Annotated in this window: 100 protein-coding genes, 1 tRNA gene, 1 pseudogene and 1 riboswitch; of the genes and pseudogenes, 60 read left to right on the forward strand and 42 right to left on the reverse strand. The window is 67.6% G+C overall.

Annotated elements, in window-relative coordinates; genetic code table 11:
- Positions 1–26: 26 nt before the first annotated feature.
- The 7 genes from UUA_RS00880 to UUA_RS00910 all read left to right on the forward strand — a co-directional run bounded on the left by UUA_RS00880 (position 27) and on the right by UUA_RS00910 (position 8340).
- Complete coding sequence (locus tag UUA_RS00880) at positions 27–1250, forward strand: sensor histidine kinase (protein WP_008433458.1); 1224 nt, start codon at positions 27–29, stop codon at positions 1248–1250.
- 106 nt (positions 1251–1356) lie between these two features.
- Positions 1357–1998: a response regulator gene (locus UUA_RS00885; RefSeq protein ID WP_007507744.1), complete on the forward strand. Its 642-nt coding sequence runs from the start codon at positions 1357–1359 to the stop codon at positions 1996–1998.
- 225 nt (positions 1999–2223) lie between these two features.
- A complete protein-coding gene (locus UUA_RS00890; RefSeq protein WP_008433461.1) occupies positions 2224–3591 on the forward strand; it encodes an SRPBCC family protein in 1368 nt (455 codons plus the stop codon).
- 162 nt (positions 3592–3753) lie between these two features.
- Complete coding sequence (locus UUA_RS00895; protein ID WP_008433462.1) at positions 3754–4695, forward strand: ABC transporter ATP-binding protein; 942 nt, start codon at positions 3754–3756, stop codon at positions 4693–4695.
- Positions 4692–5426, forward strand: coding sequence for an ABC transporter permease subunit (locus UUA_RS00900; protein ID WP_008433463.1), 735 nt, complete (start codon positions 4692–4694; stop codon positions 5424–5426). The genes UUA_RS00895 and UUA_RS00900 overlap by 4 nt, the downstream gene beginning before the upstream one ends.
- Positions 5427–5430: 4 nt before the next feature.
- Complete coding sequence (locus UUA_RS00905) at positions 5431–7347, forward strand: GldG family protein (protein ID WP_008433464.1); 1917 nt, start codon at positions 5431–5433, stop codon at positions 7345–7347.
- A 111-nt stretch (positions 7348–7458) separates the two neighbouring features.
- Positions 7459–8340 carry a cytochrome c oxidase assembly protein gene (locus UUA_RS00910; protein ID WP_008433465.1) on the forward strand — a complete coding sequence of 294 codons (882 nt, stop codon included), beginning with the start codon at positions 7459–7461 and terminating at the stop codon, positions 8338–8340.
- Between the two features lie 13 nt (positions 8341–8353).
- On the opposite strand, the gene UUA_RS00915 is transcribed toward UUA_RS00910, so the two are convergent.
- Complete coding sequence (locus tag UUA_RS00915; protein ID WP_008433466.1) at positions 8354–8854, reverse strand: copper chaperone PCu(A)C; 501 nt, start codon at positions 8852–8854, stop codon at positions 8354–8356.
- An 11-nt stretch (positions 8855–8865) separates the two neighbouring features.
- Positions 8866–9483, reverse strand: coding sequence for an SCO family protein (locus UUA_RS00920; RefSeq protein WP_008433467.1), 618 nt, complete (start codon positions 9481–9483; stop codon positions 8866–8868).
- 80 nt (positions 9484–9563) lie between these two features.
- On the opposite strand from UUA_RS00920, the gene UUA_RS00925 reads away from it, so the two are divergent.
- Together UUA_RS00925 and UUA_RS00930 are read left to right on the forward strand one after the other, a co-directional pair.
- Positions 9564–9941 (forward strand): DUF423 domain-containing protein, encoded by a 378-nt coding sequence (locus UUA_RS00925; RefSeq protein ID WP_039953341.1) that lies wholly within the window; start codon positions 9564–9566, stop codon positions 9939–9941.
- 50 nt (positions 9942–9991) lie between these two features.
- The gene (locus UUA_RS00930; RefSeq protein ID WP_008433469.1) at positions 9992–10402 is read left to right on the forward strand and encodes a hypothetical protein; all 411 of its coding nucleotides are present in this window, start codon (positions 9992–9994) and stop codon (positions 10400–10402) included.
- A gap of 8 nt (positions 10403–10410) precedes the next feature.
- Here the strand turns inward: UUA_RS00930 and UUA_RS00935 are convergent, their stop codons facing one another.
- The 3 genes and pseudogenes from UUA_RS00935 to UUA_RS00945 all read right to left on the reverse strand — a co-directional run bounded on the left by UUA_RS00935 (position 10411) and on the right by UUA_RS00945 (position 11904).
- On the reverse strand, positions 10411–10653 hold the full coding sequence (locus UUA_RS00935; protein WP_008433470.1) for a CPBP family intramembrane metalloprotease: 243 nt from the start codon (positions 10651–10653) through the stop codon (positions 10411–10413).
- Between the two features lie 170 nt (positions 10654–10823).
- Complete coding sequence (locus UUA_RS18680; RefSeq protein ID WP_039953343.1) at positions 10824–11009, reverse strand: type II toxin-antitoxin system antitoxin; 186 nt, start codon at positions 11007–11009, stop codon at positions 10824–10826.
- A 34-nt stretch (positions 11010–11043) separates the two neighbouring features.
- A pseudogene (locus UUA_RS00945) lies at positions 11044–11904 on the reverse strand (SPFH domain-containing protein).
- Between the two features lie 147 nt (positions 11905–12051).
- On the opposite strand from UUA_RS00945, the gene purT reads away from it, so the two are divergent.
- Both purT and UUA_RS00955 read left to right on the forward strand, forming a co-directional pair.
- Positions 12052–13233 carry a formate-dependent phosphoribosylglycinamide formyltransferase gene (gene purT, locus UUA_RS00950; protein ID WP_008433473.1) on the forward strand — a complete coding sequence of 394 codons (1182 nt, stop codon included), beginning with the start codon at positions 12052–12054 and terminating at the stop codon, positions 13231–13233.
- Positions 13234–13324: 91 nt separating this feature from the next.
- The gene (locus UUA_RS00955) at positions 13325–14848 is read left to right on the forward strand and encodes an FMN-binding glutamate synthase family protein (RefSeq protein ID WP_008433474.1); all 1524 of its coding nucleotides are present in this window, start codon (positions 13325–13327) and stop codon (positions 14846–14848) included.
- Between the two features lie 52 nt (positions 14849–14900).
- On the opposite strand, the gene UUA_RS00960 is transcribed toward UUA_RS00955, so the two are convergent.
- From UUA_RS00960 to UUA_RS00985, 7 genes are all read right to left on the reverse strand, one after another.
- A complete protein-coding gene (locus tag UUA_RS00960) occupies positions 14901–15608 on the reverse strand; it encodes an arginyltransferase (protein ID WP_008433475.1) in 708 nt (235 codons plus the stop codon).
- 46 nt (positions 15609–15654) lie between these two features.
- The gene (locus tag UUA_RS00965) at positions 15655–16044 is read right to left on the reverse strand and encodes a hypothetical protein (RefSeq protein WP_008433476.1); all 390 of its coding nucleotides are present in this window, start codon (positions 16042–16044) and stop codon (positions 15655–15657) included.
- Positions 16045–16057: 13 nt separating this feature from the next.
- Positions 16058–16924: an acyl-CoA thioesterase gene (locus UUA_RS00970; protein ID WP_008433477.1), complete on the reverse strand. Its 867-nt coding sequence runs from the start codon at positions 16922–16924 to the stop codon at positions 16058–16060.
- Positions 16925–17004: 80 nt separating this feature from the next.
- Positions 17005–17979, reverse strand: a complete 975-nt coding sequence (locus UUA_RS00975) for an alpha/beta fold hydrolase (protein ID WP_008433478.1) — start codon at positions 17977–17979, stop codon at positions 17005–17007.
- Between the two features lie 32 nt (positions 17980–18011).
- A complete protein-coding gene (locus UUA_RS19795; RefSeq protein WP_008433479.1) occupies positions 18012–18149 on the reverse strand; it encodes a hypothetical protein in 138 nt (45 codons plus the stop codon).
- 83 nt (positions 18150–18232) lie between these two features.
- Positions 18233–19069: a helix-turn-helix transcriptional regulator gene (locus UUA_RS00980; RefSeq protein ID WP_008433480.1), complete on the reverse strand. Its 837-nt coding sequence runs from the start codon at positions 19067–19069 to the stop codon at positions 18233–18235.
- Positions 19070–19099: 30 nt separating this feature from the next.
- Positions 19100–19654: an N-acetylmuramoyl-L-alanine amidase gene (locus tag UUA_RS00985; protein ID WP_008433482.1), complete on the reverse strand. Its 555-nt coding sequence runs from the start codon at positions 19652–19654 to the stop codon at positions 19100–19102.
- A gap of 88 nt (positions 19655–19742) precedes the next feature.
- Between UUA_RS00985 and UUA_RS00990 the strand changes: the two genes are divergently transcribed.
- The 3 genes from UUA_RS00990 to UUA_RS01000 all read left to right on the forward strand — a co-directional run bounded on the left by UUA_RS00990 (position 19743) and on the right by UUA_RS01000 (position 22938).
- A complete protein-coding gene (locus UUA_RS00990) occupies positions 19743–20270 on the forward strand; it encodes an alpha/beta hydrolase (RefSeq protein ID WP_008433484.1) in 528 nt (175 codons plus the stop codon).
- On the forward strand, positions 20267–22453 hold the full coding sequence (rlmKL, locus tag UUA_RS00995) for a bifunctional 23S rRNA (guanine(2069)-N(7))-methyltransferase RlmK/23S rRNA (guanine(2445)-N(2))-methyltransferase RlmL (protein WP_008433486.1): 2187 nt from the start codon (positions 20267–20269) through the stop codon (positions 22451–22453). The genes UUA_RS00990 and rlmKL overlap by 4 nt, the downstream gene beginning before the upstream one ends.
- A 62-nt stretch (positions 22454–22515) precedes the next feature.
- Positions 22516–22938 carry a hypothetical protein gene (locus tag UUA_RS01000; RefSeq protein ID WP_008433487.1) on the forward strand — a complete coding sequence of 141 codons (423 nt, stop codon included), beginning with the start codon at positions 22516–22518 and terminating at the stop codon, positions 22936–22938.
- Positions 22939–23024: 86 nt separating this feature from the next.
- Here UUA_RS01000 and UUA_RS01005 read toward each other — a convergent pair whose 3' ends face one another.
- Entirely contained in the window at positions 23025–23615 is a 591-nt protein-coding gene (locus UUA_RS01005) for a DUF6491 family protein (protein ID WP_235605933.1), read from the reverse strand.
- Between the two features lie 72 nt (positions 23616–23687).
- On the opposite strand from UUA_RS01005, the gene egtB reads away from it, so the two are divergent.
- Together egtB and egtD are read left to right on the forward strand one after the other, a co-directional pair.
- On the forward strand, positions 23688–24938 hold the full coding sequence (egtB, locus tag UUA_RS01010) for an ergothioneine biosynthesis protein EgtB (RefSeq protein ID WP_008433491.1): 1251 nt from the start codon (positions 23688–23690) through the stop codon (positions 24936–24938).
- Positions 24935–25924, forward strand: a complete 990-nt coding sequence (gene egtD, locus UUA_RS01015) for an L-histidine N(alpha)-methyltransferase (RefSeq protein ID WP_008433492.1) — start codon at positions 24935–24937, stop codon at positions 25922–25924. Before egtB ends, egtD begins: the two co-directional genes overlap by 4 nt.
- A gap of 120 nt (positions 25925–26044) precedes the next feature.
- Here egtD and UUA_RS01020 read toward each other — a convergent pair whose 3' ends face one another.
- The 3 genes from UUA_RS01020 to UUA_RS01030 form a co-directional block, all read right to left on the reverse strand.
- Positions 26045–27550, reverse strand: a complete 1506-nt coding sequence (locus UUA_RS01020; RefSeq protein WP_008433493.1) for a S10 family peptidase — start codon at positions 27548–27550, stop codon at positions 26045–26047.
- An 82-nt stretch (positions 27551–27632) separates the two neighbouring features.
- Positions 27633–28259 carry an NADPH-dependent FMN reductase gene (locus UUA_RS01025; protein WP_008433495.1) on the reverse strand — a complete coding sequence of 209 codons (627 nt, stop codon included), beginning with the start codon at positions 28257–28259 and terminating at the stop codon, positions 27633–27635.
- A 25-nt stretch (positions 28260–28284) separates the two neighbouring features.
- On the reverse strand, positions 28285–28881 hold the full coding sequence (locus UUA_RS01030; protein ID WP_008433497.1) for a LysE family translocator: 597 nt from the start codon (positions 28879–28881) through the stop codon (positions 28285–28287).
- 91 nt (positions 28882–28972) lie between these two features.
- On the opposite strand from UUA_RS01030, the gene UUA_RS01035 reads away from it, so the two are divergent.
- Positions 28973–29872 (forward strand): LysR substrate-binding domain-containing protein, encoded by a 900-nt coding sequence (locus tag UUA_RS01035; protein WP_008433499.1) that lies wholly within the window; start codon positions 28973–28975, stop codon positions 29870–29872.
- Here the strand turns inward: UUA_RS01035 and trxC are convergent, their stop codons facing one another.
- The gene (gene trxC / locus UUA_RS01040; protein WP_008433500.1) at positions 29873–30316 is read right to left on the reverse strand and encodes a thioredoxin TrxC; all 444 of its coding nucleotides are present in this window, start codon (positions 30314–30316) and stop codon (positions 29873–29875) included. It lies immediately after the preceding gene.
- An 84-nt stretch (positions 30317–30400) separates the two neighbouring features.
- Here trxC and UUA_RS01045 point away from each other — a divergent pair, with 84 nt between their 5' ends.
- Positions 30401–30877 (forward strand): hypothetical protein, encoded by a 477-nt coding sequence (locus UUA_RS01045; protein ID WP_008433501.1) that lies wholly within the window; start codon positions 30401–30403, stop codon positions 30875–30877.
- Between the two features lie 4 nt (positions 30878–30881).
- Here the strand turns inward: UUA_RS01045 and msrB are convergent, their stop codons facing one another.
- Both msrB and UUA_RS01055 read right to left on the reverse strand, forming a co-directional pair.
- Positions 30882–31481: a peptide-methionine (R)-S-oxide reductase MsrB gene (msrB, locus tag UUA_RS01050; protein ID WP_008433503.1), complete on the reverse strand. Its 600-nt coding sequence runs from the start codon at positions 31479–31481 to the stop codon at positions 30882–30884.
- 112 nt (positions 31482–31593) lie between these two features.
- Positions 31594–33315, reverse strand: a complete 1722-nt coding sequence (locus UUA_RS01055; protein ID WP_008433504.1) for a cytochrome c biogenesis protein DipZ — start codon at positions 33313–33315, stop codon at positions 31594–31596.
- Positions 33316–33534: 219 nt separating this feature from the next.
- On the opposite strand from UUA_RS01055, the gene UUA_RS01060 reads away from it, so the two are divergent.
- Together UUA_RS01060 and UUA_RS01065 are read left to right on the forward strand one after the other, a co-directional pair.
- Complete coding sequence (locus tag UUA_RS01060; protein WP_008433505.1) at positions 33535–34104, forward strand: RNA polymerase sigma factor; 570 nt, start codon at positions 33535–33537, stop codon at positions 34102–34104.
- Between the two features lie 4 nt (positions 34105–34108).
- Positions 34109–34765 carry an NrsF family protein gene (locus UUA_RS01065; protein ID WP_008433506.1) on the forward strand — a complete coding sequence of 219 codons (657 nt, stop codon included), beginning with the start codon at positions 34109–34111 and terminating at the stop codon, positions 34763–34765.
- 182 nt (positions 34766–34947) lie between these two features.
- On the opposite strand, the gene UUA_RS01070 is transcribed toward UUA_RS01065, so the two are convergent.
- A complete protein-coding gene (locus tag UUA_RS01070) occupies positions 34948–35430 on the reverse strand; it encodes a YajQ family cyclic di-GMP-binding protein (RefSeq protein ID WP_008433507.1) in 483 nt (160 codons plus the stop codon).
- Between the two features lie 120 nt (positions 35431–35550).
- On the opposite strand from UUA_RS01070, the gene UUA_RS01075 reads away from it, so the two are divergent.
- Positions 35551–36729, forward strand: a complete 1179-nt coding sequence (locus UUA_RS01075) for a BaiN/RdsA family NAD(P)/FAD-dependent oxidoreductase (RefSeq protein ID WP_008433508.1) — start codon at positions 35551–35553, stop codon at positions 36727–36729.
- Between the two features lie 18 nt (positions 36730–36747).
- Complete coding sequence (locus UUA_RS01080; RefSeq protein WP_268793803.1) at positions 36748–37686, forward strand: NAD(P)-dependent oxidoreductase; 939 nt, start codon at positions 36748–36750, stop codon at positions 37684–37686.
- A gap of 13 nt (positions 37687–37699) precedes the next feature.
- On the opposite strand, the gene UUA_RS01085 is transcribed toward UUA_RS01080, so the two are convergent.
- A complete protein-coding gene (locus UUA_RS01085; protein ID WP_008433510.1) occupies positions 37700–38578 on the reverse strand; it encodes a PhzF family phenazine biosynthesis protein in 879 nt (292 codons plus the stop codon).
- A gap of 177 nt (positions 38579–38755) precedes the next feature.
- Here UUA_RS01085 and UUA_RS01090 point away from each other — a divergent pair, with 177 nt between their 5' ends.
- From UUA_RS01090 to UUA_RS01105, 4 genes are all read left to right on the forward strand, one after another.
- A complete protein-coding gene (locus UUA_RS01090; protein ID WP_008433511.1) occupies positions 38756–39364 on the forward strand; it encodes a rhomboid family intramembrane serine protease in 609 nt (202 codons plus the stop codon).
- Between the two features lie 89 nt (positions 39365–39453).
- Positions 39454–40089, forward strand: coding sequence for a histone H1-like repetitive region-containing protein (locus UUA_RS01095; protein WP_008433513.1), 636 nt, complete (start codon positions 39454–39456; stop codon positions 40087–40089).
- 147 nt (positions 40090–40236) lie between these two features.
- Positions 40237–40656 carry a lipoprotein gene (locus UUA_RS01100; RefSeq protein WP_008433514.1) on the forward strand — a complete coding sequence of 140 codons (420 nt, stop codon included), beginning with the start codon at positions 40237–40239 and terminating at the stop codon, positions 40654–40656.
- 78 nt (positions 40657–40734) lie between these two features.
- The gene (locus UUA_RS01105; RefSeq protein WP_008433516.1) at positions 40735–41772 is read left to right on the forward strand and encodes an aminopeptidase; all 1038 of its coding nucleotides are present in this window, start codon (positions 40735–40737) and stop codon (positions 41770–41772) included.
- A gap of 14 nt (positions 41773–41786) precedes the next feature.
- On the opposite strand, the gene UUA_RS01110 is transcribed toward UUA_RS01105, so the two are convergent.
- Entirely contained in the window at positions 41787–42593 is an 807-nt protein-coding gene (locus UUA_RS01110) for a cytochrome c (RefSeq protein WP_008433519.1), read from the reverse strand.
- Between the two features lie 337 nt (positions 42594–42930).
- On the opposite strand from UUA_RS01110, the gene pncB reads away from it, so the two are divergent.
- A complete protein-coding gene (gene pncB / locus UUA_RS01115) occupies positions 42931–44115 on the forward strand; it encodes a nicotinate phosphoribosyltransferase (RefSeq protein ID WP_008433520.1) in 1185 nt (394 codons plus the stop codon).
- A 151-nt stretch (positions 44116–44266) separates the two neighbouring features.
- Here the strand turns inward: pncB and UUA_RS01120 are convergent, their stop codons facing one another.
- From UUA_RS01120 to UUA_RS01130, 3 genes are all read right to left on the reverse strand, one after another.
- The gene (locus UUA_RS01120; protein WP_008433523.1) at positions 44267–45058 is read right to left on the reverse strand and encodes a MetQ/NlpA family ABC transporter substrate-binding protein; all 792 of its coding nucleotides are present in this window, start codon (positions 45056–45058) and stop codon (positions 44267–44269) included.
- 226 nt (positions 45059–45284) lie between these two features.
- Positions 45285–45962, reverse strand: a complete 678-nt coding sequence (locus UUA_RS01125; RefSeq protein WP_008433525.1) for a methionine ABC transporter permease — start codon at positions 45960–45962, stop codon at positions 45285–45287.
- Positions 45959–46969, reverse strand: a complete 1011-nt coding sequence (locus UUA_RS01130; RefSeq protein WP_008433527.1) for a methionine ABC transporter ATP-binding protein — start codon at positions 46967–46969, stop codon at positions 45959–45961. The genes UUA_RS01125 and UUA_RS01130 overlap by 4 nt, the downstream gene beginning before the upstream one ends.
- Positions 46970–47070: 101 nt before the next feature.
- Between UUA_RS01130 and UUA_RS01135 the strand changes: the two genes are divergently transcribed.
- Both UUA_RS01135 and UUA_RS01140 read left to right on the forward strand, forming a co-directional pair.
- The gene (locus UUA_RS01135; protein WP_008433529.1) at positions 47071–47556 is read left to right on the forward strand and encodes a glutathione peroxidase; all 486 of its coding nucleotides are present in this window, start codon (positions 47071–47073) and stop codon (positions 47554–47556) included.
- Positions 47557–47648: 92 nt separating this feature from the next.
- Complete coding sequence (locus UUA_RS01140; protein WP_039953386.1) at positions 47649–48131, forward strand: FKBP-type peptidyl-prolyl cis-trans isomerase; 483 nt, start codon at positions 47649–47651, stop codon at positions 48129–48131.
- Positions 48132–48197: 66 nt separating this feature from the next.
- On the opposite strand, the gene UUA_RS01145 is transcribed toward UUA_RS01140, so the two are convergent.
- Together UUA_RS01145 and UUA_RS01150 are read right to left on the reverse strand one after the other, a co-directional pair.
- Complete coding sequence (locus UUA_RS01145) at positions 48198–49292, reverse strand: phospholipase A (protein WP_008433531.1); 1095 nt, start codon at positions 49290–49292, stop codon at positions 48198–48200.
- A gap of 115 nt (positions 49293–49407) precedes the next feature.
- Positions 49408–49833 (reverse strand): EF-hand domain-containing protein, encoded by a 426-nt coding sequence (locus UUA_RS01150; RefSeq protein ID WP_235605934.1) that lies wholly within the window; start codon positions 49831–49833, stop codon positions 49408–49410.
- 181 nt (positions 49834–50014) lie between these two features.
- Between UUA_RS01150 and UUA_RS01155 the strand changes: the two genes are divergently transcribed.
- On the forward strand, positions 50015–51247 hold the full coding sequence (locus UUA_RS01155) for a winged helix-turn-helix domain-containing protein (RefSeq protein WP_008433533.1): 1233 nt from the start codon (positions 50015–50017) through the stop codon (positions 51245–51247).
- 10 nt (positions 51248–51257) lie between these two features.
- On the opposite strand, the gene UUA_RS01160 is transcribed toward UUA_RS01155, so the two are convergent.
- A complete protein-coding gene (locus tag UUA_RS01160; RefSeq protein ID WP_008433534.1) occupies positions 51258–51725 on the reverse strand; it encodes a hypothetical protein in 468 nt (155 codons plus the stop codon).
- 324 nt (positions 51726–52049) lie between these two features.
- Between UUA_RS01160 and UUA_RS01165 the strand changes: the two genes are divergently transcribed.
- The 6 genes from UUA_RS01165 (at position 52050) to UUA_RS01190 (ending at position 56184) form a co-directional block, all read left to right on the forward strand.
- Entirely contained in the window at positions 52050–52259 is a 210-nt protein-coding gene (locus UUA_RS01165; RefSeq protein WP_008433536.1) for a cold-shock protein, read from the forward strand.
- Between the two features lie 256 nt (positions 52260–52515).
- Entirely contained in the window at positions 52516–52725 is a 210-nt protein-coding gene (locus UUA_RS01170; RefSeq protein WP_007507924.1) for a cold-shock protein, read from the forward strand.
- A gap of 85 nt (positions 52726–52810) precedes the next feature.
- Positions 52811–53728 (forward strand): alpha/beta hydrolase family protein, encoded by a 918-nt coding sequence (locus UUA_RS01175; RefSeq protein ID WP_008433544.1) that lies wholly within the window; start codon positions 52811–52813, stop codon positions 53726–53728.
- 52 nt (positions 53729–53780) lie between these two features.
- The gene (locus tag UUA_RS01180; protein ID WP_008433545.1) at positions 53781–54839 is read left to right on the forward strand and encodes an NADH:flavin oxidoreductase/NADH oxidase; all 1059 of its coding nucleotides are present in this window, start codon (positions 53781–53783) and stop codon (positions 54837–54839) included.
- A 17-nt stretch (positions 54840–54856) separates the two neighbouring features.
- Positions 54857–55732, forward strand: coding sequence for a pirin family protein (locus tag UUA_RS01185; RefSeq protein WP_008433546.1), 876 nt, complete (start codon positions 54857–54859; stop codon positions 55730–55732).
- Between the two features lie 149 nt (positions 55733–55881).
- Entirely contained in the window at positions 55882–56184 is a 303-nt protein-coding gene (locus UUA_RS01190; RefSeq protein ID WP_008433547.1) for an Mpo1-like protein, read from the forward strand.
- A gap of 172 nt (positions 56185–56356) precedes the next feature.
- On the opposite strand, the gene UUA_RS01195 is transcribed toward UUA_RS01190, so the two are convergent.
- Positions 56357–56746 (reverse strand): cytochrome c, encoded by a 390-nt coding sequence (locus UUA_RS01195; protein WP_008433549.1) that lies wholly within the window; start codon positions 56744–56746, stop codon positions 56357–56359.
- A gap of 74 nt (positions 56747–56820) precedes the next feature.
- On the opposite strand from UUA_RS01195, the gene UUA_RS01200 reads away from it, so the two are divergent.
- Positions 56821–57672 (forward strand): tRNA threonylcarbamoyladenosine dehydratase, encoded by an 852-nt coding sequence (locus UUA_RS01200; RefSeq protein WP_008433551.1) that lies wholly within the window; start codon positions 56821–56823, stop codon positions 57670–57672.
- 96 nt (positions 57673–57768) lie between these two features.
- On the opposite strand, the gene UUA_RS01205 is transcribed toward UUA_RS01200, so the two are convergent.
- The 3 genes from UUA_RS01205 to gluQRS all read right to left on the reverse strand — a co-directional run bounded on the left by UUA_RS01205 (position 57769) and on the right by gluQRS (position 60627).
- Complete coding sequence (locus tag UUA_RS01205) at positions 57769–58701, reverse strand: tetratricopeptide repeat protein (protein ID WP_008433553.1); 933 nt, start codon at positions 58699–58701, stop codon at positions 57769–57771.
- Between the two features lie 208 nt (positions 58702–58909).
- Positions 58910–59650, reverse strand: coding sequence for an acetoacetyl-CoA reductase (phbB, locus tag UUA_RS01210; protein WP_008433554.1), 741 nt, complete (start codon positions 59648–59650; stop codon positions 58910–58912).
- A 110-nt stretch (positions 59651–59760) separates the two neighbouring features.
- A complete protein-coding gene (gene gluQRS / locus UUA_RS01215; RefSeq protein WP_008433555.1) occupies positions 59761–60627 on the reverse strand; it encodes a tRNA glutamyl-Q(34) synthetase GluQRS in 867 nt (288 codons plus the stop codon).
- Between the two features lie 130 nt (positions 60628–60757).
- Between gluQRS and htpX the strand changes: the two genes are divergently transcribed.
- Both htpX and htpG read left to right on the forward strand, forming a co-directional pair.
- A complete protein-coding gene (htpX, locus tag UUA_RS01220; RefSeq protein ID WP_008433557.1) occupies positions 60758–61651 on the forward strand; it encodes a protease HtpX in 894 nt (297 codons plus the stop codon).
- A gap of 149 nt (positions 61652–61800) precedes the next feature.
- Positions 61801–63672, forward strand: a complete 1872-nt coding sequence (gene htpG, locus UUA_RS01225) for a molecular chaperone HtpG (protein ID WP_008433558.1) — start codon at positions 61801–61803, stop codon at positions 63670–63672.
- A gap of 111 nt (positions 63673–63783) precedes the next feature.
- On the opposite strand, the gene UUA_RS01230 is transcribed toward htpG, so the two are convergent.
- The 3 genes from UUA_RS01230 to UUA_RS01240 all read right to left on the reverse strand — a co-directional run bounded on the left by UUA_RS01230 (position 63784) and on the right by UUA_RS01240 (position 67254).
- The gene (locus UUA_RS01230) at positions 63784–65154 is read right to left on the reverse strand and encodes an ATP-dependent nuclease (RefSeq protein WP_050981759.1); all 1371 of its coding nucleotides are present in this window, start codon (positions 65152–65154) and stop codon (positions 63784–63786) included.
- 124 nt (positions 65155–65278) lie between these two features.
- Entirely contained in the window at positions 65279–66259 is a 981-nt protein-coding gene (locus tag UUA_RS01235; RefSeq protein ID WP_008433560.1) for a restriction endonuclease, read from the reverse strand.
- Between the two features lie 425 nt (positions 66260–66684).
- Positions 66685–67254, reverse strand: coding sequence for a hypothetical protein (locus UUA_RS01240; RefSeq protein WP_008433561.1), 570 nt, complete (start codon positions 67252–67254; stop codon positions 66685–66687).
- A 204-nt stretch (positions 67255–67458) separates the two neighbouring features.
- Here UUA_RS01240 and UUA_RS01245 point away from each other — a divergent pair, with 204 nt between their 5' ends.
- On the forward strand, positions 67459–68082 hold the full coding sequence (locus UUA_RS01245; RefSeq protein WP_008433562.1) for a phosphatase PAP2 family protein: 624 nt from the start codon (positions 67459–67461) through the stop codon (positions 68080–68082).
- Between the two features lie 18 nt (positions 68083–68100).
- On the opposite strand, the gene UUA_RS01250 is transcribed toward UUA_RS01245, so the two are convergent.
- A complete protein-coding gene (locus UUA_RS01250) occupies positions 68101–68733 on the reverse strand; it encodes a DUF4124 domain-containing protein (RefSeq protein ID WP_008433563.1) in 633 nt (210 codons plus the stop codon).
- 319 nt (positions 68734–69052) lie between these two features.
- Here UUA_RS01250 and UUA_RS01255 point away from each other — a divergent pair, with 319 nt between their 5' ends.
- The 4 genes from UUA_RS01255 (at position 69053) to UUA_RS01265 (ending at position 73959) form a co-directional block, all read left to right on the forward strand.
- Positions 69053–71266, forward strand: coding sequence for a toll/interleukin-1 receptor domain-containing protein (locus tag UUA_RS01255; RefSeq protein WP_008433564.1), 2214 nt, complete (start codon positions 69053–69055; stop codon positions 71264–71266).
- Positions 71267–71347: 81 nt separating this feature from the next.
- Positions 71348–71743: a hypothetical protein gene (locus UUA_RS01260; RefSeq protein ID WP_008433565.1), complete on the forward strand. Its 396-nt coding sequence runs from the start codon at positions 71348–71350 to the stop codon at positions 71741–71743.
- Between the two features lie 233 nt (positions 71744–71976).
- Complete coding sequence (locus UUA_RS19185; protein WP_155943229.1) at positions 71977–72132, forward strand: hypothetical protein; 156 nt, start codon at positions 71977–71979, stop codon at positions 72130–72132.
- A gap of 141 nt (positions 72133–72273) precedes the next feature.
- Entirely contained in the window at positions 72274–73959 is a 1686-nt protein-coding gene (locus tag UUA_RS01265; protein ID WP_008433566.1) for a hypothetical protein, read from the forward strand.
- A 39-nt stretch (positions 73960–73998) separates the two neighbouring features.
- Here UUA_RS01265 and pnuC read toward each other — a convergent pair whose 3' ends face one another.
- The 3 genes from pnuC to UUA_RS01280 form a co-directional block, all read right to left on the reverse strand.
- A complete protein-coding gene (gene pnuC / locus UUA_RS01270) occupies positions 73999–74586 on the reverse strand; it encodes a nicotinamide riboside transporter PnuC (protein ID WP_008433567.1) in 588 nt (195 codons plus the stop codon).
- 9 nt (positions 74587–74595) lie between these two features.
- Positions 74596–76779, reverse strand: a complete 2184-nt coding sequence (locus UUA_RS01275; RefSeq protein ID WP_008433569.1) for a TonB-dependent siderophore receptor — start codon at positions 76777–76779, stop codon at positions 74596–74598.
- A 55-nt stretch (positions 76780–76834) separates the two neighbouring features.
- Positions 76835–76931: riboswitch (TPP riboswitch) on the reverse strand.
- A 32-nt stretch (positions 76932–76963) separates the two neighbouring features.
- Entirely contained in the window at positions 76964–78094 is a 1131-nt protein-coding gene (locus tag UUA_RS01280) for a phosphotransferase enzyme family protein (RefSeq protein WP_008433570.1), read from the reverse strand.
- A 142-nt stretch (positions 78095–78236) separates the two neighbouring features.
- On the opposite strand from UUA_RS01280, the gene UUA_RS01285 reads away from it, so the two are divergent.
- The 4 genes from UUA_RS01285 (at position 78237) to UUA_RS01300 (ending at position 80950) form a co-directional block, all read left to right on the forward strand.
- Positions 78237–79130 carry an AEC family transporter gene (locus UUA_RS01285; protein ID WP_008433571.1) on the forward strand — a complete coding sequence of 298 codons (894 nt, stop codon included), beginning with the start codon at positions 78237–78239 and terminating at the stop codon, positions 79128–79130.
- A gap of 71 nt (positions 79131–79201) precedes the next feature.
- Positions 79202–79786, forward strand: coding sequence for a response regulator (locus tag UUA_RS01290; RefSeq protein ID WP_008433572.1), 585 nt, complete (start codon positions 79202–79204; stop codon positions 79784–79786).
- A 30-nt stretch (positions 79787–79816) separates the two neighbouring features.
- Positions 79817–80215, forward strand: coding sequence for an RNA-binding S4 domain-containing protein (locus UUA_RS01295; protein ID WP_039953357.1), 399 nt, complete (start codon positions 79817–79819; stop codon positions 80213–80215).
- A gap of 93 nt (positions 80216–80308) precedes the next feature.
- Positions 80309–80950 (forward strand): response regulator, encoded by a 642-nt coding sequence (locus UUA_RS01300; RefSeq protein ID WP_008433575.1) that lies wholly within the window; start codon positions 80309–80311, stop codon positions 80948–80950.
- Positions 80951–80960: 10 nt separating this feature from the next.
- Here UUA_RS01300 and UUA_RS01305 read toward each other — a convergent pair whose 3' ends face one another.
- From UUA_RS01305 to UUA_RS01315, 3 genes are all read right to left on the reverse strand, one after another.
- The gene (locus UUA_RS01305) at positions 80961–82403 is read right to left on the reverse strand and encodes a catalase (protein ID WP_008433577.1); all 1443 of its coding nucleotides are present in this window, start codon (positions 82401–82403) and stop codon (positions 80961–80963) included.
- Positions 82404–82596: 193 nt separating this feature from the next.
- On the reverse strand, positions 82597–85260 hold the full coding sequence (gene mutS / locus UUA_RS01310) for a DNA mismatch repair protein MutS (RefSeq protein WP_008433578.1): 2664 nt from the start codon (positions 85258–85260) through the stop codon (positions 82597–82599).
- Positions 85261–85686: 426 nt separating this feature from the next.
- Complete coding sequence (locus UUA_RS01315; protein WP_008433580.1) at positions 85687–86328, reverse strand: TetR/AcrR family transcriptional regulator; 642 nt, start codon at positions 86326–86328, stop codon at positions 85687–85689.
- A 265-nt stretch (positions 86329–86593) separates the two neighbouring features.
- Here UUA_RS01315 and UUA_RS01320 point away from each other — a divergent pair, with 265 nt between their 5' ends.
- From UUA_RS01320 to UUA_RS01380, 12 genes are all read left to right on the forward strand, one after another.
- A complete protein-coding gene (locus tag UUA_RS01320) occupies positions 86594–87748 on the forward strand; it encodes an acyl-CoA dehydrogenase family protein (RefSeq protein WP_008433582.1) in 1155 nt (384 codons plus the stop codon).
- A gap of 49 nt (positions 87749–87797) precedes the next feature.
- Positions 87798–89003, forward strand: a complete 1206-nt coding sequence (locus UUA_RS01325) for an acetyl-CoA C-acetyltransferase (protein WP_008433584.1) — start codon at positions 87798–87800, stop codon at positions 89001–89003.
- A gap of 13 nt (positions 89004–89016) precedes the next feature.
- Positions 89017–91167 carry a 3-hydroxyacyl-CoA dehydrogenase NAD-binding domain-containing protein gene (locus UUA_RS01330; RefSeq protein WP_008433586.1) on the forward strand — a complete coding sequence of 717 codons (2151 nt, stop codon included), beginning with the start codon at positions 89017–89019 and terminating at the stop codon, positions 91165–91167.
- 17 nt (positions 91168–91184) lie between these two features.
- Entirely contained in the window at positions 91185–92201 is a 1017-nt protein-coding gene (locus UUA_RS01335; protein ID WP_008433588.1) for a CaiB/BaiF CoA transferase family protein, read from the forward strand.
- Positions 92202–92382: 181 nt separating this feature from the next.
- The gene (locus UUA_RS01340; protein WP_008433589.1) at positions 92383–92700 is read left to right on the forward strand and encodes an SCP2 sterol-binding domain-containing protein; all 318 of its coding nucleotides are present in this window, start codon (positions 92383–92385) and stop codon (positions 92698–92700) included.
- Between the two features lie 184 nt (positions 92701–92884).
- A complete protein-coding gene (locus UUA_RS01345; protein WP_008433590.1) occupies positions 92885–94471 on the forward strand; it encodes an AMP-binding protein in 1587 nt (528 codons plus the stop codon).
- A gap of 634 nt (positions 94472–95105) precedes the next feature.
- A complete protein-coding gene (locus UUA_RS01355; protein ID WP_008433593.1) occupies positions 95106–95615 on the forward strand; it encodes a CinA family protein in 510 nt (169 codons plus the stop codon).
- 146 nt (positions 95616–95761) lie between these two features.
- Complete coding sequence (gene recA / locus UUA_RS01360) at positions 95762–96799, forward strand: recombinase RecA (protein ID WP_008433595.1); 1038 nt, start codon at positions 95762–95764, stop codon at positions 96797–96799.
- Between the two features lie 71 nt (positions 96800–96870).
- Positions 96871–97383 (forward strand): regulatory protein RecX, encoded by a 513-nt coding sequence (locus UUA_RS01365; RefSeq protein WP_235605935.1) that lies wholly within the window; start codon positions 96871–96873, stop codon positions 97381–97383.
- An 83-nt stretch (positions 97384–97466) separates the two neighbouring features.
- A complete protein-coding gene (gene alaS, locus UUA_RS01370) occupies positions 97467–100094 on the forward strand; it encodes an alanine--tRNA ligase (RefSeq protein ID WP_008433598.1) in 2628 nt (875 codons plus the stop codon).
- A 265-nt stretch (positions 100095–100359) separates the two neighbouring features.
- Entirely contained in the window at positions 100360–100563 is a 204-nt protein-coding gene (gene csrA / locus UUA_RS01375) for a carbon storage regulator CsrA (protein WP_008433600.1), read from the forward strand.
- Positions 100564–100642: 79 nt separating this feature from the next.
- Positions 100643–100735 (forward strand) — tRNA-Ser (locus UUA_RS01380).
- Positions 100736–100770: the final 35 nt, after the last annotated feature.

The raw sequence follows: 100770 nt of genomic DNA on the forward strand, positions 1-100770 counted from the left end.
GCGCCGCCACGGCCAATGATGCGCGGATGCGCTGGCCATTCATCAACCATATCCGCCTGCTCCGCTATGCGGGCTTCTTCACCTACCTGTCGGCGGGCACGCCGCTGGTCACCAGCTGGGCCACCGAAAGGCTCGACCAGCTGCATCGCCCGAACTTCTCGTTGCTGCTGTGGACGCTCTGCTACCTGATCTTCGGCCTGATGTACTGGCTGCTGACCAGCAACCTCGGTTCGCGCCGCTATCCGGGGCTGAAGTTGCTGGGGCTGACCCTGATGACGGCAGCGGCCGTCGCGGTGGGCTGGTACAGCCACAGCGGTCTGTCGGCGATGCTGATGGTGGTGGCCTCGCTGGTGCTGCCGTGGCTGCTGCCGTTCTGGCTCGCCGCGTCCTGGCTGGTGCTGCAGCACCTGAGCCTGGTGGCGGTGTTCGCCACCTTCCCTGAGTATGACCATAGCATCGCGGTGGGCTTCATCCAGGCCAGCATCTACCTGGGCATCTCGGTACTGGTGTTCATCACCTCGACCGTGGCCAGCCAGCAGGCCGAGCAGCGCGAGGTGCAGCGTCGGCTGAACTCCGAGTTGCGCGCCACCCGCGCGCTGCTGGCCGAGTCCAGCCGGATCGCCGAGCGCATGCGCATCGCGCGCGACCTGCACGACCTGATCGGCCACCACCTGACCGCGCTGAGCCTGAACCTGGAAGTGGCCAGCCACCTCAGCAACGAGGCGGCGTGCGCGCACGTGCGCAAGGCGCAGGGTACGGCCAAGCTGCTGCTGGCCGATGTGCGCGAGGTGGTCAGCGAGCTGCGCCAGGACGATGCGATCGACCTGACCCAGGCGCTGCGCAGCCTCACCGAAGGCGTGCCCGGCCTGAACGTGCACGTGGTCATGCCACCGCGCTTCAGCGTGGAGGACCCGCGCCGCGCGCAGGTGCTGCTGCGCTGCGCGCAGGAAATCATCACCAACACCGCCAAGCACGCCGGCGCGCGCAACCTGTGGCTGAATTTCGCCTACGCGGGGGAAAACCTGCTCGGCCTGCACGCGCGCGACGACGGCCGCGGCGCGGAGAACGTCGAGCCGGGCAACGGCCTGTCCGGCATGCGCGAGCGGCTGGCGGAATTCGGCGGCAGCGTGGTGCTGGACACCGGCCTCAGCCAGGGCTTTGCCCTGACCGTGCGGCTGCCGCTGGGCGAGCACATCGCACTGGCGCACGCGCCGACCCGGCTTGAGCCGCCGGCGCTGAATGTGTCGTAATCTTGGCAGCCTGCGCGGCGTGCAAAAATGCGCTGGTGTCGGCAGCGGCCCGGCCCGGTGGCTGTCAACATCACTTTCTTGAGTCATGTCTGCCCGAGGATCCGCGATGATTTCCGTTTGTCTCGTCGACGACCAGAATCTGGTGCGCCAGGGGGTCCGCTCGCTGCTCGACCTCGCCGAGGACATCCGCGTGGTGGCCGAGTGCGCCGACGGTGCCCAGGCCGTGCAGGACATTCCGCGGGTCAAGCCGGACGTGGTGCTGCTGGACCTGCGCATGCCGAACATGAGCGGGCTGGAGGTGCTGCAGGCGCTGTCCGCCCGCAACGAGCTGCCGCCGACGATCATCCTGACCACCTTCGACGACGACCAGCTGGTGCTGCAGGGGCTCAAGGCCGGCGCGCGCGGCTACCTGCTGAAGGACGTCTCGCTGGAGCAGCTGGTCGAGGCCGTGCGCACCGTGGCCGGCGGCGGCTCGCTGGTGGCGCCGATGGTTACCCAGCGGCTGATGGCCGGGGTGGCGCGGATGCAGAACAGCTTCACCAGCCTGGAGCAGCCCGACCCGCTGACCGAGCGCGAGACCGAGATCCTGCGTCTGCTGTCCGGCGGCTACAGCAACAAGGAGATCGCCAACTCGCTGAAGGTGGCCGAGGGCACGGTGAAGAACCATGTGTCCAACATCCTGTCCAAGCTCGGCGTGCGCGACCGCACCCGTGCCGTGCTGAAGGCGCTGGAAATGGGCATCGTATGAGGCGGGCGGGGCCGCTGCGGCGGCCACGCCGTGGCCCGCTTTTGGCCTTCCGGATGGCCTGCGACGGGCGATAGCGTTCCGGCCCGCGAGCAAGTAACATCCGTTGCTTCGGCGTTTGCCGACCCCCTGCCATGGCCTACGGGTGAACCCTCGGGCGGGCCCGCGTGGACGGCTGGGGCAACCCTAATCTAGGTATGGCGTAAAGACGCTTCGGAGAACTCTGGAATGATGCGTGTCTTTGAATTTCTTGCTGCCCTGGTCATTGTGGCGGTCATCGGCGTCCTGGCGGCTGTAGTCATGCCCGGCAGTGGCCACGTAGAACGCCAGCTGGTTGTCGGCAAGGACATGCGGCAGGTCTACGACGTGCTCAACAACTACCGGCGGCTGCCCGACTACTCGGTGCTGCGCTCGTACGACCCGCGCATCGAGTTCAGCTTCTCCGGCAAGACTTACGGCCCGGGCGCCGAAATCAGCTGGGCCAGCACCGACCCGAAGGTCGGCAAAGGCGGCCTAACCATTGCCAGCGCCACCCCGGATTTCGACAAGATCGACAGCAACACCAAGTCCGCCAGCATCGTCTGGAACCTGGACAACAGCTGGCGCGGCCTGGACAAGCATTTCACGCTGGACCTGGAGCGCCAGGGCAGTCGCGGCCAGCTGACCCAGGTCACCTGGTCGTATGACGTCGCCTACGGCTGGAACCTGGTCAACCGCTTCGCCAACCTGTACATCCACGGCGATCCGGACTCGTTCATCCAGTTCAGCCTGAACAACCTGCAGAACGTACTGGCCGGCGTGCCGAACATCGACTACAGCCAGCTGATCCCGTACATCGAACAGACCCAGCCCACTCCAGTGCTGCTGGTATCCACCTCGATCCAGCGCAAGGACGGCATGGAGGCGGTGGAAGACGCCATCGCCAAGGCCAACACCGAAGTCCAGGCGGCCGCCAAGAAGCTCGGCGTGAACGTCACCGGCTCGCGCATCCTGATCACCACCAATTACGGCGACCAGACCTACAGCTTCGACGTGGCGTTCCCGATCGACTCCAGCACGCTGACCATCAACGGCCAGAGCGAGCAGCTGACTGCGGCGACCCCGCCCGCGCTGGATGCCGCCGGCGCGCCGGCCGAGGCCAGCAGCGCCGCCGCCGCCGCGGACGCCAACGTCGCCGCCGGCAGCCGCGACCGCTACGGCCGCCTGGTGGTGGACGGCAACGTGCGCGCCACGCTGGCCTTCGGCGGCGCGGCGTTGAAGGGCGTGTGGAACGGCACCTTCGCCGGTGTGCCGCAGACCCGCGACATGCTCAAGGCCTACGCGCAAACCCACGGCTACAAGTACGACGAGGTGGTCAACCGCCCGTACGACGTGATCGCCACGCCGGAAGTGAAGGATGCCGGCGGCAACATCACCACCTACGCGAAGTACAACGTGTTCCTGCCGATCAGCAACGCGCCGGAGCACACGCCGGAGCAGGAAGCCGGCCTGCAGCCGCCGACGCTCGACGAGGGCGCCCCGGCCGCAGCGGGCTCCGCCCCGGCACCGGCCACCAGCGCCGCCAAGCCGGCCGCGGCGGCCAGCGCAGGCCAGTAAGCCGGCATCGCCGCGGCGCATGAAAGGCCCTTCCGTCCGGAAGGGCCTTTTTCTTTTCGGGCCGCGGGCCGGCGTCTTGCGGTACATTGCGGGGCGATCCGCGGCGACGGCAGGCGGGTTCGCCCGCGCCATGCGCGCACCCGCCCCAGCCCACCATCGGACATGATCGAAACTGACCAGCTCACCCGACGCTATGGCAACCTGACCGCAGTGGATGCGCTGAGCATCCGTGTCGAGCCGGGCCAGGTGCTGGGGCTGCTCGGTCCCAACGGTGCCGGCAAGTCCACCGCGATGCGCATGATCGCCGGCTTCCTGCTGCCCAGCTCGGGCACCGCGCGAGTATGCGGGCACGATATCGGCCGCGAGCCGCTGCAGGCGAAGCGTGCGCTGGGCTATCTGCCCGAAGGCGCGCCGAGCTACGGCGAGATGACCGTGCGCGAGTTCCTGCAGTTCATCGCGCGCATGCGCGGGCTGAGCGGCGAGGCTGCTTACCGCCGCTTCGACGCGGTGGTGCAGCAGTTGCAGCTGGAGGAAGTGCTGGGCTTGTGCATCGACACGCTGTCGAAGGGCCTGCGCCGGCGCGTCGGGCTGGCCCAGGCGATCCTGCACGACCCGCCGGTGCTGATGCTGGACGAACCCACCGACGGCCTCGACCCGAACCAGAAGCACGCGGTGCGCCAGCTGATCGACGTGATGGCGCGCGACCGCACCATCCTGATCTCCACCCACCTGCTGGAGGAGGTGCACGCGCTGTGCAACCGGGTGGCGATCATCGCCCGCGGCAAGCTGCTGGCGGATGCCACTCCGGCCGAGCTGGAGGCGCGCTCGCGCTATCACGGTGCGGTGTCGTTCAGCGCGCCGGGCAGCGGCATGTCGCAGGAGATGCTGGGCCGCCTGCCGCAGGTGGCGGCAATCGAGGTGGATCCGCTGGACGGCCGCATCACGGTGTTCCCGAAGCCGGGCGCGCGGGTGCTGGAGCCGGTGGAGACCCTGCTGCGTGAGCAGGGCCTGGAGGTGTCGGAGATCCAGCTCGAGCGCGGCCGGCTGGACGAGGTGTTCCGCCAGATCACCACCGGCGGCGATGTCGCGGAGGGGCGCGCATGAGTCCGGTCAACGCGGTGTTGCGGCGCGAGCTGCGCAGCTACTTCGTGACGCCGGTGGCGTACGTGTTCCTGGTGATCTTCCTGGTGCTGGCCGGCATCCTCACGTTCTATGCAGGCGACTTCTACGAGCGCGGCCAGGCCGACCTGCAGCCGTTCTTCACCATGCACCCGTGGCTGTACCTGATCCTGGTACCGGCGATCACCATGCGCATGTGGGCGGAGGAAGCCAAGGGCGGCACGCTGGAACTGCTGCTGACCCTGCCGCTGACGCTGTGGCAGGCGATGCTGGGCAAGTTCCTCGCCGCATGGCTGTTCATCGGGCTGGCCTTGCTACTGACCTTTCCGATCTGGATCACCGTCAACTACCTCGGCTCGCCGGACAACGGGGTGATCCTGGCCGGCTACCTGGGCAGCTGGCTGATGGCCGGCAGCTTCGTCGCGATCGGCGCCTGCCTGTCCGCGCTGACCCGCAGCCAGGTGGTGGCGTTCATCCTGACTGCGCTGGTGTGCGTGCTGCTGATTCTGGTTGGCCAGCCGCAGGTGCTGGATTTCTTCTCCGGCACGCTGCCGCGCAAACTGATCAACGCGGTGGCGCACCTGTCCATGCTGCGGCACTTCGAGGCGATCGCACGCGGCGTGCTGGACGTGCGCGACCTGGTCTATTTCCTGCTCAGCACGCTCGGCTGGCTGGCTGCCGGTGTGTTGCTGCTCGACCTGAAGCGGACGCGCTGACGCCATGCCCCGCTCGCGCCTGCATCGACTGCTTGCCACCCCGCTGCACCTGACCCGGCGCGGTGTGCTGTACGGTGCGCTGGCGCTGCTGCTGCTGCTGTTCGTGCCGCTGATCGTGGCCAGCAGCCGCTGGCTGCATGCCTCGCGGGTCGACCTCACCACCGACAAGCTGTACACGCTGACGCCGGGCACGCTGCACATCGTCGACACGCTGCAGCGGCCGTTGCGGCTGACCCTGTACTTCTCCGAACACGCCACCCGCGATCTGCCGCAGTTGCGCAGCTACGAGCAGCGCGTGCGCGAGATGCTGCAGGAGATGGTGGCGCGTTCGCACGGGCGCATCCGGTTGCAGATCATCGACCCGGTGCCGTATTCCGACGACGAGGCCAGCGCCGAGGGCAACGGCCTGACCGCGGCGAACGGCGGCAGCAACGGCGAGCGGGTGTTCTTCGGCCTGGCCGGCAGCGCCATGTCCGGCGGCCGGGAGAACGAGGCCATGGACGATCGCGTGCCGGAGAAGACGCTGGCGATCGCGTTCTTCGATCCGGCCCGCGAGGCCTTCCTGGAATACGACGTCGCCAAGCTGCTGTACGAGCTGAACCAGACCAGCAAGCCGCCGATCGGGGTGATCAGTTCGCTGCCGGTGCAGGGCAACCCGGTGCTCGGCACGCCGCCGTGGGCGGTGTTGCAGCAGTTGGGCCAGCTGTTCGACGTGCAATCGCTGGATGCGTCGACGTTGCGCAGCATCGACGAGCACATCAAGGTGCTGCTGCTGATCCACCCCAAGCGGCTGCCGCCCGATGCGCAATACGCGATCGACCAGTACGTGCTGCGCGGTGGCCACCTGGCGGTATTCGTCGACCCTGATGCGGAACTCGACGCCTCGCCGTATGCGCCGGACAGCACCACCTTTCCCGATCACGGCTCGGACCTGCCGCGGTTGTTCAAGGCCTGGGGCGTGAGCTACGACCCGCACAAAGTGGTGCTGGACCGCGCCCGCGCGCTGCAGATCGAACTGGCCGGCAGCAGCCTCAACCACCCGGCGATGCTCGACCTGGGCGCGCAGGAGCTGAACCGCAACGACGTGGTCACCGCCAGCCTGCAGCGGATCAACGTGTCCACCGCCGGCTATTTCGACCTCGCTGCGAATGCGCACACGCGGCTGGTGCCGCTGTTGCAGAGCAGCGCCGAGGCCGAGGTGGTGCCGACCCAGCGGGTGCTGGACGCGAGCAGCGACCCCACCTCGCTGCTGCAGGATTACAAGCCCGACAACGCGCACTACGTGCTGGCGGCGCGCCTGCGTGGCACGTTCGACAGCGCGTTCCCCGAGCGTGCCGGCGGGGCGGGCCACCGCGCCAGGTCGGCGCCGGACGCCGAGGTGATCCTGGTCGCCGACACCGACCTGCTCAGCGACCGGCTGTGGGTGGAGCCGCAGACCATCCTCGGCCAGACCATGATGCGGGTGTTCGCCAACAACGGGGATTTCGTCACCAACCTGGTGGACAACCTCAGCGGCTCCTCGGCGCTGCTGTCGATCCGCGGACGCTCCACCTCGCAACGGCCGTTCACGCGGGTACAGGCGCTGCGCAACGTGGCCGACCAGAAGTTCCTGCAGAAGGAACACGAACTGGAGCAGGAACTGGCCGATACCCGCCGCCGGCTGGATGAACTGCAGCCGGCCAAGGGCAGCCATGCCCGCACCGCCACCACCGAGCAGCGCCGCGAGATCGAGCAGTTCCGCCAGCGCCAGCTGGCAATCAACAAGGAATTGCGCGACGTGCAGCACCAGCTCAATGCCGAGATCGACGCGCTGGGCCTGCGCCTGAAGTTCATCAACATCGTGCTGGTGCCGGCGCTGGTGGTGCTGCTGGGCCTGTTGTATGGCTGGCGGCGCACGCGCCACAGCCGGCGGCGACGCTGAGCCGGCCATCGCGCGGCGACTTGCCGCAAGCCCGAGGCTGACTCCTCCGCCGCGCGGCATTATGCTGGGCGGTCGCCGGCCGTTGCCGGTGCAGACCGAAGTGCCGTTGCAGTGACCGCTACCTTGCTGAAATGGATCGTGCCGTGGGAGTTCTCGTGGGTGCTGCTCGCGTGCTTCGTGACGGCCGCCGTGCTGTACCTGCGCGGCAGCCGCCGCTTGCCGGTCAGCTTCGGTCGCAAGCTGGCGTTCTGGTGCGGCATGGCGATCATCTACCTGTCGCTGCACACCTACCTGGATTACTACGCCGAGCATGAGTTCTTCATGCACCGCATCCAGCAGCTGCTGCTGCACCACATCGCGCCGCTGCTGATCGTCACCGCCTACCCGGCCACGGTGCTGCGCGCCGGCCTGCCGCTGGCGTGGCGGCTGCGCCTGCTGCGGCCGCTGCAGCGTTCATGGCCATGGCGACTGGTCTTCCGCGTGCTGCTGAACCCCACCGTGGCGACGCTGCTGTTCATCGCCTTCATCCTGGTGTGGCTGATCCCGTCCCTGCAGACGCTGGCGATGCTGGACTGGCGCATCTACCGCTTCATGAATTGGAGCATGCTGGTCAGCGGCTTCGCCTACTGGTCACTGGTGCTCGACCACCGGCCGCATCCGCCGGGGCGGATGACCGCCGGGCTGCGCGTGCTGTCGCCGGGGATCACCATGACGCCGCAGATCGTGGCCGGCGCTATCGTCACGTTTTCCAAGACCGACCTGTACCCGATCTTCGAGATCTGCGGCCGCGCTTTCACCTTCAACGTGCTGACCGGGCAGCTGATCGGTGGCGTGATCATCTGGGTGCCGTCGGCGCTGGTGGAGACGATCGGCGGGCTGATGGCCTTGCGCATGTGGCTGCGGCTGTCGCGCAACGGCCGCCTGCCGCGCAAGCCGCCGCGCCGGCCGGCTGTCCACCGCTCTGCAGTGACCGAACCGGTCGTGCCGGACTGAGTCTCGCCGCGGCTCAGTGGCCGTGTGGCATCGCGTCGTGGTCCATCGCCGGCGTGGCATGGTCGTCGCCCGCGTCCATGGCATTCGCCGGCCGCGCGACGAAATCGGTGGCCAGCGTGCTGCCGTCGCCGAACTGCAGCGTCAGCGTCACCGTGTCGCCGGGTTTCACCGGTGCATGCGGCCGCATCAGCATCAGGTGGTAACCGGCCGGCGCCAGTTCCGCCTTGCCGTGCGCGGGCACGTTCAGCGCATCGACCATCGCCATGCGACTGACGCCGCCTTCGCGCGAGCTTCGGTGCAGCATCACCTCGGCGTACACGCTGCTGCTGGCGCCACGCAGCGCGACCGGCTGGTTGCCGTCGTTCTCCAGCGTGACGTAGGCGCCGGCCGGTAGCGCGCCCGGCAGCACGCGGATCCAGGCGTGGCTGGCGCGGATGTGCGCGGCGTCGTTGGCGTGGGCGCCGCCGGCCAGCAGCAGGCCGGCCAGCAGCAGCGGCAGGGCGGCTGACTTCATGCGGGATGACTTCATGACGTGGCTCCGGTGTCGAGCAGCAGGTGCAGGTCGTGTACCAGGTCGTCCTGCGAGGCGGACGGGGTGGCCAGCAGACGGGCGCGGCCGCCGCGGTCGAAGACGTAGATCGCCGAGCTGTGGCTGACTTCATAACTGCCGTCGGCCGCGCTGGGCTCGCGGGTGAAGGCCGAGCGGTAGCGCTTGCTCAGCGCCTCGACGCTGCGCGCATCGCCGACCAGGCCCACCGCCCGCTTGTCGAACGCATTGACATAGCCGTGCATGATCGCCGGCGTGTCGCGCGCCGGGTCGACGCTGACGAACAGGATGCGCGCACCGTCGGCCAGCGGTCCCAGCCGCTGCATCACCACGTGCAGTTGCGCCAGGGTCAGCGGGCAGACGTCGGGGCAGTGCGTATAGCCGAAGTACAGCAGCACCACCTTGCCGCGGTAGTCGGCGCCGGTAACGGCCTTGCCGCTGTCGTCGGTGAGCTTGAAATCGAGGTCAGGCATGTGTCCGCTGATGTTGGTCAGCCGCAGCGGCAACGGTTCGCCGCGATGGCAAGCGCCCAGCAGCACGCCGGTGGCGAGCAGCAGGAGCAGCAGGGCGGGGCGCAACCAGCGGCGGGGCTTCATGCGAGAATCCTTGGTGTTCATCCATTCAAGCATACGACACCGGCCGCATGGCCGGGTTCGTCCGGGCCGGGATACGCACGATGCGAGCACCTGTCACTTCCCGCGTTGCCCTGCTGGTCGGCCTGGCCGGAGCCAGTGCGGTGTTGCTGGGCGCGTTCGGCGCGCATGCGCTGCGCGGCGTGCTCGATGCCCGCGGCAGCGAGCTGTGGCGCACGGCAGTGGACTATCACGTGTGGCACGCGTTGGCGCTGGCCGTGGCGGTGGGACTCGGGCGCGGCCGCAGCGGGCGTCTTGCGGCCGCGGCCTTCACTGTCGGCATCGTGCTGTTCAGCGGCAGCCTGTACGCGCTGGCGCTGGGCGTGCCGCGCTGGGTCGGGATCATCACGCCGTTCGGCGGCGTGGCCTTCATCCTAGGCTGGCTCGCGCTCGGCTGGGCCCTGCGCACGCGCAACGAATAGTTCTTGCGGCTGTCATCCGGTGGTAATCGCCGCTTGCGATGGTGCGGGGCATGAACCCGCAGATCGCCCTCCGCCAATGGTCTGTCGTGGCCTGGTCGCCAGGCCGCTTCTCCCGCGGCATGGTCGGCGCCGCGCTGCTGCTGGCGTTGGCGTCGGCGCTGTTGTGGTGGTGCTGGCCGGTTGCCGGTCGCGCGGCGGGAACGCCATCGACGCCATCGCTCGTGCACTGGCAGGACGCAGCCCACGACTGGCTGCTGGTGGTCGACCCGGCGACCCGCGAACTGGTGGTCTACGACGCCGCCAACGGTCGTCCGTTGCAGCGGCTCGGCGCGGACGACGGCCTGCCGGAGGTGCAGTCGATAGCGCGGCAGGGACCATGGCTGTGGGTAACGGGCAAGCAGCATCCGACGGTGCGGCTGAAGCTGCCGCAGTTGCAGGCGATGGCCGCCAGCGACCGCTGAGCGGCGGGTCAGGCGGTGCCGGTCGGCGGCAGCGCCACGTGCAGCACCAGATCGGCGCAGAAGTGCGCCAGCATCGCGTGCTCCAGTCCGTACTTCCAGAACGGTCCGTCGCAGGCGACGCCGACCACGGCATTGAGCAGGACGATGCGCGCGATCAGCAGCGGCGTGCCGAGCAGGTCGGCGGCATGCGCAGCGGGCAGGTGGCCGCCGCCGAACAACAGCGCGGCCAGCACGATCGCCAGCATGAACATCACGGGCGCGCCACGCACTGGTTGCCGCGCGCCAGCAGCCAGCACAGCACACCCCGGTCTTCACCACCGCTTGCAGCGCGCCGGCGAGACCAAGCAGCGCGGCAAGCTTCAGGTGCGGGCCGCTGACCGGCGGGTGGGCAGGCATGTGCACGCCCTCTTTCGTGGGCTGCTCAATCGGCGTCGTGGTCGTCGGCCGCCGGCCTCGTCGGCCTCGTCAGCCTCGCCGGGCCAGCCTTCAGCCGGTCGGCCTTGCGCGGTGCCTTGCGCGGCACGTACTCGATCTGCGCGTTTGGGCTGCGCAACTCGTCGTCAGACCAGTGCTGCATGGCCTCCAGTACGACAGCGCTGACGCGCAGCGGATAGGCTTTTTCTCGCCGGTCATCGCGACGATCAGTACAAGGTGCCGGTGTTCAGCGCCGGCTGGGTGCCGCGCTCGCCCCACAGCACCACCAGCAGGTTGCTGACCGTGGCCGCCCTGCGCTCCTCGTCAGGTTCACCACGCCGCACTGGCTGAGCTGGTCCAGCGCCATCTCGACATGCTCACCGCATCCTCGACGATCTTCGTGCGGGCGGCGATGATCGCGCCGGCCTGTTGCTGCTGCAGCATCGCCTGGGCGATTTCCTGGGGGTAGGCGAGGTGGCTGATGCGCGCCTCGACCACCTGCACGCAGGCCTTGCCGGGGTGGGTCTGGATCTCGTCGCGCAGGTGCGAGTTGATCATCTCTCATGGCTGCGCAGCGAGGGTTTGCCGTCGTCGTGGGCGCCGTAGGGGTAGCTTTGCGCCATCTGCGCGCAGCGCCGACTCGCTCTGGATGTGCGCGAAGTTCTCGTAATCGTCGACGCAGATCACCGCCTCGGCGGTGTCGATTACCTGCCACACCACCATCGCGGTGATCTCGATCGGATTGCCGTCGTTGTCGTTGATCTTCAGCTTGCCGCTCTCGAAATTGCACATGCCCAGCGAGATGCGCCGGCGGCTGCAGAACGGCTTGGTCCAGCGCAGGCCTTTCCTGCGTACGGTGCTGGTGTACTTGCCGAACAGCTGCAGCGCCGGGCCCTCGTTCGGGACGAGCTGGGAAAAGCCTTTCAGCCGGAAGCCGTCGATGGCCGGCGCGATCGCGCCGGCCATCGACGGTGTTGGCGAGTGCCCTGCGCAGTGGACAGCACCGGCGCGGCGCCGATCGCGGCGAGCATGAGGCACAGACCGATGAAGGGAATGCCGGCGATGGAAAAACCATGGCGTTCGTTCATGTGTCGTCTCCCTGAGGTTTGCTGGTTGGATAGCAATTTGATATCACAACCAAGTAATGCGGCATGCTTCCACTGGCCTCGGTCAGGGCGCGCGCTGCCGGGCGGCGTAGCGCATACAATGCCGGCTCGTCCGCAGCGGAGAACCCGATGAAACCTTTCGGCACGCCCCATTCCGACCACGCGCTGCGCGTGCTGCTGCTCGGCGCCGGCGAGCTGGGCAAGGAGGTGGCGATCGAACTGCAGCGCTACGCGGTGGAAGTGATCGCGGTGGACCGCTACGCGAACGCGCCGGCGATGCAGGTGGCCCATCGCAGCCATGTGATCGACATGCTGGACGGCCAGGCGCTGCGCGCGGTGATCGAGCAGGAAAAGCCCGACGTGGTGGTGCCGGAGATCGAGGCGATCCACACGCCGACCCTGATCGAACTGGAGAAGGAAGGCCAGCGGGTCATCCCGACCGCCCGCGCGGCATGGCTGACCATGGACCGCGAAGGCATCCGCAGGCTGGCGGCTGAGGAGTTGCAACTGCCCACCTCGCCGTACCGGTTCTGCGACGACGAGGCGCAATATCGCGATGCGGTGGCCGCGATCGGCTACCCGTTCGTGATCAAGCCGGTGATGAGTTCGTCCGGCAAGGGCCAGAGCGTGGTGCGCGCCGCCGATGGGCTGCAACATGCGTGGGATTACGCGCAGTCCGGCGGGCGCGCGGGCAAAGGCCGGGTGATTGTCGAGGGTTTCGTGGACTTCGACTACGAGATCACCATGCTCACCGTGCGGCACGTCGACGGCGTCAGCTTCTGCGCGCCGATCGGCCACCGCCAGGAAGAGGGCGACTATCGCGAGTCGTGGCAGCCGCAGCCGATGAGCGACGCCGCGCTGGCCGAGGCGCAGCGGCAGGCCGCCGCGGTCACCGGCGCGCTGGGCGGCTGGGGCGTGTTCGGCGTGGAGTTCTTCGTCAAGGGCGATGCGGTGATCTTCTCCGAGGTCAGCCCGCGGCCGCACGACACCGGCCTGGTCACGCTGATCTCGCAGGAGTTCTCCGAGTTCGCGCTGCACGCGCGGGCGATCCTCGGCCTGCCGATCCCGGTAATCCACCAGTACGGACCGGCGGCCTCGTGCGCGGTGCTGGTCGAGGGCGACGGCGCCGGGCCGCGCTACCACGGCGTGGCCGCGGCGCTGGCCGAGCCTGACACGCAGCTGCGCATCTTCGGCAAGCCCGCGGTGAAGGGGCGCCGGCGCATGGCGGTGACGCTGGCGCGCGGGGCCACGCTGGAGGCGGCGGTGGGCAAGGCGGTGCGTGCGGCGGGCCATCTGCGCATCGAGCTGTGAACGCATCCGCCTGAACGAGTCGATGCGATAGGCTTGGCGATGGCGGCCGCGTCGTCGCCACCGGCATTCGACTGACGGAAGGAGAGGCGGGATGGAATCAAGCGGCTTTGCGCACTGGCTGATCGTGCTGGTCGAACTGGTCACTGCGTTCGCCCTGCTGCTGCTGGCGCTGGTGATCGTGGTGCTGGCGGTGACCTGGGTGGTTGACCGCAACCAGACCGGCAACGCGGTGCTGCGCAACTTCCCGGTGGTCGGCCACTTCCGCTACTGGTTCCTGCACCTGGGCGAGTTCTTCCGCCAGTACCTGTATTCCAGCGACCGCGAGGAGATGCCGTTCAACCGCGCGCAGCGCACCTGGGTCTATCGCGCTGCGAAGAACGTGGACAACACCAACGCGTTCGGCTCCAGCCGCGACCTGCGCGCCGAGGGCGTGCCGTTCTTCGTCAATGCGCCGTTCCCCGACCTGGGCGTGGACCACGTCGAGCCGGTGCCGGTGACGATCGGCCCGTACGCGCGCGAGCCGTACAGCCATGCGGCGTTCTTCAACATCTCGGCGATGAGTTTCGGCGCATTGTCTGCGCCGGCGGTGCGCGCGCTGTCGCGCGGCGCGGCCAGGGCGGGCATCTGGATGGACACCGGCGAGGGTGGTCTGGCGCCGTACCACCTGGAAGGCGGCTGCGACCTCATCTTCGAGATCGGTACCGCCAAATACGGCGTGCGCACGCCGGACGGCAAGCTCGACGACGACAAGCTGCTGGCGATCTGCGCGCACCCACAGGTGAAGATGGTCAGCATCAAGCTGGGCCAGGGCGCCAAGCCCGGCATGGGCGGCCTGCTGCCCGGCGCCAAGGTCACCGCCGAGATCGCCGCGATCCGCGGTATTCCGGTCGGCCAGGATTCGCAGAGCCCGAACCGCCATCTCGACATCGGCAACGTGTCCGAGCTGATGGACGCGATCGCGCACATCCGCGAGCTCACCGGCAAGCCGGTGGGCTTCAAGGCGGTACTGGGTGGCGTCGAGTGGATCGGTGAACTGTGCGACGAGGTGAGGCAGCGCGGTATCGCGAGCGCGCCGGACTTCATCATCGTCGACGGCTCCGAGGGCGGCACCGGCGCCGCGCCGCAGACCCTGATGGAAGGCGTCGGCCTGCCGCTGCACGAGGCGCTGCCGGCGCTGCTCGACATGCTGATCGTCAAGGGCCTGCGCCAGCGCATCAAGGTGGTCTGCTCGGGCAAGTGCATCACCGCCTACGACGTGGCGTGGGCGCTGTCGATCGGCGCGGACTTCGTCAACTCCGCGCGCGGCTTCATGCTGGCGCTGGGCTGCATCCAGTCGCTGCAGTGCAACCGCAACACCTGTCCCACCGGCATCACCACGCAGAACCCGAAGCTGCAGCGCGGCCTGGTGGTCAGCGACAAGAGCGAGCGGGTGTTCCACTACGCGAAGAACCTGATGCACGAGGTCGGCATCATCGCGCACAGCTGCGGCGTCAGCGAACCGCGCCAGCTCAGGCGCAGTCATTGCCGCGTGGTCGGCGACGACGGCCTGTCGATCCCGCTGGAGAAGCTGTTTCCGTATCCTCAGTCGCAGGAGTCAGGGCTGGAAACCCGGTAGGGCGGGCACTCCCCGCCGCTGGTTCCGCATGGGGCGGAAAGCAGTGCCCGCCCTACGGCATCGCCTGCCAGCCTTCGGTGGTGCGGATCTGCAGTGGCTTGAAGCGCCGCTTGTAGTCCATCTTCGGGTGGCCGTCGATCCAGAAGCCCAGGTACAGCCATGGCAGGCCGCGCCGGCGGCACAACGCCACCTGCTGCAGGATGGCGCAGGTGCCGAGGCTGCGCGCGGTCTCGTCGGGGTCGTAGAAGGTATAGACGGCTGAGGCGCCGTTGGGGCAGACGTCGGTAACCGCCACCGCGAGCAGGCGCGTGCCCAGGCGCAGCTCCATGAACAGGGTGGGGCTCCACGGGGCGGTGAGGAAGCGGCGGAAGTCGCTGGCTTCCGCATCGTCCATGCCGCCGCCGGCGTGGCGGCTCTGCAGGTAGCGCTCGTACAACGCGTGGCGCTCGCGGTTGTAGCCGGGGATCGACTCGCGGACCACGAGATCGGCGTTGCGCTTCAGGCAGCGACGCTGGGCGCGGTCCGGCTGGAAATTCGCCACGTCGATGCGGCACGGCGTGCAGGCGTGGCATTGCGCGCAGTGCGGGAAGTACAGGTGGCCGCCGGCGCGGCGGAAGCCGCGTTCGAGCGCGGGGCCATACAGCTTGTCGAGGTTCGGCGCGGCCGGGTCCAGCACCAGGTTCTGCGCCGTGCGGTCGGCGTAGTAGCCGCACGCATGGGGCAGCGTCTGGAACAGGCGGACTTGGTCTGAACGGCGCATTCCCCGATTCTATGCCGCCCGCCGCGGCAGCGCATCCGTGGGTGTGTTACATGCGCAGGAATCGCAGCATCGCCACGGCGAGCACCGCCAGCACCACCAGCAGCACGATGCGGCGCACCCGCGTCACCGTGCGGTTGCGCCGGTCCAGCGGGCTGGGGTTGCGCGCCGCGGCCAGTTCCTCGCCGTGGCGCACCACCGGCTCGATGCCGATCTGGCGCAGCAGCGCGCGCGCCTTGGGGTAGTCGTCGGCGTGGGTGATCCACACCTGCGCCCAGCGGCTGCGTTCCTCGTTGCGCGTCGAATAGCTGAAACGCTGGTAGCTCGGCCGGTTGTAGTTGGAGCGGTTTTCCACCGTCGCGGCGATGCCGTGCTCGGCCATCAGGGCGATCACGGCGTCGATGCTTTCCGGGCGGGGCGAGGTGTAGATCTGGCGCATGCTGTGATTCTACTCAGTCACCGCGCACGCGGATCAGCCCTTCCTGTGCGGAAGAAGCCACCAGGCGGCCATCGCGGCTGAAGATCTGCCCGCGCGCCAGGCCACGCGCGCCCTGCGCGGTGGGGCTGTCGAACGAGTACAGCAACCATTCGTCGACGCGGAACGGACGGTGGAACCACAACGCGTGGTCGAGGCTGGCCATCTGCACGTTGTGGGTCATGTAGGAGATGCCGTGCGGCAGGGTAGCGGTGCCGATCAGGTGGAAATCGGAGGCATAGGCCAGCAGCGCACGGTGCAGGATTGCCGCGTCGTCGATCGGCGAGGTGAGCCGGAACCAGATGTGCTGGATCGGCGGGCGCTTGACCGGGTGCATCTCGTCGCGCGGCCACACCTGGCGGAACTCGAATGGGCCGTCGATGCCAAGCCAGCGCTGCAGCTTCACCGGCAGCCGAGCCAGCTCGTCCGGCGGCAGCGGATGCAGCGGCTCGATGTCTTCCGGCGCGGGCACCTCGGGCATGCTGGTCTGGTGTTCCACGCCCGGCTCGGGCGCCTGGAACGAGACCGAGCCGTTCAGGATCGGCTGGCCGTGCTGGATCGCCACTACCCGGCGTGAGGAGAACGTACCGCCGTCGCGGGTGCGTTCCACGCTGTAGATGATCGGTGCCTCGATGTCGCCAGCGCGCAGGAAGTAGGCATGCAGCGAATGCGCCTCGCGCGAGGGGTCGACGGTCTGCTGCGCCGCCGACAGCGCCTGCCCCAGCACCTGGCCGCCGAACACGAAGCGCGTGCCGATGTCGCGGCTCTGGCCGCGGAACAGGTTGTCTTCCAGTCGCTCCAGGCGGAGCAGCTGGACCAGTTCGGCGACGTGGTCTTCGCTCATGGCGTGTCCTTGCAAAAGGGCGCCAGTATAGCGGTGGCGGCCCGCGCCCGGGCACGGCGAAGCGCGTGGCGGAGGCGTGGTCAGGCTCGGCGATCGGCCGCGGCCCACAGCCGCCGCGCCTCCTCGGCGATCACCTCGGGCCGCTCCTCGGGCCAGAACAGCTTGCTGCCCGCGAGCCGGCGCACGCCCAGCGAATGGCCGAAGGCACGGTCGAGGAAGTCGGCATTGGCGGCGGCAAAGATCGTGTCCGCCTCGCCCCAGACGATGCGCACCGGCACGCGCGAGCGCGCCAGCGCGGGGCCGATGCTGGCCAGCGCGTTGCGCTCCAGTGCGATGGCGTAAGCATGCGCCAGCTCGCGGCTGCGCCGCGACGCCAGCAGCGGCGCGAAGTAGGTTTCGATGGCCTCGTCGGTGGGATGCGCGGGGTCGGCGTAGCACATGCCGCCGATGCCGTCGGTCGAGCGTGCCAGGGTATGGTCGTGGCGCCACCGCCCCAGCCACTCGTCGACGAAACGGCCCTGCTTCGCCAGCACAATCACCGGCAGCAGCGCCGGCGGCGGGCTGTCCTGCTCGGTGTCGCAGTTGGTCAGCAGCAGGCTGCGCACGCGTTCGGGGTGGCGGGCGAGCAGCAGTTGCGCCACCGCGCCGCCGCTGTCGTTGGCGACCACATCGGTGCGATCGACACCCAGCGCGTCGAGCAGGGCGAGCAGCATCGCCACCTGCGCGTCGGGGGCGCAGGATTGCCCTTCGGCGACCTCGCTGCAGCCCATGCCGAGGAAGTCGGGCGCGATGCAACGCCGGTACGGCGCCAGCCGTTCCAGCGCGCCGCGCCACTGGAAGCCGTTGAGCGGAAAGCCGTGCAGGAACAGCGCCGCGGAGCCGCTGCCGCGCTCGACATGGGCGATGCGGCCGAACGTGGTGCCCGTGTAGCGACGTACGGCGTGGAAAGCCGCCGCGTCCATCACCGGTGGCGCGATGCCGCCATGGGGTGTGCGCATCACGCAGCCTGCGGCGAACGTGGCCGCGGACAGGGCGAGAAAGCGGCGCCGGGTCATGCCCGGCGCCGCGGATGGAAAGACATCGCCGCTCACGCTTGCGCTGTCGCCTCGCGCAGCTTCTGCGCGCACTCCTCGCAACACACCTCGACGGTGCGGCTGCCGATGGTGACTTTGATGGCGTTGTCGTCCAGCGGGTAGTCGCAGGCGGCGCAGGTTTTCTCGTTCATGTCGGGTCTCCGTGGGTTGCCCGGATCGGGCAGGCACAGGAAACCACCGGTCGCCGGTTGCGGCTGTCAGGATCTTTAGCGATTCACGACGCCCGGGCCAGCGCGGCCTGGCGGAACGCGCTGGGCGTGCGGCCGTAGGCCTGGCGGAAGGCCGCGCTGAAATGGCTGTGGCTGGAGAAGCCCAGGTCCAGCGCCAGCGCGGCGACGTCCTCGCAGTCGGCGATCCGGTCCAGCGCATGCGCGAGGCGCAGGCGCAGGTGATAGCGGTACAGCGGCATGCCTTCGACCTGCTGGAAGGCCTGGGTGAGATAGACCGCCGAACCGCCGACGCCGGTCGCGATTTCCGCCAGGGTCCAGCGTCGGGTCAGATCGCTGGCCAGCAGCAGCTTGGCGCGGTCCACCAGCCGCTGCCGCGCGTGGCCGGCGCCGGGCGCGCGGGCGGTGCGCGGGCCGAGGCTGCGGCAGGCCAGGGTCAGCGCCAGGCTCTCGCCTTCCAGCGGTTCGATGCTGCCGCTGCGCAGGCTGTGGCGCAGTAACGCGACCAGCACCTGGGCGCGCTCGTCGATGCGCAGCGACTGGCCGCGGAACACCGGCTCGTCGCGGCGTTGCAGCAGCCCGGCCGGCGCCAGTTCGCGCAGCAGCGGCGACGAGATCGACAGCGACAGGCAGGCGTCGCCGCCGCTGGCCGGATGGCTGACCTGGTAGCCCTCGCCGGCATTGAACAACAGCACATGGTTGGCATCGGCCACCGATTGCGTGCTGCCCACGTGGCGCAGGAACAAGCCGCGGTAGGGAAACACCAGGTGGGTGGCGGCCGCGCATTCCTCCGCGCTGCGATGGCGGCACTTGCCGCGGCAGTGCACGTCGTGCGCCGCGACGAGCGGCGTTTGCAGCAGCGGCTGGACGGTGAACTCCGACATGGCGCGGGCCGGGGCGGGCAGAGGCGCAGTCTAGCGCAGCCGCTCGAGGCCGCTGGCGGGCACGATGGCATCCCATGGAAAGCGCGGGCCGGGGTCGAACTTGCGGCGGATCTGCCGTGCGGGATCGTCGCTGGCTGGCATGAGGTCGGTGTCCAGCTCTTCGTGCCCGGCGATCCGGCGCAGGTGCGGGAACTCCGCGCGCAATTGCGCCAGCAGGGCAAGCAGCGCGGCGATCTGGACCTCGGCGTAGGGCTCGGTCATCTGCTGCTGGTGCGAGTCCCACCAGTGCGGGTAGCGACCCCGGTTGACCAGCTCGATGCCGATCGAGTCGGGGTTGTGGCCGCGCACGTGGTTCGCCACGCGGGTGCCGGGCACGTAGCGATACACCGCGCCGTCGCGGTCGACGTAGTAGTGGCCGCTGTTGCCGGTGCCGCTGGCGTGCAGCACGCGTTCGCCGTACTCGCGCGCCATCGCCAGGTCCGGCAGTTCGGTGCAGTGGATCACCACCAGCTCGACCGCCACGGCCGGGCGTTCGGGCAGCAGGTCGACGTAGGGCAGCGGCTGGTCGTGGATGGTCAATGGCATCGGCCAAGTCTCGCATGTGGCGGGCGGGGGCGGAAACGCCGCCTGCTACCATGCACGCCTTGCTTTCCGCCCTCTCGGGGAGACCGCCATGCGCGGCCAGATCATTCTTTCGCACGGCTCTGATTCGGCGCCGGAGGCGACCAAGGTCAGCGCTCTCGCCGCGCTGGCCGAATCGCTGGGCTGGCGCACGCAGCGGCCAGACTACCGCGCCGACGATGCACGCGGCTTTGCCGGTTCGGTGGCGCCGCGGATCGCCCGCCTGCGCGCCACCATCGAGGCGCAGGATGCTCCGCCGCTGCTGGTCGGCTCCAGCATGGGCGCGTTCGTCTCCGGGCTGGTCTCGCTGGACGTGCCGGTGGCCGGTTTGCTGCTGCTGGCCACGCCCGGCGAAATCCCCGGCTACGCACGCAAGTTCGACTTGCGCGAGGACGTGCCCGCGCTGCTGATCCACGGCTGGCGCGACGAGGTCTGTCCGCTGGCGGGCACGCACGCGTTCGCCGCGAAGCGCCGCCTGCCGCTGCTGGTGCTGGACGACGACCACCGGCTGGGTTCCAGCATGGGCATGATCGCGGCGCAGTTCCGCGGCATGCTCGACCAACTGGCGGCTGCCGCATGAGTCAGTACTTCGCCACCTGTCCAAAGGGCATGGAATACCTGCTGCGCGACGAGCTGGCCGCGCTGGGTGCGCTCGACGTGCGCGAGGCGCTGGCCGGCGTGCACTTCACCGGCACGCTGGAAACCGCGTATCGGGCCTGCCTGTGGTCGCGCCTGGCCAGCCGCATGCTGCTGCCGCTGGCCGAGTTCGACGCAGCCGACGACGACGCGCTGTACCGCGGCGTGCAGGCGATCGACTGGAGCCAGCACCTCGCCGCCCACGCCACGTTTGCGGTGGATGCCGGCACCGCGCTGAGCAAGCTCACCCACAGTCAGTTCATCGGCCTGCGCACCAAGGATGCGGTGGTCGACCAGTTCCGCCAGCGCGACGGCTCGCGCCCCGACATCAACACCGATGAGCCGGATATCCGCATCAACCTGCGCCTGCGCCGCGACCGCGCCACCGTGTCGCTGGACCTGGCCGGCACGCCGCTGCACCGGCGCGGCTGGCGCGAGGAGCAGGGCGAGGCGCCGCTGAAGGAAAACCTTGCCGCCGCGATGCTGCTGCGCGCGCAATGGCCTGCGGTCTACGCCGCTGGCGGCGCGCTGCTCGACCCGATGTGCGGCTCCGGCACGCTGCTCATCGAAGGCGCGTTGATGGCGGCCGACGTGGCGCCCGGCTTGCGCCGCGAATACTTCGGCTTCCTCGGCTGGCAGCAGCACGACATCGCACTGTGGCGCAGCCTGCTGGACGAGGCGAAGCAGCGCGCCGAAGCCGGCCTGCGCGCGCTGCGTCCGTGCTTCTTCGGCAGCGACGCCGACCCGCGCATGGTGCAGACGGCCAAGCGCAACGCGCAGCAGGCGGGCGTGGCCGGCTTCTTCACCCTGGACCGGCAGGACATGGCGCACGCCGCGCCGCCGCCGGGCGTTGCGCATGGCCTGGTCATCACCAACCCGCCGTACGGCGAGCGCCTCGGCGACCGCGCCGAGATGCCGAAGCTGTACCGTGCACTGGGCGACACCCTGCGCCAACGCTTCACCGGCTGGCGCGCCGCGGTGCTGGCCGGCGACTTGGAACTGGGCCGCGCGATGCAGCTGCACGCGGACAAGCGCTACGCGCTGTACAACGGCGCGCTGGAAACCGTGCTGCTGACCTTCGACCTGAAAGTGCGCGACGAACCGCCGCGCGAACCCAAGCCGCTGTCCGCTGGCGCACAGATGCTGAAGAACCGGCTGGAAAAGACCGCCCGGCACCTGCGCAAGCGGCTCGTCCGCGAAGCCATCCATTGCTGGCGCGCCTATGACCAGGACCTGCCCGAGTACGCCGCCGCGATCGACGTCTACGGCGACACGCGTGGCGACGAGCACCTGCATATCCAGGAATATCGCGCGCCCGCTGACGTGCCGGCCGACGTGGCGCGGCTGCGCCTGCGCGAGATTGCCCGCGTTGCCGGCGAGGTGTTCGGCGTGCCGCGCGAGCGCATCGTGCTGAAGACCCGTGAGCGCGGCAAGGGTGGCTCCAAGTACGGCCAGTTCGACCAGCGCGGCGAGTTCATCGAAGTGGAGGAGGGCGGCCTGAAGTTCCTGGTCAACCTCACCGACTATCTGGACACCGGCCTGTTCCTCGATCATCGCCTGGTGCGCGCCAAGCTGCGCGAGCTGGCGCGCGGCAAGTGCTTTCTCAACCTGTTCGCCTACACCGCCACCGCCAGCGTGTACGCTGCGGCCGGCGGCGCGCTGGAAACCACCAGCGTGGATCTTTCCGCCACGTATCTCGAATGGGCCTCGCGCAACCTCGCACTGAACGGGTTCACCGGCGCCGACCACCGGCTGACGCAGTTCGACGCCATGGAATTCCTGCAGCGCGACCGCGGCCATTACGGGCTGATCTACGTCGATCCACCGACCTTCTCGAACTCCAAGCGTGCCGAGGATTTCGACGTGCAACGCGACCACGTGGCGCTGCTGGAAGCCTGCAACGAGCGGCTGACCCGCGACGGCGTGATCGTGTTCTCCAACAATTTCCGCCGCTTCAAGCTTGATCGCGAAGCGCTGGAAGAGCACTTCGCGATCGAGGACTGGAGCGCGCCCAGCATTCCATTCGACTTCGCCCGCCGCGCCGACATCCACGGTTGCTGGCTGCTGCGCCGGCGCAAGGCCGTGACGGGGATCAACCCCTGGGAAAATGCGCGCCCGAAAACGTGAACCCTTCAGTGCAGATTAAGCGCGATCGGATGAGCATCCGCCCCGTACAACGGAGAACGATCATGACCAAGAGCATCGGCAGGACGGGCAGGCTGGCGGCCATCGGCCTGGCGGTTGCGGTGGCTGTGGCGGTGCCACTGGGCGCCTCGGCGCACGAACGTGGCGGTCGCGGCTGGGGTGGCGGTTATAACGGCTACCATGACGGGTACCACGGTGGTTACTACGGCCATGGCGGGCACTGGAGCGGCGGCCGCTGGATCGCCGGGGCCATCGTCACCGGCGCGGTGGCCGGCCTGGTCAGCGATGCGCTGCGCCCGGCGCCGGTGTACTACGAGGCACCGGTGGTGTACGGCCCACCGCGCACGGTGATCTACGAGGATGCCCCGGTGGTGCGTCGTCGTGTGATCGAGCGCACGGTGGTGTACGACGACCCGTACCGGGTGCGCTACATCCGCGACGATGGCTATGACGACGACGACGATTGACTCCGGCGACCGCGCCGGCAGCGTGTGACCGCGAAAGGCCCGGCATGCCGGGCCTTTCCTTGTTTACGGCCATGCTGGCTTCGCGCTCAATGCGCGGGCATGCGCGCCGGCAGTTCCGCGCCGCTGCCGTGGCGCAGCGCGTGCGCACTGAACTGGTCGAAGCGCGCCTTGTCGATCTTGCGGACCGACTGAATCGCGCACGGCGGCTGGTAGCGCGAATGCACCGTTTCGCCCACTTCGCCGCAGATGCGGCCACGATTGACGACGGTGTTGGACGGGTTGGCCCGGAAGATCAGCCCTGGCGGCGGCGTACCCAGGCGCGGGCAATCGTTCTGCAATGTCACCAGGTAGCGTTTCGGGCCGGTGCGCACGATGGCGGTGCGGGCGTCGACGATATGCCACTCGTTGATCTGCGTGGTGTCGATGCAGTCGGCGGCCGGCAGCGGTGAGCGCGCCGGCACCGCCTCCGTAGCATACGCGGCGCCGCTGCCGGCGACGAGCGCGAGCAGCAGGGAGGGGAGGATCGTTTTCATGGGTGTTACCTCGTCCGTTCGTATGCGTGCGTGCCGCGATGCGGTGGCGTGGTTGCATGCCGGCATCTGGCAGCGCGGCTGCAAAGTATCTGCCACCTGGGTATCACGATAAGTGAACGATTGAGGCGGCATGCTGATGGGCATGCATCGCAACACTCCAGCACCCGGCACCCCAGCTCATGCGGCCACCCCGATGGCCACTGGCGGCAGGTCACCATGACGGCCGGGCACACGTGCGCCGTTGCAGGCATCGCCGCCCGATTCCTGCAGCTGCGGCAGCGAACGCTTGAACTCTGCGCCGGCCTCAGCGCCGAGGACCTGCAACTGCAGTCGATGCCCGACGCCAGTCCCGGCAAGTGGCACCTGGCGCACACCAGCTGGTTCTTCGAGCAGTTCGTGCTGGGTCGCGACCCAGCCTACAGACCGCGCGATCCGGCTTGGCACTACCTGTTCAACTCCTACTACCAGTCGGTTGGCCCGATGCATGCGCGGCCGCAGCGCGGCCTGCTGTCGCGGCCGTCGCTGGACGAGGTGCGCGATTACCGTCGCCGCATCGACGACGCGGTGGGCGAACTGCTCGACCGCAGCGACGACGCGGAGCTGCCCGGGCTGGTCGAACTGGGTCTGCAGCACGAACAGCAGCACCAGGAGTTGCTGCTGACCGACATCAAGCACGCGCTCTGGTGCAACCCGCTGCAGCCGGCATATCGCGCGCCGGTCGCTGCACCGGCGGACGCGAAGGCGGTGCCACTGCAGTTCGTCGCGGGCCGCGAGGGCATCGCCGAAATCGGCCACCGCGGCGAGGGCTTTGCGTTCGACAACGAGACCCCGCGCCACCGCACCCTGCTGCAGCCCCACGCGCTGGCCAACCGGCTGGTGACCAATGCCGAATACCTGGCCTTCATGGGCGAAGGCGGCTACCGCGAACCCGGCCTGTGGCTGTCCGACGGCTGGGCCACGCTGCAGCGCGAGGGCTGGCAGCATCCGCTCTATTGGCAGGACGATCTGGCCAGCGAGTTCACCCTGGCCGGCGTGCGTGCGCTTGACCCGCACGAGCCGGTGTGCCATCTCAGCTATTACGAAGCCGAAGCGTTTGCGCACTGGGCCGGCGCGCGCCTGCCCACCGAGGCGGAGTGGGAGTCGGCGGCACAGGGCGTCGCGATCGAAGGCAACCTGCAGGACGCGCAGCGCTTCCAGCCGCGTGCGGCCGGCGCCGGCAGCGGCCTGCAGCAGCTTTACGGCGACGCGTGGGAGTGGACCGCGTCGCCCTACATCGGCTACCCGGGCTTCCGCCCGCTGCCCGGTTCGCTGGGCGAGTACAACGGCAAGTTCATGTGCGGCCAGTGGGTGTTGCGCGGTGGTTCCTGCGCCACCCCGCGCGACCACATCCGAGCCACCTACCGCAATTTCTTTCCACCCCAGGCCCGGTGGCAATTCGCCGGGCTGCGACTGGGACAGGACCGATGAGCAGTGTGCAACCCTTTGGCCTCAGCGACGACGACCGTCGCCCGCCGTCGAGCGATCTCCTGGAAGTCGTCCAGCGCGGCCTCGGCGCCCGCCCCAAGCGGCTGCCGTCGTGGCTGTTCTACGACGAGCGCGGCTCGGCGTTGTTCGAGCGCATTTGCGAGCAGCCGGAGTATTACCTCACACGCTGCGAGATCGCGCTGATGGACGAACACGCAGCCGACATCGCCGGTGCACTGGGCAGCGACGTGCGGCTGGTCGAGTACGGCAGCGGCAATGCGCACAAGACCCGCATGTTGCTCGAACATCTGCGCGCGCCGGTGACCTACGTGCCGGTGGAAATTTCGCCCGAGCCGCTGCGGCAGAGCGTCGAGCGGCTGGCCACGGCGTTCCCGCAGTTGCCGCTGCAGCCACTGTGCGCGGATTTCAGCAAGCCGCTGCGGCTGCCAATCCCGCCGCGCGCGCCGCGACGCACCGTGCTGTACTTCCCCGGTTCCACCATCGGCAATTTCGACAACCGCAGCGCGGCCGCGCTGCTTCGCAAGATGCGCAACGAGATGGGCGATGCCGGCGGCATCCTGATCGGCGCGGACCTGAAGAAGGATCCGGCGCTGATCGAGGCAGCCTACAACGACCGCGCCGGCGTCACCGCCGAGTTCACCCTGAACATGCTGGCGCGGCTCAACCGCGAGATCGGCAGCAACTTCGAGCTGTCCGCGTTCGCGCACCGGTCGCACTACAACCCGATGGCCGGGCGCATCGAGACGCACCTGGTCAGCCGCCGCGAGCAGCAGGTCAAAGTCGGCCGCGTGAACGTGCCGTTCCGCACCGACGAGGCGATCCAGGTCGAGTACAGCTGCAAATATTCGCTGGAGGACTTCGCCGCACTGACCGCCCGCGCCGGGCTGGCCGTGCAGCGAGTGTGGACCGACCCGCAGCGGATGTTCAGCGTGCAGTACCTGGTGCGCGCGAGCATGTCGGCGCGCTGACGCCGCGACGGTTTGCTCCCGCTTCCTTGTGTAGGGCGGGCACCGCCCGCCAGCTTTTGATTCCGTGACGCAGCAGCGGCGGACAGTGTCCGCCCTACGAGGCCGGAGAGATACACGTCATCACTTGACGCCGTACAACGCCTTCACGTCGGCGGTCAGCGCGGCCTGGCTGTCGGCGCGCGAGTAGAACATGTGGCCGCCGGGGTAGTTCTTCACCTGCACGCGGGTCGGGTCGCCCATTGCCGGCATCTGGTCGACGATCAGCACCGAGGCCATGAACGGACATGAGAGGTCGTCCCAGCCGTGCGTGATCAGCACGCGCAGGCCCGGGTCGTTGGCGACCGCCTCGCGCAGCTGCGACACCGAACCTTTGTCGGCATCCTCGTCCTGGTGCCACAGCTTGTTCACCTCGTAGCTGAGCGCGTTGTAGCGGCCGTCGACTTTCCAGCCCACGACCCGGGTGACGAGATCGACCATCGCGCTGGTAGTGGGCGCGATGATGCCGTTGAGGATCGGGTCGCCGGTCTGCTGATGCGGCGCGTAGGGAAACGGATCCCAGGCGGTGACGTTGGAGTCGTAACGGCTGCCCAGCTTGCCTTCGGCGCGGTATACCTCGCGCAGGTAGGCCTGGGTTTCGATGCGGCCGCCGGAGCGCTTCACGAACAGCGGGTCGAGCCCGGTCAGTTCGGTGACCTTCTTCACCACGCGGTCGGTGGCGTGCGGGTCGGAGCGGCCGCGCATCAGGTCGCTGGCGTATTCGCCGCGGGTGTATTCGACGATCGGTGCCATCGCCTCGGCGCTGAGCCGGTGCTCGCGCTCCAGGTGCGCCGCGGCGATCGAGGGCAGGGTGAGCATCCACGGCAGCGGCGATACGTTCTCGTCGTGGTAGGCCGCCGGGTCGAGGTAGGGCGACAGCAGCACCACGCCCTTCATCGCCACGCCGAGCCGGGTCTGCAGGTACTCGGTGATGCGCGGGCCGCGGAAGCCGCCGTAGCTCTCGCCGACCAGGTACTTGCGCGAACCCATGCGGCCGTTCTTGACCAGCCAGTCGTAGACGATGCGCGACAGGTACTTGATGTCGCTGTCGGTGCTGTAGAACTGCTTGGTCGCTTCCTTGTCGTCGACCAGCGCGCGGCTGTAGCCGGTGCCCACGGGATCGATGAACACCAGGTCGGTGAAGCCCAGCCAGGTGCCGGGGTTGTCGTGCAGCGTGGCCGGGTCGGACGGACTGTCCCCCTCGACGCCGAAGTTCACCTTCTTCGGCCCGATCGCGCCGAGGTTCAGGTACACCGACGAGGCGCCCGGGCCGCCGTTCAGCGCGAACGTCACCGGGCGGTCCTTGCCGGTCATGGTGTAGGCGGTGAACACCACTTCACCGGTGGTCTTGCCCTTCCCGTCGCGCACCGGCAGCGAGCCGACGGTGACCGTGTACTTGAGCGTTTTGCCGTCCACCGTGGTCGATTGCGTCACGTGCGCATCGGCCGGCAGCGGCGGCAGCTGGAAGCCGTCGCTGCTGCCGGCCTCCGCTGCTGCCGGCTTGTGGCTGTCGGCGGCGAGGGCTGGGGCAAGGCTTGAACCGGCCAGCACGAAGGCGGCCAGCAGCACGGAGGGCAGGGATGGGCGCACGACGTTTCCTCGCGGACGAAAGCGGCCAGCATAACCGGCGCCGCCGCGGCGGAGGGGTGCATAAAGGCATGGGTGAGCGCGTTCAGCACCGCGCCGTTGCGACCGGTTCCGGCCTGGCGAGCGGCGGCGCCACGCGTGCGATCCAGCGCTCAAACGCCAACAGAAAGTCCTGCAGCGACTGCACGGTAGCCAGGTCGGCCAGTGTGCTATCGGCGTCCAAGCGGCTGGCCGCGTTCGCCACGAACAGGGTTGGTGCCGGCATCACCAGCGCGCCGCAGGTGTGCAGCACCTGGCGCAGCGAGGCCTGCGCCAGGCGTGTGCCCCACGGGCCGCTGCTGGCGCCGAGCACGGCCACGGGTTTTTCCGCCAGCACGTCGCCGGCAGGGCTTTCGCGCGAGAGCCAGTCCAGCGCGTTCTTCAGCACGCCCGGCATGGCGTGGTTGTATTCGGGCGTGGCGATGACCAGGCCGTCCGCGGCGGCGACCGCCGCGTGCAGCGCCTGCACGCCGGCGGGTCCGGCCGCTTCGCGCTGCTCTAGGTCCTCGTCGAACAGCGGCACGGTGGACAGCGCGTCGTAGACATCCAGTTGCAGTGTCGCCGGTGCCTGAGCCACGGCCGCCTGCAGCAGGCGGCGGTTCCAGGAATCGCGGCGCAGGCTGCCGGCAAGGCACAGTACGCGGCGGGCGGGAGTCGGGTGGAAGGTGGTCATCTCGGTATCTCTGGTGAGCAAAGGGTCAAGGTTCGATCAGCAGCAGCAAGGCGCAGGCGACCAGCAGGACGCCCATCACGACGTCGACGCCGTGGCGCACGGCAGGACGCACCAGCCAGCGGGCCAGCCACGCGCCCAGCGCAGCCCACAGCAGCAGGCACAGGATGGGGATCAGCACGAACAGTCCGGCCAGCGGCAGGTAATCGCGCAGACCGGTGGCCGGCATCGCCGCCAGCACGGTCAGCACGATCACCCAGCTTTTCGGGTTGAGGAACTGGAAGCCGATCAAGCCCAGGGTGCCGGCCGGCAAGGCCGCCGACGTCGCGGCGGCGTGTCGTGGCGCGATGCCGGCGATACACAGCGATACCCCAAGCCAGGCCAGGTACAGCGCACCGACCGCGCCGGTCCAGCGCTGCAGCGGCGGGTGCGCCGCGAACACCGCGCCCGCGCCCAGCGCCGTCACCGCAAACAGCAGCAGGCCGCCGCACACGATGCCGGCGATTGCCGGCAGTGCACCGCGCACGCCGGCATGACCTGCCGCGCGCAGCACCACCAGGTTGTTCGGGCCGGGCGTGATCGCGGCCACACTGAGCAGGCCGCCCGCGGTGAGCAACGAATCCATGCAATTCCCTCATCGGCAATGGTCGAATGACGTCCATGTTCGACCAGTTCGATGGTCCATGGTGCGGGATCTATGGTCTAGAATTCCGACCATGAACGAGTTGCCGTTGAATGCCTTGCGCGCGTTCGCCATGGTCTACGCGCATGGCGGCGTGCGCGCCGCCGCGCGCGAGCTGGGCATGGCGCACTCCTCGGTGAGCCGGTACCTGGGCGAACTGGATCGCTGGCTGGGCGTGCCGCTGCTGCGCGCGGCGGCCGGGCGCGGGCCGCTGGTGTTCACCCCGCAGGGCGAGGCGCTGGGTCGCGCCACACTGTCCGGCCTGCGCGAGATTGAACAGGCGGTGGTGGCGTTGCGCGAGACCCGCCCGGCGCACGCGGTGACTCTGTCTACCTCGCCGTCGTTCGCGATTCGCTGGCTGCTGCCACGGTTGCCTGCGCTGGAGAAGACGCATCCGAAAATCGAGCTGTCGGTGCAGGTGGAACAGCGGCTGGATGCGCTGGACGACGGCCGCGTCGACCTGGCGATCCGCATGGGCAAGGGGCCGTGGCCGGAACTGCACGCCGAGCCGCTGATGGACGACGCGTTGTATCCGGTGATGAGTCCGGTGCTGTGGCAGGCGTCCGGGCGTCCGTCCAGACCGGCGCAACTGGCCGGCCTGCGCCTGCTGCACGACCGCGATCCGGAGGCGGCGTGGGAACTATGGCGGCAGGCGCACGGGCCGGCGAGGCTTTCGCTGCAGGGCGGCGCGCGCTACACCTCGTCCGACCTGGTGCTGCGCGCAGCGATGCAGGGCCAGGGCGTAGCGCTGGCACGTCATCGGCTGGCCGCGGACGACGTGGCTAACGGCAGCCTGCTGCGCCCGTTCGGCGATCTGGACGTATCGCTGGGTCCGTCGTACTGGATCGTGCGGCCGCCGGCGAAGCCGCGCGCCGCGGTGGCGGCGGTGATCGACTGGCTGCGCTGGCAGGCGGCCGGCGCCGGCGCGCGCTGATCAGTCGCGCGCCAACGCGCTCTCGACGAACTGCTGCAGCTGCGCCGCGTTCAGTGCGCCGGATTGCCGCGCGATCTCGCGGCCCTGCTTGAACATGATCAGCGTGGGAATGCTGCGGATGTTGAAGCGCCCGGCGATCTGCGGCTGCGCCTCGGTATCCAGCTTGGCCAGCCGCAGGCGTGGTTCGAACTTGCCGGCGGCCTGCACGAACACCGGCGCGAAGCCGACGCACGGCCCGCACCATGGCGCCCAGAAATCCACCAGCACCGGCAGGTCGCCGCGGCCGGCGATCGCGTCGAAGTTCGCCGCGGTCAGTTCCACCGGATGTCCCTCGAACAGCGCCTGCTTGCAGCGGCCGCAATTCGGATGTTCGCTGAGGCGTTCGGCCGGAACGCGGTTCAGGGCGCCGCAATGCGGGCAGGGGATGGCCAGTGGTGTACTCATGGCAGACTCCGGTAACAGGTCAGGCGCCAGGCGCCAACGCCGACAAGATGGCGGCGCCCTTTGCCGAAACCAAGCCGAGCCGACATGCCGCAACGTCCCGACACATCCGCTTCACGCTGGCCACGGCAGAGCCTGCTGGCGCTGGGCATGCTGTGGACGTTGCCGAACAGCCTGCCCGGCCTGCTGTTGGGCCTGGCTGGCCTTCCCTTCGGCGCCAAGCTGCGCTGGCAGCGGCGCGAGCTGGCGCTGGTGGTGCGCCGCTGGCCGTGGGGGCGCGGCGGGGCGCTGACCCTGGGCAACGTGATCGTGCACACCGGCGAGTGGCTGGACGTGCCGTGCCTCACCTATGCCCATCGCGCCGGCCACGGTATCGAGCCGCCGGTATCGCTGGCCGAGCACGAGCGCGCCCACGTCTGCCAGTACATGCTGCTCGGTCCGCTGTTCCTGCCGCTGTACCTGCTGTGCGGCGGCATCAGCGTGCGCAATCCGTTCGAGCGCGCGGCCGACCGCTATGCGCGCACAGGGCGCGGCTGGTGGCCGTGGTCGCGGGACGACGGCTGAGCGTTCAGGCGTGGCGCGGCACGAAGCGCAGCGCCACCGAGTTCATGCAGTAGCGCAGGCCGGTTGGCTGCGGGCCGTCGTCGAAGACGTGGCCGAGGTGGCTGTCGCAGCCGGCGCAGCTGATCGCGATGCGATCCATGCCGAACATGCTGTCGTGGCGCTCGATCACGTTGCGGGCGGCGATCGGCTGCCAGAAGCTGGGCCAGCCGGTGCCGGAGTCGAACTCGGTGGCGGCGTCGTACAGCGCGGTGGCGCAGGCGACGCAGCGGAACAGGCCGGGCACGGCGGGCCGTTCGTGCTCGCCGCTGAATGCGCGTTCGGTGCCGTCCTGACGCATGATCTCGTACGCCGCCGGCGCCAGCCGGTGCCGCCATTGCGCATCGCTCAGCACCAGCTTCGCCACCTTGCGCGCGCCGAGGTCGTGGCCGGCGTCGTCGAAGATTTCCAGCAACACGTCGCCGGGCCTGCCGACCGGCGTGTTCGCCGCCGCCCGCAGGCGCGGCAGCAGCCATCCGCCGCCGACGGCCAGCAATGCACCGCCGCCGAGTGCTGCGCGCAGAAAGCGGCGGCGGTCCATCGCGAGGGTTTCGTCGATGCGTGACATGGCAACCTCCGTGGATGTCGTTTTGCAGGAGTCCGCATCGCGGGCGCTGCTCTTGCGAATCCCGAATCCCGGTGGAGAACATCGCCCGCGAGTGGGCTCCTACGAGAGCCGATCAGCCGAACGTGAACGCGTATGCCTGCACGCCGGGATCGAGGAAGGTGATCTCGAACAGCCGCTCGCCGCCGCCGCTGGCCTGGCGCACCAGCTGGTACAGACGCTGGCCGGTGACCGTGCCGTTGCCGGCCTCGTCGGTGTCCATGCCGTGGTCGGCGCCGGGCGGCTGGCCGTCGATGCTGACGCGGTAGCGGATCGGCTTGCCGTCGCTGGCGGGGCCGAGCACCAGGTGCAGGTCGCGGCCGCGGAAGCGGTAGACGATGGCGCCGCCAGCCCGGTCCAGCTGCGCGTTCTCATCGCGCACGGTCCAGCGGCCGTCGAGCGACCACTGATTGGCGGCGAGCGAGGCGGGCGCGCGATAGTCGTGCGTTTCATCGCGCGCCACCCGGCCGCCGACGAAGTTCATCGCGCGGGCGTAGCCGACGTAGGTTTCCGGCGAGCGGGTGAGGTCGTCTGACGCGGCGGCTTCGACGCCACGATGGTCGTCGCTGACGTAGCCGCCGGGCAGGTTGTTCTGGCCGGCCTCGGTCAGCAGCTGGCGGATCACGTCCTCGCTTTGCCGATACTCGCCTTCGCCGAAGTGGTGGTGGCGGATCTGTCCCTGCGTGTCGATGAAGTAATGCGCCGGCCAATACTCGTTGTTGAAGCCTTTCCAGATCGCGTAGTCGTTGTCCAGCGCGACCGGGTAGTCGACGCCGAGGTCCTTCACCGCCTTCGCCACGTTGGCCGGGTCCTTCTCGAACGCGAACTCCGGTGCGTGCACGCCGATCACCACCAGGCCGTGGTCCCTGTACTTGTCGGCCCAGCTGCGCACGTACGGCAGTGCGCGGATGCAGTTGATGCAGGAGTAGGTCCAGAAATCGACCAGCACCACCTTGCCGCGCAGCGACTCGGTGGTGAGCGGGGGGCTGTTCAGCCACTGCGTGGCGCCGGCCAGCGACGGGAACGTGCCTTCCACCGGCAGCGGGTCGCCAGCCTTCAGCAGCGGCTGCGACGCCGGTGCCGGGCGCACCGCGTTGATCAGCTTCTGCTCAATGCCGCCGGTGCTGGCCAGCGAGACGCGGGTGAGCAGGCCGGTATCCAGGCCCAGCGCGATCGCGGCGACGCCACCCAGCACCAAGACGCCGAGCGCACGGCGCACCCATTCGCCGGCGCCGAGCGAACGCTTCATCAGCGCGAACAGCTTGCCGCCGAGCAGCAGCGCCAGGCCCAACGAAGTGGCCGCGCCGGCGGCGTAGGTGAGCAGCAGCAGGGTGGTCTGCACGTTGGCGCCGTTCAGCGCCGCGCCGGTCAGCAGCAGGCCGAGGATCGGCCCCGCGCAGGGTGCCCACAGCAAGCCGGTGGCGACGCCGAGGCCGGTCGCGCCCCAGATCGAATCGCTGTCGCCGGCCGAGCGCTGCGACAGCCGGTTGCCCAGCGCCACGAACGGGCGCGCGATCCATTCCGCCAGCCGGGTCGACAGCAGGGTGAGGCCGAGCACGGCCAGCACCAGCATCGCCACCCAGCGACCGTACTGGTTCGCGTGCACCGCCCAACTGCCGCCGATCGCCGCCAGCGTGGCGACCGCGGCGAAGGTGATCGCCATGCCCAGCAGCATCGGGAAACCGTTGCGCATGAACGGGCGATCCGAGCGGGCGAACACGAACGGCAGCACCGGCAGGATGCACGGGCTGAGGATGGTCAGTACGCCGCCGAGATAGGCGAGGATCAACACGAGCATGGGAAGCATCCGTGGGTGGTTGCCTGGTTATTCGCCGGCATGCTGACGGCGGTTACCTGCGGGCTGGAGTAACACCGGGGCCGGCTGCAGCGAATACTCCTTCAGGCGTTCCGCCGTGGAGTCCGCATGTCACAAGCCTTGACCGCCGCCGCCGGCATGGGTCTAGATAGTGGACTTTCCCTGCGGGCGAGTCTCGACCCCGTGCCAGCTGATGTCGTCATGGTGAACGACAGCGAATCGCCCGACCGGCGCCGGGCGGTGTGGATGGCGGCTGCGCAGGCCGGCGACCGGCGCGCCTACGAGAGGCTGCTGGCCGATTCGGTGGCGCTGATCCGCGCCACCGCACGGCGCCAGGGCGTGGCGTCGGACAGCCTGGACGACGTGGTGCAGGAGACCCTGCTTACTGTGCACCGCGTGCGCCACACCTACGATCCGAGCCGTTCGTACGACGCATGGCTGAGCGCGATCGCCAGCCGCCGTGCGATCGACGCGCTGCGCCGCCGTGGCCGTCGCGACAGCCGCGAACTGCACGACGACTACGCGCTGAACCGACACCCGGATGCCGACGACGCCAGCGTGGCCACCGAAAGCGGCCAGCGTGCGCAGCGCCTGCATGAGGCGATCGCCGAACTACCGCCGGGCCAGCGCGAGGCGGTGGAACAGCTGGGCCTGCGCGAGCGCACGCTCAGCGAGGCGTCTGAGCTGACCGGGCGCAGCGCCGGCGCACTGAAAGTGAACCTGCATCGCGCGTTGAAGGCGCTGCGCGAACGTTTCCACGGAGAACCCTGACGTGATGCCCGAGCAGTCATCATCCCATGAGGCGCTGATCGACCATCTCGGCACCGGGCTGGTGCCGGTGCGGCGGCTGTTGCCGCCATGGCTGCGCACTGCCGGCTGGCTGCTGGCGGTGCTGGCGCTGGCAGCCGGATTGTTGCTGCATTACGGCGCCGCCCCGATGCTGCGGCGCTGGGCCGCCACGCCGGACCTGGCCTGGGCCGGCATCGGCGCGGCGATCACCGCGATCTGCGCGGCGTGGGCTGCATTCGCGCTGGGCGTGCCGGGGCGGCGGGCGGCGTGGGCGTGGCTGCCGCTGCCCGGCGCTCTGCTGTGGATCGGCGCCAGCGGCCTCGGCTGCCTGCGCACCTGGATCGCGCCGGGGACGCAGCTTGCCGGCCTGCATCAGACCGCCGACTGCCTGCTCTTCATCATCGGCTTCTCAGTGCCGTTGTCTGCGCTGCTGATCGTGCTGCTGCGTCGCGCCTGCCCGCTGCGACCGGTGCTCACGGCCGTGCTGGTCGGGCTGGCCAGCGCGGCGGCCTCGGCCAGCCTGCTGGAGATCTGCCACGCCTATGATTCCGCCGCCACCGACCTGCTGACGCATGCGCTGGCAGTGGTGGTGGTGGTGGCCGTCAACGCCGCGATGGGTGGGCGATTGCTGTCGAAAGCGTAGGTCCCGCCGCTGCCCGTAGGAGCCCGCTGGCGGGCGATGCCTTTCGTAGTGTCGAAGAGCATCGCCTGCGAGCGGGCTCCGGCGAAGGATCAGTTTGTCGCAATCTCGCAAGGCAAGAGCCGGCGGGCGGTGCCCGCCCTACGCGGTTCGCGACGCGTGTGATGCTTTGCACGGATCCCGGTTCAATCCCGGAAGTTGTCGAACTGCAGCGGCAGTTCCACGTCGGACTTGCGCAGCACCGCCATCGCCAGTTGCAGGTCGTCGCGCTTCTTGCCGCTGATGCGCAGCTTGTCGCCGTTGATCTGCGCCTCGACCTTGAGCTTGGCCGCCTTCAGCTCGGCCACCAGCTTCTTCGCCACCGGCTGCTCGATACCCTGCTTCACGGTGATCTTCTGCCGCGAGCCGCCCAGGTTGGTTTCCGGCTCGCCCGCGTCGAGCGCGCGGATGTCGATCTTCCGCGCGGTCAGCCGGCCGCGCAGGATGTCCAGCATCTGCTGCAGCTGGAATTCGCTCGGCGCGCTCTGGGTGATCACGCCGTCGTCCAGCACGTAACTCGCGTCCACGCCCTTGAAGTCGAAGCGGTTGCCCAGTTCGCGGTTGGCCTGGTCGACCGCGTTGGTCAGCTCGTGCTTGTCGACTTCGGAGATTACGTCAAAGGAAGGCATGGCGGCGGCTCGCTGGCAACTGAAGGGCTGAGTGTAAGCGATGCGGCTGGGCGATAATGCGCAACTTTCCTTTCGCCGGGATGGCGAACAAAAGCGCAATGGCGTGACCATGGTGAGTTCTTGAAAACCGAGGTGTTGATCATCGGCGCCGGCGCCGCGGGGCTGATGTGCGCGATAGCCGCCGGCCAGCGCGGTCGCCGTGTGCTGCTGGTCGACCATGCGAACAAGGTCGGCAAGAAGATCCTGATGTCCGGTGGCGGGCGCTGCAATTTCACCAACATGGACGCGACGCCGGCGAACTACCTGTCGGCCAACCCGCATTTCGCCAAGTCCGCGCTGGCGCGCTACACGCCGTGGGACTTCATCGCGTTGGTGGAGAAGCACCGCATCGCGTACCACGAGAAGGAACTGGGCCAGCTGTTTTGCGATGACTCGTCGAAGCAGATCGTGCGCATGCTGCTGGACGAGTGCGCTGCGGCCGGTGTGGCGGTGGAGGTGAGCTGTGGCGTGCAGCGCGTGCGCAGAACACCGGAAGGCTTCGGCGTGCTCACCGCGCGCGGCGAGGTGCATGCCGGGTCGCTGGTGGTCGCCTCGGGCGGCCTGTCGATTCCCAGCATGGGCGCCAGCGGCTTCGGCTACGAACTGGCGCGCCAGTTCGGCCACGCTGTGCTGCCCACGCGCGCCGGCCTGGTGCCGCTGACCCTGAGCGGCAAGCACCAGGAGCACTATCAGGACCTCGCCGGGGTGGCGCTGTCGACGGTGGAAACTCGCGTCGGCAAGCAGAGCTTCCGCGGCGGCCTGCTGTTCACCCATCGCGGCCTCAGTGGCCCGGCGATCCTGCAGATTTCCTCGTACTGGCAGCCTGGCGACGACCTGCGCATCGATCTGTTGCCGGACCTCGACGTCGGCGAGTACCTGGTCGAACAACGCACCGCGCGGCCGCTGGCCGAGCTGAAGACCGTGCTCGGCGAGGTGCTGCCGAAGCGCCTGGCGCAACGCCTGTGCGAGCAGTGGTTCGACAATCGGCCGATGCGTCAGTACCGGGAGGCCGAGCTGGTGCAGCTCGGCGCGCAGCTCAATGCATGGCCGATCACCGCCAGCGGCACCGAGGGCTATCGCACCGCCGAGGTCACCCTGGGCGGGGTCGATACCGACCAGCTGTCCTCCAGCACCATGCAGTCGAGGCGGGTGCCGGGGTTGTATTTCATCGGCGAAGTGGTCGACGTCACCGGCTGGCTCGGCGGCTACAACTTCCAGTGGGCGTGGGCTTCGGGGCAGGCGGCAGGCGCCGTGGCGTGATAGGCGGATTTCGCGCGAATTGAATATCGCGCATGTTCCACTGGGCGCCGGTTTCGGCATGAGGGCACCTGCATGAAAGTCGGATTCATCGGCCTCGGTGCGATGGGCAGCGCGATGGCCAGCAACCTGCTGGCGGCCGGTCACACGCTGGCGGTATGGAACCGCTCGGCGGGAGCCACCGAGCCGCTGGCTTCGCTGGGCGCAAAGGTGGCGAAGACGGCCGACCGTGCCGTGCAGGGCGAAGTGCTGTGCAGCATGCTGGCGAACGACCAGGCGGTACGCGAGGTGTTCCTCGATGGCGGTGTGCTCGATGCGATGGATCGCGGCACCGTGCACGTCAACCACGCCACGATCTCGGTGGCACTGGCGCAGGAGCTGGCCGCGGAACACGGCAGGCGCGGGCTGGAGTACGTCGCCGCGCCGGTGTTCGGGCGCCCGGACATGGCCGCCGCGGCGAAGCTCAACATCCTGGTGGCCGGCAAGCCCGCCGCCATCGAACGCGTACGGCCCTTGCTGGAGGCGATGAGCAGCAAACTGTGGCCGTTGGGCGAGGCGCCGGAGCGCGCGAACGTGGCGAAGATCGCAGGTAACTTCATGCTGGCGGCGGCGATTGAAAGCATGGCTGAAGCCACCGCGCTGACCCGCGCCCATGGCGTCAGCGCGGCGGAGTTTCTCGACGTGATGACCAGTACCCTGTTTGCCGCGCCGGCCTATCAGGGCTACGGCAAGCTGATCGCCGAGCAGCGCTTCAAGCCGGCCGGGTTCGCCTTGCCGCTGGGCTACAAGGATGTGGGGCTGGCGCTGGCCGCGGGGGAGGCGCAGCGCGTGCCGCTGCCGTTCGCCGGCGTGCTGCGCGACGCCATGCTGGAGGCGCTGGCTGCCGGCGACGCGGAACTGGACTGGTCGGCGCTGGCGCTGGTCGCCGCGCGCCGCGCGCACCTTGACGAGCGCGAATAGCCGGTGCGGCGCGTTACGGCGTCCACGCCAGCGTGCCGTCGATCACCGTATGGCTGCGTCCGCCGACCCAGATCGCGTTGCCGTCGATGTGCACGATCAGTTGTGCGTCGTGGCCGATCTCGCGGCCCTGGCTGACCTTGTAGCCGCGGGCCAGCGGGCCGTGCGGTTCGACATGGGCGATGTAGGCGGCGATCAGGCCGTTGGCGGCGCCGGAGGCGGGGTCCTCGACGATGCCCACGCCCGCCGGGAATGCGCGTACTACCAACTGGTAATCAGGCTGACGGCATCGTGCGAACGCGCACAGGCCCATGCTGTCGCTGGCGTGGGCCAGCGCGGCGATCGCCGCATGGTCGGGTTGCCACGCGCGCAGGCCGGCTTCGTCGGCCAGCTCGGCCAGCCACCAGCGGCGGCCACCGTCGACCAGCGCCGGCGGCAGTACGCCCGGTTCGATGTTGGCCAGCGTGGCCGCCAGCAGCGGGTGGGCGTCGCGGCCGGTGTCAAGCACGCGTTCGCCCGGCGACTGCAGCAGCAGTTCGCGCCCGGCGCCGTCGCCCAGGACGCGGATCGGCAGCACGCCGGCGCCGCATTCCTGCCACAACAGGCCGTCGCGCGGCTCGGCCAGGCCGCAGGCGAGCGCGGCGTGCGCACTGCCGATGCTGGGGTGGCCGGCGAACGGAATCTCCTTGTGCGGAGTGAAGATGCGCGCGCGGTAGCTGGCGCGCGGATCGGTCGGCGGCAGCAGGAAGGTGGTCTCGACCAGCGCGGTCCAGCGCGCGAAACGCTGCATCGCCGCGGTGCCCCAGCCATCCGCGCCGAGTACCACGCCGAGGTGGTTGCCGCCGCCCTGGGTGGCGGCAAAGACGTCCAGATGCAGGTAGCGAAGCGAGGTCATGGCATGCGCCGGGCGACCGGACGGCCGCGTAAAGCGGCGAATGATAGCCGCCTGCCATGGGTGCGGGCAGTGATTTCCCGGAATATGGCGCGACGGCAGATGCATAAGCGCGGAAGTCGACAAGCCGCGGCGACGGCGCCAAGATGTCCGCTTTTGTTGCCGGACGCGGAACTGCCCATGCTGATCACCCTGGCCATCATTGCCATCACCTGCATCGTCTCGTTCATGGCGTTCAAGAACAGCCGCCTGCTGAACGACCTGATCCTGTGGCCGCCGGCGATCGCCCGCCAGCGCGAGTACCACCGCCTGGTGACCTACGGCCTGGTGCATGCGGACTTCGGGCACCTGCTGTTCAACATGATCACGCTGTTCTTCTTCGGCCGGGTGATGGAGAGCTTCTTCGCCTCGCGCATGGGGCCGTTCGGCTTCGCACTGTTCTACATCGGCGGCCTGGTGGTCTCGATCCTGCCGACCTACCTGAAGAACCGTAGCAACCCGAACTACCGCAGCCTCGGCGCCTCGGGCGCGGTGTCGGCGGTGCTGTTCGCCTTCATCCTGCTGGCGCCGTGGTCGCGCATCATCGTGCTGGTGATCCCGATGCCGGCAATCGTCTACGCCGTGCTGTACACCGGCTACTCGATCTACATGGACCGGCGCGGGCAGGGCAACGTCAACCACAGCGCGCACCTGTGGGGCGCAGCCTACGGCGTGATCTTCACCCTGCTGGTGGAGCCGGGGGTGCTGCCGCATTTCCTCGACGCGCTGATGCATCCGAGCTTCCGATGATGAACGCTTCTTGCGCTGCGTAATGCCTGCCGCGGCCGGGGCGTGCATACTGGTCACAGCTGCATCGTCCACCGCAGGAGAACGAACGCATGGCTATGACCCGCAAGTCGGCTGCGAAGAAATCCGCGGCAAAGAAAGCTACCGCCAGGAACGCGCCGGCCGGGAAGACCGTCGCGAAGAAGTCCGCCCCGCGCAAGGCCGCGGTGAAGAAGGCTGCCACGAGGAAGGCTACCCCCCCGAAGAAGGCCGCCACGAAGAAGGTTGCCGCTAAGAAGACGCCAGTGCGGAAGCCAGCCGCCGGCAAGGCGGTGGCACGGAAGACCGCGAAGAAGCCGGCGACGAAAAAAGCGGCGGTCCGCAAGGTCGCCGCGAAGAAGGCGGCGGCGAAAAAGCCTGTGGCGAAGTCGGCGGCCAAACCGCGCATGGCCAGGGCTGCTGTCCAACCTGCCGTTGCCGCGAAAAGGCCGGCCCCGCGCAAGCGTTCGCCCGAGCCGGCAACCCCCTACCTCAGCCAGGAGGATGCCGTGGCAAAGATCCAGGCCTTGCTTGCGGTCAAGCAGGAACGGGCAAGGCAGGGGCCGATCTGGCCGGATGCCAACCCGGCCCAGCCGGGGTCGGGCCGGGCGGAACTGCACCCGCCGCTGGCCGGTCCGGTGGGCGGCGAAGGCGCCGACGGGCGCGTGCGGGCTCCCCAGCGGGGCGAACAGAGCAAGCGCAAGGGCTGACTGGCTCCGCTCCGCCGACCTGAATCGAAGCCGAGGTGGCGATACGTGGCTGGCGGGTAAACGCCGGCAGGCGGTGCGCTGCAACTCAGTGCGCGTTCAAGTGCAGCGGCCTAGCGTGAAGTCGCAACTCCCCGATGGAGACAGATCATGAAACGCCTGCTGGCCAGCGTTGTCCTGAGCGTCGCCGCCGCGACGCTGTCGGGCTGCTATTACGACCCGGGCTACAGCTATGTGCGTGGCTCCGGCTACAGCGGTGATGCTTATTATGGCGATGGTGGCAACGCCTATTACGCGACGCCCGGCTACTACGACGGCTATTACGGTGGTTACTACGGTTGCTGCTATGCGCCCGGCGTGAGCGTGGGCGTCAGCAGCGTGTGGTATGGCGGCTCGCGCTACCGGGATGGCGGCTACCGCTACCGCGACTACGGCGGCTACCGCGATTATCACGGCCACGCCGGCCGGTGGCAGGGCCATGACCGCGGCGACCATCGCGACGAGCGCCCGCCGCGGCGCGACGCCCGCCGCGACCGCGACCGCGATCGCGACGACCGCGACCGCCGCTGAGAGTTGAGGCAGCATCGGGGCATGCCCGGATTCGCGCCTCCGCGCCGCCGTATTCCAAGGCTCATCGCCATCGCGGCGATGGGCCTTTTGCTATGCGCCTGCGGCAGTCTGCGTTACTACGCGCAGGCCGTGCACGGGCAGGGCGAGCTGGTCGTGCACCGGCGTGCGGTAAGCAAGCTGCTGCGCGATCCGGCCACCGATCCGCAGCTCGCCGCGCGGCTGCAGCAGGCGCAGCAGGCGCGCCGGTTCGCCTCGCAGCGGCTGGCGTTGCCGGACAACCGCAGCTACACCGGGTACGTCGCGCTGGATCGGCCCTACGTGGTGTGGAACGTGTTCGCCACGCCGCGCTACTCGGTGCAGGCCGTGCCGCAGTGTTTCCCGGTCAGCGGCTGCGTGGCCTATCGCGGCTGGTTCCGCGAGGCGGCGGCGAAGGAGTATGCGGCGCAGTTGCATGCGCGCGGCGACGATGTGTGGATCGGCGGCGTGCCGGCGTACTCCACGCTGGGCTGGTTCGCCGATCCGATCCTGTCGAGCATGCTGCGCTGGGATGACGATGAGCTGGATGGCACGATCTTCCACGAGCTGGCGCACCAGCTGGTCTACGTGAAGGGCGACACCGCGTTCAACGAATCCTTCGCGACCTTCGTGCAGACCGAGGGGCTGCGCGAATGGCGCCAGTCACGCGGGCTGCCGCCACCGGATGAGCGCGTCCACGCGATGGAGCGGGGCTTCACCCACCTGGTGCTGGACCTGCGCACGCGACTGGCGACGCTGTATGCCAGCGGCGCGGACGCGGCGGCGATGGAGGCGGGCAAACAGCGCCAGATCGCGGCGTTCCGCGTCCGTTACGCGCAGTGGCGCGAGCGCGACTGGCCGGGCGATCACCGCTACGACGCCTGGGTCGCGCAGCCGATCAACAATGCGCGGCTGCTGCCGTTCGGCCTGTACGAGCAGTGGACGCCGGCGTTCGCAGTGCTGTTCCGCCAAGCCGAGGGGCAGTGGTCGGCGTTCTACGCCAGCGTGCGCGAGCTGGCGCGCGAACCGAAGACGCAGCGCGAGCAGGCGCTGCAGGCATTGTGCGATTCTTGGCAGGCCGAGGCGGCGGCTGGGCCGTGAATGGCACGGTCGCCTCAGCTGCCGTGCTTGCGTCCCGCCATATGCCGCAGGTAGGCCAGCACGGCGTCGAGGTCGGCGTCGGACAGCACCTGTGCGCCGAACCCTCGCATCCTCGCCTGCGGCCATCGCCGCAGCGACTGCGGGTCGCGGATGAATGCGCGCAGCAGGTCGGCGCGCAGGTACTCGGTGGGATTGTGCGGGATGTTCAGATCCGGGCCGAGCTTTGCATCCCCCTGACCGTTGAGCGTGTGGCAGGCGAGGCAGGTGCGCTGGAATACTGCGAAGCCGCGCTGCACCTCGCTGTCCTGCGGCAGCGAGGGATCGGGCAGGAGCGCCGGGAAGCGCGCGGCCACGTTGGCCAGCTTGCGGATGCTGGCCAGCTGGTACGGCCATTGTTCCGGGCCGATGCCGGCGGCCTGCGGGCGCATCCACACCACGTAGAACGGTCCGGCCCGGGCGTGGCCCGGCAACGTGGGCCACGGCCGCGCCGGGTCCTCGATCGCCAGCCAGGCTTCGCTGCCGTGCGTGTTCAGCAGCAGCGCGGCGGGAATCTCGGCGGCAAAGCCGTCGCCGGCCACGAACTGCAGGTGGTCGCCGGGAGCGATGCCATCGAGCAGTGCGATCAGCGGCACTGCGCGGTAATGCATCGTGCGGCGGAACGCCACGTCGGCGGGTACGTCGATCGTGCGCGCGTCGGTGCGCTTGAGCAGGGTTTCGCTGCTGTAGGCCGTCACGCCATGGCCGAGGTCGACCTTCAGCTCGGCCGCTGCCGCGGGCAGGGCCAGACACAGCGCGAGCAGGTATACGGCGAGCAGCTTCATGGTCGATTCCGCGATAAGGAGAGGAAATTGTAGGCGGCGGATGCGCGAACCGTCGCGTCCGTCTCGTGACGGCAAGCCTGTCGGAAAGCTGAACAAGCGCCGCTGTGCACGTTGAACTCACCTGCCAGCGGCCACACTAAACACGTGTATCGCCGTGACGGCGACAGGAAGTGGCGCAATCCACCGCGCCACTGAGGGGCCGGCATTCCTCCCCTGGATGCCGCCTGACAAACCCCATCAGTCCTCCCCTGGCTGATGGGGTTTCTTTTTGGGCGGAACAAGCCGCGCGGTTGGAGTGGATAATGGTTGTCCCGCTCCGCTTTGCTCCCTGCCACCGATGATCATCGAATCCCTGCTCGACACCGACCTGTACAAGTTCTCGATGATGCAGGTGGTGCTGCACCAGTATCCGGCCGCCCAGGTCGAGTACCGCTTCAAGTGCCGCACGCCTGGCATCGACCTGGTGCCGTACATCGAGGAGATCCGCACCGAGCTGAAGGCGCTGTGCCAGCTGCGTTTCGCGCCGGACGAGCTCGACTACCTGCACACATGGCGTTTCATCAAGAGCGATTTCGTGGACTTCCTGGGCTTGTTCCAGCTCAACGAGAAGTATGTGGAGATCGCACCGGCCGCGACGGCCAACGGCGAGATCGAGATTCGCATCCGCGGGCCGTGGCTGCATACCATCCTGTTCGAGGTGCCGCTGCTGGCGATCGTCAACGAGGTGTACTTCCGCAGGACCAGCGGCGGCCTCGACCTTGCCGAGGGGCGCCGGCGACTGCAGGCGAAGATCGCCCTGCTGCATGACGCGCCCGGCTACGAGGGCTGCAAGATCGCCGACTACGGCACGCGCCGGCGCTACTCGCGGCTGTGGCAGGAAGAGGCGGTGACCGCGCTGCGCGACGGGCTGGGCGAGCAACTGGCCGGCACCAGCAACGTATGGCTGGCGCGCAAGCTCAACCTGACCCCGCTGGGCACGCTGGCGCACGAGTACCTGCAGGCGCACCAGGCGCTGGGGCCGCGCCTGCGCGACTCGCAGGTGGCGGCGCTGGAGGCGTGGGCGAAGGAGTATCGCGGCGACCTCGGCATCGCACTGTCGGACGTCTACGGGCTCGACGCGTTCCTGCGCGACTTCGACATGTACTTCTGCAAGCTGTTCGACGGTACCCGTCATGACTCCGGCGATCCGTTCGCCTGGGGCGAGCGGGTGCTGGCGCACTACGCCGCGAACCGTGTCGATCCGCGCAGCAAGGTGCTGGTGTTCAGCGACGCCCTGGATATCCCCCGGGTGATGCAGCTGTACGCGCACTTCCGCGGCCGCTGCCAGCTCTCGTTCGGCGTGGGCACCAACCTCACCAACGATGTGGGCCCCGAACCGCTCAACATCGTGATCAAGATGATCCGCTGCAACGGCCAGCCGGTGGCCAAGCTGAGCGATTCGCCGGGCAAGAACATGTGCGAGGACGAGGCCTACGTGGCGTATTTGCGGAAGGTGTTCGACATCCCTGCGGAACAGGGGTGAGCGCTTCGGCTTATCCTGCCTGCAGGGAGTCCTTCAGGTGAGGAGCGGCTCCGCTCCGGTTGGCGGGGAAAGGTCAAGAGCGCCCCCTCCCTCCGCAAGGAACTCCCTTCGATCACAACCCTTCCCTGCGTCGCAGGGGAGGAGCACGAGCCTAGAACGCCGGCAGCACGGCGCCGTGGTACTTCTGCTCGATGAACGCCTTGATCTCGGGGCTGTGCAGCACCCCGGCCAGCTTCTGCACCCGCGGGTCGTTCTGGTTGTCAGGGCGGCCGACCAGGTAGTTCACGTAGGGCGAGTCCTTGTCCTCGATCAGCAGCGCGTCCTTGGTGGGATTCAGCCCGGCGGCCAGCGCGTAGTTGGTGTTGATCAGCGCCAGGTCGACCTCGTCCAGCGTGCGCGGCAGCATCGCCGCCTCCAGCTCGCGGAACTTCAGGTGTTTCGGATTCGCGGTGATGTCCTTCAGCGTGGCCATCTGGTCGGTCGGGTCCCTCAGCGTGATCAGGCCATGCTTCGCCAGCAGCAACAGCGCGCGGCTGTTGTTGCTGGGGTCGTTCGGCAGCGTCACGCTGGCGCCGTCGGGCAACTGGTCGATGCTCTTGTACTTCTTCGAGTACGCGCCGAATGGCTCGATGTGTACGCCGGTGATGACGACGAGGTGGGTGCCGCGCTCGCGGTTGAACGCATCCAGGTAGGGCCTGGTCTGGAAGTAGTTCAGGTCGATGGCCTTCTCGGCCAGCTGGGTGTTCGGCTGCACGTAGTCGGCAAACACCTTGACCTGCAGGTCCACGCCTTCCTTGGCCAGCAGCGGTTTGGCCTGCTTGAGGATTTCCGCGTGCGGGATCGCGGTGGCGGCCACACGCAGTGTCTGGCCGTCCTCCTTCGATGCGGAACAGCCCGCCAGCAGGAGCAGGGCGGTGATGAAGGCGGCGCGTAGGAGTTTCATGGGGACTTCGCTTGTGCGGCGCACAATAATAAGCCGTCTATACCGCCAAACACAATCCTGGGTTCGGCATCGTCTGCCACGCGTCATGCCCTCGGCCTGGCATGTCCGGCCAGCAGGAGCAGGGCCAGGATGGCGGCGACGGCGGCGAGCAACAGGCTCATGGCGGTGATTCCCGGTGGCGGCCAGCAAAAGTAGGGCGCCCGTACCGCCACGCGCAAATAACCGATCAGCTTCGCTTATAACGCATCACGATGTGGTCGCCGAGCATCTGCAGTGCCTGCACCAGCACGATCAGCAACACCACGGTGACCAGCATGTAGTCGGACTTGTAGCTGAGGTAGCCGTAGCGGTAGGCCAGGTCGCCGAGGCCGCCGGAACCGATCGCGCCGCCCATCGCCGTGTAGCCGACCAGCGCGATCGCGGTGACCGTGATGCCGGCGAACAGGCCGCCGCGGGCTTCCGGCAGCAGCACGTGGCGCACGATCTGCCACAGGCTGGCGCCCATCGCCTGGCTGGCTTCGATCACGCCCTGCTGCACCTCGTGCAGCGCGGTCTCCACCAGCCGCGCGAAGAACGGCGCCGCGCCGATCACCAGTGGCGGGATCGCGCCGCGGATGCCCAGTTTGGTGCCGACCAGGGCGTAGGTGAGCGGCATCAGCACGATCATCAGGATGATGAACGGCACCGAGCGCAGGATGTTCACCAGCAGCGAGGTGATGGCGTAGAGCTTCGGCATTGGCCGCAGCTGGCCCTTGCCGGTGAGGTACAGCAGCACGCCCAGTGGCAGGCCGATCAGCACGGTGAGGGCGAGCGAACCGCCCAGCATCAGCAGGGTGTCGACGCAGGCGCGGCCGATCTCGCCCCAGTCGTCGATGCTGGGAAAAAGTTTCTGCAGCGGGTTCATCGGTGCAGCTCCTCGATCTCGATGCCGGCCTCGCGCAGCATGGCCAGCGCGGTGTCCGTCCGTGCGCCCTGCATCGCCAGGGTGAGCTGGCCGTAGGGCAGGTCCTTGATGCGGTCGATGCGCCCGGCGAGCAGGTTGAACTCCACCCCGGTCTCGCGTGCCACCCGGCTCAGCGAAGGACTCAGCGTGGCGTCGCCGCGGAAGCTCAGGCGCAGGATGCGGCCGTCGACCCGGACGAACGGCGCCAGTTCGCTGGCGGCCTCCTCGGGCAGCGCCTCGTTGACAAAGCGCTTCGTGGTGGGGTGCTGCGGGTGCAGGAACACATCGGCGACCGCGCCGCGCTCGACGATGGCGCCGGCGTCGAGCACCGCCACGCGGTCGCACACGCGGCGCACCACATCCATCTCGTGGGTGATCAGCACGATGGTGAGCTTCAGCTCGCGGTTGATCTCCGCCAGCAGTTCCAGCACCGAGGCGGTGGTCTGCGGGTCGAGCGCACTGGTGGCCTCGTCGCACAGCAGGAGGGCGGGCCGGTTGGCCAGTGCGCGGGCGATGCCGACGCGCTGCTTCTGGCCGCCGGAGAGCTGCGACGGGTACTTGTCGGCGTGGGCGGTCAATCCCACCCGCGCCAGCAGTTCGTCGACCCGCGCGCGGATGACGCCAGCGTCGCGTTCGCCGGCCAGCCGCAGCGGGAACGCCACGTTGTCCGCCGCGGTCTGCGAGGCGAGCAGGTTGAAGTGCTGGAAGATCATGCCGATCCGCCGCCGCTGCGCGCGCAGCGCCGGTTCGGCCAGCGCGGTCATCTCGGTGTCGCCCACGAAGACGTGGCCGCCGCTGGGCCGTTCGAGCAGGTTGATCAGCCGTATCAGCGTCGATTTGCCGGCACCGGACAGACCGATGATGCCGAACACCTCGCCGTCCATGATGTCCAGGCTGAACGGCTGCAGCGCGGGGACGTCCCTGCCGTCGACGCGATAGGACTTGTGGACATCGACGAAGCGGATCACGGCGGGGAAGTGGCCTGCGGGCGGGTGCGCCATTCTATGCCACGGGCGGGGGCGGCGATGGCGTATGCTGCCGGATTGACCCATCACGACGGAGTCCGGCCATGTCCAGCGTCTACGATTTCACCGTCCGCGACATCGACGGCAAGCCTCGCTCGCTAGGCGAATGGCGCGGCAAGACCTTGCTGATCGTCAACGTCGCCTCCAAGTGCGGCTTCACCCCGCAGTACCAGGGGCTGGAGACGCTGTGGCAGGACCAGCGCGACCTGGGCCTGGTGGTGCTCGGTTTTCCGTGCGACCAGTTCGGCCACCAGGAGCCCGGCGACGAGGCCGAGATCAAGACGTTCTGCAGCACCCAGTACGACGTGACGTTCCCGTTGTTCGCCAAGCTCGAGGTCAACGGCGAGCACGCCGACCCGCTGTACAAATGGCTGAAGAGCGAAGGCAAGGGCATTCTCGGCAGCGAGTCGATCAAGTGGAACTTCACCAAGTTCCTGGTCGACGCGGACGGCCAGGTGGTGAAGCGTTACGCCTCCACCGACACCCCGGAAAAGATCGGCAAGGACATGCGGGCCCGGCTGGGCGGTTGACGGCCCGATCACGGCGGTCTGATGCGCTTCTGCTAACCTTGCCGGTCCTCGCCGCCGGTGTGGGCGGCGCCGAACCCTTTCACGAGACCATCATGCAGATTGCCCAGAACGCCGTTGCCGCCTTCCATTACACGCTGACCGACGACGATGGCCAGGTCATCGACAGCTCCGCGGGCCGCGAGCCGCTGACCTATCTGCACGGCAGCGGCCATATCGTGCCGGGCCTGGAAAAGCAGATGGAAGGCCGCGCCACCGGCGACAAGTTCACCGCCCACGTGGCGCCCGAGGAAGGTTACGGCGTGCGCCACGAGGAGCTGATGCAGGAAGTGCCGCGCGCGGCGTTCCAGGGCGTCGAGGATATCCAGCCCGGCATGCAGTTCCAGGGCAACGGCCCGGAAGGCCAGGTCAACGTCACCGTCACCAAGGTCGAGAACGACGTGGTGTTCATCGACGCCAACCACCCGCTGGCCGGCAAGACCCTGCACTTCGCCATCGAGGTGACTGACGTGCGCGGCGCCACCGAGGAAGAACTGGCGCACGGCCACGTGCACGGCGCCGGCGGCCACCACCACTGATCGCAGCTGCCGCCGCAACGCGAAGGCCCGGTACCTGCACCGAGCCCTCACCGTTCCACCCTCCGCCTAATACCAGTCGAGCAGCGACACGCCAAGGCCGAGGTAGGTGGCGTTGTGGTTGTAGTCGATCAGGCTTTCGCCGTAGCCCTTGAACACCTCCATGTAGCCACGAAGGTTGCCGGCTACCGGGAAACTCCAGGTGAAGCGCGCCGAGCCGTGGCTGCGGTTGCCGCCGCGCAGCGAATGGCGCAGCAGCATGCCGAACTCCTGGCCGCGCCATTCGTGCACGACCTGCATCTCGCCACGGCCCATGTAGTCGCTGATGTCGGGGTTGTTGTCATCGCTGCGCGCTTCCGGGACGCGCCACCACGGGCGCACCATCACGGCCCAGCCGTCGCGCTCGAAGCCGACGCTGGCGATCACCCGGTTCCAGCTGCGCGACAGCGGATTGCTGCGGCCGTTGGACTGGTGGTTGAAGCCGATGCCGAGCATCCGCCCCTCCCAGCCCAGCGCCTGGTAGTGGGTGTCGAACACCAGCATCGCCTCGGGCTCGTAGTTGGTTTCGCGGAACGGCCGCGAGGCCTTGGCGTTGTACACCTGCCAGCGCGAGGACTGGGTATAGCCCACCCACAGGTCGCCGGCGTCGCCGAATACGCCCTGCCACAGCTTGGTTTTCAGACTGAGCTGGAACTTCATCTCGGCGTTGTCCAGTTGCTCCCCGGGGGCTGGCACGGTGTTGTCCGGGTTCGGGCTGTGCGGCCGCTTGTTCTGATTGCTGGTGGCGAAAACCGGCAGCGCGTACACCGGTTTGTAGCCACGGATATTGAAGGTACCGAGCTTGCTTTCCGGCGACAGTTCCCAGCGGCTGTCGAGCAGCGACAGCGGGGTGGCCACTTCGCGGTTGGTTTCCGCGCTGGCGAAGGCCTGCGGGCGATCGCGGCTGAAAATGCCCGGCGTGGTGGTGGCCTGGTCGGCGCGCTTCTGCGCGATCGGCAGGTTGACCCGGCCGGTGGCGTGGTCATAGCAGGCCAGCCGCTGAGCATCGCTCTCGATCGCGGTGCAGGCGCGGATGTCGGTGGGGTCCGGGTTCTGCGCGTGCGCGGCGCTGGCCAGGGCGCCGGCGCAGAGCGCCATCAGGACGGCCGCGATCGGACGTTTCATGAAGGGGAGTTCCTGGCGGGTCGGCGGACCAGTTTAGCGGAGCGAGCGCGGGCGACAGCGATCGGCACATGAAAACGCCGGCCGCGAGTGCGGCCGGCGTCTGCGGCGTGGAGGCTCACTTGTTGTCGGTCCAGCGCTTGTACTCGCTCTTGCTGATGCGCCCGTCACGGTTGCGGTCGGCATGCAGGAAGTCATTGGCAAGCAGGGGATAGGCCGAGGCCTGCTCCTCGCTGATGTATTTTCCACCACCGGACAGCTGCTCGAAACTCGGCGCCGGGCCGGCCGGTGGGGGCGGAGGCATGCTCGAACGCACCTCCAACTGGCCCGCCGGCGTGTTCATGGTGGCCGTGTTGACCTGGCTGGTCGGCGCCGCTGCCGCCGTGCCGGCCGCTGGCGGTGTCGGCGGGACGGTTTGCGGCGGCAGCGGTTGCGGTGCCGTGTCCGTGGGCGGCGGCATGTCCTGCTGAGCGATCAGGCTGCCGGCGAACAACAGGGTGCCGGCGGCGAGGGCGCTCAATAATGGCTTGCGGGATTTCATCATCGGTACTCCATGCCAGAATGATCGGTGGGGTTGTGCGGTGCCCTGCACTCCATCGGGCGGGCGTTCTCCTGCCCAATTCGGTTTTCACGTTAACAGTGGCCTTGTAAATGCCGACTCCATATCCACGTCACGAAGTCGTGAAGGCAGGCGGCCATTGGGCGCCGCTTCAGGTGATGGCCACGTGTTGAGCCTGGCGCAGGCGCGGGCGCTGCAGCTGTCGGCGCAGGGCCTGCTGCAGGCGCCGCGACGACGGCCCCGGCGCGACGACGTGGTGGCGGCGGTCGCGCGCATGCGCCTGCTGCAGATCGACACCATCCACGTGGTGGCGCGCAGCCCCTACCTGGTGCTGCATTCGCGCCTGGGCGATTACCCGGCGGCCTGGCTGGACGAGGCGCTCGCGCAAGGCCGGTTGGCCGAGTGCTGGGCGCATGAGGCATGTTTCGTCAGCGCCACCGATGTCGCCTGGCACCGTGGCGGCCACGATCACCGCGCGCATCACTGGGCACATCGCCATGCGGCGCGCATGCACCGCGAGCAACGTGCCGACATGGATGCGCTGCTGCAGTCGATTCGTGCCTCCGGCCCGGTGCGGGCAGCCGATTTCTCGCGTAGGGCCGGCGTCGCCAAGGCGGGCTGGTGGGAGTGGAAACCGGAGAAGCGCTGGCTGGAGGCGTGGTTCGCACTGGGCGAGCTGATGGTGGCGCGGCGCGACAACTTCCAGCGCGTTTACGACCTGGCCGAAAACGTGCTGGCCCGGCTCGAACCGCCGTTCGATCCGGCCTTTGCGCCTTCGGCGGCGCAACAGCGCGAGCGCTTCATCCTCGACAGCGTGCGTGCGCTGGGGGTGACGCAGGCGGCCTGGGTCGCCGACTACTTCCGCCTGAAGCCGAAGGTCGGCGAGCGCGAGCTGGCGCCGCTGGTGGCCAGCGGCGAACTGCTGGCGGTGCCGGTGGAGGGCTGGCCCACGCCCGGCTATGTGCATCGCGACCATGCCGCAACGCTCGCCCAGGCATTGGCAGGGCGGCTGCGAGCCACGCGTACCGTGCTGCTGTCGCCGTTCGACCCGCTGGTATGGGACCGGGCGCGCGCCCATGCCATGTTCGGTTTCGAGTACACCATCGAGTGCTACACGCCGGCGCCAAAGCGCCGCTACGGCTACTTCGTGCTGCCGATCCTGCATCGGGGCCGGCTGGTCGGCCGGCTCGACGCCAAGGCCCACCGTGACATCGGCGTGTTCGAGGTCAAGGCCGTGTTCCTGGAGCCCGGGGTGTCGCCACAGCCGGCACTGGTGCAGGCGGTGGCCGCAGCGATCGCCGATACCGCGCGCTGGCACGGCACCCCGGAGATCCGGCTGGGGCGCACTTCGCCAGCCGCGCTGGCGCGGCCGTTGCGCGCGGCCTGGTCGGCCGGCTGACCCCGCGACTTTACGGCGTGGTGGCCGCGGGCGCCGGGCCCTCCGAGCACGTCTTGCCGTGCAGGGCCTGGCGCAACTGGCTGGCCAGCGAGTTGCAGCGTGCCGCCAGTTGCGGCCGGATATCCGGGTTCTTCGCATCGCGCAGCAGGCCGGCGCGCATCGCCTCGTAGCGGGATTGCAACTGGTTCGGCGGGAAGATCGCCGCCGCGCGATGGCAGGCCAGATAGCTGGCCAGGTAGTCGTCACAGGCGGTGATGCCGGTGTCCTCGGACAGGTCGGGCTTGGCGGCGGCAGGCTTGCTGGAAGCGGCGCCGACACGCTGCCGTTCCCGCTGAGTGGCAGCCTCGTGGGCGGATACGGAAGGGCTTGCCGTGCTGGCGCTGGTCGTTGTCGTGGTCCGCGTGGTCTCATGGGGTGCGCAAGCCGCCAGCAGGCCTGCGAGCGCGCTGGTCAGGATCAGGCGGGACAGTGCGGACATGGCTCTTCTCCAGGGTGGCGACCGCGCCGGCCGGGTAGCGGGCGGGTCTGGGGACTGCCTGCCACTAGACTGCGCCGAAGGTCAAGAAAATCTGAATTTGCCGCCGCCGCAGTGCGGAACGGTGAACCGGCTCCATTCCGTTCGGCCCGGTTGTGCCGTTATGATCCGCCCACTGAGTTTGCCGGGGTCAGCAGAGTTTGTGGCCCGATGCTGCCGATCCGCGATCTGCCTCATCGTTCACCCCTGGGTTGTTTCCTTGCACACCAGTCAAGCCGGCCGGTCGCCTTGCGGCGGCTGTCCATAAACCCTGTGGAGTGATTAAACATGTCTGATCGTCAGGTGGGTACCGTCAAGTGGTTCAACGACGCCAAGGGCTTCGGTTTCATTGCCCGCGACAATGGTCCGGACGTTTTCGTGCATTTCCGCGCCATTACCGGCAGCGGCTTCAAGAGCCTGCAGGAAGGCCAGCAGGTCTCGTTCAAGGTGGTGCAGGGTCAGAAGGGTCTGCAGGCCGAGGAAGTGACCCCGGCCTGAGCACCCTGCGATGGGGGAAAAACCGGACAGAGATGCCCGGTTTTTTCCGGCCTGGATAATGTCCCCGACAGCCCGCTTGACAAATCACTCGCCGGCTGAAAATCCGTTATGCTTGGGCCGCTGCGTCTGCTTGGCTACGTGAGTGCCCGGTAAGGATTTCCTGAATCCGACTGTTGCACCGGACCCTGCATGCTCAGTAAACGTCGGCCCGCAGGGGCCGGTTTGTCTCAGCGTCTGGATAGGATCGGAGTGAGTCATGTCGGATCGTGAAGTAGGTACCGTCAAGTGGTTCAACGACGCCAAGGGTTTCGGCTTCATCAGCCGTGAGAACGGCCCTGACGTATTCGTGCATTTCCGCGCCATCACCGGCTCGGGTTTCAAAAGCCTTCAGGAAGGCCAGAAGGTGAGCTTCAAGGTCGTCGACGGCCAGAAGGGCTTGCAGGCCGAAGACGTCACCCCGGTCTGAGGGCGGTGGCGGCATCCGTTTGAAGAGGTCGGCGCAAGCCGGCCTCTTTTTTGTGGTGGCGGGGACAATTCGCTAGCCTGCGGCAATGGCCGACCCTTCCATCGACAACATCCCCGCCACGGCCGAGCCGCTGGTGCTTCCGGCAACCGCCGCCGACGGCGCCCGTTTCGAACTAATGGCCGTGTGTCCGGCCGCGGCCTGGCAGCGCCTGTTGTACTGGATTCCGGCGATGGGCATACCGGCCCGGCATTACCTGCCGCTGGCGCAAGCGCTGGCGGCGCGGGGCATCGCGGTGGTGCTGCACGAGTGGCGTGGCATCGGCTCCAGCGACCGACGCGCCGGCCGCGGCAGCAACTGGGGTTATCGCCAGTTGCTGCAGGACGACCTGCCCGCCGGCCTGACCACCATGCGCCAGCGCTGGCCGCAGGCGAGCTGCCTGCTTGGCGGGCACAGCCTGGGCGGCCAGCTCGGCCTGCTCTACGCCAGCCTGCATCCGCGCGACTTCACTGGCTTGCTGCTGGTGGCCAGCGGTTCGCCGTACTGGCGATGCTTCCGGCATGGCGGGCTGATTCGGCAGGCTTATGTGCTGGCGCCCCTGCTGGCCGGGCTGCTGGGTTACCTGCCCGGACGACGGCTCGGCTTCGGCGGCAACGAGGCGCGCGGGGTGATCGCCGACTGGGCGCGCAGCGGGCGCACTGGCCGCTACGCGGCGAGCGGGATGACGCAGGATTTCGAACGCCAGCTGGCCGCGCTGCCACTGCCGTTGCTGGCGCTGCGGCTGCAGGAGGACTGGCTGGGTCCGGCGGCATCGCTGGAGTGGCTGCTGGGCAAGCTGGGGCCGGGTGCACGGCGCGTGCAGACGATCGCGCGCGACGATCTCGGCGGTCAGCCGGCCGACCATTTCGGCTGGATGGGGACGCCCGTGCCGGTCGCCGCGCGCATCGCCGACTGGCTGGCCGAGCCGGACGCAGCGTTCGTCGCAAGCGACAGCGCGGCGGGTTGATTCGGCGCGGGCCCGGCTGCATGTCGAGAGATCCAGACCGCCGGACACCCCCATGAAACTGTTCGAACCGCTTCCCCAGCGCAGCCTGAGCCTGCGCAACCGCCTGGTGGTCTCGCCGATGTGCGAATACTCCGCCATCGACGGCGTGCCGAACGACTGGCACCTGGTGCACCTGGGCAGCCGCGCGGTGGGCGGCGCGGGGGCAGTGATCGCCGAGGCCACCGCGGTCTCCGCCGAAGGCCGCATCTCGCCGCAGGACACCGGCCTGTGGAACCAGGCCCAGGTGGACGCCTGGCAGCCGATCACCCGCTTCATCAAGGTGCATGGCGCGGTTGCCGGCGTGCAGCTGGCGCACGCCGGGCGCAAGGCCAGCACGCTGCGGCCGTGGGAAGGACATGGCCCGGTGCCGAGCGGACAGGGCGACTGGCGCATCGTGGCGCCCTCCGCGCTGCCGTTCGACGACGGTTGGCAGGTTCCGCAGGCGCTGGACGAGGCCGGTATCAAGGCGGTGGTCGCGGATTTCCGCGAAACCACCCGGCGCGCGCTGGCGGCGGGCTTCGAGCTGATCGAAGTGCATGCGGCGCACGGCTACCTGCTGCACCAGTTCCTGTCGCCGCTGAGCAACCGGCGTGACGATCGCTATGGCGGCAGCTTCGAGAACCGTACCCGGCTGGTGCGCGAGGTGCTTGCTGCCGTGCGCGAGGCGTGGCCGGCCGAACTGCCGTTGTGGCTGCGCATCTCGGCGACGGATTGGGTCGACGGCGGCTGGACCGCAGCAGAAAGCGTGGAGCTGGCGCGCCAGGTGCAGGCGCTGGGCGTGGACCTGATCGACGTCTCCAGCGGCGGCCTGGTGCCGCACGCGAAGATCCCGCTGGGTCCGGGTTACCAGGTGCCGTTCGCCGGGCAGATCCGCCGCGAGGCCGGTGTCGCCACCGGTGCGGTGGGGTTGATCACCGGCGCTGAGCAGGCCGCACAGATCGTCGCCACCGGCGACGCCGACGTGGTGCTGATTGCGCGCGAGAGCTTGCGCGACCCGTACTTCCCGCGGCGCGCGGCACAGCGGCTGGGTGCGAAGATCGACGCGCCAGTGCAATATCAGCGGGCCTGGTAATCATCGAGGAGAACGTGATGGATGCTGCGCCTGCCCTGATCGAAGGTACCCGCCTGCATGACCTCGGCGACGGTTTCATGGTGCGCCGCATGCTGCCGGTATTGCTGGCGCGGCACGTCGGGCCGTTCGTGTTCTACGACCACATGGGGCCGGTCACCTTTGCCGCCGGCAACGGCATGAACGTGCGGCCGCATCCGCACATCGGCCTGGCTACGGTGACCTGGCTGTTCGACGGCGTGATCCGCCATCGCGACAGCATTGGCAGCCTGGCCGATATCCACCCTGGCGCGGTGAACTGGATGACCGCCGGCCATGGCATTGCCCATTCCGAGCGCACGCCGCCGGAGGCGCGTCAGGGCAGCAAGCTGCTGCATGGCATCCAGGTCTGGGTGGCGCTGCCGCAGGCCGACGCCGAGGTGGCGCCGGAATTCCACCATCACGACAGCGATGCGTTGCCGCGGATTCGCCAGCCCGGCGTCGAGGCGGTGTTGATCGCGGGCACCGCCTACGGCGAGCGTTCGCCGGTGAAGGTGTTCGCGCCGATGTTTTTCCTCGAAGTGCGGCTGGAGGTGGGCGCCGAACTGGCGTTGCCGCCGGAACACGCCGAGCGCGGCGTGCATGTGGTCGAGGGGGCGGTGCGCTGGGGCGAGCTGGAGATTGGCGCGCAGCAGATGGCGGTGCAGGCCGGCCCGTCGGCGCCGACGCTGCGTGCGCACGAGACCAGCCGGCTGATGCTGTTCGGCGGGGCACCGCTGGATGGTGAACGGCACCTGTGGTGGAACTTCGTGGCCAGCACGCGCGAGCGCATCGAACAGGCCAAGGCCGACTGGCGTGAAGGCCGCTTCCCGAAAGTGGCCGGCGACGAGCAGGAATTCATCCCGCTGCCGGAGTAGGCGCACGCGGATTGCCTCGCTTCGCAGGGCTGACACGGTCCGCCGCCTTCGGCTTCAACAAGGCAAAGGCCGGCGGGCAGTGCCCGCCCTACAGCGCGCATGGATCAACTGAGTGGCAGAATCGGGGCATTCCGCCGCGGAGCAGAATCATGTCTGGCTATACCAGCTTTGCCGAGTTCTATCCGTTCTACCTCAGCGAGCACCGCGACCGTCGGTGCCGCCGGATGCATTTCATCGGCAGCACGCTGGTCGTTGCGGTAGTCGTGCTGGCGCTGGCCAGCGGCCAGTTGCGCTGGCTGTGGCTGGCGCCGGTGGCCGGCTACGGTTTCGCCTGGGTCGGCCACTTCGGTTTCGAGAAGAACCGCCCGGCCACCTTCAGGCACCCGCTGTACAGCCTGATGGGCGACTGGGCGATGTACGGCCAGATGCTGCGCGGCAAGATCCGCTTCTGACCTTCCTCTTTTTCCTGGCTGCCAGGATCGGGGCGGGAACGTCGGAAACCCGTTGTTTGGCTCGTCATTCCTGCGCAAGCAGGAATCCAGTGTCTTTGCCGACAAGAACTCTGGAGTCACCAGGCCCCAGCTTTCGCTGGGGCAACGGAGGTTTTCGAGATGCCCCTTCGGTTCAGCGGTACTGCTGATGGCAGCTCTTGCAGGTCTCGCCGACCGGCTTGATCGCGGCCGCCACTGCCTCGCAGCTTGCTGGCGCGGTCTGCACAGCCTGGTGCAGGCGTTCCTGCAACTGGGTGGCGTCGTCGGTGAAGGCCTTCTCGTTGATGCCGAACACCGGCGTGATGTCGCTGGCAGTCGACTCCAGGCGGGCCAGGTGATGCTGCACCTTCACCGGATCGCACCGTTTCGCCTTGATCGCGTTCTTCAGTTCGCCCACGTGGTAGTCCATCGTTGCCATCACCGCCTTCGGCATCGGGTTGCGCGCGGCCAGCGCATTCATCACGTTGGCCGTGCCGATCACGCCGATCGCCAGGCCAAGCAGGATCATCAGGGCTGCGCGCATCGCTACGATTCCGAGGGTGGGAAACCCGCAGGATAGCGCGGGCCGCCGCACGTCATCCACGCAGGCACGATAAAATGGCGCCTTTGCAGCAGGATTTCTTGGTGACCCACGCAGACACAACCACGCACCCGCCCGGCGGCGCCACCGGCGCGGCGACGTTCCCGGCCGAACGCTTCGCCGGCGTCGAGCGGCTGTACGGCAGCGGCAGCGTGGCCGCGCTGGCAGGCAGGCACGTCTGCGTGATCGGCATCGGCGGCGTCGGCTCGTGGGCGGTCGAGGCGCTGGCGCGCAGCGGCGTGGGCCGGCTCACCCTGATCGACGCCGACGAGGTCTGCGTGTCCAACACCAACCGCCAACTGCACGCGCTGGATGGCGAGTACGGCAAGTCGAAAGTGGGGGTGATGGCGGAGCGTGCGCACGCGATCAATCCGACCATCCGGCTGGAGGCGGTCGAGCGCTTCCTCACCCCGTCCACGCTGGACGAACTGCTCGACCGCGGCTACGACGTGGTGCTGGATGCCTGCGACGCGTTCCGCGTGAAGCTCGAAACCATCGCCTGGTGTCGCCGGCGCAAGCTGCCGATCGTCAGCGTGGGCTCGGCCGGCGGACGCACCGACCCGACTCAGATCCGCGTGCGCGACCTCTCGCGCACCGAGCACGACGCGATGTTCAGCCTGATCCGCAAGAAGCTCCGCGCCGACTTCAACTTTCCGCGCAATCCGGATCGCTATTTCGGCGTTTCAGCCGTCTATTCGCTGCAGAACGTGCAGTATCCGCAACCGGACGGCACGGTCTGCGGTACCCGCCCGCCTGGCGGCGACGCGATGAACCTGGCCTGCGGCGGCGGGCTGGGCGCGGCCACCCACGTCACCGGCGCCTTCGCGTTTGCGGCGGTGGGCAAGGTGCTGGAGAAGCTGCTGGGGTGACTGGACACGGGAGCGAGCGCGCACGTGTCCGCATGTCGAGATGGCCAGCGTCAGGTCAAGCTCACCGTGCGGTTCTCGCGCCCGGGCGGAGAATGGCTACAAATTGCCGGGCTTGTCGGCCGACGGGTTGCCATCCGAGGTCTTGTCACCCGAGGTCTTGTCCGTAGCCGCCTTGCCCTCGCTGGCGCGAATTGGAACCAGGGCGCCCACCGAGGTGGTGCCGACCGGATCCGTCTTGAATTTCGGGTCGTAGGGGTTGTCGCTTTCGCGGAACTGCTGATAGGCCACCACGCCATGCATGTCATGCCCGCTGGTGATCTCGAAACCCGCAGTATTCGTATGCAAGGGGGTGCCCGTCATGCTCTTGCCCGTTCTGGGAGCCGAGGGGCCGCCATTCGAGCCAACCTTCAGCGGCCCGGTGGCGCCGCCGGTACGTGAGCCGGTCATTCCTGCGCGCACCTGGGCCCAGCGCATCTTGGCCCGATGCAGGGCGGTGGCGTCGCCGTAAGTAGGCTTGAGCTGGTTCCACAGAGTATCGACCCGGGCGAAGTCGGCTTCGCTCAGCGGCGTGATCATCAGGTCGCGCGCCGCGATGTACTGCGGTGTGTTGCGCTCAGCCGCCAGAACCATCCAGGCGGCGCCCAGCGGGCGATCCACCGGCACGCCCTGGCCGCGGTAATACATCACCCCGAGATTGTATTCAGCTGGCTTGTAGGCCCATGACGCCGCGACCTTGTACATGTCGATCGCATAGCGGTAGTTCTTTTGCTCGTAGGCGCGGGCGGCGATGTTGAAAAAATATACCCCCGGCCTGGCATCGCTCTCGGGGGTGTTGAAGTCCTCGTTCGGCGAGGTGCCGAAGCTCGGGTCACTGTCGTACGAGGGCGCGGTGGTGGAGGGAAGGTAGGCTGGGGAAGTCGGGGTGCCGGTGGCTGGTGCTCCGCTTTGCCCCCATGCCGGCAGCGCCACGGCGAGCGCCAGGCCAGCGAGCATCCATGCGCAGGTGCCGGAAACACGTTCCATGACCATGAGCGATCTCCTTTCACCAGGTTGGTGACCATGGGATATACGCCTGGGGTGATCGGTTATGCAAGCCCGGCCCAGGTCATGCCGGCTCGCCATCCGCTCGCTGGAGCGCCCCGCGATCGAACTCCACAGGATGTGTCCGGGGGCTTGCGGTGATCGCGGTGCGCCCCGTGACCGCGCACATCCCGCTCATCCGCACGCTCCTGCTGCCTTACCAGCCCATGTAATGCCCGCCGTTGATCGCCAGGTTGGCGCCGGTGATCCAGGCGGCCTGGTCGCCGATGAAGAAGGCCACCGCGTGGGCGATCTCCTCCGGCTTGCCGAGGCGGCCGACCGGGATCTGCGCCACGATCTTCTCGCGCACTTCCTCGGGCACGGCCATCACCATGTCGGTGCCGACGTAGCCGGGCGAGACGGTGTTGACGGTGATGCCGAACTTCGCGTTCTCCTGCGCCAGCGAGATGGTGAAGCCATGCATGCCGGCCTTCGCCGCAGCGTAGTTGGCCTGGCCGTACTGGCCCTTCTGACCGTTGATCGAGCTGATCTGCACGATGCGGCCCCACTTGCGCGCGCGCATGCCTTCGATCACCGGGCGGGTGACGTTGAAGCAGGCGTTGAGGTTGGTGTTGATCACGTCCGTCCACTGCTGGTAATTCATCTTGTGGAAGGTGGTGTCGCGGGTGATGCCGGCGTTGTTGATCAGGATGTCGACCGCGCCGCACTTCTCCTCGATTGCACGGATCATCGCCTCGCAGGCAACGGGGTCGGAGACGTCGCCGGGCACCATGCATACCTCGATGCCCTCGGCCGCGATGGCCTTGCGCCAGGCTTCGGCCTTGCCCGGGTCGCGATAGTTGGTGGCCACCCGATGTCCCTGCCCGGCGAGGTAGCGAACGATCGCGCTGCCGATGCCGCCGGTGCCGCCTGTGACCAATGCCGTGCGCTGCGTCATGTCCTTGAAACTCCTGTGCAGGTGAAGCGTGGGCTGTCGCACCGGAGCATGGCGAGGGCATGTTTCAGCCGCTGTCGCCAGGCGCCGGCGCGTCCGGCATTTATAGCGTCTCAGGCGAAAGAGTGACCGCTGCAATGCGGCAAATCCGCCGGCTCGAAGTTGGCCAGCGCCTGGGCCAGCAGGTCGCCGGCATCCGCTGCCATGGCCGGCGCCGGCACGCGCAGGAACGCCAGCGCCCGCCGCAGCGCAGGCAGCGGATCGGCCGGGTCGACCGGGAAGGCCTGTTCGGATTTCGACAGCTTGCGCCCCTCGCCGTCCAGCACCAGCGGCAGGTGGCGATAAATCGGGGTGGGCAGCCCCAGGCAGCGCTGCAGCCAGATCTGCCGCGCGGTGGAGTCGAGCAGATCCTGCCCGCGCACCACCTCGGTAATGCCCTGGAAAGCATCATCGACCACGCAGGCGAGCTGGTAGGAATAAAGGCCCTCGACCCGGCGGATCACGAAGTCGCCTACTTCGCCGCGCAGGTTCTGCCGCTGCGGTCCCTGCAGCGCGTCGTCGAACGCGATGGTGATATCCGGCACGCGCAACCGCCAGGCCGGTGCCTGGCCGGGCTGCGGCAGTGCGACGCAGCGGCCGTCGCGGTGGATGCCGCCGGCACCGGCCAGCTCACTGCGACTGCACCAGCAGGGGAACACCTGGCCGGCCACGCGCAGCTGTTCGAACGCCGCGTCGTAGGCGGCGATGCGCTGCGACTGGAATAACACCGGCGCGTCGGCGACCAGGCCGAACGCCGGCAGCGCGGCGAGGATGCTGGCGGCCGAGCCGGGAACCTCGCGCGGCGGGTCGATGTCTTCCACCCGCAGCAGCCATTCGCCGCCGGCATGCCGCGCGCACAGCCAGCTGCCCACCGCGGCGACCAGCGAGCCGAAGTGCAGTTGCCCGGTGGGCGAGGGGGCGAAGCGACCGCGGTAGCTCATCGGCGCATTCTAGGGTAGCGGCGCGTACCTCGGTCGCCCCCCGGCAACCCTTGAAAGCCGCCGCTTGCGCCCCGAATCTTGAACCGCGGTTTTTCCCTTTTCCTTCATGACTGCCACAAGAGAGACAGCCATGCGTCGCATCGCATTGTTCATCGCAACCAACCTTGCCGTCCTGCTCCTGCTGAGCATCGTCCTGCGCCTGTTCGGCATCGACCAGATGGCCGCCGCCCGCGGTTACGGCGGCATGGGCGGCCTGCTGGCCTACGCCGCCGTGTTCGGCATGGGCGGCGCCTTCATTTCGCTGGCGATGTCCAAGTGGATGGCCAAGATGTCCACCGGCGCGCGGGTGATCGAGCAGCCGCAGAACGAGACGGAGCGCTGGCTGGTCGACACGGTGCGCCGCCACGCGCAGAACGCCGGCATCGGCATGCCCGAAGTGGCGATCTACGATGCGCCGGAAATGAACGCGTTCGCCACCGGCATGACCAGGAACAGCTCACTGGTGGCGGTCAGCTCCGGTCTGCTGCAACAGATGAACCGCGAGCAGGCCGGCGCGGTGCTCGGCCACGAGATCGGCCACGTGGCGAACGGCGACATGGTCACCCTGACCTTGATCCAGGGCGTGCTGAACACGCTGGTGATCCTGGCCGCGCGCATCGTCGGGCGGCTGGTCGACAGCTGGATGTCGGGCGGTCGCGACGACCGCGAAGGCGGTACCGGCATAGGCTATTTCGTGACCGTGATTGTGCTGCAGCTGGTGTTTGGCCTGTTCGCCTCGATCATCGTGGCCGCGTTCTCGCGCTGGCGCGAGTTCCGCGCCGACACGGCGGGCGCGCAATTCGCCGGCCGCGGTGCGATGATCTCGGCACTGCAGCGGCTGCAGGCCAACCACGGCGAGAGCACGCTGCCGCAGACGATCGCGGCGTTCGGCATCTCCGGTCCGCTGGCCGACGGCTTCAGGCGCCTGTTCATGAGCCACCCGCCGCTGGAGGAGCGCATCGCGGCGCTGCAGCGCAGCGCGTAAGAATGGTTGCACCATAGACCCCTACATTCGTCATTCCGGCGCAGGCCGGAATCGCATTTCCAGTACGACTACGCAAAGACGCAAGTGCGATTCCGGCCTGCGCCGGAATGACGATCCAAAACGTCAACGCAACAACGGAACATCCACGCATGAACGCACCCGCCGAAACCCGCAAGTTCGAAGCCGAAGTCGCCCAGGTGCTGCACCTGGTCACCCACTCGCTGTACTCGCACAAGGAAATCTTCCTGCGCGAGCTGATCTCCAACGCCTCCGACGCCTGCGACAAGCTGCGCTTCGAGTCGATCGCCAAGCCCGAGTTGATGGCCGGCGACAGCGAGCTGCACATCGACGTCAGCTGGGACCCGGATGCGCGCACCGTCACCGTGCGCGACAACGGCATCGGCATGAACCGCGACGAGATCGTGGCCAACATCGGCACCATCGCCAGCTCCGGCACGCGCCGTTTCCTGGAGGCGATGTCGGGCGAGCAGAAGGCCGACGCGCGGCTGATCGGCCAGTTCGGCGTGGGCTTCTATTCCGCCTTCGTGGTGGCCGACAAGGTCACCGTGCTCAGCCGCCGCGCCGATGCGCCGGCCGCCGAGGGCGTGAAGTGGGAAAGCGACGGCAAGGGCGAGTACACGCTGGAACCGGTCGAGCTGGCCGAGCGCGGCACTTCCGTCATCCTGCACCTGAAGGCCGACGAGGACGAGTTCCTCAGCCGCTGGCAGCTGCGCGCGCTGATCACCCGCTACTCCGACCACGTGGCGTTCCCGATCCGCATGCCGACCGAGAAGGACGGCAAGCCCACCGACGAGTTCGAGACCATCAACGCCGCCTCGGCGCTGTGGACCAAGCCGAAGTCGGAGATCAGCGACGCGGACTACCAGAGCTTCTACAAGTCGCTCGGCCACGACTTCAACGACGCGCTGGCGTGGACGCACAACCGCGTCGAAGGCAGCCAGAGCTTCACCACCCTGCTGTACATCCCCTCGCAGCCGCCGTTCGACCTGATGATGGGCGGCCGCGACGAGCGCAAAGGCATGAAGCTCTACATCAAGCGCGTCTTCATCATGGACGCCGCCGAAGAGCTGCTGCCGAACTACCTGCGCTTCGTGCGCGGCGTGGTCGACGCCGACGACCTGCCGCTCAACGTCAGCCGCGAGATCCTGCAGCACAACCGCCAGCTCGAGCGGATCAAGGCCGCCTGCGTCAAGCGCGTGCTGGACCTGATCGAGAAGCTGGCGAAGGATGAGCCCGAGAAATTCGCCACCTTCTACAAGGCCTTCGGCAACACGCTGAAAGAAGGCATCAGCGAGGACGCCAACAACCGCGAACGCATCGCCAAGCTGCTGCGCTTCGCCAGCACCAAGGGCGAAGGCACCGCGCAGAACGTCTCGCTGGACGACTACATCGGCCGCATGGCCGTCGGCCAGGACGCCATCTGGTACGTCACCGCCGACAGCTACGCCGCCGCCGCGGGCAGCCCGCAGCTGGAAGCGTTCAAGGCCAAGGACATCGAAGTGCTGCTGATGTCCGACCGCATCGACGAATGGATGATCGGCAGCTTGAGCGAGTACGAGGGCAAGAAGCTGCGCAACGTGGCCAAGGGCGAACTGCCGCTGGACGAGGCGGACAAGAAGAAGCAGGAGGAGGCGACCAAGGAAGCCGAGCCGCTGCTGAAGAAGCTCAAGGAACTGCTTGGCGACCGCGTGGGCGAGGTCAAGGTATCGGCACGCCTGACCGATTCGCCGTCATGCCTGGCGCTCTCCGATTACGAAATGGCGCCGCACCTGGCGCGGCTGCTGCGGGAAGCCGGGCAGGATATGCCGGAGTCGAAGCCGACGCTGGAGATCAACCCGCAGCATGCGCTGCTGAAGCGGGTCGAGGCGGAAACGGACGAGGCGAAGGCGAAGGATCTGGCCACGCTGCTGCTGGAGCAGGCGGAGATTGCCGCCGGCGCGCAGCTGCCGGATCCGTCGGCGTTCGTGCAGAGGATGAATCGGGTGTTGTTGGGACTGTAAGTCTCAAGATGCAGCTTGATAAGAAAGCCCGTTGAATTCGACGGGCTTTCTTTATGAGTGCACCTCAAGGCCATGATGGAAGAATAATGCATGCTCCATTTCCTGCTGTATCTAGGAGCGCTGGAAATATTCAATAAGGCGTGTCATTACCGCTCGGGTTGCAGCTCGAAGTTCCTCCCTCAGTTTATAGCTATCGTCGAGGAGCCCTTCTACCGGTGCCTTACCGTCTTTTGCGGGTTTGGTGCGTATGTCCTTCGCAGGGATGAGCTCGAATATATAGTCTGGAAAGCGTGATTTTCCGTCCGCGTGGTCGACCGTCTTGTCGTTGTCAAACAGCGCGGCCACCCTCATAAAACCAAGGTCACTTAATACTTGGCAGAGGTGTTTAATGTTACCGGCTCCTCCCGCGCCCCAGCCGAAAATTTCAGCGGGCATCTCAATCCCGAGCTGCTTAAATACCGTGGGATAGAGCATGACGTCCTCCTGCCCCTCCGTCAGAAGGATGTTGTCCTCTTGAAAAAAAAGCTCCTTGGCATCCAGCCCAAGGACATGTGGGTTGGACAGGTTGTATGTGACTAGCCGGCTGATGGCGTCTCGGCCGTTGTGTGACAGCTGATGGATTGTCGTGCCTTTTGTGCCAGTGATCACACGAACTAACGCCGCTCCGGCAGCGATTGCCTCGAGGTTGACGAAATAGGGCGAGTGCGTGGAAATGACAATTTGGCGATCGGCGGCGTAGCTGGCCAAGACGCGCGCGAGACGTTTTTGCAAGGCTGGGTGTAACGAAAGTTCCGGCTCATCAATGACAACCATCTCGTTAGGTTGAGAATCATACAAGGCGTCGGCAATGGCGAACGCACTTATAATCCCTTCGCCCATCCCGTCACTGGAGTGGGACTGCGTGCCGGAAAAAAATTTAAGGAAATACTGACCGTGATCTGATTGATCGATAGTCCAATTCGGCGTGAAACCTAAAATCTGCTTCAGCAGGAGGTTAAAGGGTTCGGGTGCGTTGAGCACATGAAAAAGGCGGAATTCGAAGCCACTCAATGTTGACGAACGCTGCGAGGGAAGCTGGCTGTTCGTCAGAAAGGTATCGCGATTCCAAGAGGATTTGTTAAAATATGGATTGAAGGCGCGTCTAGAAGGTAGGACGAACACTTTCACACCAAGGTCGACACCCTCTTTTTTTGTCTCGCTTGAGCCTTTGGCTATGGACTGGATTGACTCGACCTTATCGTTGACTGTGTATTTGATTGAGACAGATTGAACCCTGTCATTTCGTACGCCCTGTGTGAAGCTCACGGGCTGCTGGCCGCCGCGTGCTCGTAAGACTTCGAGGATGGACGATTTTCCGGCGTTGTTGGGGCCAGTCAGGATGGTCAAGCCGCTCCCGGGTTCTCCGTTTGGCACGGCAAAGGTAATCTCACTTTGTTGCGAGAATCCCCGGTAACCATGAATTTGCAGGGTGGTTAGAGCCATGTGATGAATCTCGAATTATTGATGCCTGATCCAGTACAAGACAGCAGAAACCTGAATCTGAGTGTATTTTCAAGTCAAATTTACGGTATCAAACGTTTTGAAGCATCGCAGTACGTGAGACACGCTAGCGTAACGGCATTTCTTTTGTAGTCTTCTCCAGAATATTCATCGACTCGGCGTTCCGTTTTTTCCACTCGCGCAACTCCGCATCGTTCTGCGATTCGCTCGCGTAGGTCGTCGCTTGGGCGCGCGGTGCGGGTACCGCGGAGGGGCGACGTACGTTGGGTGCTTCCGGTCTGTATGCGGCGCGAATGGCAGCGGGTGCTGGAACCACGGGCGCTGCAGCGGGTGGCGATGGTGCGGTTGCGGTGGAGGACGAGAGCACCGCGATCAGGAGGAGGCTGGTGATCATGCTTCCGCCGAACGCCAGCGGCGTATCCAGCGGATGCGTGGTGCGGGCCTTGCCGGTTTGCAGCTTGCGCACGGTGGCGATCAGTTCGCCGCCGTGGATCAGTTCGATGGGTTTGCCTTGGGCGAAGCGGTGGGCGTCGGGGGTGTAGTCGCCGAGGGCGACGATCTTCACCGCGGCGGCCTGGTGATGCATCAGCAGGCCGTACATTTCGCGCACGACTTTGACGCCGACCTGCCAGTTCTGCCACTGCTTGCATTGCACCAGGATGGTCTTGCCGTTCTTGCGCAGGATCAGATCGATGCCGCCGTCGGCGCCGCCGAGGCCGGTTTCTTCGACGGCGTAGCCCTGGCGGCGGAAGGCTTCGCCGGCGAGTTGCTCGAACTGGCGCCAGCTCATTCGGTGCAGGCTGTCGGTGCCGGTCTGGCTGTCGAGCAACTGTCGCCGGCGGCCGCGACTGACGAAAGAGACGAGGGCGGCGAGCCAGCAGCCGATCAGCAGCATCCAGGCGAGCGGTGCGTAGGCGCCAGCTGCCGACATCCGGCCCATGCCGGCAAGGACGGGGTTGTGACTGGATGCGAGGTACCAGCCGATGCCGTGTCGTATCGCGACATACCCGATCAGGCCGATTAGGATACCGAGCCACCACGGCATGGCCGCAATCTGTTCGAAGCCGCTTTTCATGCGTTTCGCCATTTCACTCCCCCTGAGTGCTCCCTGGCGCAGCCACCGTACTGCAAACCCCGCGGGGGAAAACCGGCTGGCCACGCCGGAGCATCCGTCCGCAACGGTTTGACCCCGGCGTGCGAAGCGAAAACTCCGATGCGCAAGGCTGCGGAAGCTTGCGCGGGGAGATCAAGGCCCTGCGGCCGGAGCCGTCGGCGTGGCGCGCAAGACTTGCAGCCTTGCGTCCGGAGCTTCGAGCCTTGCGGTTTCACGCCCCTGAGCCTTGTGTGCAGAGTTCGAAGGCTTGCGCGAAAGGATCAAGGCGTCATGCGGGAAGCTGGAGGCTTTGCGCGCAGAGTCCGGAAGCTCGGCGCATCGCGTCCGACACCCTTGCGATCGAGAGTACGGGGCTCGTGCGCAAGGCCTCGAGCCTTGCGCGCGACTGCCACGCCGATTCAGTGATCTGCTGCGGGAGAGCTCGCCGGTGGGGCACTGGGAGCGCTGTGGGTAGCGTTCTGCATGACCGGGGTCGGTGCGGACTGGTAGTTCATGGGGTTCGCGGACCGGTCTATTCCCCGATTCTCGTCGAATCGGATCCGCTCCCCGCGGTTGAAGGAACTCCTGCTCGCCAGCGCCAGCCGATGACCGTCGATATGTACCCAGTACCAGGAGCCCGGGGGTACCGGCGAGATGGATTCGTAGACGAACTGGGCGTCGTAACCGCCTCCGGTACGGGGTGTCGTGTGCAGCACCAGGTTGGCGATGAACTGGCTGGACACCGGACGTCCGTGATCGGTCGCCGGTTTGCTGATCATTTCATCCAGGTTCTGCCGCAGCAATCGGCGCAGCGACGGCGGCAGTTCCATCGCCGGCGAGGCGTCGGTGACCTTGCCGTGGGTATTCACCTGCACGAGGACCGGCAGAACCTTGGGCTGGAATTCGTTGAGCGAGCCGGAGGAAGCTGCGGCCGCGCCAGTACCGGCGACCAGCATGCCGAGCAGCAAAGATAGCCGGGTGGATTTCATGACGGCCTCCTTGGATCGTCGTTGGGCGTGGCATGAGGTATGCCGCGGCGGATCGGTTTTCCGTGCAGCCACTATCCTCTGCCCCCGCACGCCCCGTCAATCGCCATCGGCGACCCTGCGGCCCGATCCATAAGCCGGATGAAAGGCAGCCCGCGTAGCTTGCGTCGGGAAGGCAGGCGCTGCCTGTCGTGCGGGAGCCGAGAGATGCCTGCATCGAGGTTCTGGCTGTTCGCCGCCGTCATCCTGTTTTCAGGCGGCGTTCGTGCGGGGGATGGCCCGTTCGGCATCGACCACCGCGTCCACTATGACAACAGCGGCATCTGGAACCGCTCCGACCAGAACGCGCTGCTGTACGGCACGATCGGCACGGTGGTCGGCGGTGCCCTGGTGTTCGGCGACAACGACCAGCTGGGCGACACGTTCTGGCGTTCGGTGGATGCGATGGTGGTGACCGGCGTCGGCGCCGAGGCGATGAAGTACACCTTCCAACGCAAACGTCCTTCGCAGACTGACGATCCCGACAAGTTCTTTGCCGGCGGCCATGCCCATAGCTTTCCCAGCGGGGAAGTGGCGGCGATCTCGGCGGCGATCACGCCGTTCATCGTCACCTACGGGCGCGATCATCCGGCCGTGTATGCGCTGGCCCTGCTGCCGGCGTACGACGCGGTGGCGCGGGTGAAGACGCATGGCCACTGGCAGAGCGACGTGCTGGTCGGCGCCGCGCTGGGCACCGGAATTGGCCTGTGGGCGGCGCACCGGGACTCGCCTTTGATCGTCAGCTGGCTGCCGGGCGGCTTCAAGGTGGGTTTCATTCACCGGTTCAAGTGAGCGCGGTACGCCGCCGGCTCAGCACTGTGTGCGGCCGCCAGCCAGTTGCTTGCATGGGTGGAAGATTGGCTGGTCCGATACCGGCGGCGGATGCTGGCCGTGGTCGCCGTCGTGGTCGTGGTCGCGAGGGGGACGCGGGTAGGGCGGCCCCCAGTAGGCGGGCGGAGCGTTGTAGACCGGCTGGCTCAGCTGGTTCTGATAGTCCGCATTCTGCTGGCGCAACGCCGCATTCTCGGCCTGCAGCCGGTCGCGGTCGGCGGCCTGTGCCGCCGCCTGGTCGGCCAGCGCCTGCTGCTGGGCTTCCTCCGCGCGTTGCTGCGCCGCGTAGGCCTCGTCGGCGTCGCGCTGGGCCTTCTCGTCCATGGCCTGCTGGCGGGCGTCGACGCGCTGCTGGTAGAGCGCTTCGAGGTGGCGCGATTGCGCATAGCGTTTGGCCAGCTCGTCCTGGCCCAGACGCAGGTAGCGGTCGATGACTTCGGTGTCGTCGGCCTGGTGCAGCAGTTCGCCGCTGCCGTTCGGGCAGGGATGGTCGGTGTAGGCAAGCTGCCCGCCCTGCGTGCATTTGTAGATGTTCTGGGCGCCGGCGGCCGGCGCCGCGGTCAACAGCATGGCGGCAGCCAGGCAACGGATTCCCGCGGTCAGGCTTTTCATGATGGCGACATTCTGCACCCGGCCGGCATCGCCCGCATTCCGGTGGCCCGGAACGGAAGGCCGCTGGGCGTGGGTCCGGCTGCGGCAGGCGGTCAGGGCGTCGACAGGAGGTGAAGGCAATTGCCGCATCGAGTCATTCCAGACCGAGAAATCGCTTCCTGATACCGCAAAAATGAGATTTGCATCACATTTCTGGTGCTAGCGTTCTTCGCTGCGGGTGCCGCCCGAGGGGTGGCTGGGTGCCCAGGGTCCGGTCGAGCGGATGGGGAAGGGTTCCCGGCAAGGGAGTGCGTCACCTCGTGCGGGAGCGCGATGCGTCATGGCGCAAGCTTCGGCGATGCCGGCATTCCGGTACCGCGCCTTCATCAGCTACAGCCACCGGGACAAGGCCTGGGCGGGCTGGCTGCACCGGGCGCTGGAAACCTATGCGGTGCCGAAGCGCCTGATCGGCCAGGCGACGGCGTTCGGCGAGATCCCCGCCCGCTTGGCGCCGATCTTCCGCGACCGCGACGAACTGGCCAGCGCCACCGACCTGGGCCGCAAGGTCAATGAGGCACTGGCCCAGTCGGAAAGCCTGCTGGTGATCTGTTCGCCGCACTCGGCGACCTCGCACTGGGTCAACGAGGAAGTGCTGGCGTTCAAGCGACTCGGGCGCAGCGAGCGCATCTTCTGCCTGATCGTGGACGGCGAACCCGGCGCCAGCGAGCTGCCCGGTCGCGCCGCCGAGGAATGCTTCGCGCCGGCGCTGCGTCACCAACTCGGCGCGGACGGTGAGTTGAGCCACGAGCGCACCGAACCGATCGCCGCCGATGTGCGGCCCGGCAAGGACGGCAAGGCCAACGCCAAGCTGAAGTTGATCGCCGGCATGCTCGACGTCGGCCTGGATGTGCTGAAGCGACGCGAACTGCAGCGGCGCACCCGGCGCATGGCGGCGCTGGCCACGCTGGCGCTGATCGTGATGGCGGTGACCACGGTGCTGGCGATCACCGCGCTGATCGCCCGCCATGCCGCGGTGGTCGCCAGCCAGGCCGCCGAGCGTCGGCAGAAACAGGCCGAGGACCTGGTCGGTTTCATGCTGGGTGACCTCAATGACAAGCTGGCACGGACTTCGCGGCTGGACATCATGGAAGCCGTGGACGACCACGCGATGCGCTACTTCCAGTCGCTGCCGACCACCGACGTTACCGACGAGGCGCTGGCCCAGCGAGCCAAGGCGCTGGAAAAGATCGGCAGCGTGCGGCTTGACCAAGGCCATCTGCCTGCGGCGATGGCGTCCTACCAGGCGGCCCTGAAGCTGGCGGGTGCGCTCGCCGATGCCGCGCCTGCCGACGTGCCGCGGCAGCTGGCTGCCGCGGAAATCCACGCGTTCATCGGCATGACCCATTGGCGGCAGGGGCAGCTCGATACCGCGCAGCGGGATTTCGTCGCGTCGCAGACCATCCTGCAGCGCGCGCGCGTGCTTGCGCCGGATGACACGCAACTGCAGTTCGAACTGGCGATGATCGACAACAACCTCGGCCATGTGATGGAGGCGCGCGGCCAGCTGGACGATGCGATGCTCTCGTACCGGAGCATGCTGCCGCTGATGCGCAAGCTGGTCGCGGCCCAACCCGACAATACCCAGTGGGCGGCATCGCTTGGCCTGGCACACAACAATCTCGGCAAGCTGGCCCTGATGCGCGGCGAACTGGCCACAGCCATCGCACAGTATGGCGCCGACGATGCGATCGAGTCCGCGCTGGCGGCGCGCGATCCGAAGGACACCGACCAACGCGACAACATGCTGATCGTCCGCGCTATCCTGGGGCGCACGCGGGCGCTGGCCGGCGACGTCACCTCCGGCATCGCCGGATTGCAGCAGGCGGTCGACATCGCCACGCAGTTGCAGGTAATCGACTCGGGTAATGCCGGCTTTCAGGAACATGCGGCGTTGTACGCCACCCAGTTGAGCCGGTTGCGGCGGCTGAACGGCAATGGGGCAGCGGCGGCCGCGCTCACCGCGCGGGCATTGATGACCTTCGCCAGCCTGACCCGGCAGGATCCGGGCAACACGGCCTGGCAGCGCGAATTTGCCGAGGCGCAACTGGAGCAGGGCGCGCAGTCGCGGGCCGCCGGTCGAACCGAGGTGGCGCGCGCGCAGGCTCGCGCTGCGCTGCGCCTGCTCGATCCACTGCTCGCCCAGCAGCCCGACGACCGCGCCACCTTGCTGGCAACGGTGGGCGCGAAGCTGTCGCTTGCCGCGGTCACCGACGATGCAGCTGCCGCGCAGCAACTGCGCGATGACGCCTTGAGCGCGATGCAGACAGTGAGAAGCGGCGGCAGCGATCCCCGGCTATTGGCGTTGCGGGTCGAGGCCCTGCTTGCGCTCGGCAGAAAGGCCGAAGCGCAACCGTTGATCCAGCAATTATGGAACAGCGGCTACCGCGATATCGCACTGATGAACGTATTGCGGCGCGCGCACATCGACTACCCGGCCAATACGGCATTCCAGCAGAAGCTGCTGGCGGCAATCGACATGAACGCTCGCCCGTAAGGCCGAGCGAAACGGACAGGGGAAATGACAGCACCAGCAAGCGCGGTATCGGCTCAAACCCCCACCACCAAGGAATCCATCATGCCGAACAATCTCGATGTCACCCTCGACAAGAGCACAACCCCGTGGTGTCTCGACATCAGCCAGCACGGCAATGTGAACGTCGGCCGAAGTCCCGACCCGCAGACCATCACATGGCGGCTGACCGGAAACGCCGCCACTGGAAAGTTCAACTCGCAACAGGACTCCCCGCCGGGTTTTGTCTGGATTGACAAGACGCCGCCGGCGGGCATCTTCAGCGCCCCCGTGCTGGGCGAGAACGGCAAGGAGATCAGCATCAGCGATCTCAACAACAGCGCCGTCACGTCGGGGGAGTGGGTCTATCAGTTGAGCGCCAAGATCGACGGCCAAGTCTACCAGTCGCGTGTGACGTCCATCATCGCCACCACGACGAGCCCCATGATCAAGAACACCTAGCAGGGTGTTGAAAACATCCTGCCGGTGCGGGCCACGGAAGGCCCGTCGCGAAGCAGGCACGCCAGGTGCCTGCTTCGGCGCAGCCAGCCACGGACGTGTGCCGAAGCGGGCGCGTTCGACAAGCGCAGGACGCCCCTTCTCAACAACGTCCCAGCGGACCGCGTGCGGGTCCGCAACCCGGCGGGGCAGGCACACCCCGCCAACATCGATCTTCAACAGCTCTGGAGAACATCATGTCCATTACCGAAAAGCAGCCCGACCCGGGTGCGCCATTGCCGGACAGCGAAGAGATAGGTGGGGCGAGCCATGAGAGCGGGCCGGCACCCGAGCAGACCACGAGCCCACTGTCGCCGGATACCACCACCGCACCGCTGATCAAGAACAACTGACGCGCCGCCGCCAGCAGCGAGTCAAACATCGGGGCTAGTCCGGTTCCATGGGGAAGCGGGCGGCGATGGCTTGCTCCGTATCATCGGGGTGCGAGGCCGTGCGTTGACCATCGTGATACTCAACATCATCCGGAAGCCGCCATGACTCCCCTGGTTGTCGGTGTCACCAGCCATCGCAACATCCCCGCCGAGGAGATCGAGCCGATCCGGCAGCGCGTGCGGGATTTCCTGACGCAACTTCGGCACGAGTTCCCCGCGCTGCCGCTGGTGGTGGTGTCCGCGCTGGCCGAGGGTGGCGACCAGCTGGTCGCGCAGGAGGCGCTCGCCGTCGGCGCACGGCTGGTGGCGCCGCTGCCGCTGCCGCCGGACCTGTACGTCGAGGACTTCTCCACTGAGGCGGTGCGCGCCAGTTTTCAGCTGTTGTGCCGCCAGGCCGAGATCGTGCTGCTGCCGCAGCTGATGGCGCAACCGCGGCAGGCGATCGGCTCGCCGGGCGTGGCGCGCGATCGCCAGTACGCCAAGGCCGGCGTTTACATCGCCAGCCACTGCCACATCCTGCTGGCGATCTGGGACGGCAAGGTATCGGGCCGGCTCGGCGGCACCGCGCAGATCGTCAACTACCACCTGAGCGGTACCATGCCCGGCCTGATCGACCGGCGCCGGGATACACACCACGTGCTTGGCGGTGGTGACGAAAGCCTGCTCTACCACATCGTCTGTTCGCGCGACGGCGCCGATGGCGCACCGGCCGCCGGACTGCTGCCGTTGCAGACGTTGTGGCGCACCGCCGAAACGGTGGCAGCCGCCGACAGCCTGCCGGCGGACTTCCGGCTGATGTTCGCGCGCATGGTCGAGTTCAATGGCGAGTGCGACACGTATGCCGACGAGATCGCGGCATCGGCGCGACCGGCCGACGCGGCGGATGCCACGGCAGACGTCGACAGCCTGTTTCGCGCCGCCGACTGGCTGGCGCTGCACTTTCAACGGCGCGTGCTGCTGGCGATGCGCCTGACCTACACGCTGGCGGCTCTGATGGGCATCGCCTTCACTTTCTACGCCCACCTGCCCGCGCAGGATTTCCTGATCTATCTGTTCCTGCTGCTGTTCGCCAGCGGCGGCGCGGTGGCGATGCTGGCCAAGCACCGCGGCTGGCATCGCAAGTACCTGGACTACCGCGCGCTGGCGGAGGGTTTGCGGATCCAGTCGTACTGGCAGCGGGCGAACATCGCGGCGAACGCCGACCACGAGTTCGCCCACGACAACTTCCTGCAGAAGCAGAACATCGAACTGGGCTGGATCCGCAACGTCATGCGCGCCGCCGGCCTGCAGGCGGCGCTCCGGCCGGTGCAGTCGCCGCCCGCGGCGTTGGCGCAGGTCATTGCGGAGTGGGTTGGCGAATCCGGCAAGTCCGGCCAGCTTCATTACTACGAGCGCAAGACCGCCGAGCGCACCGGGCTGCACCATGTCACCGAGGCGGTCGGCTCGATCAGCCTGTGGGGCGGCGTGGCGATCAGCGTGTTCCTGGCGGTGTTCGTGCACCGGCTGTCGCACGACACCAAGACCATCCTGGTGCTGGTCATGGCGGTGCTGTCGATCATGGCTGCCGTGCGCGAGGCGTATGCCTACCGCAAGGCCGACAAGGAGCTGATCCGGCAGTACCGTTTCATGCAGCGCATCTTCACCAGCGCGCGTGCGGCGCTGGATCGCACGAGCGATCCAGCGCTGCAGCGGCAGATCCTGCTTTCACTCGGCGACGCCGCGCTCACCGAGCATGCCGAATGGACACTGATGCAGCGCGAGCGGCAGGTCGAGCAGAGCAAGCTCTGATCTTGCGGCTGGCCGAATGCCGGGAGCCGTGCCGACGCTTCAATGAGATGCGCCCAGCTGGTGCGGTGCCGCGGTCTTCGCCACGCGCTGCCATGCGCGCAGGCCGAGCACCGCCAGCAGCACGAAGCCGGCGTACAGCACCGAGGTGATCAGCAGGTGCTTGTAGACGTACTCGCCCACGTAGATCACGTCCACCGTGATCCACAGCCACCACGAAGCCACGTGCCGCTTCGCCTGCCACCACTGCGCGACCAGGCTGAAGGCGGTCAGCGCCGCGTCCAGCCAGGGCAGCGCGGCATCGGTGCGGTAGTGCATGAACGCGCCCAGCGCCAGCGCACCGAGGCTGCCGAACGCCAGGTGCGCGATGGCCTGCCGCCGCGGCAGGGCAGCCACTTCCACGCGGCCGTCGCCGCCCAGGTGCTGCAGCCAGCGCCACCAGCCGTAGCCGATCAGCACCGCGAAGGCCAGCTGCAGCAGCGCATCGGAGTACAGCTTCGCGTGGACGAATACCCACGCGTAGACCAGCACCGAGACCAGTCCCACCGGCCAGCACCACGGGCGGCGGCGGGTGGTGAGCCAGACGGCCCAGGCACTGACCAGCGCGGCGGCGAGTTCGACCCAGCTCATGGCGATCGCTCAGAGCCCCACGGTCAACGAAAGCCGGGCCAGCCGCGGCGCACCCGGGAACAGGTAGCGGTCGCCGCCGGTGCTGCCGGTGTCGCGCCAGTAGAAGCGGTCGAACACGTTGTCGACGTTCAGCCGCCAGGTCAGCGCATGGTCGTGCCACCGGCTCTCGTAGCGCAGGCCGGCGTCGAACACGTGGTAGGCCGGCACCTTGACCGTGCCATCGGGCGTGGCGGGATTGCTGCCGGCGTAGCGCCAGCCGCCGAGCAGGCTCAGCTGCGGGGCGAACGGCAGGCGGTAATCCAGATAGACGGCCGAACGCAGGCGCGGCACGTTGATGACCTGGTGGCCTTCGTAGGCGGGCGTGCCGGTGTCCTGTGCGCGGGCGCGGATCAGGTTGATGCTGGCGGTAAGGCGCAGGTCGTCGCTGATGCGGCCCGCAGCGCCGAGTTCCAGCCCGCTGTGCACCTCGCTGCCGCGCTGCACGAAGGTGAAGCCTTCGGGCGTGCTGTCCGGTTGCGCGAACTGGTAGGCCTGACGGGTGCGGTACAGCGCGGCATTGAGGCTGAGCGCGTCGCTCCAGTCGTACTTCACGCCGGCCTCGAGCTGGCGCGACAGCACCGGCGCCAGCGCGGTGCCGCCGTTGGAGGTCCAGTACGGCGCCTGCGCGCCGAGCGACAGGCCCTTGCTGAAGCTGAGGTAGGTGGTCAGTGGCGCGATGGGCTGCCACATCAGCGCCGTCTGCGGCAGGAACTTGCTCAGCCGGGTGTCGCGCTGAAGCAGCCCGCTGCCGTCGTAGTCGCGCTCGTGCAGGCGCACGAAGCGGCCGCCGCCGAGCAGTTGCCAGTGCTCGCCCAGGTGCACGCGGTCCAGCGCGAACAGCGAGTGCTGCCAGCTGGTCAGCGTGCGCGCGGACGGCCCCGGCTGGTTCGGCGAGGGGGCGAAGTAGGGCGGGTTGGCGTTGTCGATGTTGGCCGTGCCCACATAGTCGTAGACGTACGGCCGCTGGTCCAGGGTGCGGCGGAACGCGCTGGCGCCAAGGCTGATTTCGTGGCCGATGGCGCCGGTGTCGAAGCTGCCCTTGAGCACGGCGCGCACCTCGTCGTTGACGCGGGTGTCGCCGGGGCTGCGGAAATCGTAGACGTCGTAGTCGCCGTTCGGCGCGAAGAAATAGCCCGGCGTGGCGCTGCTGGCGCAGGCCGGTGAATAGAAGCAGCCGTAGGCGAAGGCGACGTTGTCGTTGATCCGGCTGCGGCTGTGGCCGGCCGAGAGCTGCATGCTCCACGCGTCGCCGAAGCGGTGATCGAGGCGCGCGGTGGTGTTGCTGGCCGCGATGCCCACCGGCTGCTGCCACGGCTCGAAGCCGAGCATGCGGGTACGGCTCGGGTGCGGCGGCAGCGTCGTGCCGCCCAGCAGCTGGTAGCCGGAGACCGAGCGCTGGCTGCTGGTCTGGTAGTCGGTGTCCAGTTGCAGGGTGGTGTCCGCGCTGATCTTCCAGTCCGCCGCCAGCGAGAGGAAGTTGCGCCGGCCGTCGGCGTGTTCGACCCAGGAATGCATGCCCTCGTGCGCGGCGTTCACCCGCACGCCGAAGCTGGGTGACAGCCAGCCGCCGACATCCACCGCGACGTAGCGCGAGCCGTGCGAATCGGTGCCGACGTTGGCGCTGCGCACCTCGGCGGGGCGCTTGCTGACGTAGTTGACCAGGCCGCCCGGCGCGACCACGCCCGCTTCGAGCCCGCCCAGGCCCTTGAGGATTTCCACCCGCTGCTTGTCCTCCAGCGGCGTCAGTTGCTCGCCGGTGATGGTCATGTCGTTCAGCCGGTAGCCGGTGGCCAGGTCCAGCGTGAAGCCGCGGATGGCGATGTCCTGGTAGTAGCCGACCGGCGCGTAGTTGTCGCCGAGCGCCGCGTCGGAGCGGGCCAGCTCGCTCAGCGTGCGCGGCTGGCGGTCGTCGATCTGGTCGCGGGTGATCACGCTGATCGCAGCCGGCGTGTCGTGCAGCGGGGCGCTGCCGAAGCTGCCGAAGGTGTCGATCTGCGAGCTGTCGGCGTGGTAGCCCTTGGCGCGGTCGGCTTCCACATGCACCGGCGCCAGCTGCGTCGTTTGCGGTTTGTCGGTGCTGTCGTCGGCGTGGGCGGGCGCGACGGCCGCGAGCAGGGCGAGCAGCAGGGGAGTGCGGGAAAGAGGCATGGTCATCGTCGTCGTCGGTGGAGTACGGACGAAGCGACGGCGACCCGGCTGTCGCGAGGACGTGCCGGATCTGCAAGCTCCCTACGCCGGTACTAACCGGGTCAGGTTCCAAGGGACTCTCTCAGCCCGGCTTTTGCCGGGCACCCCCGCTTCAAGAACGTCTATTGAACCACGAATCGGCGCGGCGTGGTCAGCCGGCGGCGCGGATGGCCTGCAGCAAGGCCTGCCCGGCCGGCGTGCGGAACCACGCCGCGTGGCCGCGCAGGAAGGTGTCGTAAGCCACGTCGGCGTTCGCGCGCGAGTGCGTGATGGCGTGGAAATATTCGACCTCGGACAGCGCGAAATCCACATGCACCAGCGGCAGCAGGTCGGCCAGCAGGTGCAGGTCGGCCGCGTCCAGCGGGCGTTGCCGGCGGTAGCCCTCGATCAGCGCACGGGCGATGTCGGGATGGGCGGCGTCGGCGTCGAGCGCGAGCCAGGCGATCGCGTTGCGTTCGATGGCGGTGGCCAGATCGAACAGGGCGACGTTGGCGGCGGCGAGGCCGAAGTCGAGCACGGCGCTGATCCGTGCGTCGCTGCCGCCGTCGCTCCAGCACAGGTTGGAGACGTGCCAGTCGCCATGCGTCCACAGCCGCGGTTGCTGCGCCAGCCGTGGCTGCGCGGCGGCATGCCACGGGCCGAGCAGTTCGGTGAGCTCGTGCGGCCAGTCGCGATCGCGCAGGTAGTCGGCCAGGCCGGGCCGGTGCGGCAGTTGCGCACGCAGCGCGGCGGCCGGGTCGGGCGCGGCGATCAACTCGCTGCGCGCGACCAGGATGTGGGTATCGCGCTGCGGCGCGCGGTAGTCGGCGGCGGCGTCGTGCAGTGCGGCCAGCATATGGCCGGCGCGGCGGGCGTGGTCGAGGTTCGGCAGCGGTTCCCACGAGATCGCCTCGCGGTACAGGTCGACGCCGGCGGCGCGTTCGTGCACTTCGTAGACCCACTCGCCGAGCGCCGCCACGGTCTGTCCATGCTCATTGCGCAGCACGGCCGGTATCGGCATGCCGCGGTCGCGCAGGTGGGCGATGAAGCGGTGTTCCCCGGCGAGTGTGGCGACCGAACGCACGCGGCGGTGGTGGCGCTTGACGAACACGGTGGCGTGCGGCGTCTGGGCCAGGCACGCCGCCGACAGCGGGCGCGGGCTGTGCCAGTCGATGCGAATCGGCGCGCCGAGCGCAGGATAGCCGCGCAGCAGCGTCGCGACCTCGCCGGCGGTCAGCGGCGGCCAGTCCGGCGGCGTGTGGTCGCCGGCCAGCCCGTGGGCGAGATGGAGCGGGTCGTTCATGGGGAGGTCGAAGTCTCCGCGGGCGGGCAGGTCGTGGATTATCCCCGAAAGCGTCGGGCCACCGCTCCGGCCGCCCTCGGCCCAGCACGCGCGATCCCTATAATGGCCAGCTTTCGCCGCGGTGTTCCACCTGATGAGCGCGATGTTGCTGCTGTTCGCCTGCCTGATCCTCGGTGCCCTGGTGGCGCGCTACGCGCGGCCGCCGGCGGGGATCGTGCCGGGCATCAACTGGTGGGTGCTCAACGTGGCGCTGCCGGCGCTGGTGCTGGAGCTGATCCCGAAGGTGAAGTTCGACCCGCAGCTGTGGTTTCCGGTGGCGGCCATGTGGCTCACCTTCGGCGGCGCGTGGCTGCTGTTCGGCCTGCTCGGCCCGCGCCTGGGCTGGTCGCGGCAGCGCACCGGCGCGCTGATCCTGGTGTGCGGGCTGGGCAATACGGCGTACATGGGCTACCCGATGATCGAGGCGCTGCACGGCAAGGCGGGCCTGGCGCTGGCGGTGGTGGCCGACCAGATCGGCGCGTTTCCGGTGCTGGCGTCGGCCGGCATCGTGGTGGCTTCGGTGTATTCGGGGCGCAGCCTGCAACTGCGCCCGATCGTCCGTCGCATCGTCACCTTTCCGGCGTTCATCGCGCTGGTGGTCGGCATCGTCGCCGGCCTGCGGGGTGGCTGGCCCGAGCTGCTGGATGGCGTGTTCGCGCCGGTCGGTGCCACGCTGACGCCGCTGGCCTTGTTCTCGGTCGGCCTGCAGTTCCGCTTTCATCCCGGCCAGCGCCAGCTCGGCGCGGCCAGCTGGGGGCTGGGCTGGAAATTGCTGCTGGCGCCGCTGTTGTGCTGGGCGGTGGGCACCGCCGCCGGTGTCGACGGACTGGTGCTGACCGTCGGCGTGCTGCAGGCGGCGATGGCACCGATGGTGTCGGCCACCATCCTGGCCGATGAGTACGGCCTGGAGCCGGCGCTGGCCAATACCGTGCTGGGTGCCGGCATCGTGCTGTCGCTGCTGACCGTCCCGCTGGGCAACTGGCTTCTGGGCGGGTAGTGCTCCCTTGCGTCCGGCCCGCGCTGCCCCGAGACTAGCGCGCAGTCTCATGGGCTGGGGGAGCTCGTGCCATGGCAGGTTTCGATCTGATCAAGCGCATGTTCGGCGATCACGGCGAGCGCCGCGCGGCGCCGCGCAGCGGCGAGCCGAAGGAAGCCTGCATCCTGGTGGTGGACGACTCGCCGACCATCCGCGCGGTGCTCGGCAAGATGCTGGCGCAGAACCGCCACATGGTGCTGAAGGCGGCGGACGGCGAAAGCGCGCTGGAGCTTGCCCGCGCGGAACGCCCCGACCTGATCTTCCTCGACATCGTGATGCCGGGCATGAGCGGCTTCGCGGTGTTGCGCGCGTTGCGCCATGATTTGGAGACCCGCGATATTCCGATCGTGATGATCAGCGGCAACCTGCAGGCGACCGAGCAGTTCTACGTGCAGCGTTTCGGCGCCGACGATTTCATGAAAAAGCCGTTCGGCCGCAGCGAGGTGTTCGCGCGCATCGACAGCCTCACCCGCAGCGGGCGTCTGGTGGTGCGCCAGCGGGCGGAGGCGGAAAGGCTGCCGGCCGAGCCCGAGCCGAACGCGGCCGAGCATGACGCCATTCCGGACATCGCGATGCCGGATCCGCGCGACATGCTGCCGCCCGACGGGCAGGCCTGAGCCGCCCCCGATCGCGCGATAATCCGCGCGATGAGCAAGCCGCCCGACCCACCGATGACCGACCTGCGCGCGGACGTGTGGCTGTGGGCCGCGCGCTTCTTCAAGACGCGCAGCCTCGCCAAGCAGGCGATCGACGGCGGCCGCATCGACGTCAACGGCGCTGGCTGCAAGCCGGCGAAAAGTTTGCGCGCGGGCGACCGGCTGAAGATCGGCCGTGGCGAGGAACGGCTGGAAGTCGAGGTCGTCGCGCTGTCCGATCGACGCGCTCCGGCCGCCGTGGCGCAGGCGCTGTATGTCGAGACAGCGGCCAGTCGCGCGGCGCGCGAGCTGGCGCGTGAGCAGCAGCGCCTGGTCGGTCCCAGCGGCCCGCCGAAGCGCCCGGACAAGCAGGCGCGGCGCGAACTGCGACGGCTTCGAGATACCCGCTGAGCAGTGCATCGCAGAACGCCGCCCGGATCTGCGGGAATATCCATGTCAATCCAAAGGGTTGGCGCCGCCAACCGGTACGGGCGGAGGACTCGCATGGACGGACATGCACTGATGAACGGTCTCGGCTTCTTCAAGCGCCTGCTGGGCAACCAGACCGCCGATGGGCACCGTGTCGAGCCGCAGGCCGCGCTGGGTGCGCGCATGCTGGTGGTGGACGACTCGCCCACGATCTGCGCGGTGCTCGGCAAGATGCTGCACCAGGACGGCTACGCCGTGCTCAAGGCCACCGGTGGCGCGGAGGCCATCGAGCTGGCCCGCCGCGAGCGACCGGCGCTGATCTTCCTCGACGTGGTGATGCCCGGCACGAACGGCTTCGCGGTGCTGCGCACGCTGCGCCACGACCCGCTGACCCGCGACATCCCGATCGTGATGATCAGCGGCAATCCGCAGGCGACCGAGCAGTTCTACCTGCAACGCTTCGGTGCCGACGATTTCATGCAAAAGCCCTTTGGCCGCGACGAGGTCTACCTGCGCATCGGCCAGCTGGTGCGGTCCGGACGTCTGGACGGCCGCCTGCCCACGGCGCCGGCTGCTGCCGAGGCGTTGCCGGCACTGGCGGAGGAACTGTCGGCCGATGAACTGGCCGACATTCCCGATATCGCAATGCCCGACGCGGAGGCCGCCCCGCGCCGGGTCGGCACGGCCCTGCTGCGGGTGGTGCCCGGCATCGGCTGAGCGCGCCGACTCAAATCGCCAGGCCCAGCGCATTCGCCACGCCCGCCGCGTAAGCCGGGTCGGCCTTGGCGAAGTGGCCGAGCTGGCGGCGGATGATTTCCTCAGGCACGCCCTGCATCGCCGCGGCGATGTTGTCGAACAGCTGCTGCTTCTGATCGTCACTCATCAGGCGGAACAGGTCGCCGGGCTGGGTGTAGTCGTCGTTGCCGGCGCGATGGTCGTAGCGGTCGGCATCGCCGGAGATCTTCAGCGGCGGCTCCTTCACCGAGGGGTCCTCGACCGGGCCGCCGAACGAGTTCGGTTCGTAGTTCACGCTGCCGCCGCCGTTGTCGCCGTAGCGCATCGACCCGTCGCGCGCGTAGTTGTGCACCGGGCAACGCGGCTGGTTCACCGGCAGCTGGTCGTGGTTCGCGCCGAGCCGGTAGCGCGCCGCGTCGGCGTAGGAGAACAGGCGGAACTGCAGCACCTTGTCCGGCGAGAAGCCGATGCCGGGTACCACGTTCGCGGGCGAGAAGCTGGACTGCTCGACCTGGGCGAAGTAGTTGTCGGGATTGCGGTTCAGTTCCATCACGCCGACCTCGATCAGCGGGTAGTCCTTGTGCGGCCAGACCTTGGTCAGGTCGAACGGGTTGTACGGGGTTTTCTCCGCATTGGCCTCGGGCATCAGCTGCACGTACAGCGTCCACTTCGGGAAATCCCTGCGCTCGATGGAGTCGTACAGGTCGCGCTGGTGCGATTCGCGATCGTCGCCGATCAGCTTCGCGGCTTCCGCGTTGCTGAGATTCCTGATGCCCTGCTGCGTCTTGAAATGGAACTTCACCCAGTGGCGCTCGCCGGCCTCGTTCCAGAAGCTGTAGGTGTGGCTGCCGAAACCGTGCATGTGGCGCAGCGTGGCGGGAATGCCGCGGTCGCTCATCAGCGTGGTGACCTGGTGCAGTGATTCGGGCGACAGCGACCAGTAGTCCCACATCGCGGTGGGGTTGCGCATGTTCGTGCGCGGGTCGCGCTTCTGCGTGTGGATGAAGTCGGGGAACTTGTACGGATCGCGGATGAAGAACACCGGCGTGTTGTTGCCGACCAGGTCCCAGTTGCCTTCCTCCGTGTAGAACTTCAGCGCGAAGCCGCGCACGTCGCGCTCGGCGTCGGCCGCGCCGCGCTCGCCGGCCACGGTGGAGAAGCGCGCCAGCATCGGCGTCTGCGTGCCGGGCTTGAAGACCTTGGCGCGGGTGTATTTCGTGATGTCGCGGGTGATGGTGAGCGTGCCGAACGCGGCCGAGGCCTTGGCGTGCACCACCCGTTCGGGGATACGCTCGCGGTTGAAGTGCGCGTGCTTCTCGAACAGCGCCACGTCCTGCACCAGCAGCGGGCCGCGCGGGCCGGCGGTGAGGCTGTTCTGGTTGTCGGACACCGGGGCGCCGGCATCGGTGGTCAGCGTTTTGCGGTTCTGGCTCATGGCGGCTCCTGTGGGGGCTTGGGTGTTCGGCCAATCTACGCAGGCATGACGATCAATGGAATTCGAATATTCCGATGCGGACGATAGTCCATGGCTATGGATGAGTGGCCGCTGCCGCGCCCGGCGGGACAGCATCGCCGACGAGGCGTGAGCGCAAGGTGGTGGCGGCCGGCGGCATCGCCCGCCGGCCTGGTCAGCCCGGTCGTTTCAGGCGGTAAAGCAGTTCCAGCGCTTCCCGCGGGGTCAGTGCGTCCGGGTCGATATCTTCCAGCATGCGCTCGGCGGCGGAAGGCTGCGCCGGGGCGAACAGGCCCAGTTGCGCCGAAGGTTCGCCGGCCGGCGTGGGGGCGCTGGCGTGCTGGTGCATGCCGCGCTCGAGTTCGGCCAGGGTGCGCTTCGCATCGGCGATCACCGACTTCGGCAGGCCCGCCAGCGCGGCCACCTGCAGGCCGAAGCTGCGGTTGGCCGGGCCTTCCTTCACTGCATGCATGAACACCAGTTGCTCGCCCCGTTTCTGGTCGTGGAACTCCACGGCGTCCAGATGCACGTTGGCGATCGACGCGAATTCGCCGGCCAGTTCGGTCAGCTCGAAGTAGTGGGTGGCGAACAGCGTGTAGGCGCGGCTGTGGCGCGCCAGATGCACGGCGGCGGCGCGCGCCAGCGCGAGGCCGTCGTAGGTGCTGGTGCCGCGGCCAACCTCGTCCATCAGCACCAGGCTGTCGGCGCTGGCGTTGTGCAGGATGTTCGCCGTCTCGCTCATCTCCACCATGAAGGTGGATTGGCCGCGCGAGAGGTCATCGCCGGCGCCGATGCGGGTGAAGATGCGGTCGATCGGGCCGATCACTGCGCTCGCTGCCGGCACGTAGCTGCCGATGTGGGCGAGCAGCACGATCAGCGCGTTCTGGCGCATGTAGGTGGACTTGCCGCCCATGTTCGGGCCGGTGATCACCAGCATGCGGCGGTGGGCGTCGAGAGCCAGGTCGTTCGGCTCGAACGGCTCGTCGCGCACCTTCTCCACCACCGGGTGGCGGCCGCGCTCGATGCGGATGCCGGGCTCGTCGGAAAGTTCCGGCGCGCTCCAGTCCAGCGCTTCGGCGCGCTCGGCCAGGGTAGCAAGCACATCCAGCTCGGCGATCGCCGCGGCGGCGGTTTTCAGCGGTTCGAGTTTTTCGGTGAGCGTGTCGAGCAACGCTTCGTACAGCGCCCGCTCGCGCATCAGCGAGCGTTCCTTCGCCGACAGTACCTTGTCCTCGAACGCCTTCAGTTCCTCGGTGATGTAGCGCTCGGCGTTCTTGGTGGTCTGCCGGCGCGTGTAGTGGGTGGGCGCCTTGTCCGACTGTGCCCGGGTGATCTCGATGTAGTAGCCGTGCACGCGGTTGTAGCCGACCTTGAGCGTGGGGATGCCGCTGGCGGCCTTCTCGCGCTCCTCCAGTTCGACCAGGTACTGGTCGGCGTGGGTAGACAGGCGGCGCAGTTCGTCGAGTTCCGCGTCGTAGCCGTCGGCGATCACGCCGCCGTCGCGCGGCAGCACCGGCGGTTGCTCGACGATGGCGCGGGCGAGCAGGGCGGCAGTCTCCGCGTGGTCGCCGATGCGTTCGACCAGGGCGTGCAGCAGCGGGCTGAGCTCTTGGTGGAGAGTGCGGCGGTGGATGGCCGCTTCTTGATCTTCGCGATCAGGGAAGATGGCACTGGCGACGCTCGGCGCGGCCAGCAAACCATCGCGCAGGGTGGACAGGTCGCGTGGCCGTGCAGAGCGCAGCGCGACGCGGGCGAGGATACGCTCGAGGTCGCCGATGCCGCGGAGCTGTTCGCGCAAGGGTTCGTGCCGACGATTGTCGATCAGCATGCCGATTGCCTGGTGGCGTCGGCGCAGCACATCGCGGGAACGCAGCGGGCGAGTCAGCCAGCGGCGCAACAGCCGCGCGCCCATCGGCGTCACCGTCTCGTCGAGCACGCCGAGCAGGGTGTGTTCGGTGCGGCCGCTGGGGTGCGTGTCCAGTTCCAGGTTGCGGCGGGTGGCTGCGTCGAGCGCGATCGTCTCGCTGGCGCTTTCCACCGCCATGCCGGTGAGATGCGGCAGCGCACTCTTCTGGGTTTCCTCCACGTAGCCGAGCAGGCAGCCGGCGGCGGCGACCGCCAGCGGCAGCCTGTCCACGCCGAAGCCGCCGAGGTCGCGGGTGCCGAAGAAACGGTTCAGTTCGCGTGTGGCGGCGTCACCGTCGAAGTGCCATGGCGGGCGCTTGCGCAGGCCGGGCAGGGCGCTGACCAGTTTCGGCCAGGCCACGTCCTCACCCACCAGGGTTTCGGCCGGTTGCAGCCGCGCCAATTCGGCGGCCAGCGCCTCGGCGTTCGGCACTTCGCTGAGCAGGAAGCGGCCGGAGGTGAGGTCCACCCAGGCCAGCCCGTAGACGCCGTGCGCGCCGGCGGCGATCGCCAGCAGTAGGTTGTCGCGGCGTTCCTCCAGCAGCGCGGCGTCGGTCACCGTGCCGGGCGTGACCACGCGTACTACCTTGCGCTCGACGATGCCCTTGGCCAGCGCCGGGTCGCCCATCTGCTCGCAGATCGCGACCGACTCGCCCAGGCGCACCAGCCGCGCCAGGTAGTTCTCCACCGCGTGGTAGGGCACGCCGGCCATCGGAATCGGTGCGCCGGCGGACTGCCCGCGCTGGGTCAGGGTGATGTCGAGCAGCCGCGCCGCCTTGCGTGCGTCGTCGTAGAACAGCTCGTAGAAATCGCCCATGCGGAAGAACAGCAGCACGTCCGGGTGTTCCGCCTTGGCCGACAGGTACTGGCGCATGCCGGGAGAATGGGAGGCGATCCACGCGGCGTGGTCCTTGTTTTCAACTTTCTCAATCATTTCAATATTTTGCTTACGCTGTTTTTTCGCGCAGATCCGGTTGTCTTCGGCGTTTTTGCTCGCCAATGGCTTTGAGGAACACAACGTGGTGTCCAAATGGTGCCCAAGTCTCGACTCCAGAAATGGTCTGGTGTCCAAGCTCTGCTTCAAGAAAAACAGGAGCCCCAGACGGGCTGCTCATTGAACCACGGAAATGTTGGGCGCAAGTGGAGATCCGAATGGGATTCTCGGGTGAGCCACGCATCCGTCGAACCGATGACGGTCAAGTCGAGTGTCAGCACTGGCCGACTGTGCTGGCAACGCTTGGTCAGTTGCGTTGGCAATACGCGCAAGATGCCCGTTGCCCGCTTTGAGGCTTCTCGACATGCGAGCACGGAGTTTGATCCAACGGCAGGGTAGCCGCCACGTTGACGCCCGGCATCGACCTCAATCCGCCGACATCGCCCGCCACAGGATGTGGAACAGCTCGTCGAACTGATCGGTAATGGGTTGCTTGTCGGCACGCACGATGTGCATCAGCCCGACCCGGCCGAGGATGCCCATGAACACGTCCAGCAGCACCTTGCTGGAGACGCGGTTGTTGAGCACGCCGCGTACCTGGCCATCCTTCAGCACGCCGAGAAACGCGCCCATCAACTCCGGGCTTTCGTAGATGCGGATGTTGCGGTGGCGGGAGGCCGGGATGGCGGTGACCAGCAACATCATCACCGCCGGGTGCTTGTCCATGTAATCCATGAATACCCAGCAGGTCTTGCGCAGGCGTTCGCGCGAGTCGTCGATGCCTTGCAGGTGGTCGATCATGCGATCGGCCAGGCGCACCAGCATGACGTCGAGCATCGCGTAGACCAGCACCTCCTTGCTGCCGAAGTATTTGTAGATGGTCTGCAGCGACACGTTGGCCGAGCGGGCCACTTCCTGCAGGCTGACCTCGTGGAAGTCGCGCGTGGAAAACAGCTCCAGCACCGCCTTCTCGATACGGTTGAGCGTGTCGCCGCGCATGCCGCGGAGAATGTCACGGCGGTCGATGATGGTGGAGGCGGAATCCGGACTGGCTGGAGTGGTCGTCATGCGCGTCTCGTGGGGGTAGCAGGATTTCCGCTATGGAAATGCATGTTACCAAATAACATGGATATAGCCATTATTCGACGCGAACGCTTGCCTTCCATCGATCGGCTACACACTATGAGAGCACAACGATCGACCACGTTGGCGCGCTGTTGACTTCTTCAGCCAGCCACGCTGGTGATCGTTGTCGAACTGGTAATTACAGTTACCAATATCTTCAGAAGAGCCGCGCGCCGATCCCGCCCGACCCGTATCGAGGAGACACCTCTTGGCCATACAGAACTTCCCCGCCGTCTGGATGACGGACGAGCACCGGATGCTGCAGGAGTCCGCCGTCCGCTTCTTCAAGGAACAGTGGGTGCCGAAGGATGCGGCCTGGCGCGAAGCCGGCATGATGGATCGCGAGGCGTGGGAGCAGGCGGGCGCGAACGGTTTCCTGTGCGCCTCGGTGCCGGAGCAGTACGGCGGTGCGGGCGGCGACTTCGGCCATGAGGCCGCGCTGCTGTACGCCCAGGGCGAGGCCGGGATTGGCGGCTTCGGCGGCTCGGTGCATTCGGGCATCGTCGCGCAATACATCCTGCATTGCGGCACCGAGGCACAGAAGCAGCGCTGGCTGCCGCGGATGGCCACCGGCGAGCTGATCGCCGCCATCGCCATGACCGAGCCGGGCACCGGTTCGGATTTGCAGGGCCTGCGCACGCTGGCGGTTCGCGAAGGTGATCACTATCGCCTCAGCGGCAGCAAGACCTTCATCAGCAACGGCCAACTGGCCAACCTCGTCGTGGTCGCCTGCAAGACTGACAAGGAGCAGGGCGCGCAGGGTATTTCGCTGCTGGTGGTTGAAACCGACGATGCGCAGGGATTTCGACGTGGGCGCAACCTCGAGAAGATCGGCATGGAGTCGCAGGACACCTCCGAGCTGTTCTTCGATGACGTGATGGTGCCGGCGGACAACCTGCTGGGCGGCGAGGAAGGCCAGGGCTTCTTCCAGATGATGCAGGAGCTGCCGCAGGAACGGCTGATCGTGTCCGTCGGCGGCATCGCCGCGATGGAGCTCGCGATGCAGGTCACCGTGGCCTATACCAAGGAGCGCACGGCGTTCGGCAAGCCGATCTTCGCGTTCCAGAACACCCGCTTCAAGCTGGCCGAATGCCAGGCGCTGTTGCTGGCGTCGCGCGCACTGGTTGACGCGGCGATGGTGGCCCATCTCAAGGGCGAGCTGGGCATCGATCGCGCGGCGCTGACCAAGTACTGGGTCACCGACAACCAGTGCAGGCTGGTCGACGAATGCCTGCAGTTGTTTGGCGGCTACGGCTACATGAAGGAATACCCGATCGCGCGCCTGTGGGCCGACTCGCGGGTGCAGCGCATCTACGGCGGCACCAACGAAATCATGAAGGAACTGGCATCGCGTTTCCTTTGATGCGCGCGCCTTTCCGTATCACCCATCGACTCCCAGCTAAGGATTTCCCATGACCGAGGCCTATATCTACGACGCCGTGCGCACCCCGCGCGGCAAAGGCAAGAAAGACGGCAGCCTGCATCAGGCCACGCCGGTGTGGCTGCTGCGCACGCTGTTGCAGGAACTGCAGCGGCGCAACCAGCTCGACACCGCGCGGGTCGACGACGTGGTGCTGGGTTGCGTCACGCCAGTCGGTGAACAGGGCGCGGATATCGCGCGCACCGCCGTGCTCGACGCAGGCTGGGCACAGAGTGTGGCCGGGGTGACGCTGTCGCGTTACTGCGGCTCCGGCCTGGAGGCGACCAACATGGCCGCCGCCAAGATCGCCGCCGGCATGGAAGACATGGTGGTCGCCGGTGGCGTCGAATCGATGAGCCGCTGGGCAATGGGCAGCGACGGCGGCGCGTGGTTCATGGATCCGCGCGTCAACAGCGCGCTGGGCTTCGTGCCGCAGGGCATCAGCGCCGACCTGATCGCCACGCTCGAAGGTTTCAGTCGTCAGGACCTGGATGCCTTCGCCGCCGAATCGCATCGTCGCGCCGCGCTCGCGCAGGGCGAAGGGCGTTTCGACAAATCCATCGTCGCGGTGAAGGATCTCAACGGCATGCTGCTGCTGGACCGGGACGAGACGATCCGTCCGGGCAGTTCGGTCGAATCGCTAGCCAAGCTCAATCCCTCGTTCGAACAGATGGGCCAGATGGGTTTCGACGCCACCGCGATGGCGAAATACACCACGGTCGAGAAAATTCACCATGTTCACCATGCCGGCAATTCGTCGGGCATCGTCGACGGCGCGGCGCTGCTGTTGCTGGGCAGCAAGGAAGCCGGCATTCGCGCCGGCCTGAAACCGCGCGCCCGTGTGCGCATGGCCGCGGTGGTCGGTTCAGAACCCACCATCATGCTGACGGGTCCGACCGCGGCCTGTCGCAAGGCGCTGGGCAAACTCGGCATGACGCCGGCCGACATCGATCTGTGGGAAATCAACGAGGCGTTCGCCACCGTGCCGATGAAAACCGCGCGCGATCTGGGCGTGTCGCTGGACCGGGTCAATGTCAATGGCGGCGCGATCGCGTTGGGCCATCCGCTGGGTGCGACCGGCGCGGCGATTCTCGGCACGGCGCTGGATGAACTCGAACGCCGCGACCAGAGCATCGCGCTGGCCAGCTTGTGCATCGGTGCCGGCATGGGCATCGCCACCATCATCGAACGCGTCTGAGGAAGCCCACGCCATGACCGCGAACAACCCTGTCACCCTCGAGATCGATGCTGCCGGCATCGGCCTGGTCACCTTCGACCAGCCCGGCCGCGCGATGAACGTGCTCAACCCCGATCTGGTTGCGCCGTTCGCCGCCATCGTCGAGCGGCTGGAGAAAGAGGAGGCCATCAAGGGCCTCGTGCTCACTTCCGGCAAGTCAACTTTCATTGTCGGTGCCGACATCGATCAGCTCACCGCGATCAGCACAGCCGAGGAAGCCTTCAGCCTCTGCGAAGACTTGAAGGCGCTGCTGCGCCGGATCGAAAAGTGCGGCAAGCCGGTAGTCGCTGCGCTCAACGGCACCGCCTTGGGCGGCGGCCTTGAAGTGGCGCTGGCCTGCCATGCGCGTTTCGCGCTGGACGAGGCCGCGCTCAAGCTCGGCCTGCCCGAGGTCAAGCTGGGCCTGCTGCCCGGCGGCGGCGGCACCCAGCGGTTGCCGCGCATGATCGGCATCCAGAAGAGTTTTGAACTGCTTACCCAAGGCACCGAACTGCGCGCCGCCGAGGCCAGGGGCCTGGGTCTGGTCAACGACCTTGCCGCCAGCCGCGAGGAACTGCTGCAGAAATCGCGTGCGTGGTGCGTGGCCAATCCGCGCCCCGTGCAGCCGTGGGACAAGCAGGGCTTTCGTATTCCGGGCGGGGACAGCAAGCACCCGGGCGTGGTGCAGTTGCTGGCGATTGCACCGTCCATCGCCAACGCCAAGGCGCACGGCAACTACCCCGCGATCGGCCACATCATGTCGTGCCTGTTCGAAGGTTGCCTGCTGGATTTCGATGCGGCCTGCCAGGTGGAGTCGCGCTACTTTGCTGCCTGCGTGGTATCGCAGGAATCGAGGAACATGATCGGCACGCTGTGGCACCAGCTCAACGCGATCAAGAAGGGCCAGTCGCGCCCGGCCGGCGTGGCGCCGTCCAGGGTGCGCAAAGTCGGCATCCTCGGTGCGGGCATGATGGGGGCCGGCATCGCCTACGTTTCGGCCAAGGCTGGCATCGAGGTGATCCTGCTCGACACCACGATCGAGAACGCCGAGAAGGGCAAGGCGTATTCGCAAGGTCTGCTCGACAAGGCCATTTCGCGCGGCCGCAGCACGCCGGACAAGCGCGATGCGTTGTTGGCAAAGATCACGCCGACCACCCGTTACGAAGACCTGCAAGGCTGCGATCTGGTGATCGAGGCGGTGTTCGAGGATCGCGCCATCAAGGCGGCCTGCACGCAGAAAGCCGAGGCGGTAATCGCTGCCGATGCGGTGTTCGCATCCAATACCTCCACCCTGCCGATCACCGGCCTGGCCAAGGCCAGTGTGCGCCCGAAAAACTTCATCGGCCTGCATTTCTTCTCGCCGGTGGACAAGATGCCGCTGGTCGAGATCATCGTCGGCGAGCAGACCTCGAACGAAACACTGGCACGCGGTTTCGACTACGTGCTGCAGATCGGGAAGACCCCGATCGTGGTCAACGACAGCCGCGGCTTCTACACCTCGCGCGTGTTTGCCACCTATGTGATGGAAGGCCTGGCGATGCTCGGCGAAGGCGTGCATCCGCGCTCGATCGAGGCGGCCGGCATCAAGGCCGGCATGCCGATGCCGCCGCTGGCGCTGCAGGACGAAGTCTCGCTGAGCCTGTCGCTGCATGTCGCCGACCAGACCCGCAAGGATCTGGCCGCCGAAGGCAAACCGTTGCCCGAGCACCCGGGCGAGCCGGTGCTGCGCCTGATCGGCGGCACGCACCAGCGCCTGGGCAAGAAAACCGGCAAGGGTCTGTACGACTACGACGGTCGGGACAAGCATTTGTGGCCAGAGCTGACCAGGCTGTATCCGACCGCAGCCGAACAGCCCACGCAGCAGGAACTCGTCGACCGCCTGATGTTCGTGCAGGCCAACGAAGCCGCGCGCTGCTTCGAGGAGAACGTGGTGCGCTCGGTGGCCGACGCCAACATCGGCTCGATCTTCGGCTGGGGCTTCGCGCCGTTCCACGGTGGCGCACTGCAGTTCATCAACGCGATGGGCGCGGCAGGATTCGTGGCGCGTTCGCGTGAACTGACCGAACGCTACGGCGCGCGCTTCGCACCTGCCGACATCGTGGTGAAGCAGGCCGCCGCTGGCGGGCGCTTCGAGGGCGCGGCGTGAGCGCCGATCGCGACCCAATGTCCGGTCTCCTCGCGGGGCTGCGCGTGGTCGATTTGTCGCGCAACCTGCCGGGGCCGTTCTGCACGCGGATGCTGGCTGATCTCGGCGCCACGGTCATCAAGGTCGAGCCGCCGGAAGGCGACCCGACCCGTCCACTCGGGCCGTTGTTCGAGGCGCTGAACCACGACAAGGAAAGCCGCCGCCTTGATTTCCGCCAACCGACCGATCTCGACCAGTTGCGCGAGTGGCTGGCGCAGGCCGAGGTCATGGTCGACAGCTTCCGTCCGGGCATCCTGTCGTCGATGGGCCTGGACTTCGGCCGGCTCAAGACGATCAATCCGCAGCTGGTGATGGTGTCGATCACCGGCTACGGCCAGCACGGCAACTGGTCGCAGCGCGCCGGGCACGACCTGAACTTCATGGCCATGTCGGGCGCGCTCGACCAGATGCACGCACCGACCGGGGAGCTGGCCTTGTCCAACGTGCAGTGGGGCGACATGGCCGGTGGCAGCTCGATGGCCTGCATCGCGATACTCGCGGCGGTGTTCGATGCGCAACGTCGCGGTCATGGTCGGCACATCGATATCAGCATGACCCACGGCGTTCACGCGCACCTGATACTGCCCAGGGCCACCTCGTCCTTGTTCGCCCCCATGCTGGGTCGCGCGCCCGGCGCGGGGGAGGATCTGCTCAACGGCGGATTGCCTTGCTACAACCTCTACGCCACCGCCGACGGCCGCCAGCTGGCGGTGGCGGCGCTCGAATTCAAATTCTGGAAAGCGGCATGCGCGGTGTTCGGGCGACCCGACTGGGTCGAGCGACATTGGCAACGTGGACAGATGCCCGGCACCAGGCAGAACCATGCGTTGCGTGAGGAAGTCGCCATGCTGGTGATCACGCAGCCGCTGGCGTACTGGGCGGAACGTTTCGAAACCGCCGATGCCTGCGTCACGCCGGTGCTGACCATGGCCGAAGCCCAGGCCCATCCCTTGTTTGCCGACGGCTCCCGGGCGCAAGCCTGGGCCGCCGTCTGATTCGAATGGCACTGACTTATGCTCGTCACCCCCGCGAAAGCGGGGATCCAGCACCCCTGGCAGCCCTGAAGTCACTGGATTCCCGCTTTCGCAGGAATGACGGAAATTGAGGCTATGCGCTCACAGTAAGTCAGTGCCATTCCCGTCTGCTTCTTTCCATTCCATCAGAGAGACCGATGCCATGAGCGCACTCGAATTGCTGCACAAGCTGCCCCTCGCGATCAATCTGCAGAGCACCGCCGGTGTCGATCGCACCATCCAGTTCAACATCAGCCAGCCGGCCTACGTGGTGATCCGCAACGGCGCGTGCGAAGTGACGGAAGGGAGCGCCGAAAACGCCGACCTCTCGTTGAAGATGTCCGACGACGACCTGGTCAGCCTGTTGACCGGCAAGCTTGACGGCATGGCGGCGATGATGACCGGCAAGCTGAAGCTGCAAGGCGACATGGCCTTGGCGGCACAGCTGGGCCGTTATTTCGACGCCGGCAAATTGCAGTGACCGCATAGTGCGCATGCCGATGTGCATCGTGCACAACTCGACCCATCAGTGAACGTTGCACCGCGCGAAGGGGGAGTCGTGATGGTTGAGGCCAACGCACCGACGTTGCTGCATCAATTCCAGGTGTGGGAACGCGAACGGCCGGATGCCATCTATCTGACCCAGCCTTTCCCCCGATGGCAGTGTGGTCGATTACAGCTGGGCCGAGGTCGGCCTGCAGGCGCGATGCATGGCGGCGTACCTGCGCTCGCTGCGGCTTCCAGCGGGCAGCAGCATCGCGATCCTGGGCAAGAACAGCGCGCACTGGATCATCGCCGACCTCGCCATCATGATGGCCGGCCACGTCAGCGTGCCGATGTATCCCACGCTCGGTGCCGAGACGGCGCGCTACATCCTTGACCACAGCGAAGCGCGGCTGCTGTTCGTCGGCAAACTCGACGGCAGCAGCGACAACTGGCCACAGATTGAGAAAATGCTTCCGCCGGACCTGCCGTTGCTCGGCCTGCCGATGACTCCGCGCGCCGACATCCCGCAGTGGGACGACCTTGTCGCCCGGCATGCACCGCTGCAGCCAGTGCATGACGCAATGCCCGAGGAACTGTGCTCCATCATTTACACCTCAGGCAGTACCGGGCAACCGAAAGGGGTGATGCACAACTATCGCAGCATGATGGCGCCGGGGCCCGCTTTCACCGAGATGATCGTGATCACCCGCGAGGACCGGCTGCTGTCGTATCTGCCGCTGGCGCATGCCGCCGAGCGCGCCATTGTGGAGTCCAGCTCGCTGTACGTCGGACTGCACATGTACTTCTGCAACAACATGGACAGCTTCGTGCACGACATCCGGCGCGCGCGACCGACGATCTTCTTTTCGGTGCCGCGGCTCTGGACCAAGTTCCAGCAGGGCGTCAATGCCAAACTGTCGCCGTCGAAGCAGCGGCGGTTGTTTGCGTTGCCGCTGGTCTCGCGGCTGGTCAAGCGAAAGATTCTCCGTGGTCTGGGCCTCGATCAGGTGCGCGTTGCCATCACCGGCTCGGCACCACTGGCCGCCGACATCATCGCCTGGTACCGCCGGCTCGGCCTGACGCTGCTCGAGGGTTACGGCATGAGCGAGAACCTCGCTGTTTCACACAGCTGCCGCCCGGGAGATGGGCGGATCGGCTACGTCGGCACCTGCCTGCGCGGCGTGCAGGCGCGCATCGCGCCCACCGGCGAAGTGCTGGTCAGAAGTCCGGGCCAGATGATGGGTTACTACAAGCGGCCGGAACTGACGGCACAGGTCATGTTGCCCGACGGCTTTTTCTGCACGGGCGATCGCGGTGAGATCGATGCGGATGGACGCTTGCGCATTACCGGTCGGGTCAAGGATCTGTTCAAGACAGCTCGCGGCAAATATGTCGCGCCGGCACTGATCGAGAACGAGCTCGGCAACCATCCAAAACTGGAAAGCGCCTGCGTTACCGGCCCCGGGCAGCCGCAGCCGTTCGCGCTGCTGCGCCTCGCGCCGGAAGTGCAGCAGGTCGTGGATGCCGATCCCGGTTTGCGCAATACGCTGGGCGCCGAGCTCGCTGCGCTGCTGGAGCAAGTCAACGCGAACGTGGAACACCACGAACAGCTCGGTTACGCGGTGGTCGTCAAGGACAGCTGGACCACCGAGAACGGCCTGCTTACGCCGACGCTGAAGATCAAGCGCCAGGCGATCGAGGACCGCTATCTGGACAACGCCGGCGCATGGCTCGCGATGGACCAAAAAGTCATCTGGGAAAAGTAATCGCGCGCTAGTCGCTCTAGCGCCCGGCAGTCATTGGCCGCCTTGCGGCGCCGGGCGATGAAGACGATGTCTACCCCAGGGAACGTGACGAACCAGTCCTGCCACGTGCGCGGTCCATCCCGTGTGCATCCCTTGGGCGTCGTCGATTCCCTCCACCTCGCTCCATTCTCATTGCGGCCGTTGCGGTGATTTCATCCGGAATGCCCTTCGGTCGGGCCGTTCCCAGCGCTCAGGCTCGTTGAAGGAGCTGGCCTGGTCGCGGCTGCACGCGTTATCCACGTCGTGACATGGCTTCGGCGCTGCCCAGTGGGCATGCAGCCACCGTCGTTTGGACGGTTAAACGTGATGACACAAAACGCCGGTGTCCAAGTGGGCAAGGGGGTTTGCACCCCGATAGCCCTTTTTTTGGGGTCCAAGATACGTCCAAATGGGATTTCATGAGATGGCGGATGTCTCGAAACCCGCGCCCCTCTCGGGTTCGCTAACCACACGCATGTTCTGGCGCATGAACGGGGTGTGCCTGGTGAGAACGTCTTGGCTCATGCAATGCAAGTCTTGGCGTGGTCGCGCGAAACGGGTAGAACGGTGCCCCTGCGCCTGGCGCAAAGTTTCGTCCAAAGTCCGGGAGTCTTGCATGGAGTCCTCGTCCGTTCCTACCGATGCCGAGCTGCAGGCGCTGGCCGGCGAGGTAGCCACCGAAGTACAGCGCTGCCGGCTGATGCTGGTGACGGCCGAGTCGTGCACCGGCGGCTGGATCGCCAAGACGCTCACCGACCTGCCGGGCAGCTCGGCCTGGTTCGACGCCGGCGTGGTGACCTACAGCTACGAGGCGAAGGAGGCGTTGCTCGGGGTCAATCCACGCACGCTGGAGCACAGCGGGGCGGTCAGCGAGGAAACCGCGCTGGAGATGGTGTCCGGCGCACTGGCGCGCTTCGGCGCCGGCGTGGCGGTGGCGGTGACTGGTATCGCCGGACCGTCCGGCGGCACATCGGACAAGCCGGTGGGTACCGTCTGGATCAGCTGGAAACGCCGCGGCGGCTACGGTCATGCACGGCAGTTCCATTTTCCGGGCGACCGCGAGGCGGTGCGCCGGCAGACCGTGGCGGCGGCGCTCATCGGCCTGCGCAAAACGCTGACGGAGTGATGCGTGATCCGCTGCCAGACCTGTTTGACCAGTGTGGGATACTGGCCGTACGTCGATTTCCCGTGATCGCACCCCCTGATCGCAGCCCGTGAGATCCGATCCGGGCATCATGCACCCCAATCACAGTCCAACCGGAACACAAGACGATGGATGACAACAAGCGCAAGGCGCTCACCTCCGCCCTCGGCCAGATCGAAAAGCAGTTCGGCAAAGGTGCCGTGATGCGCATGGGCGACCGCGTCAACGAACCGGTCGAGACGGTCTCCACCGGTTCGCTGGGGCTGGACATCGCGCTCGGCGTCGGCGGCCTGCCGCGCGGCCGCGTGGTCGAGATCTACGGCCCCGAATCCTCCGGCAAGACCACCATGACCCTGCAGGCGATCGCCAACTGCCAGCGTGCCGGCGGCACCGCCGCGTTCATCGACGCCGAGCACGCGCTCGACCCGAGCTACGCGGAGAAGCTGGGCGTCAAGGTCGACGACCTGCTGGTGTCGCAGCCGGACACCGGCGAACAGGCGCTGGAAATCGCCGACATGCTGGTGCGCTCCGGCGCGGTGGACATGGTGGTGGTCGACTCGGTCGCTGCGCTGACCCCGAAGGCCGAAATCGAGGGCGAGATGGGCGACTCCCACGTCGGCCTGCACGCCCGCCTGATGAGCCAGGCGCTGCGCAAGCTCACCGCCAACATCAAGAAGTCCGGCTGTCTGGTGATCTTCATCAACCAGATCCGCATGAAGATCGGCGTGATGTTCGGCAGCCCCGAGACCACCACCGGCGGCAACGCGCTGAAGTTCTACGCCTCGGTGCGCCTGGACATCCGCCGCATCGGCGCGGTGAAGAAGGGTGACGAGATCATCGGCTCGGAAACCCGCGTCAAGGTGGTCAAGAACAAGGTGGCGCCGCCGTTCCGCCAGTGCGAGTTCGAGATCCTGTACGGCGAGGGCACCTCGCGCGAGGGCGAGATCATCGAACTGGGCGTGGCGCAGAACCTGATCGACAAGTCCGGCGCCTGGTACAGCTACAACGGCGACCGCATCGGCCAGGGCAAGGAGAACGTGCGCCAGTTCCTGCGCGACAACCCGGCGATCGCCAACGAGATCGACAAGCAGCTGCGCGAGCGCCTGCTGGTGCCGGTCGGCAAGCCGGCTGCCGCCGCCGCGGAAGAGGCGCTGGAGGAAGCGTGAGCCGTGTCCGTTGACGGTTTCCTGCGGATGACATGGCCCGGCTTGCCCGGGCCATGTCCGTTTGCGTGGCCATGAAACGCCTGCTTGGCAAGGGCCACTCCGGCGAAGATCCGTCGGCCAAGCCGAAGCGCAGCGCCTACGACAAGGCGCTGGGCCTGCTGGCGCGCCGCGAGCATTCGCGCAAGGAACTGAAGACCAAGCTGCGCCAGGGCGGCTACGAAGGCGACGAGGCTACCGCCGCGCTGGACCGGCTCGGCGAGCAGCACTATCAGGATGACGACCGTTTCGCCGAGGTGTTGCTGCGCAACCGGATCGCCCAGGGCTACGGCCCGCTGCGCCTGCGCGTGGAGCTGAAAAGCCACGGTCTGGCCGATGCATGCATCCGCGAATTGCTGGACCAAGCGGAGGTCGATTGGGATGCCTCGGCCGCTGCCCAGCTGCGCCGCCGCTACGGCAGCGCGGGCTCGGCGGGCCCCGCCGAACGCTCGCGCCGGGCGCAATTCCTCTTGCGCCGCGGCTTTGCCGCCGCCACAGTACGGAATGTTACCCACGCCGAAGTGGACGAAGCCGACGATATTTCCTGAAATCCGTCATCCGAGGATGGCGGGTTGAAGGACCGATCGGCCGGGCCGCGGCGTGGCCTTTATCGCCTGCCACCTTGATCCGCATGAAAACCTCCGACATCCGTTCCGCCTTCCTCGACTACTTTCGTTCCAAGGGCCACACCATCGTGCCGTCCAGCTCGCTGGTGCCGGCCAGCGATCCGACGCTGCTGTTCACCAACTCGGGCATGGTGCCGTTCAAGAACGTGTTCCTGGGCAGCGAGAAGCTTCCTTATGTGCGCGCGGCCGATGTGCAGCGCTGCCTGCGCGCCGGCGGCAAGCACAACGATCTGGACGCCGTGGGCTACACCGCGCGCCACCACACCTTCTTCGAGATGCTGGGCAACTGGTCGTTCGGCGACTATTTCAAGCGCGAGGCGATCGCCTGGGCATGGGAGCTGCTGACCGAAGTCTTCAGGCTGCCGGCGGACAAGCTGTGGGTCACCGTCTACCACACCGACGACGAGGCCTTCGACATCTGGAACAGGCAGGTCGGCGTGCCGGCCGAGCGCATCGTGCGCATCGGCGACAACAAGGGCGCGCCCTATGCATCCGACAATTTCTGGCAGATGGCCGATACCGGTCCCTGTGGTCCATGTACCGAGATCTTCTATGACCACGGCCCCGGCGTGGCCGGCGGGCCGCCCGGCTCGCCGGACGAGGACGGCGACCGCTACATCGAGATCTGGAACTTGGTGTTCATGCAGTTCGATCGCGCGCCGGACGGTACGCTGTCGCCGCTGCCCGCGCCATGCGTGGATACCGGCATGGGCCTGGAGCGCCTGGCCGCCGTGCTGCAGCACGTGCACTCCAACTACGAGATCGATCTGTTCGCGCACCTGATCCGCGTGGCGGGTGAGCTCACCGGCACGAAGGATCTCGCCAACAAGTCGCTGCGGGTGATCGCCGACCATATCCGCGCCTGCGCCTTCCTGATCGTCGACGGCGTGCTGCCGTCGAACGAGGGCCGCGGCTACGTGCTGCGCCGGATCATCCGCCGTGCGCTGCGGCACGGCTGGATGCTCGGCGTGCGCGGTGACTTCTTCTGGAAGATGGTGCAGCCGCTGGTCGAGGAAATGGGCCACGCCTATCCCGAGCTGCCGGTGAAGCAGGCCTTCGTCGAGGACGCGTTGCGCACCGAGGAGCAGCGTTTCGGCGAGACGCTGGAGCACGGCATGCACCTGTTCGACGAGGTTGCGGCGAAGTCGGGCAGGATCATCCCCGGCGCCGATGCGTTCCGTCTCTACGACACCTACGGCTTCCCGGTGGACCTCACCGCCGACATCGCGCGCGAGCACGGACTGGAAGTGGACATGGCCGGCTTCGAGCAGGCCATGAACGAACAGCGCGAGCGCGCCCGCGCCGCCGGCAAGTTCGAGGCCAAGGGCCAGATGCCGGCCGAGCTGGCCAGCCAGCTGAAGCCCACCGCGTTCCTCGGCTACGAGGCATTGCAGGCGCAGGCCAGCAAGGTGCTCGGCATCGTGCGCGGCGGCAGGCAGGTCGATCAGCTGGGTGAGGGCGAGGAAGGCCTGGTGATCCTGGACCGCACGCCGTTCTACGCCGAGTCGGGCGGGCAGGTCGGCGATACCGGCACGCTGTCCAATCCGGCCGGCTGCCTGGAGGTCGGCGACACACTGAAGATGGGCGGCGTGTTCTTCGGCCATGCGGGCCGCTGGCATGGCGGGCAGCCGCTGCGCACGGGCGATACAGTGGACGCCCAGGTTGATGCCTCCCGGCGCCAGTCGATCGTGCTCAACCATTCGGCCACCCATCTGCTGCACGCGGCGCTGCGCAAGGTGCTGGGCACCCATGTCGTGCAGAAGGGATCGCTGGTGGCGCCGGAACGGTTGCGCTTCGACTTCGCGCACCACAAGCCGGTGAGCCATGACGAGCTGGCCCGGGTGGAGGCGCTGGTGAATGCCGAAATTCGCCGCAATGCCGCGGCCGAAGTGCGACACATGGCCTACGACGATGCCATCGCCTTCGGTGCGATGGCGCTGTTCGGCGAGAAGTACGGCGACGAAGTGCGCATGCTGAAGATGGGCGAGTTCTCCACCGAACTGTGCGGCGGCACCCACGTGTTGCGCACCGGCGACATCGGCCTGTTCAAGATCGTCAGCGAGGCCGGCGTGGCTTCCGGCGTGCGCCGCATCGAGGCGGTCAGCGGCGCCGGCGCGCTGGCCTGGGTGGCCGACGAGGAGCGTCGCCTGGCTGAGTTTGCGCAGTTGCTTTCCAGCAGTGGCGATGAGGCGGTGGAGAAGCTGCGCCAGTTGTTCGAGCGCCAGAAGAAACTCGAGCGCGAGCTGGATTCGCTACGCAGCAAGGCAGCCGGTTCGGCCACCGCCGACCTGGCCGGGGCGGCGAAGGACATTGGCGGCATCAAGGTGGTGGCTGCGCGGCTGGAAGGGCTCGACGCAAAGTCGCTGCGCGACAGCGTGGACCAGCTCAAGCAGCAGCTCGGCGACTGCGTGGTGCTGCTGGCCGGCGCGGCCGAGGGCCGCGTTTCGCTGATTGCCGGCGTTCACGGCAAGGCACTTGAGCGGGTCAAGGCAGGCAACCTGGTGGCCCACGTCGCCACGCAGATCGGCGGCAAGGGCGGTGGTCGACCGGACATGGCCCAGGGGGGCGGCAACGACGCCCCGAGTTTGCCGGCCATCCTCGCCGCATTGCCGGATTGGGTCGCTGCCCAGTAGTCGCATGCAACCAGATGAACGCGCGCTGGCGGTGATGACGGCGCATTGCGCAGGAGATTCCGGCTCAGTTACTATCGAATCGGTGTCGGCACGGTCGGTAACGGTGGTGTCGCCAGTCAGGACGCTTAGGAGTGTTTTGGCTGTGAGCCGGGAAGGCGGTAGGGCCTTCGGCGGGTCAATCGTCGAACTGTGGAAGGCGGGCGCTCAGGGGTGAGGCACCGTCGATCCGCAGGCCTGTGACCAACAGCACTATGGAGTAGCAATCATGTTGATTCTGACCCGCAGGGTCGGTGAAACCCTGATGATCGGCGACGAGGTGACCGTTACCGTTCTTGGTGTGAAAGGCAACCAGGTGCGCATCGGCATCAATGCACCGAAAACCGTGGCGGTTCACCGCGAAGAGATCTACCAGCGGATCAAGGGCGAACACGACGCTGGCGGCGTGCCCGGTGAGTCCACCGAGCATTGATCCCGCGAAACTGAGGCTTTACCTCGACCGCGTCCGTCGGTATCCTTGCCGGCTCCGCAGCCATGCGAAGAAAAACCCCGGAGAGATGCCCGAGTGGCCGAAGGGGCTCCCCTGCTAAGGGAGTATAGGGTCAAAAGCCTTATCGAGGGTTCGAATCCCTCTCTCTCCGCCAGATACGCAAAGCGCCCCGCAAGGGGCGTTTTGCGT

This window comes from Rhodanobacter thiooxydans LCS2, assembly GCF_000264375.1.
Classification (GTDB): Bacteria; Pseudomonadota; Gammaproteobacteria; order Xanthomonadales; family Rhodanobacteraceae; genus Rhodanobacter; species Rhodanobacter thiooxydans.

What these genes read in the sequence shown, in the direction of transcription:
- UUA_RS01205 (WP_008433553.1), bottom strand. Translation starts at nt 58,701, where the DNA reads ATGGTCATGGAACGTGTTTCCGGCACCTGCGCATGGATGCTCGCTGGC.
- UUA_RS01290 (WP_008433572.1), top strand. Translation starts at nt 79,202, where the DNA reads ATGGCAGGTTTCGATCTGATCAAGCGCATGTTCGGCGATCACGGCGAG.
- UUA_RS01315 (WP_008433580.1), bottom strand. Translation starts at nt 86,328, where the DNA reads ATGACGACCACTCCAGCCAGTCCGGATTCCGCCTCCACCATCATCGAC.
- rlmKL (WP_008433486.1), top strand. Translation starts at nt 20,267, where the DNA reads ATGAGTCAGTACTTCGCCACCTGTCCAAAGGGCATGGAATACCTGCTG.
- UUA_RS00900 (WP_008433463.1), top strand. Translation starts at nt 4,692, where the DNA reads ATGAGTCCGGTCAACGCGGTGTTGCGGCGCGAGCTGCGCAGCTACTTC.
- UUA_RS00985 (WP_008433482.1), bottom strand. Translation starts at nt 19,654, where the DNA reads ATGCCATTGACCATCCACGACCAGCCGCTGCCCTACGTCGACCTGCTG.
- UUA_RS01030 (WP_008433497.1), bottom strand. Translation starts at nt 28,881, where the DNA reads ATGGATTCGTTGCTCACCGCGGGCGGCCTGCTCAGTGTGGCCGCGATC.
- UUA_RS01070 (WP_008433507.1), bottom strand. Translation starts at nt 35,430, where the DNA reads ATGCCTTCCTTTGACGTAATCTCCGAAGTCGACAAGCACGAGCTGACC.
- UUA_RS01180 (WP_008433545.1), top strand. Translation starts at nt 53,781, where the DNA reads ATGAAACTGTTCGAACCGCTTCCCCAGCGCAGCCTGAGCCTGCGCAAC.
- mutS (WP_008433578.1), bottom strand. Translation starts at nt 85,260, where the DNA reads ATGATTGAGAAAGTTGAAAACAAGGACCACGCCGCGTGGATCGCCTCC.
- trxC (WP_008433500.1), bottom strand. Translation starts at nt 30,316, where the DNA reads ATGAGTACACCACTGGCCATCCCCTGCCCGCATTGCGGCGCCCTGAAC.
- UUA_RS01090 (WP_008433511.1), top strand. Translation starts at nt 38,756, where the DNA reads ATGCTGATCACCCTGGCCATCATTGCCATCACCTGCATCGTCTCGTTC.
- UUA_RS00930 (WP_008433469.1), top strand. Translation starts at nt 9,992, where the DNA reads ATGAACCCGCAGATCGCCCTCCGCCAATGGTCTGTCGTGGCCTGGTCG.
- recA (WP_008433595.1), top strand. Translation starts at nt 95,762, where the DNA reads ATGGATGACAACAAGCGCAAGGCGCTCACCTCCGCCCTCGGCCAGATC.
- UUA_RS01355 (WP_008433593.1), top strand. Translation starts at nt 95,106, where the DNA reads ATGGAGTCCTCGTCCGTTCCTACCGATGCCGAGCTGCAGGCGCTGGCC.
- UUA_RS01325 (WP_008433584.1), top strand. Translation starts at nt 87,798, where the DNA reads ATGACCGAGGCCTATATCTACGACGCCGTGCGCACCCCGCGCGGCAAA.
- gluQRS (WP_008433555.1), bottom strand. Translation starts at nt 60,627, where the DNA reads ATGAGCTACCGCGGTCGCTTCGCCCCCTCGCCCACCGGGCAACTGCAC.
- UUA_RS00890 (WP_008433461.1), top strand. Translation starts at nt 2,224, where the DNA reads ATGATGCGTGTCTTTGAATTTCTTGCTGCCCTGGTCATTGTGGCGGTC.
- msrB (WP_008433503.1), bottom strand. Translation starts at nt 31,481, where the DNA reads ATGTCACGCATCGACGAAACCCTCGCGATGGACCGCCGCCGCTTTCTG.
- htpG (WP_008433558.1), top strand. Translation starts at nt 61,801, where the DNA reads ATGAACGCACCCGCCGAAACCCGCAAGTTCGAAGCCGAAGTCGCCCAG.
- UUA_RS01120 (WP_008433523.1), bottom strand. Translation starts at nt 45,058, where the DNA reads ATGAAACTCCTACGCGCCGCCTTCATCACCGCCCTGCTCCTGCTGGCG.
- UUA_RS01245 (WP_008433562.1), top strand. Translation starts at nt 67,459, where the DNA reads ATGCCTGCATCGAGGTTCTGGCTGTTCGCCGCCGTCATCCTGTTTTCA.
- egtD (WP_008433492.1), top strand. Translation starts at nt 24,935, where the DNA reads ATGAGCAGTGTGCAACCCTTTGGCCTCAGCGACGACGACCGTCGCCCG.
- UUA_RS01085 (WP_008433510.1), bottom strand. Translation starts at nt 38,578, where the DNA reads ATGACCTCGCTTCGCTACCTGCATCTGGACGTCTTTGCCGCCACCCAG.
- UUA_RS19185 (WP_155943229.1), top strand. Translation starts at nt 71,977, where the DNA reads ATGTCCATTACCGAAAAGCAGCCCGACCCGGGTGCGCCATTGCCGGAC.
- UUA_RS01055 (WP_008433504.1), bottom strand. Translation starts at nt 33,315, where the DNA reads ATGCTCGTGTTGATCCTCGCCTATCTCGGCGGCGTACTGACCATCCTC.
- UUA_RS01330 (WP_008433586.1), top strand. Translation starts at nt 89,017, where the DNA reads ATGACCGCGAACAACCCTGTCACCCTCGAGATCGATGCTGCCGGCATC.
- UUA_RS01190 (WP_008433547.1), top strand. Translation starts at nt 55,882, where the DNA reads ATGTCTGGCTATACCAGCTTTGCCGAGTTCTATCCGTTCTACCTCAGC.
- UUA_RS00895 (WP_008433462.1), top strand. Translation starts at nt 3,754, where the DNA reads ATGATCGAAACTGACCAGCTCACCCGACGCTATGGCAACCTGACCGCA.
- UUA_RS01230 (WP_050981759.1), bottom strand. Translation starts at nt 65,154, where the DNA reads ATGGCTCTAACCACCCTGCAAATTCATGGTTACCGGGGATTCTCGCAA.
- UUA_RS01340 (WP_008433589.1), top strand. Translation starts at nt 92,383, where the DNA reads ATGAGCGCACTCGAATTGCTGCACAAGCTGCCCCTCGCGATCAATCTG.
- UUA_RS01165 (WP_008433536.1), top strand. Translation starts at nt 52,050, where the DNA reads ATGTCTGATCGTCAGGTGGGTACCGTCAAGTGGTTCAACGACGCCAAG.
- UUA_RS01265 (WP_008433566.1), top strand. Translation starts at nt 72,274, where the DNA reads ATGACTCCCCTGGTTGTCGGTGTCACCAGCCATCGCAACATCCCCGCC.
- UUA_RS01105 (WP_008433516.1), top strand. Translation starts at nt 40,735, where the DNA reads ATGGGCCTTTTGCTATGCGCCTGCGGCAGTCTGCGTTACTACGCGCAG.
- UUA_RS01365 (WP_235605935.1), top strand. Translation starts at nt 96,871, where the DNA reads ATGAAACGCCTGCTTGGCAAGGGCCACTCCGGCGAAGATCCGTCGGCC.
- phbB (WP_008433554.1), bottom strand. Translation starts at nt 59,650, where the DNA reads ATGACGCAGCGCACGGCATTGGTCACAGGCGGCACCGGCGGCATCGGC.
- UUA_RS00885 (WP_007507744.1), top strand. Translation starts at nt 1,357, where the DNA reads ATGATTTCCGTTTGTCTCGTCGACGACCAGAATCTGGTGCGCCAGGGG.
- UUA_RS00880 (WP_008433458.1), top strand. Translation starts at nt 27, where the DNA reads ATGCGCTGGCCATTCATCAACCATATCCGCCTGCTCCGCTATGCGGGC.
- UUA_RS01305 (WP_008433577.1), bottom strand. Translation starts at nt 82,403, where the DNA reads ATGAGCCAGAACCGCAAAACGCTGACCACCGATGCCGGCGCCCCGGTG.
- UUA_RS01195 (WP_008433549.1), bottom strand. Translation starts at nt 56,746, where the DNA reads ATGCGCGCAGCCCTGATGATCCTGCTTGGCCTGGCGATCGGCGTGATC.
- UUA_RS00990 (WP_008433484.1), top strand. Translation starts at nt 19,743, where the DNA reads ATGCGCGGCCAGATCATTCTTTCGCACGGCTCTGATTCGGCGCCGGAG.
- UUA_RS00980 (WP_008433480.1), bottom strand. Translation starts at nt 19,069, where the DNA reads ATGTCGGAGTTCACCGTCCAGCCGCTGCTGCAAACGCCGCTCGTCGCG.
- UUA_RS01185 (WP_008433546.1), top strand. Translation starts at nt 54,857, where the DNA reads ATGGATGCTGCGCCTGCCCTGATCGAAGGTACCCGCCTGCATGACCTC.
- UUA_RS01100 (WP_008433514.1), top strand. Translation starts at nt 40,237, where the DNA reads ATGAAACGCCTGCTGGCCAGCGTTGTCCTGAGCGTCGCCGCCGCGACG.
- UUA_RS01275 (WP_008433569.1), bottom strand. Translation starts at nt 76,779, where the DNA reads ATGACCATGCCTCTTTCCCGCACTCCCCTGCTGCTCGCCCTGCTCGCG.
- UUA_RS01250 (WP_008433563.1), bottom strand. Translation starts at nt 68,733, where the DNA reads ATGAAAAGCCTGACCGCGGGAATCCGTTGCCTGGCTGCCGCCATGCTG.
- UUA_RS01060 (WP_008433505.1), top strand. Translation starts at nt 33,535, where the DNA reads ATGGTGAACGACAGCGAATCGCCCGACCGGCGCCGGGCGGTGTGGATG.
- UUA_RS01200 (WP_008433551.1), top strand. Translation starts at nt 56,821, where the DNA reads ATGGCGCCTTTGCAGCAGGATTTCTTGGTGACCCACGCAGACACAACC.
- htpX (WP_008433557.1), top strand. Translation starts at nt 60,758, where the DNA reads ATGCGTCGCATCGCATTGTTCATCGCAACCAACCTTGCCGTCCTGCTC.
- UUA_RS01300 (WP_008433575.1), top strand. Translation starts at nt 80,309, where the DNA reads ATGGACGGACATGCACTGATGAACGGTCTCGGCTTCTTCAAGCGCCTG.
- UUA_RS00965 (WP_008433476.1), bottom strand. Translation starts at nt 16,044, where the DNA reads ATGCGCCAGATCTACACCTCGCCCCGCCCGGAAAGCATCGACGCCGTG.
- UUA_RS01285 (WP_008433571.1), top strand. Translation starts at nt 78,237, where the DNA reads ATGTTGCTGCTGTTCGCCTGCCTGATCCTCGGTGCCCTGGTGGCGCGC.
- UUA_RS01095 (WP_008433513.1), top strand. Translation starts at nt 39,454, where the DNA reads ATGGCTATGACCCGCAAGTCGGCTGCGAAGAAATCCGCGGCAAAGAAA.
- pnuC (WP_008433567.1), bottom strand. Translation starts at nt 74,586, where the DNA reads ATGAGCTGGGTCGAACTCGCCGCCGCGCTGGTCAGTGCCTGGGCCGTC.
- UUA_RS01025 (WP_008433495.1), bottom strand. Translation starts at nt 28,259, where the DNA reads ATGACCACCTTCCACCCGACTCCCGCCCGCCGCGTACTGTGCCTTGCC.
- UUA_RS19795 (WP_008433479.1), bottom strand. Translation starts at nt 18,149, where the DNA reads ATGAACGAGAAAACCTGCGCCGCCTGCGACTACCCGCTGGACGACAAC.
- purT (WP_008433473.1), top strand. Translation starts at nt 12,052, where the DNA reads ATGAAACCTTTCGGCACGCCCCATTCCGACCACGCGCTGCGCGTGCTG.
- UUA_RS01160 (WP_008433534.1), bottom strand. Translation starts at nt 51,725, where the DNA reads ATGTCCGCACTGTCCCGCCTGATCCTGACCAGCGCGCTCGCAGGCCTG.
- UUA_RS00975 (WP_008433478.1), bottom strand. Translation starts at nt 17,979, where the DNA reads ATGACCCGGCGCCGCTTTCTCGCCCTGTCCGCGGCCACGTTCGCCGCA.
- UUA_RS01260 (WP_008433565.1), top strand. Translation starts at nt 71,348, where the DNA reads ATGCCGAACAATCTCGATGTCACCCTCGACAAGAGCACAACCCCGTGG.
- UUA_RS01295 (WP_039953357.1), top strand. Translation starts at nt 79,817, where the DNA reads ATGAGCAAGCCGCCCGACCCACCGATGACCGACCTGCGCGCGGACGTG.
- UUA_RS01150 (WP_235605934.1), bottom strand. Translation starts at nt 49,833, where the DNA reads ATGATGAAATCCCGCAAGCCATTATTGAGCGCCCTCGCCGCCGGCACC.
- UUA_RS01255 (WP_008433564.1), top strand. Translation starts at nt 69,053, where the DNA reads ATGGCGCAAGCTTCGGCGATGCCGGCATTCCGGTACCGCGCCTTCATC.
- UUA_RS00925 (WP_039953341.1), top strand. Translation starts at nt 9,564, where the DNA reads ATGCGAGCACCTGTCACTTCCCGCGTTGCCCTGCTGGTCGGCCTGGCC.
- UUA_RS01035 (WP_008433499.1), top strand. Translation starts at nt 28,973, where the DNA reads ATGAACGAGTTGCCGTTGAATGCCTTGCGCGCGTTCGCCATGGTCTAC.
- UUA_RS00955 (WP_008433474.1), top strand. Translation starts at nt 13,325, where the DNA reads ATGGAATCAAGCGGCTTTGCGCACTGGCTGATCGTGCTGGTCGAACTG.
- csrA (WP_008433600.1), top strand. Translation starts at nt 100,360, where the DNA reads ATGTTGATTCTGACCCGCAGGGTCGGTGAAACCCTGATGATCGGCGAC.
- UUA_RS01125 (WP_008433525.1), bottom strand. Translation starts at nt 45,962, where the DNA reads ATGAACCCGCTGCAGAAACTTTTTCCCAGCATCGACGACTGGGGCGAG.
- UUA_RS00970 (WP_008433477.1), bottom strand. Translation starts at nt 16,924, where the DNA reads ATGAGCGAAGACCACGTCGCCGAACTGGTCCAGCTGCTCCGCCTGGAG.
- UUA_RS00920 (WP_008433467.1), bottom strand. Translation starts at nt 9,483, where the DNA reads ATGAAGCCCCGCCGCTGGTTGCGCCCCGCCCTGCTGCTCCTGCTGCTC.
- UUA_RS01000 (WP_008433487.1), top strand. Translation starts at nt 22,516, where the DNA reads ATGACCAAGAGCATCGGCAGGACGGGCAGGCTGGCGGCCATCGGCCTG.
- UUA_RS01065 (WP_008433506.1), top strand. Translation starts at nt 34,109, where the DNA reads ATGCCCGAGCAGTCATCATCCCATGAGGCGCTGATCGACCATCTCGGC.
- UUA_RS00960 (WP_008433475.1), bottom strand. Translation starts at nt 15,608, where the DNA reads ATGCGCCGTTCAGACCAAGTCCGCCTGTTCCAGACGCTGCCCCATGCG.
- UUA_RS01335 (WP_008433588.1), top strand. Translation starts at nt 91,185, where the DNA reads ATGTCCGGTCTCCTCGCGGGGCTGCGCGTGGTCGATTTGTCGCGCAAC.
- alaS (WP_008433598.1), top strand. Translation starts at nt 97,467, where the DNA reads ATGAAAACCTCCGACATCCGTTCCGCCTTCCTCGACTACTTTCGTTCC.
- UUA_RS00935 (WP_008433470.1), bottom strand. Translation starts at nt 10,653, where the DNA reads ATGTTCATGCTGGCGATCGTGCTGGCCGCGCTGTTGTTCGGCGGCGGC.
- UUA_RS01170 (WP_007507924.1), top strand. Translation starts at nt 52,516, where the DNA reads ATGTCGGATCGTGAAGTAGGTACCGTCAAGTGGTTCAACGACGCCAAG.
- UUA_RS01175 (WP_008433544.1), top strand. Translation starts at nt 52,811, where the DNA reads ATGGCCGACCCTTCCATCGACAACATCCCCGCCACGGCCGAGCCGCTG.
- UUA_RS01045 (WP_008433501.1), top strand. Translation starts at nt 30,401, where the DNA reads ATGCCGCAACGTCCCGACACATCCGCTTCACGCTGGCCACGGCAGAGC.
- UUA_RS01140 (WP_039953386.1), top strand. Translation starts at nt 47,649, where the DNA reads ATGCAGATTGCCCAGAACGCCGTTGCCGCCTTCCATTACACGCTGACC.
- UUA_RS01235 (WP_008433560.1), bottom strand. Translation starts at nt 66,259, where the DNA reads ATGGCGAAACGCATGAAAAGCGGCTTCGAACAGATTGCGGCCATGCCG.
- UUA_RS01280 (WP_008433570.1), bottom strand. Translation starts at nt 78,094, where the DNA reads ATGAACGACCCGCTCCATCTCGCCCACGGGCTGGCCGGCGACCACACG.
- UUA_RS01145 (WP_008433531.1), bottom strand. Translation starts at nt 49,292, where the DNA reads ATGAAACGTCCGATCGCGGCCGTCCTGATGGCGCTCTGCGCCGGCGCC.
- UUA_RS01240 (WP_008433561.1), bottom strand. Translation starts at nt 67,254, where the DNA reads ATGAAATCCACCCGGCTATCTTTGCTGCTCGGCATGCTGGTCGCCGGT.
- UUA_RS01135 (WP_008433529.1), top strand. Translation starts at nt 47,071, where the DNA reads ATGTCCAGCGTCTACGATTTCACCGTCCGCGACATCGACGGCAAGCCT.
- UUA_RS00905 (WP_008433464.1), top strand. Translation starts at nt 5,431, where the DNA reads ATGCCCCGCTCGCGCCTGCATCGACTGCTTGCCACCCCGCTGCACCTG.
- UUA_RS01005 (WP_235605933.1), bottom strand. Translation starts at nt 23,615, where the DNA reads ATGCCCATCAGCATGCCGCCTCAATCGTTCACTTATCGTGATACCCAG.
- egtB (WP_008433491.1), top strand. Translation starts at nt 23,688, where the DNA reads ATGACGGCCGGGCACACGTGCGCCGTTGCAGGCATCGCCGCCCGATTC.
- UUA_RS01110 (WP_008433519.1), bottom strand. Translation starts at nt 42,593, where the DNA reads ATGAAGCTGCTCGCCGTATACCTGCTCGCGCTGTGTCTGGCCCTGCCC.
- UUA_RS00915 (WP_008433466.1), bottom strand. Translation starts at nt 8,854, where the DNA reads ATGAAGTCAGCCGCCCTGCCGCTGCTGCTGGCCGGCCTGCTGCTGGCC.
- pncB (WP_008433520.1), top strand. Translation starts at nt 42,931, where the DNA reads ATGATCATCGAATCCCTGCTCGACACCGACCTGTACAAGTTCTCGATG.